The following is a 112,821-nucleotide window of genomic DNA, read 5'->3' on the forward strand; positions in this document are numbered from 1 at the left end:
GAGGGCCCTTCCCGGAATTTCGAAGGCCATGGATGGCCTGAGAGAAGCGCACATGGATGTGCTCGTAGCGGTTCCGGGAAGGGCCCTCACACCGCCAACCCTACTCCCAAACAAGCAGGCTACCCGATAAACCTCGGAGCCCCAGCCAAACACTCAGTCATACCCGGAAGCAGAACGCAGGATCTGGCGAACTGGCTCCCAGATCGCCGGAGCGGAGATCAGGATGTCGCGGCCATAGAGGTCGGCGGGATAGCCGGCGGGAACGTCGCCGAAATGGCCAGCCGTTGCACCGGCTTCCAGGGCGATGAGGCGGGCGGCGGCGAAGTCCCAGGGGCTGACGTTTTCGTAGTAGATGTCCAGGCGGCCGCAGGCGACCCAGCAGATGTCGAGGGCGGCGGAGCCGATGCGGCGCAGGTCGCGGCAGTTGTGGATCATCGCATCCAGGCGTTTTACCAGCGGTTCCAGGCTGTCTTTGGTGTAGGGGAACCCGGTGGCGAACAGGGAATCGCGGGGCACCGTGGCGCCGCTGTGTTCGATCGGTTCGCCATTGAGGGTTGCGCCTTCGCCCTTGGTGGCGCGGAAGGTTTCGTTGGGGAAGGGTGCATGAACCACGCCGGCCTGGACGCGGCCTTTCTCGGCGTAGGCAATGGATACCGCGACCTGGGGGTGGCCGTAGGCGTAGTTCACGGTGCCGTCGATGGGGTCGACGATCCACAGTGGTGTCTCCAGCTCCTCCGCCTGGCTCAGGTCCGGCATGGATTCTTCTGAGAGGATGCGGTGGTCCGGGAAGCGTTTTCGAATGGCGTCAGTGATGAACTCATCGGCCATGAGATCCGCGTGGGTTACCAGTTCGGTCTGCTGCTTGTAGTCGGTGCGCAGGGTCTTTTTTTCGCGCTCGCGACGAATCAGTTCGCCAGCTTCAAGTGCGATCCGTTCGGCAAAGTCCGTTAAGTCTCTCAAAAGCATGATCCTCTTTGGTGCGTCATATCCATGATTGTATGCGCCCGTGAATATTATCGATATGTGAAGTGCGTCACAGGATGAGTGTTGTTCGATTTAACTCTTCAACTTCATCGGCTTAGTCGCTATATGCGTGACGGACACGTCCTTCCTGGAAACCTTTCATTACAAGATGTAATGACTTTATATCTTTGAAACACATCTAAACAAGCCCCGCCTTGTGAATGCCCCTGTGGACTCCTAGCCTCGGTGTATGGCGCTCATGGATTTGAGTGGCCCTGTAGCTTTACCAACAATGAGAACAACTTTGGAGATTGTTAGCTATGACAGACATGTCCGGCTTGAAGGAAATTGATGGTTTCATCGGCGCTTGCCTGGTGGACAGTGACTCGGGAATGGTTCTTGGCAAGGAAGGAGGTAAGGACTTTGACCTCGATACCGCGGCGGCAGGTAATACGGAAGTCGTGCGTGCCAAGCGTAAGACCATGTCAGCTCTGGATATTTCTGGCAGGATCGAGGATATTCTGATTACGCTGGATGACCAGTATCACCTCATCCGGCTGCTGAACAGCAACGATGCGGTTTTCCTTTACGTTGTGCTCGACAAGGCGCGGGGAAATCTGGGGATGGCCCGGATGGTCACCAAGAAAGTTGAGCAGACTGTGGATATGTCTAGCCTCTAATCCACTGAGTTTAACGACAGATGGGGATCTGCGTTTTGAAGACACTTGCCAGCGTTGGTTTGTCTTCCAAAGACGAGACCGTGTTGAAATCTTTGCTCGATCTGTTTGGCACAAAGACCCGGGATCACTGGGTTTATGCCACCTGGGACCATGCTGACGCTATCGTTCTGGATATGGACAATTCGGAAGCGGTAGCTCAGTGGCGCGGCAGTGATGAGATGAAGCGCCGGATCCCGATTGCTTTATCCGGAGAGGCTTCAAGCCTCTCTGCATCCTACCACTTGCCTAAACCCTTGCGTGCGGCGCCATTGATTTCGGTACTCAACCTGATTGTGGAGCACGGGCAACAGTCTGCAATGGGACAGTCCCGGGGATTTGAGCAGGAGAGTGCCCCGGATGATGTCGACGCTGAGGGCACAGGCTCACTTGCCCAGAGAATCCAGTCGTGTGATGCCCGCTTTGTGAAGGTGGCTTTTCATCGCGGCAAGGTTTTTCTTGATCGTCAGAATCGTCTCTGTGCCACGTCTTTGTCGCTTGAACAGATCTCTGGACTCATTGCGGAGCTATCGGAGGATGTTGAGATAACCGAGAGTGAATCAGCATTTCCCGATGAAGAGACCGGCATGGAGTGGGTGTCTGACAAGCAGTTTTTATGGCTGATTGGTATCTCGGGGTCAGAAGGGCGGCTGCTGGCGGGGTTGGCCCCCGATAGCCGGTTCAAACTGCTGCGCTGGCCTTCCCCGGTATTGATTCGCCGGTCACAGGATTTCATGACCTTGTGCGCCCTGATGAGCCGAAAGTCCGGAGTCACCCTGGAGGAGATTGTTGCCTCGTCAGAGGTTTCCCGAGGTCGCGCCATTGCCTTCATCAATGCGGCGTCGCTCATCGGGACTATCGCTGCCGCACCGGTGAACATTGAATCGGCGCAAGGCAGGGCACCTTCTGCCTCTGGTGTGAGCAAGGGGCTGCTGGCAAAAATTCGTTCTCGTCTGAAGGTCTGACGTCAACAAGAGGCTGTCTTTTGTGTCGGAAATAAAACTGATTATTACCGGAGCGCCCGGCGCGGGGAAAACGACTGCCATTGCGGCCATCAGTGAAACGCCGCCGGTCAGAACGGATCAGGCAACAACGGATGATCTTGCCGACTTGAAGGAAGAAACGACCGTTGCGATGGACTTTGGGGACCTGACGCTGGAAGACGGGCAGAAAGTGTTTCTATATGGCACCCCCGGCCAGCGCCGCTTTGAGTTTATGTGGAAAATCCTGGTGCAGGGCGGCCTCGGCCTGATCTTACTGGTTGATTGCAGCCGGGATGACCCGCTGGCCGATATGGACATGTATCTGGAAAATTTTGCCGATTTTATTGAAGAAACCGGGGTGGTTATCGGCCTGACAAGACGGGACGAATTTGATTCTCCCAGCCTCGATGACTTTTACGAGAGGCTGGATCGATGGGGCACTGTTTTTCCGATTCTGGAAGTGGATGTTCGGAAAAAAGAGGATGTCAGCCTGATGATCAACGCACTTATTTCAACTATCGAGTTTGCATGAGCAAGACTCTGGACCGGAATGGAATCATGAACCAGCCTAGAATCAGTGAGAGTGGAGAGAATTTCTGCCAGGAAGTCTTTGGACACATGATGGAACAGAGCCATGCGGTGTATGGCGTTCTCATCTCAACGGTAGATGGACACGACGTCACTAAACGCTTCAAAAGGGAAATGCCTGCTGCCAAGCTGGCGGCCATGATGGGCTCTGTACTGGCTCTGGGGGAAACCATTGCCAAGGAAGCTCAGCAGGAGCGTTGTCGTTATGTCATTGTTGAAAACAGTGATGGCTTTATTCTGACGCTGAAGCTCAAGGAAAAGTTAGTACTTACTGTTATTGCCTCTGCAGACGCCAATCTGGGATTGCTCCATACGCTGAGCCGGAATGCCGTAGAGAAATTGGCAAAAAGCCTGAGATAAAGAGCCTGCATACCATCGCCCACGTCAGGCGATGGTATGCAAGGAGCCAGAGATCTAATCAGAAAGACTGCTCAGCCAATTCTCTGTCTTGTCCATGGCCGTGACGAGGCGGGGACAGGCCTGTTTAACGAATGCGTCGTCCAGATCCTGTTCTGCGTAGTCGCCACCCGCCAGGTTCAATGCCTCCGCGCCATTGAAATCGACGAACGCCAATCGCGCACCCAGATGATCCGGAACGAAACCGAAATCACTGGCGGGCAGAATCGCCACGCCGGTGTTTTCCAGCAGTGCCTGGCAGAAAGCCTGGCTGGTCTTGATGTCCTTGCTGGCCAGCACGTCGCGGAAACTGTTGAAGTCCGGGAACAGGTAGAAGGCCCCTTCCGGCTTCTGGACAACCGCGCCCATCTCACTCAGTCGGCGGTGCATGTATTCACCCACCACCTTCAGCACCCGCCGCGATTGCTTCAGGTATTCGTCCATATCGTCGCCACCGTTGAAGGCGGCAATGGCGGCATACTGAATCGGGGCGCTGGTGGCGGTGTAGGTTTCACTGGCGATGATGGCCATGGCGTCCTGCAGCGGGCGCAGCTCCGGCGGGAAGATAAACGTCCCCAGACGCCAGCCACCGGCGCCGGCCCATTTGCTCAGACCGGTGCTGATAATGGTGCCTTCCGGGTAATAGCGGGCAATGGATTTGTGCTTGCCTTCAAAATGCACTTCACCATAGATCTCATCCGACAGCAGGATCAGGTTGTACTTGCGCGCCACATTGGCGATGGCCAGCAACTGGTCGTCGGTGTAGGTGCAGCCAGTGGGGTTGGACGGGTAATTCAGGATCAGAATGCGCGGACGTGAAGGGTCGTCCCGGCAGATGATATCCAGTTCCTCGGCGGTCAGCTGCCAGTTGTTCTCCGCGTGGGTTGGCAGCCAGTGTACCGAACGGCCGATAATGCGCGCCTGGGGTGCGTAGGACACCCAGCTCGGGCGCGGAATCAGCAGGTCACCGTAGTAGGCCAGCTGCAGGATAAACAGCAGTTCCTTGGAGCCCGGCCCAATCAGCACATCTTCCCAGGTGCAGCGCATGCGCTCACTCCGGTTGATGTAGCCGGCAATGGACTCCCGCAGGGCTTTCAGGCCCTTGACCGGCAGATAGTCCTTTTCATGGGCGTGATACTGCAGTGCTTTCACTACACGGTCCGGCACCGGAAACGGTGATTGCCCGAGACCCAGCTTGATGATGTCCCGGCCTTCGGAACGGAGCTGGTTGCTCAGCTCATTAATGCGAAGGGTGGCGGAAGGCTGAATGCCCCGAACGTTGAGATTAATCGCGTAGCGGTGATCTGTCTTGATGTTCATGGTCCCGGTCTGCTGGTTGAGGATGACTCTGAGGGTGATCCTCGCAGTATAGGAAACCTGAGCATATCTGTGAGTGTTTGCTTGTAGGTGATTGCCGAAGACAGGCGGCGACTTCAGTCGATGCTTTCCTGCCTGAGTTCGGCCAGCGCCTGGTTGAAGCGGTCCCTGAGTTGCTCGCCCTCGGGGTTTTGCCGTGAAAACGCCGCACGGAACGCTCGCTCCTTGCCAATTGTTCCCGGAACCGCCTCAATGGTTTTCAGTTCTGTTTGGGTGTCCTGATGTTTCTTCAGCAGGAAGTTGCACACTGAATGTTCACAGATGAACAGGTCAATCCGGTCAAACGCGAGCATCCGCAGTCCTGTGAGGTCCGGCCTCTCCTGGCTGATCCTGATGGCCTCCACGTTTGCGGTGTCCAGCCAGGCCATGAATTCGGGTGCGTAACTGTAGGACGACGACAGTCCCACTCTCATGCCTTCCAGGTCATCGAAAGTCTGCCACTCAAACTCCATGTCTGAACGCTTGAAGAAGACGTCACGGGCGGTGTTGATGGGGGCGGTAAAGTAGTAGTGGCGTTCGCGCTGTTCCGAGCGGGTCAGGGTAAACAGAAGATCCGACTTGCCGCTTCTGACCCTCGCTTCCGCCCTGATCCAGGGGAGTACAACAAACGACGGTTCCATACCCATGCGCTCAACAACGTTCTGGATGGTTTCCACGTCTTCGCCGACCAGCTTCCCTTCTTCAAGGTATTCGAACGGGGGGTACTGGGAGGTGGCAATGTTGAGACTGGGCCTCTCTGCAAGCAACGGGCTTGAGAGCATCAGAAAGAGTATTCCGGACGTCAATTGCAACAGCATCGGGGGTGTGGGGTCTCAAGTCGTGTGAGTGTCTTACCGGCGGTTGCAGTATAGCCATCCTGCCCGTTTTCTGCACGGCATGGTACAGCAGGGGGCATAAATCAGTTAAGTCGGTGTGGTTCCAGCTCCATATGCAGGATGCGCGGGCCGAGCATGATGACGCGGCCCACGTACCTTTCCTCTCCGGTAGAGGTAAAATCGAACAGAAAACGCCGCCACACGCGAAGGCGCCCGGCCTCATCCCGCTTGAACCACAGTCCTCGCAGGTAGACGGCGTCGTCCAACAGCATTACATCCATTTTCTTGCAATAGTTCCTGGCTGCCTGCAGGACGAAGTCCTTGATCGCCTTGGCCCGCCACCAGTACCAGATGGCGAACCCCGCGACAAACAGCCAGAACAGCGTGCCCAGGGTCATTGGGCGGGGGCCGATGCCTTGTCACTGTCCCCGTTACCGTATTCTTCCGCAGCGGAACCGTGATGGTCACGGGCCAGCAGGATGTAGAATGCCGGCAACACGAAAATGGTGAACAGTGTGCCGATGCCGAGACCGGCGCTGATGGTCAGGCCGATGGCAAAGCGGCTTTCCGCACCCGGGCCGATGGCGATCAGCAGCGGCACCATGGCAAAGATCAGTGCCAGTGACGTCATGATGATGGGCCGCAACCGGATGGCCGCCGCTTCGATCACCGCTTCGCGCTTGTTCAGTCCCTTGTCGAGCTGCAGGGCGTTGGCGAACTCCACAATCAGGATGCCATTCTTGGACACCACGCCAATCAGGGTGATCAGGCCCACCTGGGTGTAGATATTCATGGTGGCAAATCCGAGCACAATGAACGCCATCGCGCCCGCCACGGACATGGGTACCGAGACCAGGATGATGATCGGATCGCGCCAGCTTTCGAACTGGGCGGCGAGCACCAGGTAAATCACCAACAGTGACAGGAAGAAGGTGACCATCAAGGCGCTGCCCTGATTGGCGAACTGTCGGGATTCACCGGTGTAATCGGAGGTGAAGCCCTGGGGGAATATCTCGTCCGCGGTGGATTCCATGAACGCCATGGCATCCCCCATGGTCACCCCTGGCATCACTACGCCCTGCAGTGTCAGCGAGTTCAGCTGGTTGAACTGGGTACGCTGGGACGGTTCCACTTTGTCCTCAAAACTGATGACACTGCTGAGAGGGATCAGCTCACCGTTATCAGCGCGGATGTAGTAGTCGTTGAGTGCGTCCGGACTCAGGCGGAAATCCCGCTCAACCTGCGGAATGACCTGGTAGGAGCGGCCTTCCATATTGAAGCGGTTGATGTAGCCACCACCGAGCATGCTGGACATGGCTTGCCCCACATCCTGCATCGACAGACCCAGATCGGCGACCCGGTCACGGTCGACCTTGATCTGGGTCACCGGACGATCGAAATCAATGGATTTCTGCAGGAACATGAAGTTGCCACTGGCCATGGCCTTGCCAAGCATTTCATCGGCAACGTCGTTCAGACGGTTGTAGTCTTCCCCGGTGGTGATCACGAACTGAAACGGCAGGCCGCCACCGGAACCTGGCAGCGATGCCGGTGGGAATACCGCCGTCTGCAACCCGGTGATTTGTTTGAGCGCACCGTCCAGCTGAGGCTGTACTTCGAACATGCTCAGATCACGGTTTTCCCAGGTTTCCATCTTGAAGCCGCCGAACACGGCATTGGGAGCCGTAATCCCCAGAATCATGAAGTCTTCGCTGTAGCCGGGAACCTGTTCCATGCGTTCCAGCGCTTCTTCCCCGTGCTCCTCTAGGTAGTCCAGGGTCGCCGTCTGGGGCGCCAGGCCCTGATAGAACAGGATGCCCTGGTCCTCGGTGGGGGCCAGTTCGCTCTGGCTCATCATCACCATGAAGTAAATCGAGGCCAGTATCACGAGGGCAAAGAAGATCACGACGGACTTGGTTGCCATCAGCGAGCTCAGTGCCGCTTTATAGCTGTTGGCGAGCCCGTTGAACGAGTGCTCCACCAGTTTTTCAAAACGTCCGGGATTGCCATGGGGTTTGAGAATCTTTCCGGACAACATCGGTGACAGTGTTAGCGCGACGACGCCGGAAATCACCACAGTGCCCGCCAGAGTGAAGGCAAACTCGGTAAACAGCGAGCCGACCAGCCCACCCATAAACCCAATGGGGGCATAGACTGCCACCAGGGTGGTGGTCATGGCGATGATGGGCACGGCCATTTCCCGGGCACCGTGGATGGCGGCGTCAAACCGGGATTCCCCCTGTTCGATGTGACGATGCACGTTCTCCACCATGATAATGGCGTCGTCCACCACCAGGCCGATGGCAAGTACCATCGACAGCAGTGTCAGCAGGTTCAGGGAAAAACCCATCATCAGCATGACGAAGGCGCCGCCGACCAGGGACAAGGGCACGGCAACCGAGGGCACAATCGCTGCACGGACGGAACCCAGACACAGGAATACCACAACCAGTACGATGAGTAGTGCTTCCACCAGAGTCTGGATGACTTCGTTGATGGAGCTGTCGATAAAGTCTGACGCGTCGTAGGCCAGCCGAACGTCCAGGCCAGATGGCAGCTGGCGTTCAATATCCGGCAACTGGTCTTTCACCAGCTTGGCAACCGTCAGCGGGTTGGCCCCGGGAGACAGTTCGATGGCGACATAGGTGGCGGGCTGGCCCTTGTACAACGCCAATTGGTCGTAAGATTCCGATCCCAGTTCAACCCTGGCGATATCCTTAAGCCGAATCAGGGAACCATCGGATTCCTTGATCACCAGCTCCTGGAACTGGTCCAGGCTTCCCACGTCGGTATCGCTGGTCATGCTGATCTTGGTGTACTTGCCCTCGGTGTTACCCACCGCAGCCTGGTAGTTATTCTGTAACAGTACCTGGACCACTTCCTGGGGTGTCATGTCGACTGCGGACAGCCGCTCCGGGTCAAGCCAGGCGCGCAAGGCGAACTTGCGCCCCAGCAAGTTCGCCTTACCGACGCCGGCCAGCGCCTGGAGCTTGGGCTGGACAACCCGCGTCAGGTAGTCGGTAATCTGTGGGACGCCCAGTTCATCGCCGTAGAACGCAATGTACATGAGGGCCGTTGAGTCCCCGGTGGTAGAGGAAATGACCGGGTCCTGGGCATCTGCCGGCAATACGTTGCGCTGGCTCGCCACCTTGGCCTGGATTTCCGACAGCGCCGCGTTGGCATCGTAGTTAAGCACCATCTTGGCTTCGATGGTGGAAACCCCCTGGGAACTGGTGGAGGTCAGGTAGTCGATCCCACTGGCTTCGGCGATGGCCTGTTGCAGTGGGGTGGTGATAAAGCCCTTGACCAGGTCCGAGCTGGCGCCCGGATAGGCGGTGGTCACGGTAACGGTCGTGCTTTCCAGCTGGGGATACTGGCGAACTTCCATTTCCATGGCTGCCCGGGTGCCGAGCAGCAGGATCAGCAGGCTGACCACCGTCGCCAGGACGGGGCGCTGAATGAATATGTCGGTAAAACGCATTAGTCAGATGCCTCCGCCAGCTGGTCATTGCTTTCCTGTACTTCCACCCGCTGTCCGGCGCGGAGTCTCAGCAGGCCCTTGGCGACGACTTCTTCGCCCTCTTTCAGGCCATCCTCTACGGCAACACGGCCGTTGCGGACTTCGCCGGTCTGGACGGTCCGGCGGTTCACGACCAGGTTGCCATCGTCGTTCTCTTCCACTACGAAGACAAAATCGCCATAGGTGTTATAGGAAATCGCAGTCCGGGGCACGGTGACCACGTCGCGATCCTTTGGCTGTTTGGTCAGGATGGTGGTAAACATGCCGGGCCGCAGGGCATTTTCAGGATTCGCCAGCGTGGCGCGAATGCGCACGGTTCGGGTTTCCGGGTTGACCGAGGTGTTGATGGCGCTGACCTGGCCATCGAAAGTTTGCCCCGGAATCGCGGCGACCGTAGCGGTAACGTCATAACCGGTTGCGATTCTCGGAAGGTCCTTCTCCGACAGTGTGTAATCCACATAGATGGGATCCAGCATGTTGATTTCGACAATCGGCGTGCCGGTGGGGATGTACTCGCCCTGGTCGACCATGCGAAGGCCGAGGGTGCCATCGAAGGGGGCGCGAATCACTTTCTTGTTCAACTGGGCTTCCGCTTCGTTGACCCGGGCACGGGCAGCATCGACGTTGGCTTTGGCTTCATCGAACTGGGATTGTGACACCGCGCGTTTCGGGAGCAGGTCGGATATCCGCTTGAACTCCTGTTCCGCCAGTTGCGCCTCTGCACGACGGGTCCGCAGTGCGGCCTCGTCGATGGCGGCGTCCAGGCGGATCAGGATATCGCCCTTGCTGACGGTGTCGCCGGACTCAAAACCGATGCTTTCAATGACCCCTGGCACTTCGTTGGCCACTTCAATGCCATTGATGGCCTCGACGCTGCCCACGGCCTTGACGGCGGGTGTCCATTGCCCGCCCTGTGCCTTGGTGGTGGAAATCTGGGCGGGCGGTTGTGGCTGCGACAATTGCTCTTTGAGCTGACCAAACTGGTAAAACTTGTAGCCGAAAATGCCACCAAGCACTACGCCAAGGAAGATAATGACGATCAGGAAACGGGAAGCCGTGCGCATAATTCAGGTCCTGGGTATCAGTGTCCATTTGGAAATCGCCAAATGTGGCCAGTCAGGCTTGTTGGCGATTGTCCCTGTTTATCTTTAATGGGGAGAGTATGTAACTGATTCTTAACAGCGATTAATAGAATAGCATCCTATACAAAAACGGGGTGTTTTGTCACCGGTTGAATGCCAGAATACGGCCAGTGAATCGTAAGGGATTACACTATGCATTGGATATTGGGTATTGCCCTGGCGGTGGCGGTCTTTGTCGTTCTGAAGCAATGGGGATCGCTGTCACCCGAGGGAAGAAAGGCTGCTATCTGGAAAGTGCTGCTGGTAGTTGGTGGTGCTGTACTTCTCATTCTGGTGTTAACCGGACGTGTCCATGTCCTGACAGCGGTCGTGGCGGCGCTGGTTCCCTTATTACGAAAATTGCCAGTGTTGTTGAAGTTCGCGCCCTTGGTGAACCGGATATACCGCCAACAGAAACCCTCGGGCAATGACGGGGCCAGCGCCGGTGGTGCCTGGTCCGGTGGTGTGGGGCAGGGGGGCGGAGTCGGGCCGATGTCCGTGCGTGAAGCCTGCGATATCCTCGGGGTGTCTCCGCAGTGTTCAGAGGATGAGGTGATCATGGCTCATCGGCGACTGATGCAGAAGCTCCATCCTGATCGCGGCGGTAATGATTACCTGGCGGCCAAGGTGAATGAAGCAAAAGCGACGTTGCTTACATCACGCAAAACGGCCGCCTGATGGGTCAGAGTATCTCTACCCGAACTTCAACGGTCTGGTTTTCCCTCTGGTCGCCGCCAACCCGATAGGTGATGCCGGAACGGTTGCCGGACTGACTGCGTCGGGTGCTGCCGAGCTCGACCCACTGCCCGGGATCCACCCGCCGAATGGTCATCAGGGCTTCGGTTTCATAGCCGGGGATATCATCCGCCGGGTCTTCCTCGAATGAGACAATATTGAGTTCAATGGTCTGGTCGGAAATAACCTGTGGGCTGACCAGGAAGCCACTGCGTGTCTCTACCTGTCCTAGGATGGCTGCGGGGTTGCGCCCACCCCGGATGGCGATGGGAACGGTTTGTACCTGTCCGGAATGGATGTGGGCTGACTGACCATCCTGTACCACCAGGGTACGTTCCTGGTTGCGGCGCGTTGTCGTGACTTTGCGCTCAACATGGGCATGGGCCTGGCCGTTGTTCACGGTGATGCCGCCACCTCCGCTTTTGGCATCCAGGTTGCTGCGGGTCCGCACGGTGATCCGCATCTGTACCGGGGCGACATCCATGGTTTGCACCAGGGATCCAATTTCGTCCAACACCTCCGGCTCTCCCCGCACGATCATCTGCCGCCCCCTGGCGGTGATGGCAACCTGGCCATCCGGGTACAACTCCCTGACTTGCGCGGCCACCTGCTCCGAGGAGCGGTTGTTGAGCTGGTAGGTACGAGCCTCTGTTGCCGCCAGTGCGGAGAGAGGGGTGGCGAACAGTAGTAGCCACAGGGCCATGATTGCCCCGGTCCGGTGGGAAGTCTGTTTGGTTTTTATCGCGGTCACGGTAAAAGATTCCATTAAAATCGGGTTTGCGGGTTGCAAAGCCGAAAAGCCGGGGTATATATTGAAAAGCATGAAGACTACACACGCGATCTGTCAATTGAATGTTCTGCAAGCTTTCGGTGCGAAACCGGCAGCTGCGGTCGCTGCTGTGTTTTTCTGGTGGTTTGGTTATGGCTTTTATTTTAGCCAGAGCCAGGGCCGCCCATAAGATCTTCATCGACTGAATTACGAGGAAGGCAGCCCGGCAAAACCCAGGCTGCCACCGGACTCGAAGAAGCCCCGACTGGTAGCCCACCCAGCCGGGGCTTTTTTGATTCTGACACAGGGAAACGGAAAACTGACATGAACATGCCACTGAATATCGACACCCTGAGTGAACAGGGCCGCGAGGATACGTCCACGGCGGCGAGCCGCAGGGAAGACATTCTCCCGACAGCCGCAGAGCTGAGAACGCACCTGCCAGTGACTCCCGCCATCGAACGCCAGATTCTCCGCCACCGCAGCGCTATTCGCCGGGTACTCCGTGGCGAAGACCCGCGCACTTTGATTGTGATCGGCCCCTGCTCGATTCATGACGAGGTGGCTGCTCTGGAGTACGCGGACAAGCTTAGCGGCCTGGCGGAGGCCGTCAGTGACCGTTTCCTGATTGTGATGCGGGCCTACCTGGAAAAACCCAGAACCACCGTGGGCTGGAAAGGGCTGTTGTACGACCCGGATCGTACCGGGGCCGGTAATCTCAGCGAGGGGTTGGTGCGGTCACGCCGGCTGTTGCTGAATCTGGCGGAATCCGGCCTGCCGCTGGCGACCGAGGCGCTTAGCCCCCTTGCGATGGATTACCTGGGTGACCTGATCAGTTGGAGCGCCATTGGCGCCCGCACCACGGAGTCCCAGGTTCACCGGGAGCTGGTCAGTGGTCTGCCTATGCCTGTCGGTTTCAAGAATGGCACCGATGGGGGCGTGACAGTGGCCATCAACGCGATGAAATCCGCTGCTCATTCCCATCATCTTCTGGGCGTTGCCAGCACCGGCGTCCCGGCAATGATCACCACCGAGGGCAATCCGGATACTCATCTGGTCCTGCGGGGCGGGCGGGGCATCACCAACTACGACGCCGATAGCATTGGTCTGGCGATTGAGTCGCTGTCCGGTGCCGGTGTATCCACCGCAGTGATGGTGGACTGCAGTCACGATAATGCCCGCAAGCAGGCGGATCGTCAGTTGGACATTGCCCGGGAAGTCATGGCCCAGAAGGCCGCCGGCAACGCCTGCATTCGCGGTCTGATGCTGGAAAGCTTCCTGGAGCCGGGGCGTCAGGATGACGGCGCCGATCTGAAATACGGCTGCTCCATTACCGATCCGTGTATTGGCTGGGCCCAGACGGAGGCTCTGATCCGCTCACTGTAGAAAACAGCAGTTGCCCGGCCAGGAGCAGCAATACGCCACCCATCATCCGGTCGAGCCAGTGGCCGAACCGGTTAAAGCCGCGCCTTACCCTGGGCAGGGTGAAGAATGTGGCGACGAGGGCAAACCACAGGCCGGTGGCCACGGCCATGTAGAGGCCATAGGCGGTTTGCAGTGCGATGGGCGTGTCGGGACTGATCACCACTGAAAACAGTGATACGAAGAACAGGGTAGCCTTGGGGTTCAGTGCGTTGGTCAGGAACCCCAGCCTGAACGCTGCAAATCCGGTTTGTGACGTTCGGTTGCCCGCTTCAACATGAATGCCGCCCGCCCGGGATCTCAGGCATTGCACCGCTATCCACGTCAGGTACAGCGCGCCAATCACCTTGAGAACATTAAACAACAGCAACGACTGTTGAATCAGAATGCCAATCCCCAACAGTGAATAGGTGACGTGCACCAGGATGCCGAGGCCAATGCCGGTAGCGCAGAGCAGGGCATTACGCCGACTCTGACACAACGCCTGGCGAAGCATGATCGCAAAATCGGGGCCCGGACTGGCCACCGCCAACAGGTGAACCAGCGCCACGGTTGCGAATTCGGCACCGTATGTCTGCATTCGATGTACTCCTCTGGTAAGCCGGATAGAGGTAAAAGCTTTTCTGAGTGCCGGTAAGGATATAAGCGATCGCGGAAAATATCCTGTGTGAAAGGCAACAAAATTTGCCGGCTATACTGACGAAGACCATAGTGAACGGATAGTCAGCAGGAGGCGCAGTGATGGACAGACTCACGGTAGACGTTGCGATTATCGGGGCCGGCACTGCCGGCATGGGGGCCTATCGCGCGGCACGTGGTCACACCGACAGCGTGGTGCTGATTGAGGGCGGTCAGTATGGCACTACCTGCGCCCGCGTTGGCTGCATGCCCAGCAAGCTGCTGATTGCCGCAGCGGACAGCGCCTACGGTATGACGCAGGGACCGGTTTTTGGTATTTATCCCGGCGAAGTGCGTATTGATGGCAAGGCCGTCATGGAGCGGGTGCGCCGCGAGCGTGACCGTTTTGTCGGGTTTGTCCAGGAAACCATCGACGAGATGCCGGAAGCCCACCGGCTTTGGGGGCATGCCCGGTTTGTGGATGCTCGTCGCCTGGTCGTTGATGAAACGGTTGAAGTTGTCGCGGACCGGATCGTTCTGGCGACGGGATCCCGCCCCAATATTCCGGGTTTCCTGAAAGAGGCAGAGGACCGCCTGATCGTCAACGATGACATCTTTGAGTGGGAGGAGTTGCCGGCGTCGGTTGCGGTGTTCGGGCCGGGGGTTATTGGTCTTGAGCTGGGGCAGGCGCTGAGCCGGCTGGGTGTTCGCGTGCGCATGTTCGGTGTTGGCGGCGCCGTGGGCCCGATTCACGAGAAGCGAATCCGCGATTATGCCCTGGCAACCTTCAACCGGGAATTTCCGCTGGACCCGGATGCAGACGTTAAAGCCGTGGTCCGAACCGACGATGGGGTCGCTATCACCTTCGCGGATCAGCACAAAGGCGAGGCGACTGAAACCTTTGATTACGTACTGGCAGCCACCGGGCGGAAACCGAATCTGGACCACCTGGATATCCAGAATGCCGGGTTGGAGCTGGATGAGCGCGGTGCGCCGCTGTTCAATCAGTACACCATGAGGTGTGGCGACAGTCATATCTTTATTGCCGGTGACGCCAATAACGACACCCCGCTGCTCCATGAAGCCGCGGATGAAGGCCGAATTGCCGGTGGCAATGCCGGGCGCTATCCGGATGTCCGCGCGGGATTACGGCGCACGCCGCTGGCGGTGGTGTTTACCGACCCGCAGATTGCAACGGTAGGTATGACCATTGATCAGGTGGATCAGCGTTGCCAGGGCTGTTTCGCGGTAGGCGAGGTGTCGTTCGAGGATCAGGGGCGTAGCCGGGTGATCGGCAAAAATGCCGGACTACTGAGAGTTTATGGCGAACAGGGCAGTGGCCAGTTTCTGGGAGCAGAAATGTTTGGTCCCGCCGCAGAACACATCGGCCATCTCCTGGCCTGGTGCGTGCAGAGACGGATGACGGTGAGCGAGATGCTGGACATGCCGTTCTACCACCCGGTTATTGAGGAGGGGGTGAGAACCGCACTGCGGGCTCTCAATCGCAACCTCAATATCGGCCCAGAGGTGATCACACGCTGCATGGACTGTGGCCCCGGTGGGTAGCCACTTGTTGTGCAAGCTGAGTACGGCGCGCCCAGATTTTCTCGTGAAAGAAGTAGGCAACGGTATTGATAGCCGGCTCCACCATGGCAATCAGGCTGCCGATGACGAGGTCACCGGTCAGCACAAATGCAACACTGAAGGCCACGGTAAAATGAGTGATTGCAAAGGTGATCGTTTTCATCAGCGAGTTGTCGCCCTTTGCTCCGTGGTCGTGGATAAACAGTTTGAGCGCGCTCATGTTCAACTCCGCGTAGGTGATGTTGATATGCCCATTTAAAGGGAAGTGATAATCATTTTTAAATAAATTATCTATGGGGTTTTGATAGTCGTCACCTATTTATAGTTTGTGGTTCTGATCGTATCGATAATGATAAAGTTTGGCTATCGAATGAATTGGGACTCTAAACTTCACTAATTTCAATCTTCTGGCTTATATTTGGAGTCAGATTTATTTCAGTAACTGTCAAGGAGGCATGTTATGGGTAAAAATTTCATTGGTCTGGACACGGCAAAGACCGAACAACTCGCCAACGCCCTGAACGATCTGCTGTCGAACTACCAAATCTTCTACATGAACGTTCGTGGTTATCACTGGAACATTAAAGGTGACAACTTCTTCGAGCTTCACGTGAAATTCGAAGAGCTGTACGACGATCTGCTACTGAAGATCGACGAGATCGCCGAGCGCGTGCTGACTCTCGGACATCGCCCGGCACACGCATACAGCACCTACATCGAGAAATCCGAAGTGCCTGAGCGCAAGGACGTCTCCGATGGCAAGGTGGCCATGGAGAACATTGTGGAAAGCTTCGCCAAACTGATCGGCAAGCAGCGTGAACTGCTGAGCCTCGCCGGCGATGCGGACGACGAAGGTACGGTTGCGCTGATGAGCGATTACATCTCGCAGCAGGAAAAAACGGTCTGGATGTACCGCAGCTATCTCGGTCAGTAATCAGCGTTAGGTACATTGAATTGGTGGCGGCCCCGGGCCGCCATTTTTTTTGCCGGTCCGTTGAGCCTCCGTTGGCAGCAATGGTCACTAAACCGCCATATTTGATTAACAAATAGTTAATAAACCCTCTCCATAGTGTGATCACGAAATTCAACACCGATCAAACGTGATCACTGATGGAGAACAAACGAATGAAAAAGCAATTGCTGGCTCTGGCTATCGGTTCCATGGTTGTTGCGCCCTCCGTTGCAATGGCTGACAAGGGACCGATCGTATACGGCAAGGCCAACGTGTCCTACGAAAACCAGGATAACGATGTAGAAGATGCCTGGAAGCTTCAGAGCAATGCATCGCGCCTGGGTGTCAAAGGTGACCTGGATCTTGATTTCAACCAGATCAAGGCGGTCTACAAGGCAGAATTCGAAATCTCGGTTGATGATGGTGACAAGGACGGTGAGACCTTCAGCCAGCGCAACATCTATGGCGGCTTTACCCATGACGCCATGGGCACTCTGATTGCCGGTAAATTTGATACACCGCTAAAAGTAGCTCAAGGCAAAGTCGACCAGTTCAATGACCTGCAGGGTGACATCAAGAACATCATGGCCGGTGAGAACCGCACCAGCAACATTGTGCAATACAGCACTCCCAGGTTTGCAGATGCGTTGTCCGTGAACGTGGCCCTGATTCCGGGTGAAGATCAGGACGAGGGTACAGACGAGAATGGTGTTGCCGACGCGGTCTCCAGTTCCATCGTATTTGATCAGGGCATGTTCTACGGCTCCCTTGCCTATGACTCCGAGATTGAGGATGAGCTGGTTGCTGATTCCACGATGGATGGTCGATTGAACATTCTGCGTGCCACTGGCCTGGTTCGGCTCGACATGTTCGAGCTTGGCGCCTTGTACCAGTTGGCTGAAGAGGAAGACGGTGAAGGTGAGGAAGACAGCTATCTGATTAGCGGTGCCGTGAAGTTCGACCGGGTGAAACTGAAAGCCCAGTATGGCCTGACCAAAGCGGACCTTTCAGACGAAGAGCTGACTCTTATTGGCGTTGGTGCTGATTACAGGCTTGCCAAGAAGAGCAAGGTCTACGCCTACTTCTCACAGGTAGAACAGGACATCGGAGATCAGGAAGACACCACCTTCGGTGTGGGCTTTGAACACAAGTTCTCTATGTAAGACCGAAGTGCTGAAGTAAAGAAACGCTGTATCGTGTTGGCGTCATTGTTTGCCGGGGCAATTGCCCCGGCTTTTTTGTCTCCGCTCTTAAACCGCGACATCCAGTGGCGGCACCTCCTGATGCAGGAACCACTTCTCAGTCACAACCTTGCGGGTAAACCAGTGTGAGCGCATCAGAGTGCTGGCCAGTGGTACTTTGACCCATTCCGGTAACTGCCAGCCCTGTTCCGTCTCTGATACGCGGTTGCCAAACCGTTGGGCGATGGTTTCACCATAGGCCTGCAGTGTCTGGGCTGAATAATCATCGGCATCGCGGATAACCTGGGCGGCGATCAGTGCGGATTCGATGGCCGGGCGGATACCTTCCCCGCTCTGGGTGTAAGCCAGGCCGGCGGAATCCCCGATCAATATCACGCCATCGTCCACCAGGGGGCGCTCCGCGTGGTCGTACAATAGATAGGCATGGCCTTTGAAGCGCCCGGGCAAATCTGCCGGGATACGTCCGCTGGCTTTCATTTCCTCCACAAATCGTTCCAGGTGCTCGGTGAGCTTGTGGTTGTCTTCGCGGCCCAGGCCAATATTCAGGAAATTGCCCTTGCGGAAGACCCAGGCATAACCTTTCAGGTCCCGGCAGAACCAGAGTTCCGGTGTGTCTCCCCGGGCCTCGCAAACCTCGGATTGTTCCGGCGTCATTTCAAACTCGACTTCTTTGGCGGCGACCACAGTTTCATGGCCTCCTGGGCCATCGCCCAGGAGCTTGGCAACCGGGCAGAAGTGGCCACCGGCGCCGACAATGAGTGGTGCCTCCCAGGTGTCATTGACCACCCAGTTGCCGTTTTTCCTGGTAATGGATTTGACCGGGGTGCCGAGTTCCTGTGAAGCGGTCACCCGGCTCAGCAGGTAATGGTCGAACTCGCAGCGGCGAATGCCGTAGCTGACCACGTCGCCATGATTATTCTCCACCGCTGGCTGGCCCATCATACCGATGCGGAAACGACGGATGGGTTGCAGGGTTCGCTCCTGTTCGTAGTCGGCTGTATCGATGCCAAGGCTAGCCATCACCGCCGGGGTGACCCAGCCCGCGCAGGTTTTGTCCCGTGGGAAGGTTTTTTTGTCGATGACAAGAATGCGCTTGCCGCTGTCCTGCAGTGAATGGGCCAGGGTCGACCCGGCCGGGCCGGCACCAACAATGATCAGGTCGTAGTAATCCATTAACGGGCCTCCGGAGCTGCCGGGAAAGTGTAGAGATCCTGCCGGTTCTGAGGTAACCGGTTATTGTCGCCATGGGTGAATACCACCTGAAACAGCTGTAGTGAGCCGGCACGGAAAGCAGCAATGGAACCGGCCAGGTACATACGCCAGGCGCGGGTGAAATGCTCGTCGTACATATCGGTTACCTGGTTTTCCCTTCCGGTGAAACGATCCATCCAGTGGGTCAGGGTCTGGGCGTAATGCAGGCGCAGGTTTTCCACATCCAGAACGGAAAAATCTCCGTGTTCGCAGAGGGTCATGAATTCGCCAATGCTGGGGGGGTAGGCCCCGGGAAAAATGCGTTTTTCGATCCAGGCATTCATCAGCATCGGACGGTTTCGGCCAATGCTGTGGAGCAGGGCAATGCCGTCCGGTTTCAGGGAGCGCTTGATCAGCTCCGACAGTGCCGGGTAGTTGTCCTTGCCGACGTGTTCCAGCATGCCAATGGACACAAAGGCGTCGTACTGACCCTGAATGTTTCGGTAATCGTCTTCCACATACTCAATCAGGTGATCCAGTTGCTGGCGCTCGGCCTCTTCGCGGGCATAGGCCAGCTGTTCCTTTGAAATGTTGTAGGCATGCACCTTCACACCGTAATTCCTGGCCATGTAGCGGGCGAGGCCACCCCAGCCGCAACCAGCTTCCACCACGGTCATGCCGGGCTTCAGGCGGAGCTTGCGACAGACATGTTCCAGCTTGGCCAGCTGTGCCTGCTCCAGGGTGAGATCAGGACGTTCGTAATAGGCGCAGGTATATTGCATCTCGGCCTCGTCCAGCCAAAGCCGGTAGAACTCGTTGCCGAGATCGTAGTGGTGGTGGATGTTCTCCTTGGCCTCGGAAATGCCGGTCGGCCGGGGATTATGATTGCGCCATAGCGCATCAAGCCACTTGGGCCAGCGCTGGCGGGCCTGGTGAACAGCGCGGTAAAGTGCTTCCATCAGGTCTGGCAGATCGCCCTCGACCTCAAGGCGACCGGCGCTATAGAGATCGCCAAATGCCAGATTGGGGTTGGTCACCAGGGAATACAGAGCTTTCGGATCGGTCAGACGAATGGTGAAGCGGGCTTCACCGGCCTCCGGTTCAATGACCTCGTCATTCCAAAGCCGGAGCCGGACCGGAGGTGAGCCGGCCATGCGCATCAACTTGGCGACCAGCCAGAGTTCATAGGAATGAGGTTCACGGTCAACCTGGAGCTCTTCCAGGGGGAGCTTCAGAACGTGGGCTTTCTCATCGTTCTGTTGACTGGAATCGTCCGTTTTCCGGGCAGTGCTCTGATTCATGAATTCCCGTCTCCCTTTGGTTGCCGGTTTATCACGAGGTTCGTCCGACCTCATAAAATGATGGTTCAGCGGACAGGGCGTGTCCCGAAATCATAGCGGAGAAGCGCCTTCTTATTGATTCAGTATAGAAAACGATCAGGTTTTGTCATGTGGAGGGGGTATTAAAGATATTGATCAACCGAATAGCTGTCGGTTGATCAAGCGCCTGGAATGGCAGAAGGAGAAGGGCCGGAGAGGCTCCGGCCCTGGTCTGGGTCAGTAGGAAGAACTCATCCCGAACATTTCCGGGAAGATGACGATGAGCGCAAGTACCAGCATCTGCAGCAGAATGAAGGGAAGAACCCCTTTGTAAATGTCTGTTGTCCGGACATTGGGTGGGGCGACTCCCTTGAGGTAGAACAACGAGAACCCGAATGGGGGGGTCAGGAAACTGGTTTGCAGGTTCATGGCGATGAGGATGGCAAACCACAGCATGTTGATGCCCAGGGCTTCAGCCACCGGCGCCAGGATCGGCACGATGATGAACGATATCTCCACGAAATCGATAAAGAAACCCAGTACCAGAATGACCAGCATGGCCAGGATGATAAAGCCCCATTTCTCGCCCGGCAGCTGCAGCAACCATTCTTCCAGCAGGTAGTCGCCGCCGGTGTAGCTGAATACCATGGAGAACGCGGTGGCACCGATCAGGATGGCGAACACCATGGCAGTGACCTTGACGGTATCCTTGGAGGCATCCCATACCATTTTGAAGGAAAACTGCCGATAGATAATCGCCAGAACGACAGCTCCCACGCCGCCCAGTGCAGAGGATTCAGTGGGTGTGGCAATACCGGTGAAAATTGAACCTAGCACCACGACGATCAGTGCCAGCGGCGGAATGATGGCCAGCAGCGCATTGAAAACTTCCTGTTTACGGGATACGCCGCTTTCATCAGGCATGGCCGGTGCCGTTTCCGGTTTGAAGCGCGTCATGATCAGGATGTAGCCAATGTACAGGCCGATCAGCACGACGCCGGGCCAAACTGCGGCCTTGAACAGGTCGCCCACCGGCAGGCCGAGTACGTCACCCAGAATGATCAGTATGATCGAGGGTGGCACGATCTGTCCCAGAGTACCGGAGGCGCAAATGGTTCCGGTCGCAAGACGCTTGTCGTATTTGTGAGCCAGCATTACCGGTAATGAGATCAGACCCATGGCCACAACGCTTGCACCAACGACGCCGGTCGAGGCGGCGAGCAGTGCGCCCACCAGGATGGTGGAGATTGCCAGACCGCCGGGCAGGCCGCCAAACAGGCGCCCCATGGACGTGAGCAGCTGTTCCGCCAGCCGGGTGCGCTGCAGCACAACACCCATGAAGATGAACAGGGGCACAGCCATCAGCACGGTATTCTGCATCACGCTCATGATGCGGTAGGGCATGAAGGCAAACAGGTCCATGCCCTCGGCAAATATGCCGAAGAAGAGCGCCACACCACCAAAGGTGAACGCTACGGGGAAGCCCAGCATCAGCATGATGAGGGCCACACCAAACATTATCATACCGATCATGCCAGTCCCCCTGCGCTGTGTTCGCCTTCGTATTCTTTTTCACCGGACATCACGCGCAGTGCGAAGGTCGCCATGTTAAGGCCGGCGATGGCGGTGAATATGGCCGTCAGGGGGATAACGGACTTGATGATCCAGCGATGGGGAAGACCGCCGGGATCGCCGCTGCCTTCACCCATGTTGTAGGAGTCCAGGGCGAATTCGTAGCCATAGGTGCCAATCAGGTAGGCGAACGGGATGACAAAAATGAACGCCCCCACCAGATTGACCCATGCTTTGGCTTTATTGCTCCAGCGGGTGTAGAACACATCCACCCGCACGTGTCCGTCTGTGCGCAGGGCGTAGGGAATGCCGAACAGAAAGACCACCGAATAAAGGTGCCATTCCATTTCCTGCATGCCGATTGAAACGTCATTGAAAGCGTAGCGGGCAACAACATCGTAAAAAACGTTGGCTGCCATCAGTATCATTGCGACACAGGCAATCCAGCCGCAGAGAATGGACAGACGGGCCAGGCCCTCGTCCAGTTTGATAATCCACCGCATTGATGATCCTCCGCCAGATGGCCTGGCGATTTTTCGTTGCTATAAACGACAAAGCCGGGATCACCGCTCGAGCGATCCCGGCTTTGTTAATGCCTATATCTTACTCAACTTCGGTCATGGTGTTGAGGTACGCACGCTCAGAAATATCTGTATAGGCGCGGCTCTGCTCGAGGTAGTTCTGCTGGGACTCGATGATTTTGGCCGCCATCTCGCTGCCTTCAGCGGATTCCTTCAGCAGTTTCTTGTTGGCATCGTACATCGCCTGGAAAATGTCATCCGGGAACTGTTTGATCTGCACGTTCGGATATTCTTCCTTGATGTTTGCCCAGGCTTTGGCGTTTTCATGCTGGGAGTGCACCAACATGTCGTAGGACGCGGTGCGCATGGCCACACGCATGATTTCCTGCAGATCCGCCGGCAGTTTTTCCCATACGCGCTTGTTCACCAGGAACTGCAGTTCGGTCGCGGGTTCGTGCCAGCCGGTGTAGTAATAGTCGGCAATCTGCTGGAAGCCTAAACGCAGATCCAGAGCTGGACCTACCCACTCAACCGCATCGATGGTGTTGCGCTCAAGGGCGGTATAGAGTTCGCCCGGGGCGATGTTGGTCGGGTTGACGCCCACCTCTGCAAAGACCTCGCCGGCGAACCCGGGAATGCGCATTTTAAGGCCTTCCAGGTCTTCCAGAGATTTGATTTCCTCACGGAACCAGCCGCCCATCTGCACGCCGGTGTTACCCCCTGGGAAAGACAGCATGTTGTGGGGCTCATACACTTCCTGCATCAGCTCCATGCCGCCGCCGTGGTAGAACCAGGCGTACTGCTCCATGGCATTCATGCCGAAGGGCATGCTGGTGAAGAACAGGGTTTCAGGAACCTTGCCTTTCCAGTAATAGGACGCGGAGTGGCCCATGTCGTACTGGCCAGCCTTGACCATGTCAAAGACACCGAACGGGGCTTTGTGCTTGTTGGCGGAGTCAATGCGGACTTTCAGTCGACCGTCGGACATTTTCTCAACGGTTTCGGCGAAGCGCTTGGTGGTGTCACCGAAAATAGGGAAGTTTGGTCCCCAGGTTTCGGCGAGACGGAGTGTGAAGGTGTCTTGGGCGAGCGCCTGTGCGGAGGCAAGGGTAGTTGCGACTGCCAGCACAGTAGCGGAAAGAACAGAACGGATCTTCATTGCTCTTCTATCCTCTGGTTTGGTTATTGTCTTTTTAGGGTGTTGCCGGAGCGTTATCCGTTTGGGATCAACAGCTCTTAACTCTAGTTCAAAGTAGCAGTAATCGTTAGGAAACGGAACGGAAATACCCTCCCCCTACGACATAGGTCGTAGGGGGTTAGGGTAACGAATGTAAATGTTTCGGGGACCGCCCGCGCATCTCCCGGAACCACGCCAGGGCAGGCTTTTCGATGGTGTAGTGGATGGCGGCGGCCAGTGTGAGCGCCAGTAATAGCGCCAGGCAGACACCGGCCCAGCCGGGCAGGCCCGCATTGTACCCCCAGGCGATGACGCCATAGCCAATGTTCTGATGAACCAGGTACAGGGCATAGGACAGGCTGCCTAGCCAAAGCATGGGGCGGTTGGCCAGCGCATTGAGGTAGCCCGCCACGGCGAGCGCGAAGACCCCGTAGCAGCCAAGCACGAAGATATTGAATGGTGCCTTGTACGCCAAAACGGCATGGCCGATTGACAGGCCTAACAGCAAAAGGTCCGGCGCGGCGGGCCTGCCGTGCTGATGCCAGCGGTAGATCAGCATGCCACTGACAAACAGCGGTGCGTACTTCACGAACAGCAGATCCTTGACCAGGAAATCCAGGGCATCGGGGATGGCTTTCCACCAGATGACGCCGGCATAGCTGATCGCCACCCAGAGCCAGAGTGCGATGCGCATGCGTTCCCATGCCTTCAGTCCATAGAACAGCAGTGCGATCCAGCAGTAGAAGGTGGCTTCAATCACCAGGCTCCAGTAGGCACCGTCAACATGCGGATATTCCAGGTACTCGTGCAGCAGGGTGACGTTCAACAAAGCACTGCCGAAGCTGACCGCACGGTCCGCCGGCCCCAGGGTGTGAACCAGTAGGAAGGTGATGGCGATGCCGGCCCATAACGCCGGCATTAGCCGGAAGGCCCGTGCCAGTCCGAACCAGCCAGCGGTGCGGGTTCGTTCCAGGGTCATGAAGATCACAAAACCGCTCAGGATGAAGAACAGGTGGACGCCGTAGCGGCCGACATCCAGCACGGACGGCGGGCTGAACGTATGGCCGTACAGCTGGTCGTAATAGGGCAGGTAATGAAACAGCACCACGCCGAGGGCAGCGATGCCCCGGAGTGCATCAAGCGCAGCCAGCCGTTGTGAGGATTCCGCCATAATCACGATTCCGTGGAGCTTCAGGCTATAGTAGCCTGCTTTGGGGCATTGCAGTACTAGTCAGATATACCATTGCCTTGCCACCGGCTTAAGATGCATTAACCTGCTTGTATCGGGAGGGAACCATGAGTACGGAACTTGGAATCATCGAAGGTTTTTACGGTCCCCTGTGGAGCTGGGAGGAGCGGAAGGAGCTGGTGATGGCGCTGGAACCTCACGGTTACCGGTTTTACCTGTATGCCCCCAAGGCCGACGCCTTCCTGCGTCGGCGCTGGGATGAGCCTCATCCTCAGGACACGGCGGTCGCGCTGGCGGATTTTGCCCATTTTTGCCGCAGGCATGGGGTACGGTTCGGGGTTGGCCTGAGCCCGTTTGAAGTGTTCAACGACTTCAATGATGCGGCGCGGCAGGCCCTGACAACAAAGCTGGCGTTCCTGGATGAAATCGGAGTTCAGGAACTGGCCATCCTGTTTGATGACATGCGCAGCGACACCCCGGACCTGGCATCCCGGCAGGTAGACATCGTGCACTGGATCCGTGACCGGACCCATGCGGAATTGCTGACTATCTGCCCCAGCTACTATTCCGATGACCCGGTACTGGACCGGGTGTTCGGAGAGCGCCCCAGCGATTATCTGACCACCCTGGGCGACAGGCTGGACCCCGCAATCCGGGTGTTCTGGACCGGGGAAGAGGTCTGTTCGCGGGAGGTGTCGCCGGGGCACCTTAAGCGGATCGGCAAGGCTCTCGGTCGTAAGCCCTTGTTGTGGGATAACTACCCGGTCAATGACGGCGACCGTATGTCGCGGCACCTGCACCTTCGGGGGTTTACTGGCCGGCCCGCGGCGAATGCTGCTTATCTGGCAGGTCATGCCATCAACCCCGCACTGCAGCCAACCCTCACCGGCATTCCCGCCATTACCCTGGCGGAAAGCTACCGCCAGGGGCCGGATTACCAGTATGGGCAGGCTTTACGCCATGCCGCGCGAGAAGTATTGGGCATGGATCTCGCCGACGAGGTGATGGCGGACCTGCTGCTTCTGCAGGATGCAGGCCTCCATCGGCTCAGCGAAGAAAAAACGCAGGCTCTTTTGCAAAAGTACCGGGGGTATTCCCACGCCGGTGCTGAGGAAATTGTCCATTGGTTGTCGGGTGGCTATCAGGTAACGGACGAAATGGTGCAGACCCAATAGTCCACCGGGAGCTGCCGACATGACAGGAGAGGAGAACAGCGATGACGGATTTCTCCATTGAATGTATTCAGGGCGATATTGCCCATCAGCCTGACATGAACGCGGTGGTTAATGCCGCCAATGCCCGTCTTATGCCTGGCGGTGGCGTTGCCGGCGCGATTCACGCTGCCGCCGGGCCGGGGCTGGCGGAAGAGTGTCGTGCCAAGGCGCCGATAAAGCCCGGTGAAGCGGTGATTACTGCCGCCCATGACATGCCGAATACCCACATTATTCATTGTCTGGGGCCGGTTTACGGTGTCGACGAACCTTCAGACCGATTGCTGGCGGATTGCTACCGTAACGCGCTGAAGCTGGCCGAGCAGGCCGGGCTCGAGTCCGTGGCGTTTCCCGCCATCTCCGCCGGGGCGTTCGGTTATCCGCTTGAAGACGCGCTTGTCGTTGCCGTGCGCGCGCTTCGTGAGTCTGCCCCGGAGTGCCCCCGGGTGCGCAAGGTGCGATTTGTGCTGTTCAGCGAGAGTGATCGGCGAGTGTGTCAGGCGATCCTGGATCGTACGTAAGTCCAGGTCCGGGCGTAGGCAACCGGCCAGTACTGCAGTGTTCCATCATATCAGTCACAGGAAATGTCGGCGGCCTGGCGGAACTGCGCCATAATGGCATTGCGATGGCGTTCGTTGTCAGCGTATTCCTGCGGCAGGGGTTGCAGGAAGTACAGGAAATCCCCTTTCTCCTGATGGGATTCGACCAGGCTCGGAAAGGTATCCCCAGAGTGCCAGAACACCGGGCTGATGACAGTCACGGACAGGTCGGGGCGTTTCTGCTCCAGCACCGCCACCATGCCCAGGCGGTTTTCAGCGTGGAAGGTGCCGGTGAGGTGAATAACGTGATGCCCGGGGTATTTTTGCCGCGCTTTGATAACCTGATCCGCCATGGTGTTATCCCTTAACAGTTGCGCCTTGTAGCTGTTCTCCACTCCTTCACTGGCACCGCCGTGGTTTGCTCCCATTGTTTTAAAGAACTTTTCCCGGTAGCCCGGAGTATCCAGGAATGGCGTTTCGGGTAGCTGATTGCGTGCGGCCGGCTCCAGGGACTCCAGGTAGTCCTCGCCCGTGCGACCGATACAGCGAACGATATCGGCAGGCGCATTGGCGGCAATAACCGGAATGTTCCTGGCCCTGGAAAACTCCACCAGGGGGCGGTAGGAGGCCTTGTAATTGGGCCAGGCGTCGGTATCGGCAATCAATTCGGACTCACCGGATTTCCCGGCCAGATAACGGTCCAGCTCCTGCTGGTCATCCAGGGCGAACTGCTCCATGGTCAGCACCTGTTGCGGGCGCTGCTGGTATAGCGCGGACTGGAGCAGCGATTGCAGCAGGTGGGCACCGTGATGGCCATGGTACTCGCCAATAACGATCACATCAGCGGAACGCAACCGGCTGGCCAGTTGGTTGATGGAAAGCTGCGTTCCTCTATTGTCAGTGATGATGGCATCGTATTGCGTATGCGGGGGCAGCACCTGCGTCCGATGGTCGGGCAGGGATGTGCAGCTCGAAAGGAGCAGGGATGTAAGCAATAGCACGGCAAGGGATAAGGAATTCATGACCTAATATACGACCACGGAACACAGTCGGTTGTCAGCTTTTGGGTGGATTTTCCCGCCAGTTTTCACCAAGCCTCGCTTCCACGTATTCGCGAATGAACTGCCGGACCTTCTGTGATGGCGTGACATCCTCCTCCTTGCACAGGGCTTCAAAGGCGGCTTTCTTTTGTGGATCTATCAGCAGGGTCAGACGGGCTGTACGGTTTTCCATGGTTGTTAGTCATTCTCCTGAAATCGTTGATTGGAAGCGTGCCTGTCGCATGTTAACCAGATTAACATTGAATGATGTTTTAGTGAGAATATAATGCGAACAACACTGTTTCAATAGCTGAGAACGTTCATGCCGCACCGCGCCCACCTGTTTTCCCTGCGACTGGCCCACGGCTTCCGCGAAGCCTGCCTCGATGAGAGATATACTGGCCGGCGCTTTTCACGGGACGTGATGGCCGGTCTGACGGTGGGTATTATTGCGATCCCGCTGGCCATGGCGCTGGCCATCGCCAGCGGTGTACCGCCCCAGTATGGACTCTACACTGCATTCATCGCCGGTTTTCTGATCGCCCTGTTGGGCGGCAGCCGGTTCAGCATCTCCGGCCCGACCGCCGCGTTCGTTGTCATCCTTTATCCGATTGCGCAATCCCACGGCCTCGGAGGTCTGCTGCTGGCAACGCTGATGTCCGGTATCCTGCTGGTCATCATGGCGTTTATGCGCCTGGGGCGTTTTATCGAGTATATCCCGGAGTCCGTCACGCTGGGGTTTACCGGCGGTATTGCCGTGGTCATCGCAACCCTGCAGGTAAAGGACTTTTTCGGGCTGAACCTTGAAGCCATGCCCGAGCATTACTGGGACAAAATCGCTGCGTTGGCCCAGGCGCTGCCGGGGGTGGATGCCATGAGTACACTGGTGGCCGTTACAACGCTGGCCACTATGCTGCTGTGGCCCCGTTTGAAAACGCCCATTCCGCCACATCTCCCCGCTGTTCTGCTTGGCAGTTTGCTGGCGCTCTTTCTGAATGCCAACGGTGCTGATATCGCAACCATCGGCTCCCGTTTCAGCTATCTGATGCCCGACGGTTCTGCCGGGACAGGCATTCCTCCCTTCCTGCCCGAGTTTGCCTGGCCATGGCAACGTCCGGATGTCGATGGCATACCGCTGGGAATCAGCTGGTCCATGGTGCATGAGCTGCTGCCAGCGGCGTTTGCTATTGCCATGCTTGGCGCCATCGAATCCCTGTTGTGCGCGGTGGTTCTCGATGGCATGACCGGAAAGCGCCACAGCGCCAACAGCGAGTTGCTCGGCCAGGGCATCGGCAACATCGTCACCCCGTTCTTTGGGGGGATCACGGCAACGGCGGCCATTGCCCGCTCCGCCGCCAACTACAAGGCCGGCGCGGAGTCCCCGGTGGCCGCGATGATTCACGCCGGTGTGGTGTTGCTGGCGCTGGTCTATCTTGCTCCGTTATTGGCGTACCTGCCTATGGCAGCCATGGCCGCGCTGCTGATCATGGTGGCCTGGAACATGAGTGAAGCGCCGAAATCGGTCCACTTGCTGAAAACCGCTCCCAAGAGCGATGTGCTGGTTTTCCTCACCTGTTTTTCCCTGACCGTTGCGCTGGATATGGTGATCGCGATTACCACCGGTATCCTGTTGGCGGCGGTCCTGTTCATGCGGGAAATGGCTCAGATGACCAGAGTCACGGATATCACCGGAAACAAGCGCATAGTCAGTGCCGGACTTCCCGATGGATGGCAGGTGTTCAAGATTAATGGTCCGCTGTTCTTCGCCGCAGCTGATCGTATCTTCGGCGAACTGGCCGGCCTGTCCCGCAACGCCCGGGGCTTTATTCTCTACATGGACGGCGTAACGGTCCTGGACGCTGGCGGGTTGTCCGCATTGAACAAGCTGGTTGAGACTTGCCAGGCAGAAGGCACCCGCATCGTCGTCGCCGACCTTCAGTTCCAGCCGTTGAAAACCCTGGCGCGGGCCGGGGTGGGACCTGTTGATGGTGTCAGCAGTTTCTATCCCTCTCTGGACTCCGCCCTGTCAGCGGTCAGGGCCTGGCCCAACCGATAGTTCCCGGGGGCTCTTACATCGGCCAGTGCAATTGCAGGTTACCGCCGCCGAACCCGAATTTGTGCAGGTAGAATGTCGGGTTCAACGTCAGTACGGCGTGGTCCTGCCTGGAAATCACCGTTTCAAAAGGCAATGTCAGCTTACCGGTAAAGCCGTGATGGCGGCGGTTCCGGTGATCGGAAAAGGTCTGGCTGATATCGGGAGCACTCAGGTAAAGTCCCGGCGACAGTGTGGTCCGCGACGACACCGGGAATGACAGACCGCCGTACACTGTGGGTTCCCGGCGCCGGATGGCTCCCTCATCATTGAGTTCCCGACCAAAGAACCCCTCTTCATCAAGGTCAAGATAAGACAGGCCGAGACGAGGTTGGTAACGCCGTTCAGTGTCGGTTACGCGGGCATCCAGCGTGAAGTGATCGCGGGAAAAATCCGGGAACGTTGCTCCATCCCCCTCGAACAACCGGTAGTTCCGGCGGGTTCGTTCGCCACTGACTTCCAGGCGCCATAGCCAGTTATCCCGGCGGAAGCGATGGGTCAGCGCGGCTTTGATCGATTCGCTTTCCACTTGCAGGTTTTCCGTTCGGCTCAATAACTCTGATGTTGGTGACACCGTGAGTGACGCGGTCGTGCCAAGGGGCGGGTGTGTTGCGTCCTGTGCCTGATGCCATTGCAGGAAAAAGCTCTGGGGCTTGCGGATGAACTCGTCGTTGGTATCGGTTTTGTTATTGAAATACGTGTCCGGCAGAATCCAGCTGCCGTGGATCCAGCTGTTTCCGGGCAGGTGTTGGCGGACACTGAAGTAAACGTCTGATTCTGATTTGTCGGAGAACACATCGCCCTGAAGCCAGAGTTCCGTCGTGTCGGTCAGGTTATGACGGAAGCCCACCAGTTGGCGCTGATAGGCGCCATCGAGATCTTCGCTGCGCTGGATATCAAGCAGGAAGCCTTGCCGGTTGTCATTGAAGCCAAAGTCGTTGCGGAAGCGGAAATCAAAGTACAGCCGTCGACTGCTGACACTGCCTCCCGTTCCCCGGATGCCGTTATCGGTGGGGCCGGGAACGGCCTGGAGATGATCGAAGGTCCGTTCGTGGAGAAACCGTTCCGTGTTGTAGGTTTCATCCCGCCCCTGGACGACGGCGTCCTGGCGCCAGGGCTGGGGAAGGTGGTTGTTGCTGGCTTGAGGACCGGGGCCCGGAACAACCGAAAGCGTCAGGGTGATGCCAAGAGCGATTGGATACCGTGTCATGGTTGTCAGGGCCTTCATCCGCGTTATTACGCTATGCTACGGGTATTTTGCATTCAGGGGCAAAAGGGAGCCGCATGCTGCCATTTCGTATTATCGACAGAATTAAATTCATTGTAGAACGTCAACTGGTAAAGGGCGCTGGCTTCCAGTTAGTCGTGGTGGGTGTCTTCATCGGCCTGATCTCTCTGGTGGGCGGCCTGCTGGTGGCCCCCCAGGACGGAGCATTCGATGATATCGGCGCGGCGATCTGGTGGGCGTTCCTGCGCCTGACCGATCCCGGGTATCTGGGCGACGATGTCGGTACCTGGCAGCGGTTCGTATCCACGCTGCTGACCATCAGCGGTTACGTGGTCTTCATGGGCACCCTGGTGGCGATCCTGACCCGGTGGTTGATCGCCAAGATGGCCGATCTGGAGCGCGGGCTAACGCCGGTTACCCTGAAAAATCACATCGTGGTGCTGGGTTGGAGCAGTCAGACCTTACCGTTGCTGTCAGAACTGCTGGGATCGTCGGGGCGTATGCGCCGGTTTCTGGAAAAGCACGATACCCAGACCCTTAATCTGGTTGTGCTCTCAGAACATGCCTCTGCGGGACAGGTCCATGAGCTGCGGAACGAGCCGGGCATCAGGCGCAAGGCTCGCCAGGTTATTCTGCGTTCCGGCCTGGCGATTCAACCAGACGCATTGCATCGGGTCGCCTGCCTGGACGCGTCAGCGGTTATCGTGCCCAGTGCCGCCCATGAGGCCGGTACGCTGGTGACCTCCGATGTCGAAACGGTGAAAGCCTTGCTGTCGATCGCCGCCCAGGCCCGACACCTGAACGCGCCCCTGCCATTCGTGGTGGCGGAGATCCAGGATATACGTAAGCTTCCGGTCATCGAGCGCGCCTATCCCGGCGCCGTGGAGGTCGTGGGTGGTGACGCCACCATCAGTCGGCTCATGGTTCAGAATATTCTTCACCCCGGGTTGTCCGAAGTCTATAACGAGTTGCTGACGGCTGGTGAAGGCAATGAAATTTATGTACGCGGTGGCGAAACCGTTGCAGGCATGTCCCTGGGGCAACTGGCCGCCCAGCGCCCCCACGCTATTGTGCTGGGGATTCTGAAACCCAGGGGCAGCGGCTGGGACGTGCGGTTGATGGCGCCCTCGGATACGCCTGTGGAGATGGCTGACCGAGTTATCATGCTGGCCCGGGATTACTCGGAAACTGAGGCCAACCTCAAGCTGGCCCCCCTGCCGGTTGTCACCCGCGGAGAAGCCGGTCGCTATCTTCGCAATGCTGCGGACCGTCCACGCACGATCCTGGTGTTGGGCTGGAATCGCCGGGTGCCCAGCCTGATTGCCGAGTTTGGCAGTTACGCCGGGCAGGCGTTCAATGTCGATATCGTATCCGTGGTGCCGGCTGCCGAAAGGGAGCGGGACATCGCCAGGTACGTTCAGGATAGCCACGACGTAACCTGTCGCCATATCGAGGCGGACTACATGGTCGAGGATGAATTGCGCAAAGTGCGCCCCACCGATTACGACGCCGTGATCCTGCTGAGCAGTGACCGGCTGGCATCAGGTGAGGAGGCCGATGCCCGGACCATGGTGGGGTATCTGCAGCTGGAAGACATTCTTGCCGAGGCTAACCACAGACCTCAGCTGATTATGGAGCTGAGCGACCCCGACAATCGCCACTTACTGTATGGTCACCAGAGCGAAATGCTGATCAGCCCGATGATTCTCAGCCATGTGCTGGCACAGGTGGCCCTGCGTCGGGAGCTGCGGGTCGTGCTTGATGAGCTGTTTACCTGCGGTGGCGCCGAAATTCAGTTCCGTGATCCGCAGAACTACCCGTTACCGGCGAGCGTTGATTTCCAGTTGCTGGAAAAGATCCTGTCAGTCCGGGGTGAGCTGGCGTTAGGAGTGTTCCGGCACAAGGCGGATGACCGGGGGCGCCACCTGATGCTGAATCCGCCCCGCAAAACCTATCTGGAGTTACAGCCGGGGGATCGACTGGTCGTTCTTGCCAATACCTGACCGCAGACGTTTGGCGATGACGCCAAATCAGATTTGGTATTCATGGTAAAAATGATGAGAATAGATAATATAAATTTCAATTATAAATTCAAAGATACTAAAGTAGCTTCCATCGTCAGCGACCTGAACGATTTTTGATCGGGTTGCTGGCTCACCGGAGTAGTTTTCTGCTTCTGATGAAGAGCACCTCAAACCCTAAACGACAGGACTGAGATCATGCCATACGCAAAAGACGTTGACGCCATTGCTTCTATCCTGAAGCAAAACCCGACCTGGAACGCCATTAATCCGAAGCACGCAGCCCGCATGCGCGCTCAGAACAAGTTCAAGACCGGTCTGGATATCGCCAAGTACACCGCCAAGATCATGCGCGAAGACATGGCGAACTACGACAACGACACTTCCCAGTACACCCAGTCCCTGGGCTGCTGGCACGGCTTCATTGGTCAGCAGAAGATGCTGTCCATCAAGAAGCACTTCGGTACCACCAAGCGTCGTTACCTGTACCTGTCTGGCTGGATGGTTGCGGCCCTGCGCTCTGAGTTTGGCCCGCTGCCTGACCAGTCCATGCATGAGAAGACTGCCGTTTCCGGTCTGATCGAAGAGCTTTACACCTTCCTGCGTCAGGCGGATGCCTGGGAACTGAACCACCTGTTCCGTGCCCTGGAAGAAGCCGAGAATGCCGGTGACAACGCCAAGGCGGAAGAGCTGATCAAGCAGATCGACAACCACGAAACTCACGTTGTGCCGATCATTGCCGACATCGACGCTGGTTTCGGTAACGCCGAAGCGACCTACCTGCTGGCCAAGCAGATGATCGAAGCCGGTGCTTGCTGTATCCAGATCGAGAACCAGGTTTCCGATGAGAAGCAGTGTGGTCACCAGGACGGCAAGGTCACCGTTCCTCACGCCGACTTCCTGTCCAAGATCAACGCCGTACGTCTGGCGTTCCTGGAACTGGGTGTGGACGACGGTGTTATCGTTGCCCGTACTGATTCCCTGGGCGCAGGCCTGACCCAGAAAATCGCCGTGACCAACGAGCCGGGCGATCTGGGCGACCAGTACAACAGCTTCATCGATGGCGAAGTTATCGAGAAGGCTGAAGACATCAACAACGGCGACGTTGTGATCAAGCAGAAGGGCCAGCTGGTTCGTCCGAAGCGTCTGGCTTCTGGCCTGTTCCAGTTCAAGCCGGGCACTGGCGAAGACCGTGTTGTTCTGGACTGCATCACCAGCCTGCAGAACGGCGCCGACCTGCTGTGGATCGAAACCGAGAAGCCGCACGTTGGCCAGATCGCTTCCATGGTTAACCGCATCAAGGAAGTGGTGCCCGACGCCAAGCTGGTTTACAACAACAGCCCGTCCTTCAACTGGACCCTGAACTTCCGTCAGCAGGTATTCGACGCATGGCAGGAAGAAGGCAAGGACGTGTCTGCCTACGAGCGTGCCAAGCTGATGAGCGAAGAGTACGACAACACCGAGCTGGGTCAGCTGGCTGACGAGTGGTGCCGTAACTTCCAGCGTGACGGTTCACGCGAAGCCGGTATCTTCCACCACCTGATCACGCTGCCGACTTACCACACTGCGGCCCTGTCCACCGACAACCTGGCCAAGGGCTACTTCGGTGACGAAGGCATGCTGGCCTACGTTGCAGGCGTACAGCGTAAGGAAATCCGTCAGGGTATTGCCACCGTTAAGCACCAGGACATGGCTGGTTCCAACATCGGTGACGACCACAAAGAGTTCTTCGCAGGTGATGCGGCTCTGAAAGCTGGTGGTAAAGACAACACCATGAACCAGTTCGGTTAATCGAACGTTCAGGTTGTCTGTCGGCCGGGGGCAAAAGCCCCTGGTTGCATCCCAAAACCCCGCCCTGGTGCGGGGTTTTGTTTTTTGACACTAAGATTTCCCTACAGGTATCTGAATTTTCAAGTAAAGCTCCGGGAAGTCAGAGTTCCTCCCTCAATCGCTGTTTCAGATACGAAACGATCTCGATTGCCTGTTCATTGCTGTTCCCTCTCCTTTTTCTGAATAAAACCTTGTCTTACAACAGTCTGCCGTACCCCGGGCAAAACTGGCATGTTAATCGCTGTAGTCATCAGGCGGGTCTGAACCATGGCTTGTCAGCAGTCAGAAAGCTGGGGCGGATCCCTTCGTAGCTGAAACCATGGATAAGGAAGGTACGTCATGAAAACCAGAAAAAGCTTGCTAGCGATCGCTGTTGCTATGGGACTCGGACTGTATGGAACCGCCGTGGCCGACCAGGGCGGGGATGGCAGCCCGAACGCCAACGCCGATGATGGAAGCACAGCCGCCAACGTGTCCGATAGCGCTAACGACAATTCGGACAACTCCACCCAGCTGGACGTTGCGGACAGCGGAAACGACAACTCCACGGATAATTCAGACAACAGTATCAACGTTGCTGACAGTGCCAATGATAACTCGGATAACAGCATTGATGTTGCTGACAGCGGCAATGACAGCTCCGATAACAGCACCAATGTTGCTGACAGCGGCAACGACAATTCGGACAACAGCACCAATGTCGCGGATAGCGGCAACGACAGCTCCGATAACAGCACCAATGTTGCGGACAGCGGCAACGACAGTTCCGACAACAGCACCAATGTTGCTGACAGCGGTAACGACAACTCCGACAACAGCATCAACGATTCGTTCAATATTGCAGACAGCGGTAATGACAATTCGGACAATTCCGATAACAGCACCACCGACCTGGATCTGCATGTGTTCCTGAACGAAGCAGACCTGGATGGTTCAGTCTCCGGAGTTTCGGCCACTTACAATCTCGATGGTGATCACGGTGGCATGGCCTCTGCGACCAGTCATAACGAGATTTCCGGTGGTTCCGCAAACTTCACCGGCGTTGGGGCGTTTTCCCAGAACGCTGGTGCCAATAGTGTGACCCAGGCCAACGTCAGTGTGATGTCCAACCTGAGTACCGCCGGCAACTGATGGTAACTGGCCGCGCCCGTATCGGGTGCGGCCCCGTTACCCGGGAGAACGGACATGGGTAATGTCATCAGGTGGAAACTGGGCGCGGCCCTGCTGACGCTGACACTGGGGTGGGGAGTTCAGGTTCAGGCCGAGGACTGGTTGACGGCCGAGCCGCTTTCTGCGGATCAGTTGTCGGATGCCAGCGGGCGCCAGGGTATCCCGCTGCAGTGGCAGATCAACGACAACCAGCAGAACGCCAGCGTCTCCGACAACATGCTGTCGGGCAACGTGGTCACGGGGGATAACACAATCTCTGACCACGCGTTCGATAACATGAGCGGCATCGCCACGGTGATCCAGAACACCGGTAATCAGGTGGTGATTCAGGACAGCACCCAGATCAACATATTGATCAACCACTAGGGCAAAGGAGGTGGATCATGGCTGCGCGCGCCTTTACTGCATTGTGTGCGGGTGTCGGACTGCTGTGGTCCACTGCCTTCGCCGGCTCGGTGACGGTGCCGGGCATTGGAGGGGATGTGCGGGTCGGTGTGACCAGTTTCCAGGCGCAACGCTTTGACAGTGTGATGCGCCAGCAATACGACTTCAGCTGCGGTTCTGCAGCGCTGGCTTCGCTGTTGTCCTATCACTATGACCACGAGGTGTCCGAGCAGGACGTGTTCCTGTCCATGCTAAGTCTCGCGGACGCGGAAAAGGTCCGCCGTGAAGGTTTCTCCATGCTGGACATGAAGCGGTTCCTGGAGGCCGAAGGCTATCAGGCCGATGGTTTCCGGCTGCCGCTGTCAGGGCTCAGAGAAAAGGTGCGTCTGCCCATGATCGTGCTGCTGAACCTGGATGGTTTCCGGCACTTTGTGGTGATCAAGGGGATCAGTGAAAGCGAGGTGCTGGTGGGTGACCCTGCCCGTGGCCTCAAAGTGTACTCATACCGAGAGTTCGAGCGTTACTGGGACGGCACGGCGTTTATTATCCGCAGCCATCTTCAGCGGGGTCGAAGCGCATTCCTGGGAGACGGCAACTGGCCCCAGGTAGCCCGGGCGCCTCTGGAGAAAGGGCAGGGTGGCCCGTCACTGGGGCATACACTGCCTTACTGGCCTTCATCGAGGGAGTGGTGACATGAGATTACAAACACTGTTGTTGGTGGCTTCCCTGGCGGGATCGGCGTTGTTCCGACCGGCTGTTGCGGAGCTCGCGTTGCCGGTGACGCCCCTGGCCAATCCGGAACTGGCCGAGCTCAGGGGAGGGTTTGTGCTGGATAACCTGGAAATCGCCATCGGCCTGGAGCAAATCGTATCTGTGAACGGTGACACGATGGTGGTGAACCGCCTGAATATCCCCAATCTGAACCAGTCAGTCCACGGTGGTGCCGTGGAACACCAGTTGGAAACCGTGTTGCAGGTGGTTGGGCCCAACCAGCAGACCGGGCCAAGGGTGTCGGGCAATCTCAGTGATTCCTCGGGCTGGATGACGATGATCCAGAACAATCTCGACAGCACCGTGATCCAGAATGTTCAGCAACTGAATATCGAGCTGAACAATATCGGCAGCGGCGTTCAGCTCCCTGCCCACCTTAATGACCACCTGTTACAGTTCCTGGGGCGCTGACTGACCGTCAGAGACTGATTGGCAGCTTCAGCGTGATCTCACTGTTCGGCGCGTTTTCGGTCACCCCAACGCTGACGGTCAGATTCAGGCTGGTGCTGCTGGACAGGCGCTGTGACAGCCCGAAGGAGAGGGAGCCCACCTGGATCCGGTCAAAGCGTGCATCAAACAGGTTATTATCGTGCTCGATGGTCGTTTTGCGGATGACTGAGTGGTCATAGCCCAGGCTGAACGATGTCTTCTCATTGAACGCGAACCCCATGCCAAAACCGAAGCGCACCACATCGCCGGGGTCCACCGTGCCGCCATTCTCAAACCCCTGGTCGTCCTCGAGCGTCCAGACGTAACTGAGATTGCCGAACAGCACCGCGGGATCGGTTGGATAAATAAAGGAGAAGCCGGGTTCAAAAGCCCAGAAACCGGACCCGGTGGGGCGCTCACTGAGCTCGACGCCGATGGGGTTGCCCTGGCTGTCCTCGACCACGCGCTGATCCACATCGTAGGGACCGTCTCCTGTGGGTGATTTTATCCGCAAGACACTGATAATGTAGGGCATGCCATCCAGGCCGTCGTTCAGCTGATAGCGGAGCGAGAGCTCTACGTCCCCCAAACCTTCCCCGGATGATTCCTTCACGGTATCCACGGGCGTTCCCTGGAATGCCTGCCGTTCCCGCAGGTCTTCATTGATGCTCAGGTACGGTACACGTAGCGCGGCTTCAAACTTGCTGGTGAATCCATACTTCAGGGAAAGGGCGCCGACAAAAATATCCCGTTGTATTTCCGAGATATTAATCAATCCGACCAGCAGGGCTGGTATGACGGTGTACCCTTCCACCGCCACAACCGTTGAGTTGCTGTGGGCGTGGGAGAAAGCCGGCTCAATGGTCAGGCGGCCAGGACGAGTGACAATTCCCCGATCCGAGGTGATGGAGGCAATGTCTGTCGCGATATCGCCGGATGATTCGGTCTCCGTGGCTTGTGGCCCGCCATAGTCATCGTAATCTGGTGCGGCCATGGCACCTGTGGGTAAAAGCAACGTTGCCACCATCAGGGAGTGTAGGTGCCTGTAACCCATTCTTGCTGTTCCTTTTTATTGGTGGTTCCCTAATGGCTTGTGGCCGCGTGCGTGGCTGTGGGGGCCGTGTTTATCCATTAACCGGTAGAAAGACACCCGGGAAATATTGAGAATGCGCGCCGCGGCGGACACATTCTGGTGTGACAGGGCCAGGCTGCAGGACAGTGCCTGTCGATCGGCCCTGGCACGGAATGCCTCAAGGCTGAGGCCAGACTGGCCGGGAATGGCCAGTGCAAGCTCTGGCAGGCCCAGGTCCGCCGGTTCGATCATGGCCGACTCGCTCAGCAGCATGGCCTGACGCAGCCGGTTTTGCAGTTCGCGCAGGTTACCCGGCCAGTCATGCTGGGCGAGGCTTTGCATGGCCTGATTGCTGAGTTTGCGCACGCCGAAAGCCGTGTGGGTACTGGCCAGTATCCTGTTGGCAACGATCGGTATGTCCTCGGGACGGTCCCGTAACGGCGGCAGCCGGACCTCCAGGCTGCCCAGGCGGTAGTACACGTCGCTGCGGAACTCCTCTGTCTCCACCAGTTTTCTCAGCGGCCGCGCACTGGTGGCAATGACCCTGACGTCCACTTTTTTGGGCTGGCTGGCTCCGATACGCTCAATCTGGCCTTCCTGCAGGAAACGCAGGATGGCGGATTGCTGTTCTGGAACCAGTTCATCAATGCCGGACAGCAACAGCGTGCCTCCGTCTGCGGATTCGAGACGGCCCCGGCGACTGTTCAGGGCATGGGTGAATGCACCTTTCTCATAACCGAACAACTCGCTCTGGGTCAGGGATACCGGTAATGCAGCACAATTGACCGTCACCAGCGGCTGGGTACTCCGGGACGAGTGCGCATGGATGAAGCGTGCGGCGGCATCCTTGCCGGTGCCGTTTTCTCCGACAATCAGCACGGGCTCATGGGTTTTGGCAAACCGACGCAACATGGCCCGTGCCTGACGGATGGCCTGGGATGCACCTTCCAGTGCCACGTCCTGGTAACTGTCGTGGTGCTCGGAGTCACCCTGATCTTGCAGCTGGGCCATGCCCCACAGGTGGCCCAGCACCGTATTCAGGCGTTCCGGGTCCAGTGGTAGTGTGTGGTAATCCGTGCAGTGCCGGGAAATGAGCGTTCCCAGCGGTGTGTTCTGATGGGGGGCGGACGGCAATATGCCAACCCAGTAGGGAAGCTGGAAGGCTTCCGTCCACTGATCCAGATAAGGCGTTCCCTGTTCGGGGTAGATGCTCAGGTCCAGCACGCCGACCTTGGCCTTGCCGGCGCTGGCCAGGCCGAAGGGGGGCGGTTCTGTCATGTCAAAACGGTGTATGCTCCATTGTGGTAAGAGTGCCGAGTCGGGTTGTTTGTCGATGTTAGCCGCCGACAACCAGACGAGCGGTCGTTTGTCTTGCATGGTGAGTCTCCTCGGGATGGGGGCCCTTCCCGGGATGATATACATGTAATGTGCCAGTTAAGGCAGCGAGCCTGTTTTCAGTGGGTTGTATCGAGTTAATCCGCGTATACACAGGAATCTGTAAATTTTGCCGACATGGGAGAGCCGGGTGAGTACGGAGCAGGGCATTGTTTTTGGGGTTCTGGTGGCCACGCTGGGGCTGTTCATCTGGAACAGGCTGCGCTTTGATGTGGTATCAATGCTGGCCTTGCTGGCAGTTGCAGTGGCGGGATTGATACCCGGCGATGAACTGTTCTCCGGGTTCGGCCACCCGGCGGTGATCACCGTTGCTGCTGTCCTGGTGATCAGTCAGGGCCTGGTGAATGGTGGCGTGGTCGATGCCATTGCCCGTTTACTGGGGCGGGTCGGGCATCGTCCAACCTTGCAGGTGCTGATGTTGACCGCAGTGGTTGCACTCTGTTCCGGCTTTATCAACAACGTCGGCGCACTGGCTTTGCTGATGCCGGTGGCGGTATGGATGTCTCGGGAAGCGGGCCGGTCGCCCTCTTTGCTGCTGATGCCCCTGGCCTTTGGTTCCCTGCTGGGAGGCACCATGACGCTGATCGGGACGCCGCCCAATATCATCATAGCCAGCTACCGCGAAACCGGCTCCTTTGGTTTGTTTGACTTCGCTCCCGTCGGCGGTGCAATCACGCTTGTCGGCATCGCTTTCATTACCCTGGCAGGCTGGCGCCTGACGCCTCAGCGGCAAGACAGCGATGATGGCGGCAAGCTGTTCAGTGTTGGTGATTATGTCACCGAATTGCGGGTGCCAGAGGAATCGTCCTACGCCGGGGCCACGCTCCACAACCTGTTAACCGACGCTGACAGTGAGGACGATGTGGTCGTGCTGGCGCTGATCCGTGAGGATAGCCGGTCGCTGGCGCCATCCACCTACAAGGTTTTGAGAGAAGGGGATGTCCTGTTGGTGGAAGCTGACACGGAGAGCCTTCAGGATTTTCTCGATCACACGGGTCTGGCGCTTGCCAGTGCCAGTGAGGACGAGGGTGATGAATCCCGGGACGACGGGGATGAAACACCCTCCCGGAAGGAACTGGCCTCTGGTGAAGTCCGGCTTTCGGAAGTGGTGGTTACCCCTGAATCCAGCCTGGTGGGACAGACCGCCAATCGTCTGAACCTGAGGGAATACCACGGCCTGAATATCGTTGCCATGGCGCGTCAGGGGCACCGGTTGAAGCGCCGTCTTGGGGATGTACGCATTCAGGCGGGGGATATCCTGTTGGTACAGGGACACGAGGATTCCCTGGGTGGTACTTTGCAACAACTCGGTTGTCTACCCCTTGCTGAGCGTGGCCTCAGACTGGGGCGGGAGCGCAATGCAATGCTGGCCGGTGGTCTGTTCATGGCCGCCATTGTCACCATTGTGGCCGGCTGGCTGGCGCCACCGGTGGCACTGGTGGCTTGCGCCGTATCGATGGTGCTGACCGGCCTGCTCAGTGCCCCGGATGCCTACAAGGCGATTGACTGGTCCGTCATTGTGCTGCTTGCCGCTATGATTCCCGTCGGTCAGGCCCTGGAAACTACCGGCGGCGCCGAACTGATTGCAGCACAGATGCTGGCACTGAGCGACGGGCTGGCACCGGCCATTGTGCTTGCGGTGGTGCTGGTGGGCACCATGCTGTTGTCGAATGTGGTCAATAACGCCGCTGCCGCAATACTGGTGGCTCCTATTGCTCTCAGTCTGTCCGCGGAGCTGGGCATGCCATCCGACGCCGTGCTGATGGCCGTTGCCGTGGGAGCGTCATGCGCTTTCCTGACACCCATCGGGCACCAGTCCAACGCCCTGGTGATGGAGCCGGGTGGATACCGGTTCGGGGACTACTGGCGTCTGGGGTTGCCCTTGTCAATCCTGGTGACGGTGGTGGCGGTGCCGATGATCATGCTGGTCTGGGGGTAGCTCAGCCATGGGGATTGTAAAGTCCCAGGCGGATAGCCTCCTGCACCGCCTCGGCGCGGCTGCTGATGCCAAGCTTGGCATAGATGTTCTTGATGTGCCGCGCGGCGGTGTGATAACTGACGTCCAGAATGTCAGCCACTTCGGCAGTCTTGAATCCCCGGGCGATCATCTCCAGAACCTGCCGCTCCCGGGAACTGAGCATTCCGGCGGTGTCCTGTCGCCCCTCCTGTCCCAGGGGCGTTGATCGCACCTGCTGGAAGTAATTCATCATGCGCTGGGTGATCTGGGGCGACAGCGGCGGCGTTCCGGTGGCCAGATTCTTCAACGCATCGGCAATCACCTGGCGCGGCTCGTCCTTGAGCAGGTATCCGTTGGCGCCCGCCTGTATGGCGGGAAACAGATGAATGTCATCGTCGTAAATGGTGGTGACCACCTGATGGGCGGACGGGGCGACGGACTTGCAGTGGCGAATGAAGTCGACACCGGAGCCGTCCGGCAGGCGCAGGTCGACCAGGCACAGCTCGGGTTGCTTGCCGTCCAGCCAGGCCAGGGCCGAACCCAGGGTATCGCAACAATGCACCTGTGCCTCCGGGAAAGAGGTCAGAACGGCGCCGGTGAGCCACCGCTGGGCATCTTTCAGGTCCTCAAGAATCAACACCTGTTTCATGATTGTGGACCTCCGGGCACCGGCAATGTGCAGATCATGCCGGCGCCGCTGTTCAGCGGACAGTAGTAGCGCATGTCGCCATCCAGCTCTTCGCATCGCTCGCGAATGCTGTGAAGGCCGATGCCGCTGGCGTTTGCGGTCAGTTCACTGCCCCAGCCAACGCCGTTGTCGCTGGCATCGAGGATCAGACAGCTTTCCTGATAGCTGATGTGCAACCGGACATCCGTCGCCCGTGCATGACGAATGGTGTTGCTCAGGAACTCCCGGATAATGCTCATCAGGTTACGTTCCACCCTGGGTGTCAGGGTCACGACGGCGGCGTCGGGGGCGAGGGTCATCTGCAGATCAATTCCGAACAACTGGCAGCGTTCACCAGCTTCGGTGTGCCAGCGGGAGAAACTCTGGTCCAGAGGCACGATCTGTTTCTGGAGCCCCTGAATAACGCCGCGCAGCTCCCGCAGGCATTCCCTTGCCAGGCCGCTGAGCTCGGTGTCGTTGGCCCGGTATATGATGGACAGCAATCTCGCCCCGACGTCGTCGTGCAGATCCCGGGCCACCCGTTCACGCTCGGTCCTGATGCCGTCCTCGAAGGAGTCCCGGTACTGGCGGGCAAAGCGAAAGAGCTCCATTGCCCGGGCGGCAAACTGCGTATCCTGATGGTCAAACAGCCGGTGCCCCTGGTTGGCGTAACTCATCTCCAGGCAGGCGGATTCGCCCAGCAGAGGCGTCCGCAACTTCAGGCCATTGTCCAGGACAGCCGGTATTGCACAGCCGTGTTCCAGGCGACGGGTCTGCAGTGGGCTGAACGACCTGTGCAAGGCCTTCTGCCATTGCCGGTCGATGCTGCCGCCAACCTCAAAGGCATCGCTGATCATGGTGGGCAGTTGCTCCCACTGGTCTTCTCTGGCGGAAGAAGGAAGGAAGCGGCGAAGCAGCATCTGCCGCAACGGGAAATACACCCAGCCCACCAGAGCCAGGCTCACCACCAGACTCATGGAGTATTGCAGGTCGAGCCAGAGCACCAGAAGGCCATCGATCACAATAACGAGGATGCCGCACAGGAACCAGAACCAGGCCACCAGGATCCAGCGGTCGAGGTCAAACAGACGGTAACGGACGATACCGAGGGCAATGCCGAGGTAGGAGAGGACGAACAGGATCCAGGCGTATTTCTGATGGATCAGCGAGGGGTAGCCGATCACCTGGGGCACAACCACCAGCGACAGGTAGCTGATGATGCCGCCGAACCAGGAGTAGACAAACCACTTCAGGCGCGCCCGCGCCACTGGCTCCCGCCGGGTTCGCCGCCACTGGACAACCGCGAGGATGACATCCGTCAGCGCCCAGGCCAGCAGGGTATAGCGGGCGGTAATGTCGAGGCTGTCGATCCATTGCCCCCAGTTTGCTGCCAGGATCAGCGCCACCAGGGGAAGCATCAGCCATTCGAAGCGGAAATTGGACAGGGATGTCGGGTAGTGCCACAACAGAGTGGTGCCAGCGCCAGCGAACAGCATGGCACCGAACTGGTTGCTACGGGACAGGGCCAGCAGAAGGTCGGCTGGCAGACTCAGTTCGCGGGTGGTGTACACCGCGCTGGAGATAATCGCCACGGCAATGCCGAAACCGGCAAGGGCGTAAAAGAAAGGCCCGCGCTCGTTCTGGACGAACGCCCAGGCAGCGACCCCCATCCAGAAAATCAGCAGACCACAAATCACCTGGTACCAGAACTCGGGTGACAGGTCTGTCGGGCTAACGTCAGCTGTCAGGTTAACGGTCACCCAGTCAGTTTGCTGAATCAGCGCCTGCGTGCCCGAGCCCGGAATGGGTTCCGCGGTTTTGAAGCCAAAAGTGACGCGGTCCGATTGCAGCGTTTCCCAGAGGCGATCCTGGCGTTCAAAGAATCGGTTGTAGGGACCGTAGGTGGAGGCATCGTCCGGTTCGGCAATGGCATCAAACGGTTCCAGGTCCATTTCCCGTGTTTCACTACGAACGGCGACGAGCTCATCGCCGGGTTTCAGGATTCTGGCGAGGGGGCCTTCCGGGTCAACTTCGACAATGCGCGCACCTTCCTGGCCAGGCACGGTGGTGATGCCCAGGCGGGGCACGCCAGTGGCAAAGTAAAGGGCAAGAAGAAACAGGGCCAGACCGACGGCGATACCAGTCGACAAGACCTTCGATGGAGCCCATTGCTTAGACATGTCGCTCCTAGCGTCAAGTTGTCCGGGTGTACGGGTTATAGTTGAGCCGCATAAGGGGGGCAAGGCGGAAGAATCCGGTTGGCCCGACAAGCCACAAGGGCTGCCAGCAGCCTTGGGGCATGCTCCCATTGTCACTTTGTTCCCCTGGAACTATGACAAGTGTGGGAAAGATGGTAATCCCCCAAACTGGGTATGCGATGTCCAGGAAAACGGCAAAAAATCCGCCGCCAGGGCACTCATCCGGCAGGCAGTTTGTTATCGTATTTAACGAACCCGAGCGTTTGGAGAGCATGAGCGTGAATAAAGCAACACTGTTGGCAGAACTGGAGCAAACCCGGCGGCGTACCCGGGCATTGATTACCTCCCTGCCGGATGACATGCTCGACGTGCCCTATCATCCTGGCGTAAATCCTCCCTTGTGGGAGATGGGGCATGCCGCTTTTTTCTACGAAGTGTTTGTGTTTAACCTGCTGGATGGCACCCCCAGCTACAATCCCGCTATGGATGATCTGTGGGATTCCTTTCACGTTGACCACCGGGATCGCTGGTGTCGGGAGCTGTTCCCCGGCCGTGAAGACACCCTGAGCTATTTCGATACCATCTACGACCGTGTGGCGGAGCGGATTCAGAGTAAGGCACTGACAGATGCAGATCTGTACCTTTACCGTTACGCCATTTTCCACCAGAACATGCATATTGAGTCATTGATCTGGTGCCGGCAGACGGTAGGGTATCCAGCGCCTCCCGACCATAACCCTGAACGTGTTGCGCCCGGTGACCGGATTGCCGGCGACGTCACCATCCCGGCGGGGCGCTGGGTGATCGGGATGCCCGGCGAGTCCTCGGGATACGCCACCTACGATTTTGCGTTTGATAATGAGAAGCCCAGGTTTGAGGTGGAGCTGGAATCCTTCGCGATCTCCCGTCTACCTGTGTCCAATCGGGAATTCCTCGATTTTGTCGAGGATGGTGGATACCGGCGCCCGGAACTCTGGTCCTTCGGGGGGCGCAAGTGGCTGCAGACCGAGGTCGATGTTTCACTGGTCCATAACTGTGCCGGTCCGCTGATGCACCTGCCGAAACAACCGTTATACTGGCGCTGGCACGATAACCAATGGCAGGAGCGCCTTTTCGATGACTGGCAACCGCTGAATCTGGACGCTCCGGTTACCCATGTAAGCTATTGGGAAGCGGAAGCCTGGTGTCGTTGGGCTGGCCGGAGACTGCCGACTGAATACGAGTGGGAAGTCGCGGCGTTGGGTAACCAGCCTGGTGAACCTTTCCGCCGATTCCCCTGGGGGAACGACCCGGTGAGCCCGGCACATGCCGATATGAGCGGCCGCGCCATGGCACAAAATCCGGTCTGGGATTACCCTGAAGGTGAGAGCCCGTTTGGTTGCCGTCAGATGATCGGTACCGTCTGGGAATGGACCAGTAGCCAGTTCTTTCCCTACGATGGCTTCCGGGTCGATATGTACCCGTTCATGTCGACCCTGCAGTTCGGTGACCACAAAGTCACTCGTGGCGGAAGTTGCGCCACGTCGGCCGCGCTGATCAGGGGCACCTATCGGCAGGCATACCTGCCCATGAGATGCGACGTATACACCGGGTTCCGCAGTTGTGCGTGACCAGAACACTGCTGAGGACCAGCCATGAACGTGTATGAAACCGATGAATTGCTCAGCCAGTATTTGGGATTCCACTTCGGGGATCACTATTTTGGGGTGAGTAATTACCCCGCACGGTGTGCCGGCATCTGCCTGGAAATGATGGCCGGGCGGGACAAGCGCAAGGCACTGGATCTGGGTTGTGCCGTTGGCCGCACGGCCTTTGAACTGGGCCGGGTGTTTGATGAAGTCGTGGGTATCGATCTCTCGCAGCGATTTGTGGATGCGGCCCATCACCTCAAACAGCACGGTGAAATCGATTACTTTCGGCGGGATGAAGGTGAGCTGGGTGAGCGCGTGACCATAAGTCTCGACGATCTGGGTTTGCGCAGGGCTGCCGAACGAGTGTCGTTTGCCATGGATGACGCCTGTCAGCTGGGGGCTGAGCATCAGAACTATGACCTGATTTTTGCCGGCAACCTGATCGACCGGCTGCAGGCTCCCGGGTCGTTTCTTGCCGGTATCCACGAACGCCTGGCGGTGGGAGGCACTCTGGTCATCAGTTCCCCCTACACCCTGATGGAGGAGTTTACGCCCCGCAACAACTGGATTGGCGGTTTCGAACTGAATGGGCAGCCAAGGAGTGTCCTGGATGGCATGCGGGAGATACTGTCCGATCATTTCGAACTGGTTCAGACCCCGATGGATGTGACGTTTGTGATTCGCGAAACCCGGCGGAAATTCCAGCACACCATTGCTGAACTGACAGCTTGGCGAAGAATTCGCTGAACCTGGAAAGGGCTGAGTATCAGGACAAGGTTAAGTCTGGGGATACCGGGGGCGCACGTTGCGCCCCCGGTTGTTAAGGGATGATCAGGGCAGCTCGACCAGAACGACCAGTCCCAGGTCTTCGAAAGCGGCTGTCCCCGCCCCGTCCGGATCGAACGACGTGCGCAGCAGACCCAGAGAGCCATCGTGGCTGATGAAGCCGTCCATGGTGGTTACGCCATCGCCGCCGCTGGCCTGGGGCGCGGTCATGGTCAGCGAACCGCTACCGTCGACGCTGACATCCAGCGTGTTTTCCAGCGCGAAGCTTTCTTTGCCCACTTCCGCCGCCAGACTTCCGCTTTTCACGACTGAGATATAATCACCCGCAATGTCTGCCGCCGTCTCGCTTGTAAAGGTCAGGGTGGAGTCAAAGCCCATGTTGTTGAGGAAGATGCTGCCATTGTCCCTGAAGGTCACCGATAGCATAAATACCCGATAGGTGCGGTCAGTCAGGCTCGGTGCCGAACCGTCTGGCAGTTTGACCATCAGGGAGTGTTGGATCTCGGCGAAATCAGTGCCGTCATTCGGGTTGGCGCCGTCGAAGTCCGGTACTGCCAGGAAATCGAACGTGTCGTTGACGAAGCCGTTGGCGGGACCCCCGATATCACTGATGGTGCCATCGGCCTCCAGAGTGACTGAGCCTGATCCAGCATCACTGGGGCCGGACTGTGTCGTCGTGCCGCCGGTGCCGTTACGGGCAATTTCGACCAGGCTGCCGGCCATCGCGTCAAAGGTTCCATCGCCATTAAACGTCACCGTGGTTCGCTCGCTCTCGATACGAATGCCTGCGCCCTCTCTCAGTTCGGTGAGCAGGCTGACCAGACCAAAGTCACCGCTCAGGTCGCTGTCCGTGGCGCTCTCCGGCAAACGGGCAAAGTACTCCAGGGAACGCATGACTTCGTCACCGTCCTTCTGGTTCGGGTCAACAGCGTCTTTTTCGCCGTCCTCATTGGTATCGATAGTGCGGTAGCGGACCGCTGCTTCCTGAGCCAGCAGGAAGAACAGATTGTTGCCTGTGGTCTTCTGCAGTCGATAGGTCACCGGCGGGAAGCGGAAACCGAAGTCGCCGTCGATGTCCTCCTCGAATTCTCCATCAATGGTCAGTACGCCGTTGCTGCCGTATGTGCCGGTAAAGGATTCCGTCTCGGTGTCCGCCAGTTCCGGGAAGTATTCCACCATGGCGCTGCCATCATCGGCGCCTCCCAGGAAGGCGTAAGCAGAGGCATTGGCGCTCAGGGTTACGCCGACCTCGCCGTTACCGTTGTCAGTAAAGGTGAAGTCGTCGCTGTAGGTATCGGTGGCGAAAGTGCCAAAGCCCTGGCCGTCGGAATCATGCAGTCCCAGGTTCAGGGCTGAGCTGCGAAAGTCGCCGGCGATCTCGGTGACGTCCCCTTCGGGTGTGGAAATGGAGTCCACCTGGCCTTCCACGAAGTCGCCGATTTCCTCATCCAGTTTGGCGAACATGGACGAAAGATCCGCCTCCGCGGTCAGGTCAAACTCATCGGCCTGGCCTCGCAATTTGACAACCTTGTCGGTTTCCAGGCTGTCGAGATCGGCTCCCCTGTCGATAAATTTCTGCAGGACAAACTCCGATATCGGGTCAATGTCCACCTCCTGGTCCACCACCTGGGCACGTATCTGTTGGTTATTGCTGCCGGTGATGCGCACGATCAGGTTGCCTGCGAGGCTTGTGCCATCGGGCACCGTCAGGGTGTAGTCACCAGTGACGGACGTGCTGGTCCGGGCGAGAACATCGCCGATCTGGTTGCCATCGTTGTCAACACGGATGAGCTCGACGTCTGCTCCTTCCACGGGCTCCAGTCCGGTGATGGCTGCCGCTGCGCCTGGAACAAAAAACGCAACAGCCACCTCAAGCGGAGACTTGGGTTCAAGCTGGGCCACCATGCCGCCCGGCGCAGTTGCCTTGCCACCTACCTCCGTGCCCTGTGTGTCCGCCGTATCATCGCTGCCGCTGCTGGAGGAGTTGCTGCAGCCGGCAACCGCCAGACTGGCCGTGACCGCCGAGAATAATGCTAACCGCTTGAATGAATGCATATCGCTCACCCTTGTATGGTTTTTGGTGTTTGCCGGGTGACTATGGCAAAAGCCGGGTGAGGTAAAATCCCCTAAATTGGGTATTCGCTGAATTCAGCGTGTTCGGGTAAAAAACGCGGTCTGGGTGGGATGGCCCACTTCGGGATCGTATTCACCGATACCGCCAAACTCCACCTGATACCCGTTGCGCTCCGCCACGCCGCGAGCCCAGCGGCGGAACTTGGTGCGGTCCCACTCGAACTTGTGATCCTCCTCGCGGAATTCATTGGGGGCAAGATCGAACAACGGATTGTATTCGCGATTGGGAGTGGTCATGAACAGGCAGCCTGGCCTGTATTCGCCAAACACGGCGAGTTCCACCTTGGAGAGCTCTCCGGGATAAACGTGTTCAATGGTCTCCACCATCGCGGCGGCATCGTAGCCCGATAACGCGGGGTTGCTCTCGGCGTAGGAGCCACGAATCAACTGAATCCGGGGAGCGCCTTCAGACAGGTAGGCAGCCAGATTGACGCGGGCCTGCTGAAGGGACAGACCGGAATGCTCCAGCCCGGTGATCGAGCGGAACTGACCATCCGCGAGCAGGCGGTACAACAGCGAACCCGAACCGCATCCCAGATCCAGTACGCGGGTGGCCCCGGTTGCCTTCAGCACGCGGTACACCTGGTCCAGGCGTTCCTCGTGCAGGGACGTCATCTGGGTCATCCGGCTTTCTCCGGACACGGCCGGCTCGAACATCAGGTTTCTGCTCCCGCAGTGTGTCCGGGCGCCGCACTTTGCCGGCTCTTTAACTGGCTGGCCAGCGCGACACCGGTTTCGCTCATGGTGAGGTAGGCCTCATTCGCCCCGGCTTCCCGAATCTGTCGTGCTTCATCCTCGTACATGGTGTGAGCCACGATGTAACCCGAAAAGCCTTTCTTCCGGAGATTCCGGGCGGCGATAAGTTTACCCTCAATGTCACCCATGCTCAGGATGACTGCTTCAACCGATGGCATATGAAGGCCTTGCCAGAAGGACATATCCTCCGCATCCGCGAAGACCACGTTGCGTTCCGCCTTCTGGTGTTTGGCGACCTTGGCAGGATCCGAGTCCAGTCCCATAACGCGGGCTTCGGACTCAGCCAGATGATCATAGGCGGCTGTGCCGGTCCGGCCCATCCCCATGATCAGCATCCTGGTGCTTCCCAGCGAAATCGGTTGTTCATCGGGGTGGTGGCGTTGGCCTTCGTAGGGCGTGAGCCGTGCACTGAAACGCTCGTAAAGGGTATGGGCAAAACGGTTGACTGGAGCGGAAATAATGAAGGATATCGCTACGGTCAGTGCCAGTGGCACCAACCAGTCCGGCAGGGCAACGCTCGCGACGATCAGGCCGAACTCACTGTAGTTGGTGAGTGACAGAGCACTGAGAAAGCTGCTGCGGGCCCGGAGTCGGAAGGCGAGCAGCAAAAAGAAGAACAGGATGCCTTTCAGTGGCAACACCACCGAAGCAACCAGAGCGAAGATCAGGGCATCGCCGTCAGGCAGTCCGCTAATGCCGATCTGCAGGAAAAAACCAACCAGGAAGACTTCCTTGACGCTCCAGAGGGATTTGGCCAGTTCCTGGGAGCGCGGATGGTTGGCCAGCATGGCGCCAAACACCAGCGCTCCCAGTTCCGAACTCAGCCCGACCGCCTCGAAGCCAAGCCCGCCGAGCACCAGGGCCAGCAGTAACCCGAGTAGAACCAGCAGTTCGTCATGGCCACTGGCATCGAGGAGCCGGAACAACAGTGGGCGCAGCATTGGCAAGCCAAAGACAACGAGCGCCCACTGGGATGGCGCTTGTCCCGAAGCCAGGCTCATTACCACCAGGGCGATCAGATCCTGCATGATCAGGATGCCGATGGCCACGCGACCATGAAAAGCCCGTAATTCCCGCTTGCTTTCCAGTACCTTGGCAGCGAGCACGGTGCTGGAGAACGACAGGGCGATGGCCAGTAATAGCGCTGTCTGCCAGGTCAGATCCATCAGCAGGTACAGCCCCGGGGTAAATACCGCGCAGGTGATGGCGAAATGGAACAGGCTGCCGCCGATGACTTCCGCGCTGATAATCGAGCGTAGTTTGAGTTTCAGGCCTACGGTAAACAGCAACAGCAGAACGCCAAGGTGAGCGATGTGCTCAAGGGCGTTGGTGGCCTCCACGGTGATGTCGATGGTTTCGGCCAGGCCGCTCAGGACAAATCCGGCCGCCAGGTAGCCGACCAGGGGTGGCAGGCCGGCGGTTTTTACCAACAGCCCGAGTCCAAAGGCGAATGAAATCCAGATTGCTTCTGGCATGGTGGTCGTCTACTGGATCAGTGGCTGGATTGAATAAACTCCCGAAACAGTCTGGCAGATTCTTCCGGTACCTCTATCATGGGCGCGTGCCCCACGCCTTCCAATAGTACCTTTCGGGCATTTGGAATGCGCTCCACAAACACATCGGCATTGCGATAATTTATCACACGGTCCTCCTTGCCCCACACCACCAGTACCGGAGCGCGGATTTGTGTAATGGCGTTACGGAAATCCGGTTCGTAGCCGGTGTCGCGAATGGCGGCGAAAATAACCTCGTTGACTTCCCGGTTGGCAATGGCCTTTTGTTCCATCACATCCAGGATCGGCCAGGGCGCGAAGGGTTTTTTCTCCAGGGCGAAGTCCATGAGGCGATCAAAATCTCCGGGCTTTCGCGGGATCAGCGGGTTGTCGCCCTCCGTCACCAGGTCCACCAGTTCACTGTCATATTCAAAGATGCCTGCGGGATCAAACAGGACAGCAGAACGGACCTGCTCGGGAAACCTCGCGGCATAGAGAGCGGTGATGGCGCCCCCCATGGAGTTGCCCATCATATGGGCCTGGTCGATATCGAGCGCGTCGAGAATACGGGACACGTGTTGAACCTGGTCTTCGAAGCGGTAGCCGAGATCCAGATCCTTGCTGCTGTCACCGTGACCGGGAAGGTCGATGGCGTAGACGTTGAAGTCATCGGTCAGCTCCGCGGCCAGGCGCGTCCAGTTGTCCTTGTTGGCGCCGAATCCGTGAATAAGTACGACGCTATCGCCATTGGCTGACTCTTTGTTCCGGAGATAGGCAATGTCCATTTCCCCAACCGCTACCCGGTCTGATTCAAGCCCCGCGGATGAGCGCTCCCAGTCGATGGCCGTGTCGTAGATGTCCTGGCGTGAGCAACCCCAAAGCAGCGTGGCAAGGGTAAGCAGAAGCATCACTGGCAGTCGGGTTGTCGATGTCATTGAAAATCTGGCTCCGTTTTCATTGTGGGAGGGCTGTCCGTATCAGGCAAAGGTTACAGTAACTTAAAAAAAAGCCCGGTCAAGGACCGGGCTCAAAGGTTTCCTGAGTCGGGCTGTTCCTTCAGCCCTTATGGTGATCAGTGATCAGAAGTCGACACTGATGCCAACGTATGCTGTGCGTGGCAGGTTGGGGCGTGCACCGTGCGGGCTGCGGGACACGATTTCCTGATCATCAAGCACATTGTCCATCTTGGCATAAACCCGGGTAGACGTGTTCAGGGCATAACTGCCTGACAGGTCCACCACAGTGTAGGCGTCGGTCTTACGGAAGGTGTTATCGGTACCGGAACGATCACAGGTGTTATCGACACAGGTTTCGTCAACATAGGCGATGTTGATATAGGCATCCCACAAGTCGCCGTCGCGCAGGCCGGCACGCAGGGCCGCGACGTTTTCCGGAAGGTCGCTCAGGTTGTCGCCCTTCAGCACGCTGCCGTCATCGCTGTCTTTGGTGACCTCGGCATCGGTGTAGGTCCAGGTCGCCTGTACCGGTGCGGTCAGTCCGTTGGGCAGGGCGAACTCGTAGGAAGCCAGCAGCTCAAGGCCCTGGATTTCGGATTCGCCTTCACTGACGGTGCCGGAGTCGATGGTCTGGTTGCCTACATCGCACGGATTGGCGATGGAACAGTTCCTGACGGTGTTTTCGTAATCGCTGTAGAACGCGATGGCTTCGGCGCGCAGTGCTCCGTTATTGTATCGGGCACCGGCTTCGAAGTTGGTGCTCAGTTCCGGCTCGACATTGGTACCGCCGGAGCCTGCTGGCGCCATACCGCGGTGGACACCGCCGATCAGGGTTACCGTGGGTGTCAGGCGGTAGGTCGCGCCCAGGCCTGGCAGCAGCTCGCTGGTATCGTTGCTGGCGGTTTCAGTTTCGCTGGCGGACGTGCGCTCCGGCGTGCTCCATCGGGTCTGTGAGGTTTCGATATCCTCATAACGCAGCAATGCTGTCACTGTCAGGTCCGGGTTGATGGCGATGCGGTCAGCCACAAACAGGTTGAGGGCTTCGGCTTCATCGATCCGGTTGTCGCCACCGGTGGGGGCAATCTGTTCAACGAACTCGAAAGCGGGCCGTCCGTTGTTGACTACCTGTTCGAAGCGATCCTTGGGCTGGAAACGGTCTGCCTCGTCTTCGTGCAGGCGGGCGCCCACAGTGATGTCGTGGCGCATGTCCGCGAGGTCGATGCTGTAGTCCGCTTTCACTTCAATGCCCTGGGACAGATATTCCCGCGCGCCATTGGTCAGGGTGAACGGGCCAAAGGCCTCGGTACCCTGTAGCTGGTTGTAGGCGGTCTGGTCGCCGTTGTTGGCCGCTTCGATCAGGTCGTTGAAGTTGCCTTTGTACCAGTTACGCTTGAACTCGTTGCGGTAGAGTGTGGTGGTCAGCGACAGGTCATCGGACAGTTCCACAAGGTGGGTAGCTGAGTATCCCTTGTGACGGTTGTCCATGTTATCGAGCTGGGACAGGAAATAGCGCTTGTTGGGGTTGCGCTTGAAATCCTCATCGGTCAGGCCGAGATAGGTTTCGTTACTCAATTCTTCGCTGTACTGGAATTTCAGGTCAAGCTGGTGGTAGATGTCCGCGGAGGCGTCTGAGTTGAAGCGGGCCTTGGCCACGTAATCCTGCTTCTCAAAACCGGTGTCACGGCTGGACTGCTGCAATTCCTTGAAGCCGTTGGTTTCTTCCTGGAAGGTTTCAATGATGAACGCTGCGTTTTCAGTGCTGTTGCCATACCAGCTGTGGATGCGTTTGCCGGCGTTTTCGGACACCTCAGCAGTGACGTGGCCGGCTTCGGATGTCGGGACCGGGGTGGAGCGCAGGTTGATCGCGCCACCTACGGTGAACGGGCCGTAACGCAGCAGGTCCGGACCTTTGAGGACCTCGATACCGCTCATTCTGCCAAACGTGGGGGAATAGTAGGCCGCAGGGGCTGAGTAAGGCGCCGGTGCGATCAGCACACTGTCTTCCATCAGTGTGATCTTGGACGAACGCCCGGAACCGGAACCACGAATGCCGATATTGGGTCGAAGGCCGTAGCCGTCCTCTTCCTTCAGGTAAACGCCGGGGACTTCGCGGACCGCCTTGTGGATGTCCGTGTACTTCATGGTTTCCAGGTCTTCGTTGGTCACAACGTGGGCAGAGCCCGGTAAAGCGGACGCGGAGCTGTCGTCACCAATTATGACGAGTTCATTCAGAGTCTGTTCCTGGGCGCCGGCTGAAGTGGCGGCGGCAACGATGGCGGTTGCCAACAGGCTTCGGGAGAATCGGGGCATCATCTTCAAATCCTTACAGCTGATTTAGGTGAGGATGCGAACTATACAAATGATACGTATTTGCAACAAGTAAAAATTATCATGTAGATTTAGGTTATTGAGTATCCATTGCTGTATTTCTGGGGCCTAAACACAAAAAAAGCCCGGCGGGGCCGGGCTTTACGAGAGGCTTGTTATTATCTCAGGGTCAGGACTGTTCTCGCGCTATGGCCCGATAAGCAATGTCCTTGCGATAAAACACACCGTCCCACTGGATCCTTGCAGCAACCTTATAGGCGCGCTGCTGGGCTTCCGTGACGGTCTGCCCGAGGGCCGTGGCGCACAGCACACGGCCACCGCTAGTCACAACCTGCTCACCATTGAGTCGAGTACCCGCGTGGAACACTTTTTCACCCGCCGTTTCAGACTCGGGTAGCCCGGAGATGACGTCTCCTTTGTCGTAGCTGCCCGGGTAGCCGCCGGCGGCCAGTACTATGCCTACTGAGGCACGGTCATCCCATTTGGAATCACACTGGTCCAGTTTGCCATCAATGGCGGCACCACACAGTTCCACCAGATCGGACTTCATGCGCAGCATGATCGGTTGGGTTTCCGGGTCGCCGAAGCGGCAGTTGAACTCAATCACCTTGGGAGCGCCGTTGCCATCGATCATCAGGCCGGCGTACAGGAAGCCCTTGTAGGGGTGACCTTCGGCCGCCATGCCACGCACGGTCGGGTAGATCACCTCATCCATGATGCGCTGGTGGATATCGGCTGTCACCACCGGGGCCGGTGAGTAGGCTCCCATGCCGCCTGTATTGGGACCTGTGTCGCCGTCGCCGACCCGCTTGTGATCCTGGGAGGTGGCCATGGGCAGAACGTGTTCGCCGTCCACCATGACGATAAAGCTGGCTTCCTCGCCATCGAGGAATTCCTCGATGACCACCCGGCTGCCGGCGGCGCCGAAGGCATTGCCGGCCAGCATATCGCGGATGGCGTCTTCGGCTTCTTCCAGTGTCATCGCCACGATCACGCCTTTGCCTGCGGCCAGGCCGTCGGCCTTGACCACGATGGGCGCGCCCTGTTCGCGCACGTAGGCGAGGGCATCATCCACCTCGGTAAAATTGGCGTATGCGGCGGTGGGGATGTTATGGCGGGCCAGGAAGTCCTTGGAAAAGGCCTTGGAGCCTTCCAGTTGCGCGGCGCCTGCACTGGGGCCAAAAACCCGCAGGCCGCGCTCGTCAAACCTGTCGACGATACCGGCAACCAGTGGCGCCTCGGGACCGACGATGGTCAGGCCGACGTTATTGGCGGCAGCAAAATCCGCCAGCCCGTCCAGGTCCATGACGTCGATGTTGATGTTCTCCAGCCCCGCTTCACGGGCGGTGCCGGCGTTGCCCGGTGCAACGAAGACCCGGTCAGCATCCGGAGACTGGGCGGCTTTCCACGCCAGGGCGTGTTCCCGGCCGCCGGCGCCTATAACGAGAATATTCATAGTCGTCTTCCTGCTCGTCGGATTAATGCCGGAAATGGCGCATGCCGGTGAACACCATGGCAATGCCGTGTTCGTTGGCGGCGTCGATCACTTCCTGGTCGCGCATGGAGCCACCGGGCTGGATTACGGCGGTAATGCCGGCTTGTGCGGCTGCGTCGATACCATCCCGGAACGGGAAGAAGGCATCGGAAGCCATAACCGAACCCTTCACTTCCAGGTCTTCATCGGCAGCCTTGATGCCGGCAATTTTCGCGCTGTAAACCCGGCTCATCTGGCCGGCGCCGACGCCGATGGTGCGTCCGGCCTTGGCGTAAACAATGGCGTTGGATTTGACGTACTTGGCCACCTCCCAGGCGAACAGCAGGTCGTTCAGCTCCTGCTCGGACGGCTGGCGCTGGGTGACCACCTTGACGTCTTCCATGGCCACCATGCCCAGGTCACGGTCCTGCACCAGCAGGCCTCCGGTAACGCGCTTGTAGTCCAGCGATCTGGCACGCTCACCGGTAATTTCACCACAGGCCAGAAGGCGCACGTTTTTCTTTGCAGCGACCAGTTCCACCGCCTCTGCGGCAATGGTCGGGGCAATGATGACTTCCACGAACTGGCGGTCAATGATGGCCCTGGCGGTCTCCGCATCCAGTTCACGGTTGAACGCGATAATGCCGCCAAATGCGGATGTCGGATCGGTGGCAAACGCCAGGTCATAGGCCTGGCGGATGTCGGCGCCAATGGCCACGCCACAGGGGTTGGCGTGTTTGACGATAACGCAGGCCGGGTCCGCGAAGGGTTTCACGCACTCAAGCGCGGCATCGGTATCCGCCACGTTGTTGTAAGACAGTTCCTTGCCCTGCAGCTGTTTGGCGGTGGCGACACAGGCTTCCCTCGGGTTGCGCTCGGCGTAGAAGGCGGCGCGCTGGTGAGGGTTTTCCCCGTACCGCATATCCTGAACCTTGACGAACTGCGCGTTGAAGGTGCGGGGGAAATCGGCACTGTCGTTGTCCGGGGTGCGGCCGCCCAGGTAGTTGGCGATGGCGCCGTCGTAGCCGGCGGTGTGCTCGAAGGCTTTGACCGCCAGATCAAAACGCGTGTTGTAGGTCAACTGGCCGTCGTTTTCTTCCAGCTCTTCCAGCACCCGGCTGTAATCGGAGGCATTCACCACGATGGCGACATCGTTGTGGTTCTTGGCGGCGGCGCGCACCATGGTCGGACCACCGATGTCGATGTTCTCGATGGCGGTAGGCAGGTCACAGTCGGGGTTGGCGACAGTGTCTTCGAAGGGGTAGAGGTTAACCACCACCATGTCGATGGGGTTGATGTTGTGCTCTCCCATCACGCTGTCATCGGTGCCGCGTCGGCCCAGGATGCCACCATGGATTTTCGGATGCAGGGTTTTCACCCGGCCGTCCATCATTTCCGGGAAGCCGGTGTAATCGGACACCTCGGTGACCGGGATGTTGTTTTCCTTCAGAAGGCGAAAGGTACCTCCGGTGGAGAGCAATTCGATACCGCGCTCGGTCAGGGCACGGCCGAAATCGACGATGCCAGATTTGTCACTGACGCTGATCAGCGCACGACGGACGGGGGTGTTAGCCTGGTTTGCCATGGGTTGGTCACATTCTTTGCTGGAGATGAACGAATAAGGGCCTCGCGAATGGTGTCCGGGAGGCCCTCGTTTCAATCGGGTGTCTGGATTATAGCAGACCGTATTGCTTCAGCTTCTTGCGCAGGGTGCCGCGGTTCAGGCCAAGCATGGTAGACGCCTTGGTCTGGTTGTTGCGGGTGTATTTCATCACCTGCTCCAACAGGGGCGCCTCCACTTCGGACAGCACCAGTTGGTACACTTCCGTGACCGGTGCTCCGTCCAGCTGGGCGAAGTAGTTCTTCAGGGCAACTTCGACGCTGTCACGCAGGGTGACGCTGTTGCCGCTGCTGTTCACCGTCTGCAACTGATGAATGTCATCGTTGGCCGATGTGCTCAGGTTGTCGTTTGCCAAAGTCTCAGCGGTCATGCTGCGAATACCTCTCCATTTCGTAAGCCTGCAAAATACTGTTGAATACTGTCTCTCTGCTCCCCCGCCTCGTCCAGGGCGTTGAAGCGTTTGCGGAACTGTTTGCTCTCGTCGTGGGACTGCAGATACCAGCCCACGTGTTTTCTGGCAATGCGCACGCCCATGAACTCACCGTAAAACTGGTGCAGGGCATCCAGGTGCTGCGTCAGGATGTGTTCCACCTCAGCCAGCGGAGGGGCCTGCAGGTGTTTTCCGGTCTCCAGGAAATGCAGGATTTCCCGGAAGATCCAGGGCCGGCCCTGAGCTGCCCGGCCAATCAACAGACCGTCGGCGCCGGTGTGCTGGAGTACCTGTTTCGCTTTCTCCGGGGAGGTGATATCACCGTTGGCAAACACCGGTATGCTGACGCGGGATTTTACGTCCGCGATGGTGTCGTACTCGGCGTCGCCCTTGTAGGCGTCCTTCCGGGTGCGGCCGTGAACCGCCAGCGCCTGAATGCCTGCATCTTCTGCCATGCGTGCGATCAGGGGCGCGTTGCGATGGTCCCGGTCCCAGCCAGTCCTCATCTTCAGGGTAACCGGGATATCCACGGCGTCGACGACGGCCTCCAGTATCTCCCTGACCAGGCTTTCGTCCTTCATCAGCGCGGAACCGGCGGCCTTGTTACAGACTTTCTTGGCCGGGCAGCCCATGTTGATATCGATGATCTGGGCGCCGTACTCGGCATTCAGTTTCGCGGCGTGGGCCAGCATTTCGGGATCGCCGCCGGCAATCTGGACCGATCTGGGTTCCGGTTCGCCCGCATGATCCATGCGGGTCCTGGATTTGCGCGTGTGCCAGAGCTTGCTGTCTGCTATGACCATTTCCGATACAGCCAGCCCGGCGCCCATGTTCCTGCACAGCAGGCGGAACGGGCGGTCCGTCACACCTGCCATGGGTGCGACAATCAGCGGGTTGGGCAACGTGTACGGCCCGATTTTTGCCGTTGGCAGCATGATCTGAGTCCGTGTCACAGCGGATTGAGCAAGGGTCGGAATGGAACGATTGCTCAATAAGTAACCGATCCTGATCCGAAGGGCGGTAATGATACCGCCGGGACGCCAGCGATTGAAGGGGCAAAGCAGTGAAAAAATTGATTATTTTTCGTGCTTTCTGGTTGACTTTTAGTCTGTTCGGTGGCGTTCGGCTGTCTTTGGCAAGTAAAGGCTCGCTTACGGGCTATATGCCTGAAAGGCGATGTTGTAGTTCACCGCGTCGCGGCCCGGGTCACGGATGCTGATGGCAATGCGCACCGGTGTGTCCGTTGGCATGGTTGATAACTCACGGCCTTCGCCGGCTATGTATTCCTCGGGGGTGAAGACGCTCTGGGCAACCACATCGCCGTTCAGATTGGAGAAGGTCAGGGCGATCGCGGGGAAAGGCTGGGCAAACGTTGCCCGGTTGATAATCACCGCCTCCACCAGCAACTGGCTGCGGTTGTCCGGATCGGTCCGCACCACCAGTTTGCGGCTCTGGATGGAGTCCACATCAATCAGTGGCTTGAGTTTGCAACCGGCCAGTTCGCAGCCTTGCTCGTAAAACGGCCGTAATTCCGGAATGGATGACAGCCGGTCAAACTGGAACCAGGTCACCTGGGCAACGAGTACGCCGATCAGTGCCAGTACAACCAGGCTCCAGATTACGGTTCGCACTCGCCCTCCCGAGCCACCGCGCACCGATACCGGTTCCCGCCGAAGGTCGCTGTAGGGCTGGTAAGCGGTTATGGGCTCGTCACGATCCGTCTCGTCTTCTTTTGGCAGATTGCCAGACGCCGATTGAGCATGATCATCGGTAGGCTCAAGCGCCAACGGGCTGTCCGTGGCGGCCGAAACCTTGTCGGACGTTAGCTCGTCGTCCTGGGGCGGGATCACCGCTTCCGGCTTGACCGAAGGTTCGATGGCCGGTCGTGGCTCGGGCTCGGATTCAATCGCAGGCGAGGATTCACGGGTGGCGGACGGGCCGCTGTGCTTGTGGTCATCGTCAGCCAGCATCGCCTCGGCCCAGCTTTCATCAATGTCCTGGCTGTCGTCTTCATCCCGGTTGTCGAATTCTGATCCGGACTCTTCATTGATGGAGCGGAAGCTGTCACTCAGCTCCTCCTCGGAAAAGGTCATCCGGGAGCCCGCATACCGACCTTCTACGGCATCCTCCTCCGGGTTGTCGGCGAATACGAAATCATCGTCAGCCGAGAAACCGCTGGCGGGTTCATCCGGCTCCCGGGAGGGAGGCTGGGCAGGGGAGGGTTGCGTCGATCCGGCGGAAGCTGACGGTCCGACCTGGTGATCCACGGCATTGAAGACTTCCATGCAGTTCCCGCAGCGCACTTTGCCTTTGGCAATACTGAGTTGCTCATCCGTTACCCGGAACCGGGTATCGCAATTGGGGCATCGTGTCTGCAGGCTGCTTTGGGTCATGCTTCGTTCCTGTAAGCGACTTCGCTACGAGTCACGGAGTTTAGTGGTTCACAAAGGATTCGTCACCTGTCGATGCGTCGTCCTGTGAGCCGTATCCACTCTTCCTGTTGTTCCGGCTCATCCATCACAAACCAGGGTTCATACGCCGCCATGACCTCGCGGGCCTGGTTGGACAGAATGCCGGACAGCACCAGGTCGCCGCCGGGCTTGACCAGGGCGGCCAGGTGCGGGGCAAGCCCGATCAGGGGCTGGGCCAGGATGTTGGCCAGCATGATGTCCGCTTTGGTATCGGGCTCATGCTCGGGAAGATACAGGTCGAGGCGGCTGTTTTCGACGCCGTTGCGCTGGGCGTTGTCGCGGCTGGCTTCCAGCGCCTGGGGGTCGGTGTCCACGCCGATAACGTGATCGGCGCCCAGCAACAGCGCTGCCAGGCCGAGAATGCCTGAGCCGCAACCGTAATCGATCACTTGTTTGCCCTGTACGTCCTGGCCGTCCAGCCACTGCAGGCACAGGGCGGTGGTGGGGTGGGTGCCGGTGCCAAAGGCCAGACCGGGGTCAAGCATCAGGTTGGCGGCGTCGGGATCTGGGGCGTCATGCCAGCTGGGGACAATCCACAGCCGTTCGCCGAACTGCAAAGGCTGGAAGTCATCCATCCACGCCCGTTCCCAGTCCTTGTCTTCCACCAGCGTCACCGCAATCTCCGGCAGGGATTGCTGAGTCTGCTGATGCCAGGCATCGATAACGGCGGCGCGCAGTTGCTCAATGTCCCGTTCGGAATCGAACAGGCCGGTGACATTGGTCTGGTGCCACAGTGGGGTGGTGCCGGGGTCGGGCTCGTATAACGGTTGGTCGGCTGCATCTTCCATGGAGACGGCTTCGGCGCCCATCTCCATGAGCAGATCTTCCAGCTGATCCGCGTTGTCCGGATCAGCCGGGATCTGTAGTTGTATCCAGGGCATATTTGCTTCAATCCCGCATCAGTTTTTCCAGGTAATGGATGGTGAAGTCTACCTGTTTAAAGCCACCATCGCGTACCAGTTTTCGATGCAGGGGTTGATTGGTCTTGATGCCTTCGACAACCAGTTCGTCCAGAGCGTTCTTCATGCGCCGGCGAGCGATCTCGCGGTCATCGCCCCAGGTGATCAGCTTGGCCACCAGGGAATCGTAGTACGGGGGTACCGTATAGCCGCTGTACAGATGCGAATCGACCCGGATACCGTTGCCGCCAGGGGCATGGAAGTGTTTGACCTTGCCCGGGCTGGGTACGAACGTCTTGGGATCCTCGGCGTTGATCCGGCATTCCAGGGCGTGGCCGGAAATGCGGATATCGTCCTGGGTGTATTGCAGGGGCAAGCCACTGGCAACGCGGAGCTGTTCGCGCACGATGTCCACGCCGGTGACCATCTCGGAGACCGGATGCTCCACCTGTACCCGCGTGTTCATCTCGATGAAGTAGAACTCGCCGTCCTGATACAGGAACTCGAACGTACCGGCACCCACGTAGCCGATTTCCTTGCAGGCGTCGACGCATGCCTTGAGAGTGCGCTCTCGGGCTTCCGGATTGATGTTCGGAGCCGGCGCCTCTTCAATCACCTTCTGGTTACGGCGCTGCATCGAGCAGTCGCGGTCTCCCAGGTGGATGCAGTTGCCGTGCATGTCGGCCAGCACCTGAACTTCCACATGCCGTGGATGCTCCAGGAATTTCTCCAGGTAGACTGTCGGATCGCCAAAGGCATTGCGGGCTTCGCTCTGGGTAATCTGGACGCCCTTGAGCAATGCCGCTTCCGAATGAACCACCTGCATGCCACGGCCACCGCCACCGGATGCCGCCTTGATCATCACCGGATAGCCGATCTCACGGGCAATGCGCAGGGTTCGCTCATCGTCGTCAGTCAACGGACCATCGGAGCCGGGAACGGTGGGAACACCCGCCCGGATCATGGCATTGATGGCTGAAACCTTGTTACCCATGAGGCGAATGGTTTCCGCTCTCGGGCCGATGAAGCGGAAGCCGCTTTTCTCGACCTGCTCGGCGAAATCAGCATTCTCGGCAAGAAAACCATAGCCGGGATGAATGCCCACGGAATCCGTCACTTCCGCCGCACTGATGATAGTGGGGATGTTCAGATAGCTGTCCGCTGCGCTGTTCGGGCCGATACAGACGGATTCATCCGCAAGGCGCACGTGCATCAGGTCACGGTCGACCTGTGAGTGGATGGCGACAGTCTTGATGCCCAGCTCTTTACAGGCGCGCAGGATGCGGAGCGCGATCTCTCCCCGGTTTGCGATCAGAACTTTTTCTAACATAGCCATGATATGCAATCACCGAGTTCAGGAAATGACGACCAGAGGCTGGTCGAACTCTACCGGCTGACCATTCTCCACCAGGATTTCAGTGACGGTGCCGCTCTTGTCTGATTCGATCTGGTTCATCATCTTCATGGCCTCTACGATGCAGACCACTTCACCTGCCTTGACCTGCTGGCCCACTTCCACAAAGGCCTTGGCCGTCGGGGAGGGTGAGCGATAGAAGGTGCCGACCATGGGTGACTTGACAGCATGACCGGACGGCGCAGCCGGAGCTGAGCTCTCACTGGCAGCAGGAGCGGCGGCTTCGGCGGCCGGAGCCGGCTGCGGTGCAGGTGCTGGCGCCGGGTAGTGGGCCATGTACTGTGTGGCGGCCGTCTGTTCACCGCGACGGGAGATGCGAACGGAGTCATCACCTTCGTGAATCTCCAGCTCCTCGACGTCGGATTCCTCCAGGAGCTCAATCAGCTTCTTGATCTTACGAATGTCCATAGTCAGTTAGGTCCCGTATTGTCTGTGGTCTATCAGTGAATTCGCTGCAGGGCCGCCTGAAGTGCGAGGTCGTACCCCTGGCTGCCCAGCCCGCAGATAACGCCTTCGGCGATATCGGAAAAATAGGAGTGATGGCGGAACGCTTCCCGCGCATGCACATTGGAAAGATGCACCTCGATGAAGGGAATACCCGATGCCAGCAAGGCGTCCCTCAGAGCCACACTGGTGTGGGTAAACGCCGCCGGGTTAATAATGATGAAATCGACACCTTCATTGCGTGCATCATGGATGCGTTCAATCAGTTCGTACTCCGCGTTGGACTGCAGGTGGAGCAGGTGATGACCCTGTTCTGCTGCCTGTTCGTGAAGCCGGTCGTCAATATCCGACAGGGTTTCACGGCCATACAGTTCCGGTTCCCGGGTACCCAGCATATTCAGGTTAGGGCCATGGAGTACGAGTATAGTCGACATGATGATACGTGCCTTGTTTCCATTATTTTCTACAGGATCGCCGAAAATGGCGTCATTTTCCATTCATGGTGCGTTCTCATGGCTTTCGGATCAATACATTTCGACGTTCCGGATGTGACAGCGGGAAGTCTCACATTGCGAATCATTGTCGGAGGGTGCCGGCCAGACGTCCATAAGACGTTTGTTTCATTTCCGACGGTTTGGCAGTCCTTTTAGACCATCGTCTAACAAGTTCGGTTTACGACTGAAGTGGTGCCGATCTCCGGCGTAAGTGTTCTTTCTACCGCCTCCCTCCGGTGCCAGACTCGGGTTTTTCCACACTGCCGGAGCAGGGAGGACCCATGCGAGACACCGAACTGTGCAAAAAACTGCTGGTGTTACAGGAGCCCTGGAGCATTTCCCGGGTGCGGGTGGATGTTCAGAGTCAGGAGTTGCATGCCTATCTGACCACCGGCAAACCCTGGTTCGGCCGCTCGCCATTTGAGCAGCACAAGTGGCGTTGGCGGCACGTTAATGTGGGCGCGTACAAGACATACATCCATGCCACGCTGCCAGACGAAGGGGGCATCGCCAATGAGCCCCTGCCGTTCCTGGGACGGGTGGGAAAGGATTACACCCATGGCCTGGCGCGACGCGTGATTGATTGCCTCCAGGCCGGCCTTGGGTATCGTCAGGTTTGCGAGTTGTTGGGTATCGATGTCTATCTTGCCTGGCAGATTCGCCATGGGATCAGTGAGGGGCAGTTTCCCGGTGCTGACGACAAGCTTGCAGCCCGGATGTCTGCGGAGGAGGGTACGGAGCTGGCACAGCAGTCCATTCCCGCCACCGGCGACCCGGTCTGGTTTAATCTGCTGGAATCGGAGCAGCCATTCCACGCAAACATGCTGGGCCTGAAACTCTTGCTGGCCCGGACGCGCCAGGAGTTTTCAGGGTTGACCAGCGAGGATGCGAAAATCATACGGGTTAATGCGATCAGGCGTTTCTTTATCCGGCACGAAAAGCAGCTGAGTGATGAGATTGCTCAACTGGACAAGTTCCGTGACCAGCCGGAGGCCGCCAGTTATGAGTGACGGTTTCCGTGAAGGATTGATGTCGCCGGACCAGGCGGCAGAGTTGATCAATACCGGCAGGGCGCTCAGTATCGCCGGTGACCGGGATCTGTTGCTACAGCTGCCCAGCGGCAACTGGATCGGCGGTACGACGCCTTACTTTGTCGCCAGTGAGGGTGGCTTGTGTAGCCGCAAGCAAGTGTACGTCCAGTGTTTGTATGGCATCGATGCATCGATCAGCAATTATGATGGCGACCACCTTCCCCATGTCCTGGAGGATGCCCCGGAGCATGGCTACTCCATTATTATCCTGCCTGCTGGCAGCCGGGTGCTGGAAGACTATGCGCGGTATGCGCCCACATACTTCGATATGTTTATCAAGCCCATAGCCGGTTGGGTATCCGGCGTGCATGTGGACGAACTTGGGCAGGCCAGTGCGGCCGTGGTGGATGGCCGCACTGGCGAGCTGTTCACTGACCGCGCCGTTGTGCAGCATGTCCGTGTGCCCGAGCACGAATCGGTTGCGGTGCACACGGTCAATCTGTTTGAGGCGGGCGACGGACCGGAGCTGGAATTTGCCGCTACTGGGTTCTCCGCGGAGGATTGCCTGATTGACGGGCGACCGGGCAACCTGGCGGATACAGTCCAGTCGTCCGGCATCGACAGCCGTTGGCCGCTGGTGGCCGATTACTGCGGTGCACTGGTCAATGTCAGTGTTCAGTCGGTGGATCCACAGACGCGGGCTGTCAGATTCTATGCCCCGGTTTTCGAGGGTGTTCGTTATCGGTTCGCCAGACCGGTGGGCAATTATCCGGAAGCTTTTCTGGCCGCCATGCCGGAGGAACCCGGTGAGATTCTGTTCAGCTGTAACTGCATATTGAACTATCTGCACTCGAACCTGGAAGGCCGGCGAACGGCACAACTGACGGGGCCGATCACCTTCGGTGAAGTCGCCTATCAGCTGCTGAATCAGACGGCGGTGTACCTGACGCTGGAGCGGGACTGACCGGGCGTCAGTCCGTTGCCGCCGTCACGCAGTTCCTGCCAAGCTCCTTGGATCGGTACAGCGCCCGGTCAGCGCGTTCACACAGTGCCTGGGAGGTTTCGCCCTTCCAGGCAGCGATACCGCAGCTGAAGGTGACATTGAACTCCTGGCCGCCTGCGGGCTGGACCAGTTCAGAGAAGCGTTCGCGGATCTCGTTCAGGACATTGCGGGCGTCGCTTTCACGGGTATCGGGCAGGATGATCGCGAACTCCTCACCCCCATAGCGACCGATGTGATCGGTTTTTCGCAGCCGCTGTTTCAGGAACATGGACAGGCTCCGTAGAACACGATCACCGATGGGGTGGCCAAAGGTATCGTTCACTTTCTTGAAGTAGTCAATGTCGAGCATGGCAAAGCAAAGAGGCTGATCCTTCTGCTTTGCCCGCACGATCTCCTGATCCAGCAGGTGCAGGGTGTGGGTGTGGTTGTAAAGACCGGTCAGGCTGTCGCGAATCATCAGGGCCAGCAATGACCGGGCGCGCCGGCCCCGGTTGTGGATGGTGGCGATCAGGTGCTTGGGATCAATGGGCTTGGTGAGAAAGTCGTCGCCCCCCAGGCTCATGGCATGCAGTTGCTTGGAGACATCTTCCTCGGCCGAAAGATAGATAATGGGTACGCTGTGGAAGCGATCCTGCTGGCGGATCACCCGGGCGATTTCCATACCGGTGCATCCGGGCATGTACATGTCGAGAATGATGATTTCCGGAGAGAATTCTTCCAGGGCGTGAATGATCTGCATCGGATCGGTAATGATGTGGGCGATCATTCCCGCCTTTTTCAGGACGGTTTCCATGAACTTGGCCTGTGCCCGGGAATCATCCAGCACCAGTACCCGGTAGGGCTCCACCGTGTTGCCATGGGTGTAGCTTTCGATCTTCTCGATCAGCTGCCCCGGATCAACGGCCGGATAGAAGAATTCCTCACCCCCGCAACGGGACGCCCGCAGGCGGGTTTCAATCGTGCCATCCTCATGACTCATGAAAATGATGGGAATGGGGGTGTCGTGCCGGTCCTGCAGGCGCTCAATGGTGGCTATCCCGGCGTTGGTTTCATGGCCGAAGTTGACGTCCATGAGGATGGTTTCGGGTTTGTGCAGGGCACAGGCCTCAATCAGCTGGTCGGCGTTGCTGAAGGCCGAAGCGCGAAAGCCGAAAAATTCCAGCTGGCGGATCAGGCGACTGGCTATTTCGTCATTGGCGAGGGCAATGTATACCGGGGTCCGGCGGAATTGCTGGGGAGCGTCCGGAGTGTTCTGGTCCGTCCGGCGGAGCGTGTTGCGGGACAGCAATTCGATGGCATCCTGCAGTTGTCGCTCCAGAGCTTCCGGGAGGTTCTCGCCGGCGGGCCAGTCCGCGAGGAGTGCCAGTACCTTGCTGCCGGCATCGGCATGGCCGGTCATTTCAAAACGCTGGGCGTAGCGAACCAGCTTGTCTGTGGCGGTGGCGAAATCGTCGCGAAACGGCGCGGATTGCTGGTTTGTGCCGTGAATTTTCTGCCAGGTGTCGAGCACAACTCTGGCCTGTGTCGTCACACGGCGGGCAAAGTGCTGTCTGAGTTTCTCTTTCTGGCTTTCGTCGTTCATTGTACTCCGGCCTGTCTTTTTCTCGTTATCGGGGGTCCGTCTCCGGGACACTGGTCCTGTTCAGAGTCTATAGTGTTTAATGTTGTCGGCGTAGGTCATGCTTTGTAAATGTTTGTCAACTCTGCGGGGCAGGTCACATCAGTACCCCCGGCAGGGCCACATTTTTCAGGGCCGGAAAGGCTCCGGAGGCAGCCAGTGATGGCACGGATGCAGTCTCTAACTTTGCCGAGTCACCAGAGGGGGCTGATTTCCCTTCGCTCCCTGGTATTGCTCTATACCGGCAGCCTGCTGTTGCTGATCCTGTTTGCCAGTCTGGCCTTCAGTGTTGATCGTTTCAGGGATTATGTATCGGACCAGCTTGAAGGCCATGCCCGCGACGGCGCAACCGCAGTGGGGTTATCACTCTCGAATGCCATTGATGGCCGTGACCCGGTGGCCGCGGCATCATTGATTGATTCGGTGTTCGACAGCGGCCGCTACCTGTCGGTGGTGTATATGGACCACGAGGGCGACTGGGTGGCGGGGCGGCAGGCAACGCTGTCAGGCGCTGGCGTGCCGTCCTGGTTTGTGGCCCTGGCGGATTTGCCGTTGCCTGTGGGAAGGGCGGAAGTGGTTCGGGGGTGGTCCCGCCTGGGACATGTGGAAGTCGTCAGTCATCCCGGACGTGCCTACCGCGATCTGTGGCATGTGACCATCGGGATGATTGGCGGCACGATGGTGGTCGGTGGCGTTGGCCTGTTTCTGTTGTTCTGGATAGTTCGAAGAATACTCAAACCACTCAAGGCCCTGGAGAAACAGGCGGAAGCACTGGGGCAGCGGGATTTTCGCAAGCGTGTCGACATCAATTCCACCCGCGACCTGAACCAGGTGACCCGGGCAATGAACCAGATGGCGGACGATCTGGGGTCGCTGTTCGAGGGGCAGGCGAAGCTGATCCAGCACCTGCGACGGGTCAGTAATGAGGATACCGTGACCGGGCTGGCCAGTCGCAGCGCGTTCGATCAGCGTCTGAAGGTGGAAGTGGAGTCGGAAGAGCGGGCGGCTCCGGGTGTACTGTTTCTTGTTCAACTGGCTAGTTTTGCGCTGTACAACCAGACTTACGGTCGTGGCGAGGCCGACCGGTTGCTTTTGAGGATTGCCGATGTCATCAACCGGTTTGTCAGGTCCCATACCGGCGCGTTTGCCGGACGCCGTAGCGGCGCCGAGTTTGCGATATTTCTGCCGGGCATTACCCAGGCCGACGGCATTGTCTGGTGTCATCAACTGATTGAAGAGATGGATGGCGTATACGCCGACCTGGCGGCTCCGGTGGAGGTGATGGTTCACGCCGGCGTCGCCCAGGCCCAGGAAGATCGTAACGCAAAAGCGCTGATGGCAGCCGCGGATGAGGCGCTGAGGCAGGCTCAGACCAGTCCCCAGAGTGATTGTCAGGCGGCGGACCCCGAACGTGATGGCCACCATACCCTGGAAACCTGGCGCGCCATTATTCGTAAGGCGATTGATCAGAAGCAACTGTCGCTCTGGTTGCAGCCGATGGTTTTCAACGGCGATGGCCAACTGGTTTACCATCAGGTGTTTTCGCGAATCCGCAGTGGCGGGGAAGAGCTCAAGGCAGGCGTATTTGTCCCCATAGCGGAACGTTTCGGCATGATTGAGGACATCGACCGGCTGGTGGTCCGCGAGGCGCTGGCCATGCTTGGGCGGAAGCCTCAGGACTGTCTGGCGCTGACATTGGGCACGTCCTCGGTGGCCAGTGAGTCTTTCCGGCAGGATCTGCTGGAACAACTGGAGGCTGCCGGGGATCGGCGGCACCGGCTCTGGGTTGGTATTTCAGAACAAACCGTGCACCATCACCGGACGGCGGTTGGCTTGCTGGTGCGGGCGCTGAACCGGCTCAATGTGGCGGTGCTGGTCGATCGTTTCGGCGTCGGCGGTGTGCCTTTCAGTTACCTCAGAAATCTGAGATTTCAGGGGCTTCGTATTGATAATAGCTTTATCCATGGTATCGACAGCCATGAAGACAACCGGTTCTACCTGGAGTCCGTGGTGGCCATCGCCCATAGTCGGGGAGTAAAGGTATTCGCGACCGGGGTGGAAACCGCCTCAGAATATGAGGTGTTACACAAGTTGGGGGTGGACGGTGCGATGGGATACCATCTGGGTCGACCGTTTGAGGCAGATAACGATAAATGACAGGGGGTTAATTAACCAATGCCAGGCAGGATCAGACAATATTTCAGGGATCGTAAGGACGATGTGCAGGATTACGCCGATGGCAGTGGCGTGATTGGTAAATTCATCCTCATTGTACTGGGTGTGTATCTGCTGGTAGCGGTGATACTGGGCATGTTCTGGAGCAGTGAGCCGGACATCTACTCGGTGCGGGAGCATACCCGAACTGTCGCATCTGAAATGGACCGGGAGCCAGTTGCGGGGTTTGCCACCACCGTGACCATGATCCGTATCGCCGAAACACTGCTGGACAAGCCCGGCGGCTACATTTCCAATGACATTTTCCCGCCCGGGCTGTGGCTGGACAATATGCCCAGTTGGGAATACGGCGTGCTGGTGCAGTTACGCGACCTGTCCCGGGCAATGCGCAAGGATATCAGCCGTTCCCAGAGTCAGTCGGCGGAAGATCCCGACCTGATCGTGGCGGAACCCCAGTTTCATTTTGACAGCGGCAGTTGGGCGATACCGTCCACGGAAGCGGAATATCGCCGCGGGGTCGAGGCGTTGTATCGCTACCTGGACAGGTTGTCGCGTCCGGATCAGCCGTCCGCTCAGTTCTTTGCCCGCGCGGACAACCTGAATAACTGGCTGGCGGATCTCGAAACCCGCCTCGGCAGTCTTTCCCGTACGCTGGGTGAGAGTGTGGGCAAGGCATCCGTGTCCGACGCGGTTGCCACCATCAATCCCGATGATCCGCTGGCGGAGGAGGCCGAGGGGGAAGAGGTCAAGACCCCCTGGACCAAGATAGACGATGTGTTCTATGAAGCTCGCGGCAGCTCCTGGGCCCTGTTGCATATCTTCAAGGCTGTCGAGGTAGACTTCCGCAAGGTGTTGAACGACAAGAATGCCATGGCCAGCGTGAAGCAGATCATCATCGAGCTGGAAGGCGCCCAGGGCGCCATGTGGAGTCCGGTGATCCTGAATGGTAGTGGCTTTGGTGTATTGGCGAACCATTCGCTGACCATGGCGGCCTACCTGTCCCGGGCAAGTGCTGCGATCAGTGATATGCGCGATCTGCTGTCCCGCGGCTGACGCCAGAATCACCGGCAGTCGTCGGTGATCCGGACATAAAAAAACCGGGCTGTCATGGCCCGGTTTTTTTATGGGAATGTGGTGTTCAGCCCTTGTAGGCGTTCACCGACTCGACGATGGCTTTTTTGGCTTCCTCGGCATTGCCCCAGCCCTGCACCTTGACCCACTTGCCGGGCTCAAGGGTTTTGTAGTTTTCAAAGAAGTGCTGGATCTGGTCCCGGAGCAACTGGGGCAGGTCTTCGACGTCCTGCACGTTCTTGTAGGAGGTGGTCAGCTTGTCGTGGGGAACCGCAACCAGTTTGGCATCGCCACCGGCCTCGTCTTCCATGTTCAGAACGCCAACCGGACGGCAGCGGATAACAGAACCTGCCTGCACCGGGTACGGGGTGACAACCAATACATCAATGGGGTCGCCGTCGTCAGCCAGGGTGTGGGGGATAAAACCATAGTTGGCCGGGTAGAACATGGGGGTGGCCATGAACCGGTCAACCAGCAGGGCGCCCATGTCCTTGTCCAGCTCGTACTTGACTGGCGAGCTGTTGGACGGGATTTCAATGGCGACGTAGATGTCTTCTGGCGGGTTCTTGCCTGCCGGGATGTTGTCAAAGTTCATGAGCAATCCTTCCTGAGGTACGTTTAACTGCGCTTGAAAAGTGGGCGCAATTATACGGGACTCTGTTGTGGATCGAAACTAAACGTTGGTCTCTCTCCTACAGTTGCATCTGCTTGGCAATCAGTTCCTTCATGATCTCGTCGGTGCCGCCGCCAATGGACAGGATCTTGGCATCCCGGTATAGGCGCTCAACCACCGACTCCCGCATGTAGCCCATGCCGCCATGAATCTGGACGGCTTCCCGGGTGACTTTTTCACACACCTCCACCGCAAAGTTTTTCGCCATGGCGACCTGTTTGACGGGATTTTTGCCAGCCTGCATCAGGGCAGCACAACGGTAGGTGTACTCCTTGGCGATATCCACCTGGGTGGCCATGTCCACCAGCTTGTGACGGGTTACCTGGAAGCCTCCAATGGCGCGCCCAAAGGCCTGACGCTGTCTGGCGTAGGTCATCGATGCTTCCAGGGCAATCTCGGCTGTGGTGTAAGCCATGATGGACAACATCAGGCGTTCGGCCAGGAAGTTGCTCATGATTGCGATAAAACCGGCATTCTCGGCGCCGATCAGGCGGTTGGCGGGTACCCGGCAATCCTCAAAGAACAGTTCTGCTGTGTCGCTGGCCCACCAGCCCATTTTCCGGAGCTTCTTGCCGGTAGAGAAGCCCGGCATATCGCGGTCGATCAGTAGCAGGCTGATGCCACCATGCCCTTCGCCCCCGGTGCGAACGGCAACGGTGTAGTGATCCGCGCGCATACCGCTGGTGATGAAGGTCTTGCTGCCATTGACGATGTAATGGTCTCCATCACGGACGGCGCGGGTCTTGAGGTTGGCCACGTCGGAGCCTCCGCCGGGCTCAGTGACGGCCAGGGCGGCAATCTTTTCACCGCGCAGGACTGGCGGAACAATCTTCTCGCGAACTTCCGGCTTTGCCCACTTGGCGACAGGGGGCAGGCCAATGTCCAGGGAGCCGAGGCTGGCTACCAGGCCGCCAGAGGTGGAGCGCATCAGCTCCTCGGAGACGGCCACTTTCAGGAATACATCGCCCTCTCCGGTGCCCCCGAGAGCTTCGGGAAAGCCAATGCCGAGCAACCCTGCGTCGCCGGCCTTCCGGTAGAGATCGCGGGGAAATTCACCAGCTTCTTCCCAGTCGTCAATGTGGGGAAGGACATGGGTGGCAACAAACTTGCGGGCGCTCAGGCGGGCCTGTTCGTGGATATCGTTGAAGTAATCGGACACGGCAAATCTCCCAGTGATCGGAAACCATGGGAGGCAGTGTCGCTCAATTGCAGATACCAAGCAAGCGCTTGGTCAGGGTCGGGGCTGGCTGGCCTGAAATGCCAGAAAGCCCCGGTGCGGCGGTTTCAGGCGCCCTGGCGGGGGATGCTTTTCACGCCTTCGCTGGTACCCAACAACAGCAGATCCGCCGGGCGGCGGGCAAAAAGCCCATTGGTGACGACACCGACAATCTGGTTGAGTTTTTCTTCTACCTGGATGGGGCGGGAAATGTCCATGTGATGGATGTCCAGGATGATGTTGCCGTTATCGGTGGTGAAGCCGTCCCGGTAGACGGGATCACCGCCGAGCCGGACAATTTCGCGGCCGACATGGCTGCGGGCCATTGGGATGACTTCCACCGGCAACGGGAAATCCCCGAGAATGCCGACCTGTTTGGACTCATCGGCAATGCAGATAAAGGTTTTGGCGACCGCTGCAACGATCTTTTCCCGGGTCAGAGCGCCACCGCCACCCTTGATCAGTTCAAGGCGCTCGTTGGTCTCGTCGGCGCCGTCCACATAGAACTCCAGTTCACCGACGCTGTTCAGGTCATACACGGGAATGCCGTGGCTTTTCAGCCGTTCAGCGGTGGCGTCGGAGCTGGCCACGGCGCCGTCGAACTCAGTGCGGATGTCCGCCAGCAGGTCGATAAAGAAGTTGGCGGTGCTGCCTGTGCCCACGCCAATAATGCTGTTGCGCTCCAGGCGGGGCGCAATGTAGTCCAATGCAGCCTTGGCAACGGCTTTTTTCAGTTCGTCCTGGTTCATGGGGGAACTCCGGTTGGGGAAGTAAACAGGTTTGGCGCTATTATAGCCTTTCTGGCGTCACCGCTTATAGACGGAGGGCGGCCAAAGTTTCTACACTGTGCGTTTTTCCCACGAATCTCCTTAACTTCCGGACGGACCCATGCCGCAACGCTATATCAAGAAAATCCTCGATGCCCGGGTGTACGATGTGGCCATCGAGACACCGCTGACTGAGGCGCGCAGCCTCTCCAAGCGTTTGAATAATCAGATTTATCTCAAGCGTGAAGATCTCCAGCCGGTGTTTTCCTTCAAGATTCGCGGCGCGTATAACCGGATTGCCCAGCTCTCTGAGGAACAGAAAGCAAAAGGGGTGATCTGTGCTTCCGCCGGCAACCACGCCCAGGGTGTGGCGCTGGCGGCGAAGAATCTGGGCATCAAGGCGGTCATTGTCATGCCCCAGACCACCCCGGACATCAAGGTACGCTCGGTGCGGGACCATGGCGCAAAGGTCGTGCTCAAGGGTGATGCCTTTGACGAAGCCGCGGCCCATGCCCAGGAACTGATCAAAAAGCATGGATACACCTATATCCCTCCCTTTGACGATCCGGACGTGATTGCCGGCCAGGGTACGGTGGCCATGGAGCTGATGTGGCAGTTCACCAAACCCCTGCATGCGGTCTTTATCTGCGTGGGCGGCGGTGGCCTGATTGCCGGTATGGCGGCCTACATCAAGTACCTGCGTCCGGAGATCAAGGTAATCGGGGTGGAGCCGGAGGATTCCAACTGCCTGCAGGCGGCCTTGAAGGCCGGCGAGCGGGTGGTGCTGGATGAAGTGGGCATTTTTGCCGACGGGGTTGCGGTCAAGCAGATCGGCGAGCATCCGTGGGAAATCTGCAAGGATTACGTCGACGAGGTGATCACCGTCTCCACTGACGAGATCTGTGCGGCCATCAAGGATATCTTCGAGGATACCCGGTCGATTGCCGAACCGGCTGGCGCCCTCGGCGTGGCTGGCGTTAAGAAGTACATCGAGCGCGAGAAGATCGAAGGGGAAAATCTGGCGGCCACCCTCAGTGGCGCCAATATGAACTTCGACCGCTTGCGCTATGTCTCCGAGCGCACGGAAATTGGCGAAAAGCGTGAAGCGATCCTGGCGGTGACCATTCCCGAGAAGCCGGGTGCCTTCAAGACCTTCATAAAAGCCCTGCACAAGCGCAGCATCACGGAGTTCAACTACCGCTACGCTGACAGCAAGAAGGCCACCATTTTCGTAGGTATCCAGATCCAGGCCGGCGGCCTCGGCCGCGATGAACTGGTGCAGGACCTGAGGGAGTCGGGCTATTCTGTGGTGGACCTGACCGACAGCGAATTCGCCAAGCAGCACATTCGCCACATGGTCGGCGGGCACGCTCCCTCGGTGACCAACGAGAAGGTCTACCAGTTCGAGTTCCCGGAGCGCCCGGGCGCGCTGCTGAAGTTCCTGATGTCACTGGGAACGCGCTGGAACATCTCGCTGTTCCACTACCGCAACCACGGCGCGGCCTACAGTCGGGTTTTGTTGGGTGCCCAGGTGGACAAGGAGGATCTGGCCGACTTCGAGGAAATGCTGGACAAGGTTGGCTTTCGTTACGAGGACATGACCGATAACGAGGCTTATCAGCTGTTTCTGGGTGCCGGGAATGGCCAGGCGTAACTACCAAAGTTAGGGGTGTGCGCACAGTTTCGGAAGCCCCACCCACGGCCCGGTTCCGTCAGAGCTTGGTATTTACTGGCCTTACAAAATTTTAATCTGTCAAAAATTGTAAATATCGAGATGCGTGTTAGTCTTTCGTCTAATTCTTAAAAAACAATAATAGCTCACTGATTTAACGAGTTTTTACCCTTTCGGGAGTTGGAGAAACGCATCATGGAACGCAAGCCTGACATCCTGAGGGCGCTTGTGCTGATATTCGCTGTTGGCCTTGTGATCACCGGCTTTACTTCGCTGCAGGCCTCTGAAGAAAAGCAGGAAGCCAAAGCTCGCGCCGTCGCCAGTGAAGTCGTACTGGTTCCCGCTACCCGTGGCGATAACCGCTAAGCAACCCGGTAGCAGCGCCGGTCCGTGACGATACTGTGCAAGGGCACGTCCCACGGTTCAATGGGCAACTCCGATACCTTCTGAAAGTCATGGGCAATACCGATCAGCTTGGGCGCCAGCCTGGGCCGGATTCTGGTGAACGCGAATGTCCGGTCATAGAAACCTCCCCCCATACCCAATCGCCCGCCTGATTCATCGAATCCGACCAGTGGAAACAGAACCGCATCCAGCGCCCACGCCGGGCGTTTGAGGCCCTTGTGGAAAGGGGGTTCCGGGATACCGAAACGGTTGCTGACCAGTCGCACGCCATTGTCATAGGGGCTGAATACCAGTTTGCCGTGGTGAATCGGGTGCAGCACCGGCAGGTAGAAACGAATGCCCTTGCGCCGGGCTACCGACAGGTAGGTGTGAGGATCAATTTCGCCGTCGTTGGGCAGATATACCGCGATGTGTCTTGCCCGGTGCAGATCCGGGTTGCCGAGAAGGTTCAGGGCGAGGTTCTCAGCGGCCCGTTGCTGTTGTTCCGGGGTGAGTGACCGCCGCTTTTGCCGGAGTTCCTTGCGCAGGGCCCTGCGGGACCGCTTGTCAGGGTGTGCTTCGAACGGTTGGGGGGCAATAAACTGGCTCAAAATACGTTTCCCGGGCTGCCGTGTGGGTGGTTCCTGAATCCAGGCGCTGATCAGATGTCGTGTTAGATTCTAGCAGTTACTCTCAGGTGCAGACACGGGGTCACCGATCCGGGGGCAGCCCATCCGTTCCCGTTTGCGACGCCGGTCTGGTCAGCGCCGTAGCGTCATGCTGCGTGTCGGTCACACCAGCCCTGAGGTATCGAGTTGCGAACATGGGACAGGAATGCCCGGACCCGTCGAGGCAGGCTGCCATGGGGATACAGCAGCCACACCGGCAGTGAGGGGCCACGCCATTCCGGCAGGCACAATTCCAGGGTGCCGGGGTGGGCCTGTAGTCTGCGCTCCACCATCCAATGGGGCATCAATCCCAGCCCCTGTTTTCTGACAATCGCATCTCCTTGCAGGCAGTACTGGTCGAACTGGAGGCAGGATACCGGAGGCTGGAGCGGATAGATGCCGTGTCGGCTGTGGTGCAGGGTCAGTGCTGGCGAACCGGGCTGATTGCCGAGTAAGTCCACCCAGGTGTGCTGCCCCAGGTCGCCCGGATTTTGCGGTCGCCCCCGGGCGTTCAGGTAGTCAGGGTGACCGTAGACGCCCTGAGTCAGGGAGCCGAGTAGTTCCTGGCGCAGAGGGCTTTCGCCGGGGTCGCCAAGCCAGAGGCAAACGCCGTCGACCTGGTCGGAAGGGGCCTGGGTCTGGGTGTGAACCCTGATATTGACGCCCTGATGATGCGTCATAAAGGTTTCCGTCACCTGGGCAAACCAGCCCCGGATAAATGCCTCGTGTGACCTCAGCACCAGTTCCCCGGTGATGTTCTCCCGCAGTTCGTTCAACGCTTCTGATCCCTGCTGGGCCAGGACAAGCATTTCGTTGCAGTACTTGTAAAAGACCCGGCCCGCTTCATTGGGAATCAGCTGGTTGGATTCACGTCTCAGCAGCGGTTGGCCGACGCTGCTTTCCAACTGCCGAATGCGCCGGCTCAGGGTGGATTTTGGCAGGTCAAGCTCGCGCGCGCTCAGGCTCAGGCTGCCAGAGCGTATCACTACGGCAAAGGCTTCGAGCTCCTTCAGGTCATACATAAAGCACGAGTTCCATTATTTGCAACGACGCGTGCCACCTTATCACCTTCTTGCCTCCAATGAGAAGTATTATCATTCGCGAATAATGATTAATGATCAAAGGATAGCGCATGATGGACTCAAGGACTTTCCACTGTTTCAGGTGGGTACCGCACGCTATGTTGGTGGCCATGGGCGTAACGCCGGCAGCGGTCATTGCCCAGGAACCCGCGGCCCTGGATGAGCTGGTGGTTACCGCGACCGGGCATGAGCAGCAGGCGACGGATGCACCGGCCTCTATCAGTGTCATCAGCCGTGACAAGATAGAACAGGGCGCCTACCGGGACATTACCGATGCCCTGCGGGACGTGCCCGGTGTGATTATCACCGGCGGCGGTGCCGGCGATAACGGAGCGGACATCACCCTGCGTGGTATGCCGGCCAGTTACACCTTGTTGCTGGTGGACGGCAAGCGGGTGTCCAGTCGGGAGAGTCGCCCCAATGGCAGCGCCGGTTTTGAGCAGGACTGGCTACCGCCGCTGAGCGCGATTGAGCGGATTGAAGTCATCCGCGGGCCCATGTCCACCCTGTATGGCTCCGATGCCATCGGCGGAGTGATCAATGTCATCACCCGCAAGGTTCCCCGGCAATGGGGCGGTGAGCTGCAACTGGATACCACCATCCAGGAAGATCAGGACTCCGGCAACATCTACCAGACCAACTTCGCGGTAGGCGGTCCCCTGGCCACCGACCTGGTGGGGCTGCAGATCTACGGCCGTCAGTACAGTCGTGAGGAAGACCGCATCATCAACGGTTTTGAGGAGAAGGAACTGCAGAGCGTGACTGGCCGGCTGTCCTTCACTCCCGGCGAGAATCACGACTTTACGGTGGAGAGCGGAATTGTCGATCAGCGCCGGCGGTCATTCATGGGGGTGTCCGCGCCCGAGGAGGGCTGTCGGGGCGGTTGTTCCGACGTGGATAACAGTCACTTCAGGAGATACCTGGCACTGTCCCACAATGGCCGCTGGAGCCTTGGGGCCACTGACACCTATGTCCAGCGGGAAACGGTGGAGAGTGAGACCCGTGAGATCGAGATCACCAACACCGTGGCCAAATCCAGCCTGGTGGTGCCGATCGCAGATCATATGCTCACCGTCGGGGTGAATTACGAAGAAGAGGAGCTGGACGACAGAACCACCAATCAGATCTCCGATCGCACCCGGGTAGAAGGTTCCCAGTGGGCGCTGTTCGCCGAAGACGAATGGATGATGACAGACCGTTTTGCGCTGACCGGCGGTGTACGTCTGGATGATGATGAAAACTACGGCAGCCATGTCAGCCCAAGGCTATACGGCGTATGGGGGCTGGCATCACGCTGGACCCTGAAAGGGGGTGTGTCGACTGGCTTCCGTTCACCCAACCTGCGGGAAATAACACCCGATTGGGGCCAGATCAGTCGCGGTGGTGATGTTTACGGTAACCCGGACCTGGAGCCGGAAACCTCCCTGAACAAGGAGTTGTCACTGCACTACCGGGTGCCCGGAGGATTCAGCAGCAACATCACCGTCTTCCATAACGATTTTGACGACAAAATTACCCGTGTTGCCTGCCCCCAGAGTATCTGTGACGCCGGACCGAACCAGTTCGGCTCTGATCCCACGTATCGCATCAATGTGGATGAAGCCGTGACCCGCGGCGTGGAGATCGGCCTGAACAGCCCGATCGGCAACACCCTGGAGGTCGGCGCCAGCTACACCTACACAGATTCGGAGCAAAAAAGTGGTGAGTACGAGGGCGAGCCGTTGACCCAGCTGCCGGAGCACCTCGCCTCTCTTTCCCTGAACTGGTACCCCAACGACCGGCTTTCACCGTGGCTCCGGGCAACCTACCGCGGTAAGGAAAGTCAGCCCAACACCGGCCCGTCCCAGGACGCCACCATTGCACCCTCCTACACCGTGGTGGATACCGGGCTGGGCTATCGCCTGACCGATAACACCGAGGTGAGGGCAGGTGTCTACAACCTGTTTGATAAGGACGTCACCTTTGATGAATACGGTTATGTCGAAGATGGCCGCCGCTACTGGCTGGCACTGAACGTTGGTTTCTGATGGAGTTTCACCCGTAATGATTCATGCAAACAGCACACCTTTGCGGCAGTTTTGCCGCCAGCTTTTCACCCTGACTCTGCTGGTGCTGACCTGTTCTGTGGCTCAGGCCGGCACCCGCACCCTGGGCACCGCTTTCGGAGAGGTTACGGTGGACGGCATGCCGGAACGCATCGTGACCCTGTACGAGGGCGCCCTCGATGCCGCCATTGCCTCCGGCGCCGAGCCCGTCGGTGCGATCATTACCCGGGGCGGCGTTTCGGTGGCGGAATACATTCAGCCGCAGGCTGGTGACATCGAGATCGTCGGCGCGCCGGCGGAAACCAACCTGGAAGCGGTCATCGCCCTGCAGCCGGACATCATCCTGGCATCCTCCCGCACCAATGAGCAGCAGTACCGATTGCTGTCCGCCATTGCGCCGACCATTGTTCCGGATGTCCCCGCCTACCTGAGTGATAGCTGGATCCGCGAAACCCGCCTGTTTGCCCGGGCGCTGGATCGCGAGCAGCAGGCTGAGGAAGCCATTGGCAGGGTGCAGGCGCGTATCGCCGAGGTGTCTGCCCTGGTCCGCGCCGCTATCCCTGAAGAGCAGCGCGATACCGCCGTGGTGCGCTGGATGCCCCAGGGCGCGCTGGTTATGGCGCCGGGCATCTTTTCCGCCACCCTGCTGGAGGCCGTCGGTTTTGACGTCCGTGACGGTGGCATCGTCAAGGAAGGCCGACCCCACAGTTCGCCGCTGAGCCAGGAAAACCTGGCCATGATTGACCGCAGCTGGCTGTTCCTGGCGACTCTGAACGAAGATGGGGAGGAGGCCCTGGAGTCGGCGCGTCGGTTACCTGCATTCCGCCGGTTGCAGGCGGTTGATAGCGATCGGGTCGTCCCGGTAGACGGTCAGATCTGGTCCAGTGCTACCGGGCCAATTGCGGCCGGCAGGATACTTGATGACATAGCGGCAGCGGTGACCGGACAATAGCTTTGACGACAAAGACCGCAGTGCTGATGGACTGGGTTCCCGGGGGCCGGCCCATCAACTTTATTGGGGCCATGTTGGTGCTGGCGCTGATTTGCCTGGCCAGTCTGTTACTGGGTGCCGGGCCGGTTACCGTGGGCGATGCGCTGTCGGTTCTCGCTGGTGGCGGTAGCGAAGAAGCTCGCTTCGTACTGGCTGAATTGCGATTGCCCAGGCTGGCGGTGGGTGTTACCACCGGACTGGCGCTCGGGGTGGCGGGCGCTTTGCTGCAGACCATGACACGCAACCCGCTGGCGGAGCCAGGGTTGCTGGGTGTGAGTGCCGGCAGTGCGTTTGCGGTTGCCCTGGCCATTCTGTTGGGCGCCAGCACGGCCACCGTTACCACGCTGGTGGCGCAGGGCGGCGCCCTCGCTGGCTGTTCCCTGGTGATTGCCGCCTCGCGCATGCAGGGTTTGGGAAATGATCCGGTACGGCTGGTGCTGGCGGGGGCCACCCTGTCCGGCTTGCTGCTGGCCATGACCTCCCTGTTGATGCTGGCGGACCAGCGGGCTGCGGATGAAATCCGCTTCTGGGTAACTGGCAGTATTGCCGGCCGGCCATGGCCCCAGCTGTTCGCAACCTTGCCCTCACTGCTGTTTGCGGGCGCCATCGTGGTGGCGGTGGCGCAACCGCTGGCCTCCCTGGCGCTGGGGGAGCGGGTAGCGGCCGGTCTTGGCCACCATCCGGGGAGGATTCGTCTGTTGGTGGTCTTTGCGGTGGCTCTGCTGGTGGGCGGTGCCACCGCGCTGGCTGGCCCGCTGGTGTTTGTGGGCATGGTGGTGCCTTTCCTGGCCCGTGCCCTGGCGGGAGCGGATATCCGCAAGACACTGTGGTTATGCTTGCCGCTGGGGCCCGCTGTGGTTCTGCTGGCGGATACCATATCGCGCTTGTTGGCCGCACCTACGGAACTGCCTTTGGGCGTGGTTACCTCCCTGATCGGTGCGCCGGTATTGCTGGCGATCGTTCGCGCACGACGGATGCCAACGCTGTGATGAATCAATTGTATCGGCGGGCAACCGTAACCAATCTGCTGCTCTTGGGCATACTGCTGCTGTGCGGTATTGCGAGCCTCTCCCTTGGCACCGTGGCGATGACGCCGGGTCAGGCCGCACGGGCCCTGGCGGGGGAGGGCTCGCCGATGCACGTGTTTGTGGTCAACGAACTGCGTTTACCGCGCACATTGGCGGCCGTGCTGACTGGCGCAGCCTTTGCCCTGGCCGGGTGCCTGATGCAGACCCTTGCCCGCAACCGGCTGGCGACTCCCGGCATCATTGGCATCGACAATGCTGCGACGGCGTTCGCCGTGGCCTCAGTGGTCGGGACCGGGATCACCCTGGCGCCACCGGCGATGGCCCTGGCGGGGGCCGCCACCGCTACGGCACTGGCATTCGGGCTCTCCGGAAGCAGCGGCACCCGGGGTTACCGTTTTATCATCACCGGGCTGGGCATTGGCGCCATCGCCGGTGCTGCGACCCAACTGATGTTGAGCCGCGTCGCGATTGATGACGCCAATGCCGCCTACCCCTGGACTGTGGGCAGCCTGAATGCCCGAGACACGACCACCATCTGGGTTCTTGCCGCCGGATGCCTGCTGGTATGGCCCCTTTGTCTGATGTTGTCCCGCGGGCTGGCAACGCTCCAGTTCCCGGATGCGGTCGCTGTGGGTCTGGGCCGTCGCCCGGGGCGCATTCGCGCCGGGGGGCTGGCGCTGTCGGTGGTACTGACGGGGTTGGCGGTGGCGGTGGCCGGTCCGGTGGGTATGGTGGCGCTGATCGCCCCGGAGTTGGCGCGGGCTCTGAACCGTCCTGGCTATGTGCCTTTGCTGGCTTCGGCCCTGGCGGGGGCCAGCATTATGGTGCTGGCGGACCTGTCGGGGCGGCTTATGCTGACGCCGCTGGAAATTCCTGTGGGCATCGTCACCGCTTTGGCCGGTAGCCCTTATCTTCTGTGGATCCTGTTAAAACGACCATCCGGACACCTGCAATGACACCTGGCACCGCAAATCGCCTGACGGCACGGAAACTGACCATGGCCCATGGAAACTACCGGGTGATGGAAAACCTCGACCTGAGACTACCCGACGGCAAGGTAACCGCCATCGTGGGTCCCAACGGGTGTGGCAAGTCCACCCTGCTGAATGGCCTGGCACGCATTCACCGGCCCCGCTCCGGAGAGGTGGTCCTGGATGGTCGGGATATCCAGACCCGGCCCTCCCGGGAGGTGGCGCGTAAGCTGGCCCTGCTGCCGCAGGAGACGTCCGCCCCGGAGGGGATGACCGTGCTTGACCTGATCCGCTTTGGTCGCCAACCCCATCAGGGTTGGTTAAGGCATTGGTCTCCGGAGGATCAGCAGGCGGTGCAGGGCGCGCTTGCGGCGGCGGATGTGGCTGATCTGGCCGAGCGCGCCCTGGACACCCTGTCGGGCGGGCAGCGCCAGCGTGCGTGGATTGCCATGGCGGTGGCCCAGCAGACACCGCTGCTATTGTTGGATGAGCCTACGTCAGCACTGGATCTTGGTCATCAGGTCGAAGTGTTTGAGCTGATACGCCACCTGGCCCATAGCGGCAAAACCGTTGCCATGGTGGTTCACGACCTGGCGATCGCCTGTCGCTATGCTGATCACCTGGTGGCGATGAAGGATGGGTGCATCGTTGCTGAGGGGCGTCCGGTGGACGTAGTGACGCCGTCGCTGTTGCAGTCGCTGTACCACATCACCTGTGACCTGATGGAAGACCCGGCAACCGGTGCACCGGTGCTGATCAACGTTCGGCGCGTTGCCACAGGTTAATAGGTTCCCAGGAGACGAGATGGCGGGGCAAGGCGTTGGAGAATCGACTGAAGAGGCTAGAAAATAAAGCTTCCCGGGCTGCCGTCATCAGATGTGGCCCTTGAACCCAAAGTTCAAGGTCGGTGGCCGCTGTGACATATTAGGCTTTCCCCCTAAGGGGACGTGCTCACAATGCCCTGAAGTAGCCACCTGGGTAGTGCGCATCGGCTCGAGGACGTATCCGACCAGCGAACAGCCCAGGAAGTTAATGACATTATACGGGTATCAGCGGGGCCGATTGCAACACCTGAATCGTGAACTAACGTTATCGGCCTATTGCCCCGACGTTTCTCCCAGGGCGGTATCCAGTTTGTCGTCCATGGCTTCCAGGATAGCGCTGGCGGTGTCGGACATGGTGTCACGCTCGAGCAAATCGTGGGTGATGTTCAGGGCTGCCATGACGGCGATACGCTCGGTACCGAATACTTTGCCGCTGGCGCGGATCTCCCGCATTTTGCTGTCCAGGTGGTGGGCTGACTGAACCAGCGCTTCGCGAGCGTCCTCCGGGCAGGCAACCAGATATTCCTTGTCGAGGATTTTGACTTCAACGGTGGTGGGCTGCTGTTTTGCCATTTAGTGGTGCTCCAGGGCCCGTAGGCGGCCAATCATTGCTTCGATCTTGTTTTTGGCAAGATCGTTCTTGTGCATTAACTGCGCGCGTTCCCGGTTCCAGTCATCCTGCAACTCCCTGAGGGCAGCATTATCCCGTTCCAGTTTGCGGCAGCGCTCAATGAGCTTGTCCAGTTTGTCCGCCAATGCCTGTAGTTCGGACTGTTCCATGATTGCGTCAACGCCTGTGGTTATAGATGCAAGTAACTATAAGTGTGGACTGCAACCCGGTCAATTTACAGGGTTGTCATGGCCCCGGATGCGTGATGACTGTCACTCACCGGAGCCGTGACTGAGCCCCTGGCGTCGGCCCTGTCGCCATGCTTGCAGCGCCGGGAAGAGGCCGACCAGGGCCGATGTGGCCGGCACGGCGGCGAGAATGATCCATTCCGGCGTCGCCAGGGGGCGCAGGCTGACCTGTATCCCGTAGTGCTCCAGCAGCCAGGGGCCGAGCAACGTCAGTCCACCGGCACCGAGCAGCACGGCCAGCAGGCAGGCAATAACGGCGAGGAAAAGACATTCGATCACGTGCAGTGCGGCGACCAGTCCCGGCGAGGCGCCGGTGGCACGGAGAATGGCAATCTCACGGCTGCGCTGGGCCTGGAGCGTCAGCAGCACGGCGATCAGCCCAATCAGGCTGATCACCACCACAAAGCCGGTAATGCCCAACAGGGCGCGTTCGAACTGCCCCATGATGCGCCAGAGCTCACTCAACGCTACACCCGGCAGCACGGCTGACAGTGGTTCCACCTGCGACTCGTTGATCTGGCGCTGCACCTGGAACGTCATCACTTTGCGCTCGATACCCACCAGGGCTGCCGTGATGGTATCTGGGGTCAGGTCGCGCTCCCTGGCCTGAGCGGGGGATACGGTCCTTCCCGGGATCGCCACCCCGGATTCCCAGCCGATGTGCATGGCCTCCATGCCTTCCAGGCTGATGTAGACCGCCTGGTCCACGGGTGTCCCTGTGGGCGCCAGAATGCCGGTTACGGTGAAGGGAGTGTCCTTGTGGTTGGAGAAGCTGGTGCGGCCGCCACCGTGGGACAGGATCAGTTGATCGCCCAGCGAATGGCCGTGTTTGCGGGCCACTTCCGCCCCGAGAACCACATCGAAGACATCGTCAAACCATTGGCCATCACCAAGCTTGAGTGCCTGGTCCCGGCCATACTGGAAGTGCTGGATGAAGCCCGCGTCCGTGCCGACAACGCGATGGCCGCGATAGCTGTCACCCAGGGACAGCGGAACCGTCCAGTCGATGCGGTCATCCCCGGTCAGCCCCTGATAGGTGGACCAGCGGATGTTGTTGGTGGCATTGCCGATGTGGAACACGGTGTACAGAAGCAGGTTCAGTTGCCCGCTGCGGGCGCCGACAATCAGGTCGGTGCCCGAAATGGTGTTGGTGAACGACTGGCGGACCTCGGTGCGCAGGTACTGAACCCCCAGCAACAGCGTCACGCTGAGAGTCAGGGTCAACGTCACCAGGGCGAGCACGCGGCGCCGGTGCCACAGGCTGGCCCAGGCCAGGGAAAATGCAAGGCCGGCCTTCATGGGTGCACCTCCAGGAAAAGTTCGTGGTCAAAGTGCGTGGCCAGGCCCTGGTCGTGGCTGACAAAGATCACCGAGGAGCCTGCTCTGTGCGCCAGGGTCAGAAGTAGTTCGATAAACCGGTCCCGGTTGTCGGTATCCAGCGCCGAGGTGGGTTCGTCGGCAAGGATCAGTTCGGGGTGGCCGATGAGGGCGCGGGCGGCGGCCACCCGTTGTTGCTGTCCCACGCTGAGGCGGGTGACCGGCTGGTACCAGTGGCTGTGGGGAATCGCCAGTTCGGTCAGCAGCCCCTCGGCTTCTTGTGAGGGTTCCGGTCTGGCCAGCCGCTGGCGTTTGCTGGAAAGCCGGCATGGCAGGGTGACATTGCCCAGCGTGGTGAGGTAGGGCACAAGGTTGAACTGCTGAAAAATGACGCCCATGTGGTCGGCACGAAAACGGTCCCGCTGCCCATTGGAAAAGGGCGTAATATCCTCGCCCAGCAGTGAAACCGAGCCGGAGGTCGGCCGTACCATGCCGGCCAGCAGGCTCAGGAGTGTGCTTTTGCCGCTGCCGCTGGGCCCCTTGATGAACAGGTGCTCACCGCGTTCAAGGGTGATGTCCGGAAATTGCAGCGCGACGTTGCTGTGGGGCCACTGATAGCGCAGGCTGCGGGTGGTGACGGCCTGCTCGGCGGTTGCGGAACTCTTGCTCTGTCTGGATGTCTGGTTGGTCATGTGCGCTTGCGCTGATTCGGTGTATGATTTGCCCACAAACTCTTAGGTAGGCGTTTTATGTTTTCGGCTTCACGCATGTCTTCAATCTTCTCTGTGTATTCCCGTCGTTTGCTTCGGGGCGCTGTCACCATTTGTCTGGCGGCATTCCTGGGTGTCGCCACGGCGGCCGACCGGGAAATTGACTGGCTGGAACTGATGCCGGAAGAAGATCTGAATTTGCTGGAGAGTATGCCAGAAATCGTCCATGAGGGAGATGGCCCGCCTACGCTGCCGGACGAGATCATGACCGGTCGTGTGGTGCCCGGCATGGATGGGGTGTCCGGAAAAATTCCCGGCTTTGTGGTGCCCCTGAAAACCACCGAAGACATGCGTATTCTCGAGTTCTTCCTGGTGCCGTATTACGGTGCCTGTATCCACGTTCCGCCGCCGCCCCCGAACCAGATCATCCACGTAAAGTACAAAGAGGGCTTTACCCTCGAGGCGCTTTACGATCCGGTCTGGGTCGAGGGTACGCTGGTTGTCGAGAGTACCGAGAACGATATTGCCAAATCGTCCTACTCCGTGGTCGCCGAGAAGGTAGAGCGGTACCAGCAGTAAGGCCGGTATACCGGCCTTAGTCACCCAACTGGAATGTGGATTCGCCCTCGCCAAGCCGTGTGCTGCCTTGTCCGGCTGGGCCCACCCATTCCACCGTCAGAACCTCAAGGTTCGGGAACCTGACTTTCAGCGGGCTTGAGAACGCCTGGCCGGCTGTCAGGGTCTGGCATTCCAGTTGCTGAGAGACCTCGTATTCGCGATGGCCTTCGTCCTCCGACTCATGGTGATGCTCGTCTTCGTGATGATGGTCCTTGTCAGGTTGCCCGGCAGGCCCGCTATGGTGAACCGAACCGGCCATGACGACGCAGGAGCCTGGGGCCGTATCGATCAGTGGGTTGTTGCTCAGCCAGTCCGCAATCTCTGCCAGCCTGGCTTTTTCTTCCGGGGTTTGGGCCTGTCGCTCAAAACCGGCGAGGTTGTAGGCCGGAGAGGTAAAAAGCAGATCAATACTTCCTCCCTGAACCGCCATTTGCAGTTGCCCATAGGCATGACGGTGAGCGCCGGGATTGTCGCCGGCGACGGCTGTGCCTGTCACCAGTAGCGCAGCCATACCAACGCTCAGGGCTGTTCTGGATAGGGTTTGTCTGGGGATGGTCTTCATGGCGTCTGATTCCGCTGATTTTGATATGTTATAACATAATTGATCATCTGGCGGTCTGAATCAAGAGGGCGAGTGTCTTCCACGCGCCCGGATGCTAGGATAGACCCCTAAATCCAGTGATACAGGACCGTTCCGTTTCATGTCAGAAACCGACACCTCAGGTGCCGCCCGCGCCGCCGCGTTCGAGCGTTGGGCCAACATCTTTACCGCGCACAAAGCTTTCAGTCACCCTTCCGAACTTCATGGCGTCCTGTGTGGACGGCTGGCCGCCGGCGCCCGGATAGATGAATCAGAGTGGTTGGCCATGGTCTGCGAACACATGGGGCTGCCGGATACCGCTGCCGAAGAGTCTGCGGACCTGAAGGATTTCATGCAGGCCGCCTACGACCAGACCCTGGCCTTGCTGAAAGCGACGGACATGAGTTTTCATCCGCTAATGCCGGACGATGACTATGCCATTGATCAGCGTCTGGAGGCACTCACTTCCTGGGTGCGCGGTTTCCTGGAGGGCATGGCGTTGTCCGCAGGTGAATCCCTGGGCCAAGCCCCGGACGAGATCCGTGAGCTGATTGAGGATATGGTCGCCATCAGCCAGGTGTCCGAGGAGGAAGACGCGGACGATGAGAGCGAACAGCAACTGATGGAAATTGTGGAATATGTGCGCCTGGGGGCGCTGGCGGTGTTCACCGAATTCAACCCGCCAGAAAAGCCGGCCACGGATACTCCGACACTGCACTGAGCAGGTACGTGCCTGCGGGAGAGGTTATGCCGTCAATGATACCCGTTAAAGAATTTGCCGATCGTCGTCGCAAACTGATGGAGCTGATGGCTCCGGACAGCATTGCAATTGTGCCGGCGGCTCCGGAATCTGTTCGCAACCGCGACGTGCTCCACCCGTTTCGTCAGGACAGTGACTTTCAGTACCTGTCCGGATTTGGCGAGCCGGAAGCGGTGCTGGTACTGATCCCCGGGCGCGAGCACGGGGAGTCGGTGTTGTTCTGCAAGGAGCGCAACCCCGAGAAAGAGCTGTGGGACGGTTTCCTGGCGGGCCCGGAAGGGGCGATTGAGAAGTTCGGGCTGGACGATGCCTTCCCGATTTCCGACATTGACGACATCCTGCCGGGCATGATCGAAGGTCGCAGCCGGGTCTACTACCCGCTGGGCAAGGATCACAATTTTGACGCGCGGGTCATGGACTGGGTCAAGGTGATTCGCAGCAAGGTGCGCGCCGGTGCCCATCCCCCGGGAGAATTTGTCGCCCTGGAGCACTTGCTCCACGACTTGCGTCTGTACAAGAGCGCCAATGAAATCAAGGTGATGGCGAAAGCGGGCGAGATCAGCGCAAAGGCCCATTGCCGTGCCATGAAACGGGCTCGCAAGGGCGGTTACGAATACAACCTGGAGGCGGAACTGATTCATACCTTCATGGATCACGGTGCCCGTTCCACGGCGTATCCGTCCATCGTCGGCTCCGGTGCCAATGGTTGTATCCTGCACTACATCGAAAACGGCGCGCCTTTGAACGACGGCGACCTGGTGCTGATCGACGCAGGCTGTGAAGTGGATTGCTATGCCTCGGATATCACCCGCACCTTCCCGGTCAGCGGTCGCTTCAGCGCCGAGCAGAAGGCGGTGTATGAGGTGGTGCTGTCTGCGCAGTACGCGGCGATTGAAGCTGTGCGCCCCGGTAATCACTGGAACCACCCCCACGAAGCCGCCCTGCGGGTGTTGACCCAGGGGTTGATTGATCTTGGTATGTTGTCCGGCTCTGTTGACGACGCCATTGAACAGGAAGCCTACAAGCCCTTCTTCATGCACCGTACCGGCCACTGGCTGGGTCTGGATGTGCACGATGTCGGTGACTACAAGGTAGGCGACGCCTGGCGTCAGTTGGAGCCGGGCATGACGCTGACGGTGGAGCCCGGTTTGTATATCGCGCCGGACAACACCGATGTTGATGAAAAGTGGCGGGGCATTGGCATCCGTATTGAAGACGATGTGGTGGTCACCAAAGAAGGCTGTCGCGTACTGACAGAGGCCGTGCCCAAGACCATCGCCGATATTGAAGCACTGATGGCGGATTGACCCGGTGACCAGGCCTGATACCGATCTGATCATTGCCGGCGGCGGCCTTGCCGGTGCAACCCTGGCGCTCGCGCTGGCGAAGGCCGTGCCTTCGTTGCGGGTGACTGTCGTGGAGGCCTTTCCGCTCTCTCCGGAGGCATTGCCGGACAGCTACCAGCCCAGTTACGACGCCCGCTCCACCGCGCTGGCCTGGGGTTCCCGGCTGATCTTTGAGGAGCTGGGGTTGTGGTCGCGGTTGTCGGAATATGCCACGCCCATTGAACACATTCATGTGTCTGATCGTGGGCGTTTTGGCGCCACCCGCCTGCATGCCGCCGAGCATGATCAGGCCGCCCTTGGCTATGTGGCCGACAATCGCTGGATGGGCCTGTGCCTGATGCGGGAGCTGCTGGAAACCCATGTGCAATGGGAAGCGCCCGCCGAGGTGGTGGATATGATGCCGCTGCCGGAGGGCGTCAGGGTATCGGTAAAATCCGGAGAAGATACCCGTGAGCTGACCGCCCAGTGCCTGGTGGTGGCCGATGGCGGTCGCTCCGGCTTGCGGGAAACCCTCGGGTTCCAGGTCCGCACGCACGATTACGGCCAGAATGCCCTGATCGCCAACGTCTCCACTGCGGAAAGTCACCGTTATACCGCCTTCGAGCGTTTCACTGACGCCGGCCCCATGGCGCTGTTGCCCCACGGTTCACCGTCCCGTGCCGGCCACCAGTCTGCCCTGGTGTGGACCCTGACGGACGAGGCGCTTGAAGAGCTCCTGGCCCTGCCTGATGACGACAGGTGCCGGCAGCTACAGCAACGTTTTGGCTGGCGTTTGGGGCGGTTTACCCGAATGGGCGCCTGCAACCACTACCCCCTGAAACTGACCACCGTGGATGAGCCGGTACGCCCCGGCGTCGCTTTGGTGGGCAATGCCGCCCATGCCCTGCACCCGGTGGCCGGGCAGGGCTTCAACCTGGCCCTGCGCGGGCTGATGACGCTGGTGGAACAGTTCCGTCTGGCGGTGGCGAAGGGGACACCCATTGGTGATCTGGGTGTTCTCAAGCGCTATCAGACGCTTCACCATCAAGACTGGCAGCAAACGGTTCAGTTCTCGGATTCATTGATCCGACTTTTTGGCCAGTCCCCGCCGCCATTGGCGGCCGCCCGTGATGCCGGGCTGGTGGGGCTCGACCTGCTGCCGGGCGCCAAACGCTGGTTTGCCCGCAAGGCCATGGGCATCGGCGGCCGCCGAGCAGTGATTGATCATCCGGCCCGGACGAGCAGGGAGTCCGTAAAGCATGAGTGAACCACGGAAGTTTGACATATTGGTAGTCGGTGGCGGCATGGTGGGCTCCGCTCTGGCGCTGGGCCTGTCGCGCCAGGGCTGGCGGGTGGCGCTGGTGGAAAGCAGTGAGCGACAGGTCTTGCTGGAAGCCCCGGCCCCGGCGAAGGGTGTGGATGATTTTGAACCCCGGGTCAGCGCGATTTCCGTAGCCAGTCAACGCCTGCTTGCAGAACTGGGTGTCTGGGAAGCCATCGTGGCGGGTCGTCATTGCCCGTACCAGACCATGACCGTATGGGACGGTGATGGGACCGGTCGCATCCAGTTTGAAGCGGCAGAGCTGCAGGCCCGGTCTCTCGGTACCATCATTGAAAACCGCCACATAGTGCGGGGGCTGTTGGCGGCGTTGGCTGAGAGTGATGTCGAGCTGATTGATGGCGTGAAAGTCACTGGCTGGTGGCAGGATGAGGGCCGGCCAGAAGGTCGGCGTGGCATCGAACTTGAAGATGGCAGCGTCCTGGCGGCGGATCTGGTGGTAGCGGCTGACGGTGCCCAATCCCGGCTGCGCCAGTGGGTGGGATTACCCACCCGCGAGTGGGATTATGACCAGTTGGCCATCGTGTGCACCGTCAAAACCAGCCAGAGCCACCGGTTCACCGCCTGGCAGCGATTCTCGCCCACCGGGCCACTGGCCTTCCTGCCGTTGCTGACGGACGGCGGGGATGAGCATTTCTGCTCGATTGTCTGGTCCCAGGATACCGAAGAAGCCCGCCGCCTGATGGCGCTGGACGATGACACCTTTGCCGGCGAGCTGGAACGGGCCATAGAGCGGGAGCTGGGCGTAGTCGAGGCCGTTTCCCGCCGCTTCGCGTTTCCATTGCGCCAGCGCCATGCCAAGGACTATATTGCCCCCGGGTTTGCCCTGGTGGGTGATGCGGCGCACACAATCCACCCTCTGGCCGGGCAGGGTGCCAACCTGGGCTACGGCGATGTGCGGGCGTTGCTGGACGAGCTGGCTCGGGCAAGAAAGGCTGGCCTCAGCGCGTCTGATGACCTGGTGCTCGGCCGTTATCAGCGCCGCCGCAAGGGTGAAAACCTCACCATGATGGCCGCCATGGAAGGCTTCAAACAGCTCTTTGCCCGCGATGAACTGCCTGTGCGCTGGTTGCGCAATACCGGCATGCGCTGGCTGAACCAGCTCGGGCCGGTGAAGAACCGGATTGCGGCTGAAGCCATGGGGCTGGACGCCTGAAGGATCGTTAAACCTTACCCTTTTACAACTCGACATAGGAACGTGTCATGGCTGGAAGCAGTTTGCTTGTACTGATCGACGACATCGCCACCGTGCTGGATGACGTTGCCCTGATGACCAAAGCCGCCACCAAGAAAACCGCCGGCGTGCTGGGGGACGATCTTGCCCTCAATGCCCAGCAGGTCACCGGCGTAAAACCGGCCCGTGAACTGCCGGTGGTGTGGGCGGTCGCCAAGGGCTCAATGATCAACAAGGCCATCCTGGTGCCGGCAGCCCTGGCCATCAGCTTTTTCGTGCCCTGGCTGGTGACGCCCCTGCTTATGCTCGGCGGTGCCTTCCTCTGTTTCGAAGGCTTCGAGAAGCTGACTCACAAGTTCCTGCACAAGCAGGAAGACGACGAACACAAAGCCGAACTCCACGAAGCCCTGAAGAATCCTGATGTCGATATGAAATCGGTGGAGAAGGACAAGATCAAGGGCGCGATACGGACAGACTTTATCCTGTCAGCGGAGATTATTGCGATCACGCTGGGCACTGTGACCACCCAGACATTTGGCATGCAGTTTATGGTACTGACCGTTGTGGCGGTGATGATCACGGTGGGTGTGTATGGCCTGGTGGCGGGTATCGTGAAGCTGGATGATGGCGGCCTGTATCTCAGCCAGAGAGACAGTGCCATCGCGCAGTGGATGGGCAATGGCATTCTCTGGCTTGCGCCCTATATGATGAAAACCCTGTCCATTCTCGGCACCATCGCCATGTTTCTGGTGGGCGGCGGTATCCTCACCCATGGTCTGCCCCCGGTCTATGACGCGATTCATCACGTTGCCGAGGGCTTCAGCGGCGTTGCCGGCGCCTTGATCCCAACCCTGGCGAACGGCCTGTTCGGTGTCCTGGCGGGTGGATTGCTGGTGGCAATCATCACGCCGTTGCTGAAATGGTGGGAAGCGCGCTCCGCCTGACTTACCGGCAGGCGTCGAACAGGCGGCTGACCAGCACCGGTACTGCGGTTTCCACCCTCAGAATCCGCGGGCCAAGGTGGACGCTCTCGCACCCGGCCTCTTCCAGCTTGCCGACCTCGTAGGGGGTGAATCCCCCTTCCGGGCCTACGCAGAGCGCGACGGGCTGGTCCAGATGCACAGGGCAGGGAGTCGCGGTACCGGGGTGAGCCACCAGTGCCCGTTTGCCCCGTAGCAGTGCCGGTAACTCATCCTCAACAAATGGCTTGAACAGCTTGCGGATATGCACCGTTGGAAGCAGGGTGTCTCGTGCCTGTTCGAGGCCCAGGGCCATGTTCTCCCGCAGGTTGTCTTCGGACAGCCAGGGCGTTTGCCAGAAACTCTTTTCCACCTTGTAGCTGTTGATCAGCCAGATGTCTTTCACACCCAGGGTGGCGCAGGTTTGCAGCACACGGCGGAACATTTTCGGCCGGGGCATGGCGAGGACCAGCGTCAACGGCAGTGGCGATGGCGGCGGCTCTGACAGCTTCACCAGAATGTCTGCCTGCGCGTCGGTGAGGCTCAGCACCCGACCGGTACCGATGTCACCATTCACTCTGCCCACGGGAATCAGATCGCCCTCGGCAACCCTCAACACCTCATGGAGGTGTGACAGCCGACGACCACACAGCACGGCGCGGTCTGCGGCAACAAAATCTTCTTCAAACAGCAGTGCCAGGTTCATTCGCCCGTCGCTTCACCGGTTTCTGTGTCGTCTGTTTTACGCACCGCAAGCTTACTGAAGATGATGCCCATCTCGAACAGAAACCACATGGGCACCGCCAACAGAGTCTGGGAAATGATATCCGGAGGCGTCAGCAGCATGCCGATTACAAAGCAGGCGACCACAATGTAGGGCCGTTTGGCGGCCAGGTCCGCGGGGGTGGTGGCACCGGTCAGCACCAGCAGGATGGTCGCAATGGGAATTTCGAACGCCACGCCAAAGGCGAAGAACATTTTCAGCACAAAATTGAGGTAGCTGGTGATGTCCGGTAGCTCGACGATGCCTTCCGGGCCGATGGCGGTGAAGAAACCGAACACCAGGGGAAACACCACGAAGTAGGCGAAGGCTGCGCCCAGATAGAACAGGATCACGGAAGTGAACAGCAGGGGAAACGCCAGCCGCTTTTCATGGGCATACAAGCCGGGGGCAACAAAGCTCCAGATCTGGTAGAGGATCACCGGGATCGCGGCGAAGACTGCCAATACCAGCGCCAGTTTCAGCGGCGCGAAAAAGGGCGAGGTAATGTCGGTGGCGATCATGGTCTGGCCAACCGGCAGCAGTTCCCGCAGGGGCTGTGACATCAGCAGGTAAAGTTCATTGGCGAACGGATAGATCGCGGCGAAGCAGATCACCACCGCCAGCACCATTTTCAACAGGCGATTGCGCAGCTCCAGCAGATGCTCGATCAGGGGCATGTCGGGCTGGGCCGTTGATGAATCCGGGGTGTGGTTGCCGTCAGGCTTGTTGGTCATGAACGATTATCCGACGCGTTTTCCTGATCCGGATGGGGTTCTGGATGACGCTCGCTGGTGGTTTGCTCAGTAGCGGGTGTCGGTTCCGGGCTTTGCTGTGGGGCAGGCTCCGCAGGTGCCTTGGTTTCGGCCGTCCGGCGGGTTGCGGGTGCTGGCCTGGGCTTGGTTGCTCGATCCTCCGGCAGAATCATGTGTTCGTATTTTTTGGCCTCATCAAGGGCGCCACGAACACTCTTCTCGACGTCGTCGAGGCCAACATCCCCCGCTTTGCGTAGCTCCTCACGCAGTTCTTCGGCTTTCAATTGGCGATCCAGTTCCGAGGTGAACTGGTTAACCATGCGGCGGGCACCGCCAATCCAGCGGCCAGCTGCCCGCGCTGCCGTGGGCAGGCGTTCAGGGCCAAGGACCAGCAGTGCGATCACGCCACAGATCAATAGCTCGACAAAGCCGATATCAAACATTCAGCCCGGTCTCAGCCAGTGGTTTTGTCCCGGGGTTTTTCTTCCGGGCTGGTCTGGTGGGCTACCGGCTCTTCCTTGTTGTCCTTGTCTTCCAGGGAGTTCTGATCGGAGGGTTTGTTGTCCTCGTCGTTCATGGACTTTTTGAAGCCGCGGATAGCGCCGCCCAGATCGCTGCCAATGTTGCGGAGCTTTTTGGTTCCGAACAACAGGATAACGATGCCGAGTACAATAAGAAGTTGCCAGATACTGATACCCATCACGGGATCCTCACTCTAATGTTGCTGTTGCATGCCATTGTACGTTACCGGGACAGCATTGCGGAAACCCCCGGAAGGGGTACCCATGGCATCACTTGTCCCGGGATGCCTTTTCCTCGAGCCCGGACAAGTCGAAGCGGCGGGCCAGCTCATCCAGTACCTCTTTCGGGCCCAGGCCCAGGTTCGATAGCATGACCATGCTGTGAAACCACAGATCCGCCGTTTCGTAAACCACGTCCCGGGTGTCACCGGACTGCTGCGCATCCTTGGCTGCCAACAGGGTCTCGGTGCATTCTTCGCCCACTTTCTCCAGAATCTTGTTCAGGCCCTTGGCGTGCAGACTGGCAACGTAGGACTTGTCAGGATCTGCTTCTTTTCGTGCTTCCAGCACCTGGGCAAGTCGTTCCAGTACGTCACTCACTCTGTTCGCTCCCTTTGATCGGTCCATAGATGGTATGCGGGTCTTTCACCACGGGGGCGGTGGTAACCCATGCGCCATCGTCAAATTTCCGGTAGAAGCAGCTGCGCCTTCCGGTATGGCAGGCGATACCGCCCTTTTGTTCCACTTTCAGCAGAATCACGTCCTCATCACAGTCCAGACGTATTTCATGCACCACTTGCTGGTGGCCCGAGGTTTCGCCCTTGCGCCAGAGCTTGCTCCGCGAGCGCGACCAGTAGACTGCCTGGCCCTCCTCGGTGGTTAGCCGCAGGGATTCCGGGTTCATCCAGGCCATCATCAGGATCTCGCCAGTGGTGGCGTCCTGTGCGATGGCGGGAACCAGTCCGTCTGCATTCCAGCGGATGGCGTCCAGCCAGTCAGGGTTGTCGACTTTAGGTGATGAATCTTGCATTTCTGTGAATCCTGAAAAAAATGTTACCGACCGCCCCGGGCGACCAGTCCGGCCGCCACTGCGAGCATGGCCCAGCCCCACGGGGGCAGTGATTGGGCGAGGGTGGGCAGCTCGTAGTGGGCGCTGACCCAGGCGCCGCCCACCAGGGCTGCGGCAATAAGGGTTCGTCGCCAGCGTTTCTCTGCCCGCTTCTGGTTTTCCCGGAGCAGCTCCAGTGTAGCGCGATTCTGCTCTTCCGTGGGGCCGGAGCTGCGCAGCTGTACGAGGGTATCGTGGATCAGCTGCGGCATTTCCGGAGACTGTTCAAGCCAGGCCGGAAGATGCGATTGCAGGGACTTGATCAGCCCGGACGGGCCAATCCGCTTGCGCATCCAGGTTTCGAGGAAGGGCTGGGCAGTGCTCCACAGGTCCAGGTCCGGGTACAGCTGGCGGCCAAGACCTTCGACGTTCAGCAGGGTTTTCTGCAGCAGGACCAGTTGCGGTTGCACTTCCATGTTGAAACGACGGGCGGTCTGGAACAGTCGCAGTAGGAAGTGGCCAAAGGAGATGTCCTTCAGCGGCTTCTCGAAAATCGGCTCGCAGACCGTGCGAATGGCCGCTTCGAATTCGTTGACCCGGGTATCTGGCGGTACCCAGCCGGACTGGATATGCAGTTGCGCCACCTGGCGGTAATCACGGCGGAAGAAGGCGAGCAGGTTGCGGGCCAGGTAGCTCTGATCGTCCGGTGCCAGGGTGCCGACAATGCCAAAATCGATGGCGATGTATTTCGGGTCCGCCGGGTTGCTGACATCCACAAAGATATTGCCCGGATGCATGTCGGCGTGGAAAAAGCTGTCACGGAAGACCTGGGTGAAGAAGATTTCCACGCCTTTTTCCGCCAGCACTTTCATGTCCACGCCGGCTTCCCGCAGCGCCGCCACATCGGCAATGGGTATGCCGTGGATGCGCTCCATCACCAGCACGGTTTTGCGGGTGTAATCCCAGTCAATAAAGGGGATATAGATCAGCGATGAATTGTCGAAGTTGCGGCGCAACTGACTGGCGTTGGCGGCTTCCCGTTGCAGGTCCAGTTCATCGTGGATGGTGGAGTCATAGTCCGCCACCACCTCAACCGGATGCAGGCGTTTGCCCTCGGACCAGTATTTTTCCAGCAGGCCGGCCATCAGGTACATCAGGGCCAGATCCTGCTGAATTACCCGCTCAATGCCCGGCCGCAGTACCTTGACCACGACTTTCTGGCCATTGAGCAGGGTGGCGGCGTGCACCTGGGCGACGGACGCTGAGGCCATCGGGTCGGCGGAGAACTCGCTGAACAGCTCCGCAACCGGTGCGCCCAGGGACTTTTCGATGATCTCCCGCGCGGCGGTGCTGGGAAAGGGGGGGACGCGGTCCTGAAGATGCTTCAGTGACTCGGCCATGTCATCCGGCAGCAGGTCCCGGCGCGTGGACAGAATCTGGCCGAATTTCACGAACACCGGGCCCAGTTCTTCCATCGCCAGGCGCAGGCGGTCGCCACGGCTCAGTTTTGGTTGCGGAAACAGGTGCCAGGGGGCGAGCAGGAAAAACACCTTGAGCGGGCCGGGCAGCTCGGCCAGGGGCAGGAACGTGTCCAGCCGGTAACGGCAAAATACCCAGGCTATTCGGAACAGGCGTTGCAAGCGGGTCACGGTGTCTCCGGGGGCTCTTCGTGGGTGTGGCGTTCCAGCAGGCTGACACGGGCCTCCAGCCTGTCAGTCTGCAGGCTCAGCTGGTCGATGTCTTCAAACGTGGCTTCGAGCTCGCGGCGCCCGGGCAGTGTCCGGCTCTCTTCGTGCACGTACTCTTCGATATTGGCGTTGAGGGCGCCAAAGGCCTGACGGCTCCACTTCACGGCACCGCGAATGCGCTGGCCGATAAAGTGGGCTGGCACATCGCCAATATGGCGGGCCAGGGCGGCTTCCCAGTCCGGTTCCAGCTGGTTCAGTGCGCGCTGAAACTGGTGGGCCAGGGCGGTGTCGCCGCTGACCTGAATGCGGCCGTGGCGGAACACCTGGTCGTCCCCGGTGGCCAGCGCCGCGAATGCCATGGGCTTGCCGGCCAGCTGTAAAGCCGGATCTTCCGCTGGCTGGCTGCTGACCTGCACACGATCACCGGTCTGATACAGGGTAAACGTCAGCGGCACGGGGGCCGTCAGGGTGAATTCCACCGGCCCTGTCAACGCGCTCATCAACGCCTTGCGACCGGCCGGGTCGAGTTCCAGGGCGCGGTTCAACGCGCCCTCGACGACGGCGGTCACCGCGGAAAGCAGGGTAGGGCCGGGAAACATCAGGGCTTGATTCCCACGTGCAGGGCAACAATGCCGCCGGTCATGTTGTAGTACTTGCAGTTCACCAGTCCGGCCTGCTCCATCATGCCCTTGAGGGTGTCCTGGTCCGGATGCATGCGGATGGACTCCGCCAGGTACTTATAGCTTTCGCTGTCGCCGGCAATCAGCTGGCCCATGAGTGGCAGGGCGTTGAAGGAATACATGTCGTACGCCTTGTTCAGCAGCGGGTTGGTGGGCTTGGAGAATTCCAGCACCATCAGTTTGCCGCCGGGCTTGAGTACCCGTGCCATGTCCCGCAGGGCCTGATCCTTGTCGGTCACGTTACGCAGGCCAAAGGCGATAGACACTGCATTGAAAGTGTTATCCGGGAACGGCAGGTGTTCGGCATCGGCCTGGGCAAATTCAATGTTGCCGGCGTAACCCCGATCCATCAGACGACCGCGCCCCACCTGCAGCATGGAGGCATTGATGTCGGCGAGTACGACTTTGCCAGTGGGGCCCACCAGGTCGGAAAACTTCATGGTCAGATCACCGGTGCCACCGGCGATGTCGAGCACCTGGTGCCCCGGGCGAACGCCGCTGAGCTCGATGGTGAAGCGTTTCCACAGTCGATGGATGCCCATGGACATGAGGTCGTTCATCAGGTCGTACTTGCCGGCGACGTTATGGAAAACTTCGGCGACCTGACCGGCCTTCTGGCTTTTCGGCACATTGCGGAAGCCAAAGTGGGTGACATCATCCTGCGGGGTGCCGACCGGCTTCTCGTTGGCTGGCGTTTGTTGCTCGCTCATGGGGGGTGTCCTGTCAGAATCTGAACCCCGTATTCTAACGGTTAGGGGGGTGGCTACAAGTTTATTACCCCCTTAAACTATAAAACCTCCCATTTTTAAAGAGAATCCCGATTCATGTCTGTTATCGATGTTCATCGCGCTCATTCCCTGGACAAGGCGCACGCTCGTGAGGCGGCGGAAACCCTGGCCCAGGATCTGTCCCGGCAGTTTGATGTGAACTACCAGTGGGAAGGGGATGTGATGCGGTTTAAACGCAGTGGTGTGAAAGGCCAATTGAGCATCGACCACAATGACCTGCACATTCACCTGGAACTGGGCATGCTGCTGAGGCCCTTCAAGTCACGGATCGAGCAGGAAATTCACTCTCAACTGGATCAGATTCTCAAGGCCTGATCCAGCGGCCGTCTCCCTGGTCACAGATCGTCGGGGAGATTGAACGGCTCTGGGACCCGGTTGAGGATGTTGTCCAGCACCCGCTCCTCCCGGGTGACCAGCCGTTCGATCAGGGCGTCAACGTCTTCCATCTTGCGAAACGCGGTATAGCCCCGGTGCAGGAAGCTGTGCAGGTCGCTCAGGTCTGCCATTTCCGCCGGACCGCGGGTCATGCTGAGCAGCCAGCCCAGGGTGCGGTTGCGGACGTAGTGATCCAGTTGCTGGCCGACCTCGGCGACCAGGGCAATCTGGCGGTGACGTTGTTCCAGGCCGGGGCTGGCGCGAAAAGCCGCACAGTATTGAGCGTTGGTTAATCCCTGGCTGGGCACGCCATGGCGCTGGAGTGTTTCCGTCAGGTCCAGGTCCAGTTGCTGGGTGATCAGGTTCAGTTCCACCAGCCCCGCAAAGGTATCCAGCAGATTGTCGGGGAGCCACTTCACCATCTTCGGAAATACCCGGTCGATATTGTCGTCACGACGGGTCATGGTTGACGGGGCGTAGAGATCGGTCAGCAGGAACTCCAGGCCGGTGTGGTAGCCCGGGTGTTGGTACAGATCCTGGTGGGTAAGTTTCAGGCGCTCGGCCTGCCAGTCGGCAACCCGGAAAGTGTCTTCCAGCAGCGGGTGAGACGCCTTGCGCTGGCGGAAGTCGTGATAGTTGATCAGCAGGTACTGCAGTCGACGGGCGCTGTCAGAGTGGACTTCAGTGGCGACGAGGCGCTCGCGGTACATGGGTGGTGCTCCGGTAAACCTGTGGCAGGAAAGCTGCGAGTTTACCGGAGCCGGCAATCAGATGGCAGTATCAGCCCTGAGCGGCGGTGGGCAGGGTCTCGAAATCGGGAACCCACTCCTTGCTGTCGAGGGTTATGAAATGGCTGGGAGCCTGGGTTTCGACAATGCGCATGGTGGTAGGGCTCTGGCGCGCGCTGGCGAGCATGGCGTTACGGTCCAGAATGCGGTCCACGCCCGGGATCAGGAAGGTACCGTGACGTACGTTGTTGTAAACGCTGGTATCGGTCCGCTCCATCCAGTCCATGATGTTTTCGATATTGCGCACGATGGTGAGGTGATCCTTCGTGGCTGAGAACAGCTTGCTCAGCAACTGCTTTTTGCGCGGATTCATCTTGCCAAAAAAGGTCTGGCCATAGGCAGAAGACGGCGCGGTGTTGATCAGGCGGATCAGCCAGGGCCACATGCCGTGGCTGACCGGCTCCAATATGGTGGTGACCAGGCCGTGGAGCTTGCCCTGGGGTAGCACCGGCGCTTCCAGGACGACTTCCGCGTTGTCATAGAGTTCCGGCCACTGGCGAATGGCCTCCAGAATGACGGCGCCGCCCCGGGAATGACCGTGAACACGAATATTGTCAGTGCCGGGAAGGTTGGCGACGGCCTGGTTCAGTATGCAGGCGTCGTACTCGATGGTGCCTTCGAGGTGCTTGATGGGCACTTCCCACTCCGGGGTTTCCGGCGTCACGCCGTTGACCGGGATGTGGTAGTTGCTGCAGGTCAGCAGGATGAGCTCGGTGGTGGGCGCCTCATAGGCCTGCGTGAAGTAACAGTGGTTCTCCAGGAAACCGTGCACACCAATAACCGTCTGTTCCGCCTTGCCGCTGTGGTTGCGGACGGAAACTGCACCCTTGCCTACACGGTAGACTCTCCCCGAGAACATCTCGGAGTAGGCGCTTTCAATCGGTTGTATCAGTTTGCGAACATGGCTCGCTTTCATAACCGCTCTCCTGTCAGCACCGTCGAAGACAACTTTTGGAATTGGTGTGTGCTGATAGTCACTGTTTTAACGCGTTCCCGGGCCAGAGTTATTGGCACTGGTTACTCAATATACGAAGGCCCACGGCCAATAGACTGTCTGGTGGCACGTCGAAACCCGCCTCGGGCTCAGTAATAACCATTCCATTAAGTGTTATAACCAGTATAGAGGCGAAAGGTTACCTGCGCGTAATTTTTTGTAATTCCGGGGCGGGCGCGCCTTATATGGAGACGTTTGTACTTGTCTGGCACAATGCGGGATTGGCCATTCATTCAACGTTCGTCAATCCATCCGGGGACAGCCAGATTTGAATCAAGAGGACTCACATCTCCTGTTACCTGTGGATTCAGCATGGCTGGCCCTGGAGAGACCTGAAAACCCGATGACCATCACGGTCATGCTACGGGTGGAAGGCCTGACGGAAACGCGGCTGCGAGAGTTTCTGGAGATCTACTGGCTGGCCTGGCAGCGGTTCCGTTACATGCCTGTGCGCCGGGCGCCGGGCTGGTGGTGGGAAGCCGACCCGGTATTCGATCTGAAGCACCACCTGCGCGTCACCCCGGACGCGTTTTCCCCGCATCAGCTCCAGGAATGGGTATCCGCCCGGCTGAACCAGCCCCTGCCGGACTACCGACCGCTCTGGAAATTCTGGCTCGCGCCCAACGCCGAGGGCGGTGCCGCCCTGCTATTGCGGATGCATCATTGTTATGCCGACGGATTGTCGCTGTTGGGGATCTTTGAACGGATTTGCCCGCCGTCCCCGCAGCAGCTGCCTGCGCTTTACGGAGCGCCGGAAACACCGGACCTGCAACGCTGGAGCCTGGCGGCAGGCGCCTGGTTCCGGGAGCTGATCGGCAGTGAACTGGCGGAGGCATCCGGAAACCGCTCCGGTGACATGGAAGGACACGCCGAAGGTTCCTCCGGCAGCCTGCAGGATGCTGGCAAAGTACTGGAACGGGTTGCCCAGACGGGCCTGAAACTGGTGAACGAGGTCAGCCAGTTCCTGGTGGAACCGGAAGACTCGCCGTCCTCCCTGAAACATGACTTGTTGGGGCGGCGTCAATGCTGCTGGTCGACCCCCGTGGCGTTGTCACGCTTCCAGGAGATTGCCCGGCTGACCGGGGTGACCATCAATGACGTGTTGCTCAGCTGTGTGGCGGCCGCCGTGCGCAAGCAGCTGGCCGCCGGTCAGGTGGACCTGGACGAGGCCGTGCTCCACGCGGCTGTCCCGGTAGACATTCGCGGTCAGCTGCCCGCCGGCATCAAGCCTGAGTCCGGTACCCTGGGCAATTGTTTCGGCACGGTTTTCGTTCCTCTGCCGGTGGACGGCGAAAGCTCGCTGGAGCGGCTCTACCGGATCAAGCATGAAACCCGCCGGCTGAAGAAAAGCTGGCAGCCCGGCATTGCCTGGGGACTGACCGCCAGCGCCTCGCTGGTGCCTGAGTCTTGGCGTCAGCCGGTGGCCGATGTGTTCTGTCGCAAGGCCAGCGCGGTGGTGTCCAACGTGCCCGGATCCCGTGAGGAGCGTTACCTGGCCGGTTGCCGCATCACTGAGCAGATGTTCTGGGTACCCCAGGCCGGGGACATCGGCCTGGGGGTGAGTATTGTCAGTTACGCTGGCTCGGTTCAGTTTGGGGTCGTGGCCGATGAGGCCGTCATGGCATCCCCTTCGCGCTTCCTGGCAGATTGCCTCGAAGAACTGGATGCTCTCACCGGCTGACCCGCCTTCCCATTTTATTCCGCTGTCATTGCCCGTATCTGGCGGGTATTAATCCCAAAGTCCTGATTTACAGGCCTCCTAAAAGATCAGAAAACCTGCCCCCTTGGCGCATTTTCCCCACTCCAGCCTTAACCGACCATGGAATTCAGGCGACAGACCTACGCCTGGGGCGGCCGGATTACTCGGCACCCCGATCCCAGATTTCCAAAAACAACCGGGGGAACTATGAACAACAACAATTTTCGAAAGTCAGGGTTAGCGATTGCGATGGCTGCTGCCATGGGGGTAAGCGCCGGCGCCAATGCAGCCGTTGAAATTTACAACGAAGACGGCACCAGCTTTTCCGTCGACGGTTACTTCAACGCTTTCTATGTAAACCGTGACGACAAGGTGGCCGATACCCGCAGCTCAGACGTCAAGATGGGCTTTCTGCCGAACACCATTGGTTTCAACTTCAGCAAGGAAGTGGGCGATCTGACGATGGGTGGCCGTTCTTCATTCTGGAGCACGATCAATGACAGCCTTCAGTCGCCAACCGATACGGCAATCGATGTTCGTCAGTTGTATGCCACAGTGGATGGTTCTTTCGGTCAGGTTCTGATCGGTAAGGACTTCGGTTTATACGCCCGCTCCAACATTTTCCTCGACGAAATTCTCATGGGCTTTGGCTCCCCGGGTGCGGCGACCGGCGTTTCTTTCGGCAACATCCGCACCGGCTACCCGTATCCGAATCCGTCGGCTCAGATCACCTACCGGTCTCCCGATATGGGTGGTCTGAAAGTGGCTGCCGGTATCTTTGAGCCAGCGGATACCACGCCCGGTGCCCAATCCGAGCAGTCAGCACCCCGCTTTGAGGCGGAAGTCACCTACAGCGCAGACCTTAGTGGCCTGGCATTGACCGGTTGGGTCAATGGTCGTCATCAGAGCTCAGAAAATGCGACCACCGAGATCGACAGCCAGGGTATCGGCTACGGTCTGAAAGCGGCGGTGGCAGGCTTTTCACTGACGGCTTCCGGTTTCACATCGGAAGGGGACGCGCCGGTTCTGCTCACCGATGGCGCACTGCCTTCGGAAGAAGATGCCGATGGCTATCTGGTCCAGGCGTCTTACACGCTGGGTAGCAATCGCTTCGTGGCCTCCTACGGCGAAACGGATTCCGATCAGGCGGATTTCGAGACGGAGAACACCTCCCTGGCCGTGTTCCATGATGTGAACAGTAACTTCAAGTTGGTTGCCGAATACAACATGTTCGAGCAGGAAGCCAAATCCACGGGCGCTACTGCAGTGGATGCCGATACTCTTGCCCTCGGCGCTGTCGTAACGTTCTAAGCAGTAGACCTTGCTGTGGAAGACGGGAGGTCGTCCGTAGCACCGGGTCATCTAAGACTAAAGTGCCGGTTTGTCTTCGTGCAAACCGGCCGCGCCGCCAGGCATTGATTCAGGAGGGTTTTTAATCAATGGCTTACGATCATTTTGGCGCGCCCATTAAAAGCACTGAAGTCGCATTGGCTGCGTTTGCGGATGCCGTAGAATCGGTGGAAAGTCATCCATTTCCGGGATCCGCATTTATGAAGCCAGCGACGACCCTGCCCGCCGTCCGGGTAGCGAGCTCCAGTGTTCGCGACCCGATGCTGGCAGCCACCAATCTCGCCAGTCAGTTGAACCATGAGCACCTGGGTTGTGTACTGTTCTTTTGTTCCGCGGAATACGATCTCGGCCGTCTCGGCATTGCCCTTGAGCATGCTTTTCAGGGCGTGCGTGTGTGCGGGTGTACGTCAGCCGGGGAGATTACACCGGAGGGCTATGGCCGCGGATGCATTACCGCCATTGGCTTCGATAATCGATACATTGCCATTGATTGCGCGCTGATTCGCGAGCTCGACCGGTTTACCCTGCAGGATGCCCAGGGCGTCATTGACGGCCTGCTGTCCACATGCCGCGATGCCAGGCTCGCGCCGGTGAAGGGCAATACCTTTGCGATTACCTTGCTGGACGGTCTTTCCAGCCGGGAGGAGCTGGTGCTGGCGACGCTCAATGCGGCCCTGGGCACCATCCCGCAATTCGGCGGATCAGCCGGTGACGACGAGCGCCTTGCCAATACCCACGTGTACTATGACGGCCAGTTCCATACCGGAGCGGCGACGGTTCTACTGGTCAATACGCCACTGGATTTCCGAGTCTTTTCCACCCACCACATGGTTGAACGCACTGAAAAACTGGTGGTTACCGATGCCTGCGCGGAAAGTCGCACCGTGTATGAACTCAACGCTGAGCCTGCGGCCGATGCCTATGCCCGTGCGGTTGGGGTGGATGTGGATGCCCTGGACCGCAAGGTGTTTGCGCTGCGGCCCATGGGGGTAAAAATTGGCGGGCATTACTTTGTGCGTTCGGTTCAGCGGGTTAACCCGGACAAGAGCCTCACATTCTACTGTGCCGTGGAAACCGGCATTGTGATGACGGCAATGGAGCCCGAAGGCCTGCTGGACAGTGTGCGGGCCCAGATTGAAGCGTCCGAGCGGGTGGTGGGGCCACCGCTGGTGACCATTGGGTGTGACTGCTTTCTGCGTCGGCTGGAAGCTGAGCTGACCGGGGAAGTGGAGGCCGTGTCTGAGTTCCTTCGCCATCACAAGGTGATCGGTTTCAACACATACGGCGAGCAGTTCGACGGTATGCACATCAACCAGACCTTTACGGGGGTGGTCATTGGCCAGCCTGAAGCCCGTGCCGTGCAAGAATGACACTGCCGCCGATGACAGGGATCGGCGCATCGCTGAGCTGGAAGCGGAGAATGAACGCCTGCGCCGCATCCGTGATGCCCTGATTGTTCGGGTGGAGTCCGGCTCCTCCCACAAGCCTGAGCCTTACGCAGCCTTTGAACATTCCGTGGTGCTGGCGGAGCAGGTGCGCGAGCGCACCGAGGCCCTCAACCAGACCATGGAGGAGCTTAAAGCCAGTAACAAGGCCCTGAGCCGCGCCCGCGTCGAAGCCGAAACCACCCGCCAGCGCCTCAGCGATGCGATTGAAAGCATTGCCGACGGCTTTGTTCTGTTCGATCACCAGCACCGCCTGATCCAGAGCAACAGTCGTTTTCGCAGCTACTGGCACCACGCCGGTGTGGAGGTGCCAGAGCCGGGCACCTCCATAGTGGATGTGAAGGCGCAGGCGGTCAGTTCCGGTCTGGTTGTTGAGGAGCACAGCCACCCGGATTCGGAGGGCGTTGTCTTCCTGCTCGCCAACGACCGCTGGGTCCAGATGACCGAGCGGCCCACCCGTGAGGGTGGCCTGGTGGTGCTCTATTCCGACATCACCGACGTCAAGAACAGTGAGATGGCCCGTCGTATCAAGGCGCTGGAGGAAAGTGAACGCTGGATCCGTGTGGTGACAGACCATGTGCCAGCGCTGATAGCTTATGTGGGTGCGGATCTCACGGTGCAGTTCTGCAACAAGGTGTACGAGTCCTGGTATGGCCGCTCCGGCGAATCGCCTCTTGGCCGGCCATTGGATGAGGTGCACTCCCCCGATCTGTACCAGCGCCTGTTGCCGCAGATGCGACAGGCGCTGGCGGGAAACAGCGTCACCTTCGAGTTTGAGGAAACCGGCGAGCAGGGTGATGTGCGTTACATGCTGCGATCCTATGTACCCAACATCGACGAGGACGGAGATGTCACCGGGTTCTTCGTGTTGATCCGGGACATTACCGATCGTCGCAAGACCGCCCTGGCGCTGGAACAGGCGTATGACAACCTGGAGCGGCGGGTCAAGGAGCGTACCTCGGCGTTGACCGGCTTGAACAATCAGTTGCGCCAGGAAATTACCGAGCGGGCCGCGGTAGAGGCCAGGCTGCGGGACGCCAAGCTGGAGGCGGAGCGGGCGAACCTGTCCAAGACCAAGTTCCTGGCCGCCGTCAGTCATGATCTGCTGCAACCCCTGAACGCCGCCCGCCTGTTCACCAGTGCGCTTCTGGAGCAGTCGTTCGGGCCCAAGGCTGAGGGGCTGGTGCGATCGGTGAGCACCTCCCTGGATGACGTGGAGAACCTGTTGGGCACCCTGGTGGACATCTCCAAGCTGGATGCCGGGGTGATCAAGCCCGACGTGACCGCGTTCGATCTGCGGGACCTGCTCAATAACATCGCCCGGGAATTCCGGCAAATGGCCACGGCTGAAGATCTGCGGCTGGACTTCGTTGCCAGCTCCGCGATTGTGGAATCCGATTCGCAGCTTCTGGCGCGAATTCTCAGGAACTTTCTCACCAACGCCATCCGCTATACCGGCAATGGCCGCATCCTGCTGGGTTGCCGACGGCGGCAGGATCACGTTCTGCTGCAGGTCTGGGACACTGGCCCGGGGATCCCGGAAGACAAGCTGACCGAGATCTTCCAGGAATTCAAACGCATCCGGCCATCCGGTTCACAGCCCGACAAGGGACTGGGTTTGGGGCTGGCCATCGTGGACAAGATCTCGCGCATGCTCGGCCATGAGGTGAGTGTGTCTTCCATTGAAGGCAAGGGTTCCGTGTTCAGCGTCAAGGTTCCCCTTGGCCGGCTGCAGCCCAAGCGACCGGCTGAGGACCAGAACCGGTCGGTGTCCTTCGACAGCGGTCTGGGCGGCGCCCGGATCTGGGTGATCGACAATGATCCGTCCATCTGCCAGGGCATGAAAACCTTGCTGGAAGGCTGGGACTGCCGTGTGGTGACGGCGGTGTCCCTGGAGGATCTGGAGCGCCAAATGGACCCGGCTGACAGCCCGGTGGACCTGATCCTGGCGGACTACCATCTGGACAACGATGAAAATGGCGTGGATGTGGTGGCGGAGATCAACGGCCGCCGCCGTTGTCCGGCGCCGGTGGTGATGATTACCGCCAACTACACCAACGAGCTCAAACAGCATATCCGCGAGCTGGGGTACCTGTTGATGAACAAGCCGGTGAAACCGCTGAAGTTGCGCAGTGCGCTGAGCCACCTGTTAAGAAGCTGAGATCGGCGGTGGATGTCGGATTAGGCAAGCCGTAATCCGACAAATAAGCCTGATAAACCGGTTTACCGTTTCAGGTACTGACTGAAATCCACATCACTGGCGGACAGAATGGCCTGTACCCGATTGTGCACACCAAGCTTGCGCAAAATGGCCGATACATGGGCCTTCACCGTGGTTTCGGCGATGTTCAGATTGTAGGCGATCTGTTTGTTGGATTCGCCCTTGGACATGCGCTCGAGTACCAGCAGTTGGCGACGTGTCAGGGAGTTCAGCAGCTCCGGTGAAATCGGGTTGTCTTCATGGCGGCTGCGGCGGCTGTTGCTTTCCTTGCCGGTACGGATGATGTCCGAGGGCAGGTAGACATTGCCATTGAGAATCTGCTGGATGGCTTCGGTCATCTGGGCTCTTGGCGATGACTTGGTAATAAAACCGACCGCGCCGTAGGTGATGGCCTGCAACACGACCTGTTTGTCTTCTTCCGCCGAGACTATCACCACGGGAATGGTGGGCGCTTCGTTGCGCAGGGTAATCAGGCCGTTCAGCCCGTGCATGCCGGGCATGTTCAGGTCCAGCAGGATCAGGTCCAGGTCGTCATTCTCCCGGGTAATGTCCAGGGCGCTGTCCAGATCATCGGTTTCAATGATCTCACTGCCCTCGAACCCGGAAGCGATCACACTGCTGATCGCTTCACGGAACAGCGGGTGGTCGTCGGCGATCAGTATCTTGTAAGCCGGCTCCATGGATGGTTCTACCTGTTTGTTTTCATTATCGGGGAGTGCTTCCGAATCATGATAGCGCTTTTCGGACGTGAGTGCGGCATCGAGCTCATTCAGCATGGCGGCCTCCTGTGCAGAGAATCTCCGGAAACGGAGTCGACCCTCTGTTTATTATTGTGATGATTTCATTACACGCTATCCGCGCCTCTGGTTGAATGCGACCATCGCACCAAAAAACAGGCACCAAAGTACTATTCTTGCGCGGCGAAGGGCTTCGTATCGTGGAAGGATGAGCCAACAGCCCGTAACAAGCCGATATTTCAAACCGTCTGGAGCCAGCAGTCATGCCGCCTGGCTGGCTGGGCTGATGCTGGTGTTTCTGACGGTACTGCCAGCCGCACACGCTGGGGAACCCGGCGAACCTCCGGTGCTGTCGGTCAGCGTGCTGCAGTTCGGCACAGCGCACTGGGAGCTTGACCATATCCTTCACCGGGGCCTGGACCGGAAGCATGGCTACCGCCTGGAGCTGACGTCGGTGGCCAACCTGCCGGCCTCCCGTCTTGGGGTTACCAGCGGGTCGGTGAATGGCGCTGTGGCGGATCTGCTCTGGGCGCAATCCCGCTACCAGGCCGGCACTCCCTACCTGTATCTTCCGTTTTCCAGCCAGATTGGCGACATTGTGGTGGCGGACGGCTCTGCCATCCAATCCGTGGCGGACCTCGCCGGCAAGCAAATCGGCGTAGCCGGTGGTCCGGACAGCAAGGGCTGGATACTGCTGCAGAAAGTCGCGGCCCAACAGGGGCTCAATCTGTCGGATTCCGCGGATGTTCAGTTCGCGGCACCGCCACTGCTCAACCAGGCTCTCAAGCGGGGGCAGGTGGATGTGATCGTCACCTACTGGCATTTTGCCGCTCGTCTCAAAGGCGAGGGCGGCTGGCGCTCTGCGTTCCGGATGGCCGACCTGCTGGCCGCCCTGAATCTGGATACCAACCTTCCCGTACTGGGCTATGTCTTTCCGGAGCGTTGGGCGCGGGAGCATCCATCTCTGGTCCGGCGCTTTGCCGATTCCCTGCGCGAAGCAAAAGCCGAGCTGGTTGAGAATCCCGCTCACTGGGAGCGCCTCCGGCCACTGATGGGTAACCCGGACACAGGCATTTTTCAGGCACTCCGTGACGGATTCGTCGCTGGTACGCCGGCGCCACAAACCGACCAGCGAACCGCCGACCTGCGCCGGCTTCTGGTGCTCACCGGCGCTGCGGAAGGCAACCTGATGCCAACCTCGCTCTTCTACCGGAGTGAGCCATGACTAACCTCAAGGGCCATGCTGTGAAAGCGCGCCCACCCTTATGGAGTTACTGGGTGGTACTGCCGGGCTTCGTAGTCATCTGGGCATTCATCGCTTGGTTGATCCAGTCGCCGCTGTTGCCAACGCCGCTCCAGGTGCTTGATACACTGATACGAGAAGCTACATCCGGCGACCTCTGGCATCATCTGGGGGCCACCCTCGGCCGCGTGGTGGTGGCCTTTGCGCTTGCCATGTTCCTGGGTACGTTCATCGGTGTCAGCATGGGACGTTCCGCGACCACCAACGCCCTGTTCGACCCACTGCTGGTGTTACTGCTCAACCTGCCGGCGCTGGTCACCATCATCCTGATGTACGTCTGGTTTGGCCTGGTGGAAGTGGCGGCCATCATGGCCGTTGTCATCAACAAAGTGCCGAATGTCGCCGTCACCGTCCGCGAAGGCGCTCGCAGCCTGGATTACCGGCTGGAGCAAATGGCCACCGTCTACGACTTCACCCGCTGGCAGCGGTTTCGCGACGTCTGGGTACCGCAACTGTTTCCCTACCTGATGGCCGCCACCCGCGGCGGTCTGGCGCTGATCTGGAAAATCGTCCTGGTCGTGGAATTGCTGGGCCGCTCCAGCGGCGTCGGCTTTCAGCTCCACCTCGCCTTCCAGGTCTTCGACGTCGCCACCATCCTGGCCTACAGCCTGGCGTTCATTGCTGTGGTCCAGCTGATTGAACTGACCATCCTGCAGCCCCTGGAACGCCGCTCCAGCCGCTGGCGCCAGCCGGAGGCCGCCCATGCTTGAACTGCGGATCGCCGGTCGCGATTTTGGTCAGCCTGTGTTGGGAGAAGTCTTTGCCACGATTGAGCGGGGGGATCGCATCTGCCTGCTGGGGCCCTCCGGTATTGGCAAAACGACCCTGCTGAACACCATCGCCGGGCTCGACAACACCATCCCTTCGGAAGCAATCGTCGGCCGCGACCAACTTCGGGTCGGCTACCTGTTCCAGGAGCATCGTTTGTTACCCTGGCGAACCCTCAGAGCCAACCTTCAACTGGTGGGCGCAACAGTGGAAGAGGCAGAAGGTCTTCTTGCCAGTGTGGGGCTGAAAGGATATGACCACTACCTGCCGGACCAACTCTCCCTGGGCATGGCCCGGCGAGCTGCGCTTGCCCGTTGCCTGGCGGTTAAGCCGGACCTGCTGTTGTTGGATGAGCCGTTTGCGTCACTCGATCCGGTGATGGCCGGTGAGTTAAAAGCACTGATTGCCGGTATTCTGGATGCCAATCCGGGCATGGCCATGATTTGTGTGACGCACGATGGTGGTGATGCTGAGATTCTGGCGAATCGGTTGTGGTATCTGGATGGGAAGCCGGCGCGGTTGCAGTGGGATGATGTGGTCGGTGAGGCCGGTTTGATTGATGGGTTGTTGGGGAGACTGCGAAGGCTTGACCTGGCGGACTCCTAGTCCCCACAGACCACTACCACCCAATCAGGCAGGCTTGGTCCCAAGTATCTTGGTCCGCTGCGGCCTAAACCCGGCAGTCGCCATTAACGCCAGAACGACAGTAACTCCCGCAGTAATGCCAAAGGCCATCGGATTCCACTCCAGATACAGAGAGAAGCGGATCGCCTCCACCGCATGGGTAAAGGGATTGAACTGGCAAATCCAATACAGCCACGGGCTGGCCTCGTTCATCCGCCACAGCGGGTAAAGCGCCGACGACATGAAGAACATCGGGAAGATGACAAAGTTCATCACCCCGGCAAAGTTCTCCAACTGCTTGATCCAGGTCGCAATCAGCAGTCCCAGTGCGCCGAGCATCAGACTGCTCAGCACCAAAGCCGGCAACACCGCCAGGTACCCCCACAACGGCGGCTCCACATCCACCAGCAACGCCAACAGCAGAAACACATATACCTGACCAACTGACACCACCCCCATGGCCAGCAACTTCGTCACCAGCAAAAACGGCCGTGGTAAAGGACTCATCAACAACACCCGCATGCTGCCCAGTTCCCGGTCATACACCATGGACAGGGCACCCTGCATGCTGTTGAACAGAATGATCATGCCGCACAGCCCGGGGGCGATGTAAGTCTCATAGGTAATGTAGGTCTGGTAGGGTGGAATAATGGAAATCCCCAGTACCGCCCGGAAACCGGCGGCAAACACCACCAGCCACAACAGCGGCCGTACCAGGGCGCTGGCAAAGCGGGTGCGCTGCTGCCAGAACCGCAGCCATTCCCGGGTCTGTATGCCAACGAAACAATGCCAGTAATGCGCAGCTTTCATGGTTATCCGGCTCCGGTCAGGGTGTGGAAGGTTTCCGCCAGGTCGCGGGTGCCCTCGGCCTCACAAATGGCCTGGCCGGAACCGTCGGCCAGTAGCTGCCCCTGATGCAGGATCAGCACCCGGTCGTCCTGACGCACCTCCTCAATCAGGTGGGTGGCCCACAGAACCGTCAGCCCCGCCTCATCACACAGTGTGCGGACGTGATCATTCAGCGCTTTGCGGCTGGCGACATCCAGGCCTACGGTGGGTTCGTCAAGCAGCAGCAGTGAGGGCTCATGGAGCAGGGCGCGGGCAATTTCCACCCGTCGGCGATGGCCGCCATTGAGTTTCCGTACCGGATCGTTCGCCCGTTCCAGCAAGTCGAAACGCGCCAGCTCCCGATCGCCCCGTTTGCGGGCTTCCTTGCGGGAAAGACCATGGAGTGCGGCGTGGTAGAGCAGGTTCTGGCGCACGGTCAGGTCCAGGTCCAGGGCGTTCTGCTGGAATACCACGCCGATCTGTCGCATCGCCTCGGACGGCTGCTTCTTCAATGACTGCCCGGCTA

Annotated in this window: 107 protein-coding genes and 1 other RNA gene (1 of these 108 only partly in view); 46 read left to right on the forward strand and 62 right to left on the reverse strand. The window is 58.9% G+C overall.

The features are described 5' to 3' along the window. Positions 1-153 precede the first annotated feature (153 nt). Complete coding sequence (locus ACQUWM_RS14420; protein ID WP_428922631.1) at positions 154-960, reverse strand: inositol monophosphatase family protein; 807 nt, start codon at positions 958-960, stop codon at positions 154-156. Positions 961-1,283: 323 nt separating this feature from the next. Between ACQUWM_RS14420 and ACQUWM_RS14425 the strand changes: the two genes are divergently transcribed. Genes ACQUWM_RS14425 through ACQUWM_RS14440 form a run of 4 tightly spaced genes read left to right on the forward strand, consistent with a single transcriptional unit; the run spans position 1,284 to position 3,610 of the window. Beyond that, positions 1,284-1,643: a roadblock/LC7 domain-containing protein gene (locus ACQUWM_RS14425; RefSeq protein ID WP_407002806.1), complete on the forward strand. Its 360-nt coding sequence runs from the start codon at positions 1,284-1,286 to the stop codon at positions 1,641-1,643. A 35-nt stretch (positions 1,644-1,678) separates the two neighbouring features. Then, positions 1,679-2,644: a hypothetical protein gene (locus tag ACQUWM_RS14430; RefSeq protein WP_428922632.1), complete on the forward strand. Its 966-nt coding sequence runs from the start codon at positions 1,679-1,681 to the stop codon at positions 2,642-2,644. Positions 2,645-2,666: 22 nt separating this feature from the next. Continuing rightward, entirely contained in the window at positions 2,667-3,194 is a 528-nt protein-coding gene (locus tag ACQUWM_RS14435; protein WP_407002804.1) for a GTP-binding protein, read from the forward strand. Then, positions 3,191-3,610, forward strand: coding sequence for a roadblock/LC7 domain-containing protein (locus ACQUWM_RS14440; RefSeq protein WP_428922633.1), 420 nt, complete (start codon positions 3,191-3,193; stop codon positions 3,608-3,610). Before ACQUWM_RS14435 ends, ACQUWM_RS14440 begins: the two co-directional genes overlap by 4 nt. A 54-nt stretch (positions 3,611-3,664) precedes the next feature. Here ACQUWM_RS14440 and ACQUWM_RS14445 read toward each other — a convergent pair whose 3' ends face one another. From ACQUWM_RS14445 to ACQUWM_RS14465, 5 genes are all read right to left on the reverse strand, one after another. Then, positions 3,665-4,966 carry a pyridoxal phosphate-dependent aminotransferase gene (locus ACQUWM_RS14445; RefSeq protein ID WP_428922634.1) on the reverse strand — a complete coding sequence of 434 codons (1,302 nt, stop codon included), beginning with the start codon at positions 4,964-4,966 and terminating at the stop codon, positions 3,665-3,667. A 113-nt stretch (positions 4,967-5,079) separates the two neighbouring features. After that, on the reverse strand, positions 5,080-5,784 hold the full coding sequence (locus ACQUWM_RS14450; RefSeq protein WP_407002801.1) for a substrate-binding periplasmic protein: 705 nt from the start codon (positions 5,782-5,784) through the stop codon (positions 5,080-5,082). Between the two features lie 137 nt (positions 5,785-5,921). After that, on the reverse strand, positions 5,922-6,236 hold the full coding sequence (locus ACQUWM_RS14455; protein WP_407002800.1) for a DUF3301 domain-containing protein: 315 nt from the start codon (positions 6,234-6,236) through the stop codon (positions 5,922-5,924). Then, the gene (locus tag ACQUWM_RS14460; RefSeq protein WP_428922635.1) at positions 6,233-9,319 is read right to left on the reverse strand and encodes an efflux RND transporter permease subunit; all 3,087 of its coding nucleotides are present in this window, start codon (positions 9,317-9,319) and stop codon (positions 6,233-6,235) included. Before ACQUWM_RS14460 ends, ACQUWM_RS14455 begins: the two co-directional genes overlap by 4 nt. Then, positions 9,319-10,422 carry an efflux RND transporter periplasmic adaptor subunit gene (locus ACQUWM_RS14465; RefSeq protein WP_428922636.1) on the reverse strand — a complete coding sequence of 368 codons (1,104 nt, stop codon included), beginning with the start codon at positions 10,420-10,422 and terminating at the stop codon, positions 9,319-9,321. The genes ACQUWM_RS14460 and ACQUWM_RS14465 overlap by 1 nt, the downstream gene beginning before the upstream one ends. 210 nt (positions 10,423-10,632) lie before the next feature. On the opposite strand from ACQUWM_RS14465, the gene ACQUWM_RS14470 reads away from it, so the two are divergent. Next, a complete protein-coding gene (locus tag ACQUWM_RS14470) occupies positions 10,633-11,157 on the forward strand; it encodes a DnaJ domain-containing protein (RefSeq protein ID WP_428922637.1) in 525 nt (174 codons plus the stop codon). 4 nt (positions 11,158-11,161) lie between these two features. On the opposite strand, the gene ACQUWM_RS14475 is transcribed toward ACQUWM_RS14470, so the two are convergent. Next, the gene (locus tag ACQUWM_RS14475) at positions 11,162-11,965 is read right to left on the reverse strand and encodes a secretin N-terminal domain-containing protein (protein ID WP_428922638.1); all 804 of its coding nucleotides are present in this window, start codon (positions 11,963-11,965) and stop codon (positions 11,162-11,164) included. Positions 11,966-12,307: 342 nt separating this feature from the next. On the opposite strand from ACQUWM_RS14475, the gene ACQUWM_RS14480 reads away from it, so the two are divergent. Then, positions 12,308-13,369 carry a 3-deoxy-7-phosphoheptulonate synthase gene (locus ACQUWM_RS14480; protein ID WP_407002795.1) on the forward strand — a complete coding sequence of 354 codons (1,062 nt, stop codon included), beginning with the start codon at positions 12,308-12,310 and terminating at the stop codon, positions 13,367-13,369. Here ACQUWM_RS14480 and ACQUWM_RS14485 read toward each other — a convergent pair. Then, positions 13,314-13,985, reverse strand: a complete 672-nt coding sequence (locus ACQUWM_RS14485; protein ID WP_407002794.1) for a LysE family translocator — start codon at positions 13,983-13,985, stop codon at positions 13,314-13,316. The genes ACQUWM_RS14480 and ACQUWM_RS14485 overlap by 56 nt on opposite strands. Positions 13,986-14,146: 161 nt before the next feature. On the opposite strand from ACQUWM_RS14485, the gene ACQUWM_RS14490 reads away from it, so the two are divergent. Further along, a complete protein-coding gene (locus ACQUWM_RS14490; protein WP_407002793.1) occupies positions 14,147-15,589 on the forward strand; it encodes a dihydrolipoyl dehydrogenase in 1,443 nt (480 codons plus the stop codon). Here the strand turns inward: ACQUWM_RS14490 and ACQUWM_RS14495 are convergent. Beyond that, positions 15,555-15,827, reverse strand: coding sequence for a DUF2061 domain-containing protein (locus ACQUWM_RS14495; RefSeq protein ID WP_407002792.1), 273 nt, complete (start codon positions 15,825-15,827; stop codon positions 15,555-15,557). The two genes, ACQUWM_RS14490 and ACQUWM_RS14495, sit on opposite strands and share 35 nt — an antisense overlap. 240 nt (positions 15,828-16,067) lie before the next feature. Here ACQUWM_RS14495 and ACQUWM_RS14500 point away from each other — a divergent pair, with 240 nt between their 5' ends. Both ACQUWM_RS14500 and ACQUWM_RS14505 read left to right on the forward strand, forming a co-directional pair. Beyond that, positions 16,068-16,541, forward strand: coding sequence for a Dps family protein (locus tag ACQUWM_RS14500; protein WP_407002791.1), 474 nt, complete (start codon positions 16,068-16,070; stop codon positions 16,539-16,541). 191 nt (positions 16,542-16,732) lie between these two features. After that, positions 16,733-17,722: a porin gene (locus ACQUWM_RS14505; protein WP_407002790.1), complete on the forward strand. Its 990-nt coding sequence runs from the start codon at positions 16,733-16,735 to the stop codon at positions 17,720-17,722. Between the two features lie 87 nt (positions 17,723-17,809). Here ACQUWM_RS14505 and ACQUWM_RS14510 read toward each other — a convergent pair whose 3' ends face one another. The 6 genes from ACQUWM_RS14510 to ACQUWM_RS14535 form a co-directional block, all read right to left on the reverse strand. Further along, positions 17,810-18,934 (reverse strand): NAD(P)/FAD-dependent oxidoreductase, encoded by a 1,125-nt coding sequence (locus tag ACQUWM_RS14510; protein ID WP_407002789.1) that lies wholly within the window; start codon positions 18,932-18,934, stop codon positions 17,810-17,812. Next, entirely contained in the window at positions 18,934-20,253 is a 1,320-nt protein-coding gene (locus ACQUWM_RS14515; protein ID WP_407002788.1) for a class I SAM-dependent methyltransferase, read from the reverse strand. Before ACQUWM_RS14515 ends, ACQUWM_RS14510 begins: the two co-directional genes overlap by 1 nt. Positions 20,254-20,508: 255 nt before the next feature. Further along, entirely contained in the window at positions 20,509-21,804 is a 1,296-nt protein-coding gene (locus tag ACQUWM_RS14520) for a TRAP transporter large permease (protein ID WP_407002787.1), read from the reverse strand. Further along, positions 21,801-22,346 (reverse strand): TRAP transporter small permease subunit, encoded by a 546-nt coding sequence (locus ACQUWM_RS14525; protein ID WP_407002786.1) that lies wholly within the window; start codon positions 22,344-22,346, stop codon positions 21,801-21,803. Before ACQUWM_RS14525 ends, ACQUWM_RS14520 begins: the two co-directional genes overlap by 4 nt. Positions 22,347-22,446: 100 nt before the next feature. Next, a complete protein-coding gene (locus ACQUWM_RS14530; protein ID WP_407002785.1) occupies positions 22,447-23,523 on the reverse strand; it encodes a TRAP transporter substrate-binding protein in 1,077 nt (358 codons plus the stop codon). Between the two features lie 157 nt (positions 23,524-23,680). Beyond that, entirely contained in the window at positions 23,681-24,712 is a 1,032-nt protein-coding gene (locus tag ACQUWM_RS14535; protein WP_407002784.1) for an acyltransferase family protein, read from the reverse strand. A 125-nt stretch (positions 24,713-24,837) separates the two neighbouring features. Here ACQUWM_RS14535 and ACQUWM_RS14540 point away from each other — a divergent pair, with 125 nt between their 5' ends. Beyond that, entirely contained in the window at positions 24,838-25,905 is a 1,068-nt protein-coding gene (locus ACQUWM_RS14540; RefSeq protein WP_407002783.1) for a beta-N-acetylglucosaminidase domain-containing protein, read from the forward strand. Positions 25,906-25,946: 41 nt separating this feature from the next. Further along, positions 25,947-26,462, forward strand: a complete 516-nt coding sequence (locus ACQUWM_RS14545; RefSeq protein ID WP_407002782.1) for a macro domain-containing protein — start codon at positions 25,947-25,949, stop codon at positions 26,460-26,462. 50 nt (positions 26,463-26,512) lie between these two features. Here the strand turns inward: ACQUWM_RS14545 and ACQUWM_RS14550 are convergent, their stop codons facing one another. Both ACQUWM_RS14550 and ACQUWM_RS14555 read right to left on the reverse strand, forming a co-directional pair. Then, positions 26,513-27,418: a ChaN family lipoprotein gene (locus ACQUWM_RS14550; protein WP_407002781.1), complete on the reverse strand. Its 906-nt coding sequence runs from the start codon at positions 27,416-27,418 to the stop codon at positions 26,513-26,515. 118 nt (positions 27,419-27,536) lie between these two features. After that, positions 27,537-27,713 carry a CopG family transcriptional regulator gene (locus ACQUWM_RS14555; protein WP_127333859.1) on the reverse strand — a complete coding sequence of 59 codons (177 nt, stop codon included), beginning with the start codon at positions 27,711-27,713 and terminating at the stop codon, positions 27,537-27,539. A gap of 129 nt (positions 27,714-27,842) precedes the next feature. On the opposite strand from ACQUWM_RS14555, the gene dauA reads away from it, so the two are divergent. Continuing rightward, entirely contained in the window at positions 27,843-29,576 is a 1,734-nt protein-coding gene (gene dauA, locus ACQUWM_RS14560) for a C4-dicarboxylic acid transporter DauA (protein ID WP_407002780.1), read from the forward strand. Positions 29,577-29,589: 13 nt separating this feature from the next. Here the strand turns inward: dauA and ACQUWM_RS14565 are convergent, their stop codons facing one another. Then, a complete protein-coding gene (locus tag ACQUWM_RS14565) occupies positions 29,590-30,822 on the reverse strand; it encodes a hypothetical protein (protein WP_428922639.1) in 1,233 nt (410 codons plus the stop codon). Between the two features lie 74 nt (positions 30,823-30,896). Between ACQUWM_RS14565 and ACQUWM_RS14570 the strand changes: the two genes are divergently transcribed. From ACQUWM_RS14570 to ACQUWM_RS14595, 6 genes are all read left to right on the forward strand, one after another. After that, positions 30,897-32,843: a CASTOR/POLLUX-related putative ion channel gene (locus ACQUWM_RS14570; RefSeq protein WP_407002778.1), complete on the forward strand. Its 1,947-nt coding sequence runs from the start codon at positions 30,897-30,899 to the stop codon at positions 32,841-32,843. Positions 32,844-33,059: 216 nt separating this feature from the next. Continuing rightward, the gene (locus tag ACQUWM_RS14575) at positions 33,060-34,652 is read left to right on the forward strand and encodes an isocitrate lyase (protein ID WP_407002777.1); all 1,593 of its coding nucleotides are present in this window, start codon (positions 33,060-33,062) and stop codon (positions 34,650-34,652) included. A gap of 378 nt (positions 34,653-35,030) precedes the next feature. Next, positions 35,031-35,822, forward strand: coding sequence for a dentin sialophosphoprotein (locus ACQUWM_RS14580; RefSeq protein WP_407002776.1), 792 nt, complete (start codon positions 35,031-35,033; stop codon positions 35,820-35,822). A gap of 54 nt (positions 35,823-35,876) precedes the next feature. After that, positions 35,877-36,227 (forward strand): hypothetical protein, encoded by a 351-nt coding sequence (locus ACQUWM_RS14585; protein ID WP_407002775.1) that lies wholly within the window; start codon positions 35,877-35,879, stop codon positions 36,225-36,227. A 17-nt stretch (positions 36,228-36,244) separates the two neighbouring features. Continuing rightward, a complete protein-coding gene (locus ACQUWM_RS14590) occupies positions 36,245-36,937 on the forward strand; it encodes a C39 family peptidase (RefSeq protein ID WP_428922640.1) in 693 nt (230 codons plus the stop codon). 1 nt (position 36,938) lies between these two features. Next, on the forward strand, positions 36,939-37,427 hold the full coding sequence (locus tag ACQUWM_RS14595; protein ID WP_428922641.1) for a hypothetical protein: 489 nt from the start codon (positions 36,939-36,941) through the stop codon (positions 37,425-37,427). A gap of 7 nt (positions 37,428-37,434) precedes the next feature. On the opposite strand, the gene ACQUWM_RS14600 is transcribed toward ACQUWM_RS14595, so the two are convergent. Next, the gene (locus tag ACQUWM_RS14600) at positions 37,435-38,499 is read right to left on the reverse strand and encodes a transporter (protein WP_428922642.1); all 1,065 of its coding nucleotides are present in this window, start codon (positions 38,497-38,499) and stop codon (positions 37,435-37,437) included. A 15-nt stretch (positions 38,500-38,514) separates the two neighbouring features. Further along, positions 38,515-39,894 carry a sigma-54 dependent transcriptional regulator gene (locus tag ACQUWM_RS14605; RefSeq protein ID WP_407002771.1) on the reverse strand — a complete coding sequence of 460 codons (1,380 nt, stop codon included), beginning with the start codon at positions 39,892-39,894 and terminating at the stop codon, positions 38,515-38,517. 148 nt (positions 39,895-40,042) lie between these two features. Between ACQUWM_RS14605 and ACQUWM_RS14610 the strand changes: the two genes are divergently transcribed. Continuing rightward, positions 40,043-41,851, forward strand: coding sequence for an SLC13 family permease (locus ACQUWM_RS14610; protein ID WP_407002770.1), 1,809 nt, complete (start codon positions 40,043-40,045; stop codon positions 41,849-41,851). Position 41,852: 1 nt separating this feature from the next. Here the strand turns inward: ACQUWM_RS14610 and ACQUWM_RS14615 are convergent, their stop codons facing one another. Both ACQUWM_RS14615 and ACQUWM_RS14620 read right to left on the reverse strand, forming a co-directional pair. Then, complete coding sequence (locus ACQUWM_RS14615; protein ID WP_407002769.1) at positions 41,853-42,518, reverse strand: LuxR C-terminal-related transcriptional regulator; 666 nt, start codon at positions 42,516-42,518, stop codon at positions 41,853-41,855. Then, positions 42,515-44,716, reverse strand: coding sequence for an ATP-binding protein (locus tag ACQUWM_RS14620; protein ID WP_407002768.1), 2,202 nt, complete (start codon positions 44,714-44,716; stop codon positions 42,515-42,517). The genes ACQUWM_RS14615 and ACQUWM_RS14620 overlap by 4 nt, the downstream gene beginning before the upstream one ends. A gap of 296 nt (positions 44,717-45,012) precedes the next feature. Between ACQUWM_RS14620 and senA the strand changes: the two genes are divergently transcribed. Together senA and ACQUWM_RS14630 are read left to right on the forward strand one after the other, a co-directional pair. Beyond that, positions 45,013-46,344: a selenoneine synthase SenA gene (gene senA, locus ACQUWM_RS14625; RefSeq protein ID WP_428922643.1), complete on the forward strand. Its 1,332-nt coding sequence runs from the start codon at positions 45,013-45,015 to the stop codon at positions 46,342-46,344. Between the two features lie 24 nt (positions 46,345-46,368). Continuing rightward, on the forward strand, positions 46,369-47,112 hold the full coding sequence (locus tag ACQUWM_RS14630) for a putative 4-mercaptohistidine N1-methyltransferase (RefSeq protein ID WP_407002766.1): 744 nt from the start codon (positions 46,369-46,371) through the stop codon (positions 47,110-47,112). An 84-nt stretch (positions 47,113-47,196) separates the two neighbouring features. Here the strand turns inward: ACQUWM_RS14630 and ACQUWM_RS14635 are convergent, their stop codons facing one another. The 14 genes from ACQUWM_RS14635 to aroQ form a co-directional block, all read right to left on the reverse strand. Beyond that, the gene (locus tag ACQUWM_RS14635; protein ID WP_428922644.1) at positions 47,197-49,206 is read right to left on the reverse strand and encodes a hypothetical protein; all 2,010 of its coding nucleotides are present in this window, start codon (positions 49,204-49,206) and stop codon (positions 47,197-47,199) included. A 93-nt stretch (positions 49,207-49,299) separates the two neighbouring features. Continuing rightward, positions 49,300-49,941, reverse strand: coding sequence for a methyltransferase domain-containing protein (locus ACQUWM_RS14640; protein ID WP_407002764.1), 642 nt, complete (start codon positions 49,939-49,941; stop codon positions 49,300-49,302). Further along, positions 49,941-51,515: a cation:proton antiporter gene (locus ACQUWM_RS14645; RefSeq protein WP_428922645.1), complete on the reverse strand. Its 1,575-nt coding sequence runs from the start codon at positions 51,513-51,515 to the stop codon at positions 49,941-49,943. Before ACQUWM_RS14645 ends, ACQUWM_RS14640 begins: the two co-directional genes overlap by 1 nt. A gap of 17 nt (positions 51,516-51,532) precedes the next feature. Beyond that, complete coding sequence (locus ACQUWM_RS14650) at positions 51,533-52,468, reverse strand: alpha/beta fold hydrolase (RefSeq protein WP_407002762.1); 936 nt, start codon at positions 52,466-52,468, stop codon at positions 51,533-51,535. A 144-nt stretch (positions 52,469-52,612) separates the two neighbouring features. Further along, positions 52,613-54,802, reverse strand: coding sequence for a TonB-dependent receptor family protein (locus tag ACQUWM_RS14655; RefSeq protein ID WP_428922646.1), 2,190 nt, complete (start codon positions 54,800-54,802; stop codon positions 52,613-52,615). 184 nt (positions 54,803-54,986) lie between these two features. Then, positions 54,987-56,273, reverse strand: coding sequence for a phosphoribosylamine--glycine ligase (purD, locus tag ACQUWM_RS14660; RefSeq protein ID WP_428922647.1), 1,287 nt, complete (start codon positions 56,271-56,273; stop codon positions 54,987-54,989). A gap of 22 nt (positions 56,274-56,295) precedes the next feature. After that, entirely contained in the window at positions 56,296-57,876 is a 1,581-nt protein-coding gene (purH, locus tag ACQUWM_RS14665; RefSeq protein ID WP_428922648.1) for a bifunctional phosphoribosylaminoimidazolecarboxamide formyltransferase/IMP cyclohydrolase, read from the reverse strand. A gap of 88 nt (positions 57,877-57,964) precedes the next feature. Then, on the reverse strand, positions 57,965-58,282 hold the full coding sequence (gene fis / locus ACQUWM_RS14670) for a DNA-binding transcriptional regulator Fis (RefSeq protein WP_297790569.1): 318 nt from the start codon (positions 58,280-58,282) through the stop codon (positions 57,965-57,967). Further along, complete coding sequence (gene dusB, locus ACQUWM_RS14675; protein ID WP_428922715.1) at positions 58,279-59,274, reverse strand: tRNA dihydrouridine synthase DusB; 996 nt, start codon at positions 59,272-59,274, stop codon at positions 58,279-58,281. Before dusB ends, fis begins: the two co-directional genes overlap by 4 nt. Before the next feature lie 219 nt (positions 59,275-59,493). Further along, positions 59,494-60,735, reverse strand: coding sequence for a DUF3426 domain-containing protein (locus ACQUWM_RS14680; RefSeq protein WP_428922649.1), 1,242 nt, complete (start codon positions 60,733-60,735; stop codon positions 59,494-59,496). Positions 60,736-60,797: 62 nt separating this feature from the next. Then, a complete protein-coding gene (gene prmA, locus ACQUWM_RS14685) occupies positions 60,798-61,694 on the reverse strand; it encodes a 50S ribosomal protein L11 methyltransferase (protein ID WP_428922650.1) in 897 nt (298 codons plus the stop codon). A 7-nt stretch (positions 61,695-61,701) separates the two neighbouring features. Beyond that, positions 61,702-63,048, reverse strand: a complete 1,347-nt coding sequence (accC, locus tag ACQUWM_RS14690) for an acetyl-CoA carboxylase biotin carboxylase subunit (RefSeq protein WP_406989235.1) — start codon at positions 63,046-63,048, stop codon at positions 61,702-61,704. An 18-nt stretch (positions 63,049-63,066) separates the two neighbouring features. Next, entirely contained in the window at positions 63,067-63,534 is a 468-nt protein-coding gene (accB, locus tag ACQUWM_RS14695) for an acetyl-CoA carboxylase biotin carboxyl carrier protein (protein ID WP_428922651.1), read from the reverse strand. A 32-nt stretch (positions 63,535-63,566) separates the two neighbouring features. After that, the gene (gene aroQ / locus ACQUWM_RS14700; protein WP_406989231.1) at positions 63,567-64,004 is read right to left on the reverse strand and encodes a type II 3-dehydroquinate dehydratase; all 438 of its coding nucleotides are present in this window, start codon (positions 64,002-64,004) and stop codon (positions 63,567-63,569) included. Positions 64,005-64,345: 341 nt separating this feature from the next. On the opposite strand from aroQ, the gene ACQUWM_RS14705 reads away from it, so the two are divergent. Together ACQUWM_RS14705 and ACQUWM_RS14710 are read left to right on the forward strand one after the other, a co-directional pair. Next, positions 64,346-65,074 (forward strand): hypothetical protein, encoded by a 729-nt coding sequence (locus ACQUWM_RS14705; protein WP_428922652.1) that lies wholly within the window; start codon positions 64,346-64,348, stop codon positions 65,072-65,074. Next, on the forward strand, positions 65,067-66,059 hold the full coding sequence (locus ACQUWM_RS14710; RefSeq protein ID WP_428922653.1) for a DUF6976 family protein: 993 nt from the start codon (positions 65,067-65,069) through the stop codon (positions 66,057-66,059). The genes ACQUWM_RS14705 and ACQUWM_RS14710 overlap by 8 nt, the downstream gene beginning before the upstream one ends. Positions 66,060-66,066: 7 nt before the next feature. On the opposite strand, the gene ACQUWM_RS14715 is transcribed toward ACQUWM_RS14710, so the two are convergent. Continuing rightward, positions 66,067-67,680: a diguanylate cyclase gene (locus ACQUWM_RS14715; protein ID WP_428922654.1), complete on the reverse strand. Its 1,614-nt coding sequence runs from the start codon at positions 67,678-67,680 to the stop codon at positions 66,067-66,069. 198 nt (positions 67,681-67,878) lie between these two features. On the opposite strand from ACQUWM_RS14715, the gene ACQUWM_RS14720 reads away from it, so the two are divergent. Beyond that, positions 67,879-69,873, forward strand: a complete 1,995-nt coding sequence (locus ACQUWM_RS14720; protein ID WP_407002752.1) for a bifunctional diguanylate cyclase/phosphodiesterase — start codon at positions 67,879-67,881, stop codon at positions 69,871-69,873. Between the two features lie 18 nt (positions 69,874-69,891). After that, positions 69,892-70,944, forward strand: a complete 1,053-nt coding sequence (locus ACQUWM_RS14725; RefSeq protein ID WP_428922655.1) for a DUF2333 family protein — start codon at positions 69,892-69,894, stop codon at positions 70,942-70,944. A gap of 85 nt (positions 70,945-71,029) precedes the next feature. Here the strand turns inward: ACQUWM_RS14725 and ppa are convergent, their stop codons facing one another. The 3 genes from ppa to rpiA form a co-directional block, all read right to left on the reverse strand. After that, positions 71,030-71,557, reverse strand: a complete 528-nt coding sequence (ppa, locus tag ACQUWM_RS14730) for an inorganic diphosphatase (RefSeq protein WP_407002750.1) — start codon at positions 71,555-71,557, stop codon at positions 71,030-71,032. 97 nt (positions 71,558-71,654) lie between these two features. Then, positions 71,655-72,794 carry an acyl-CoA dehydrogenase family protein gene (locus tag ACQUWM_RS14735; protein ID WP_428922656.1) on the reverse strand — a complete coding sequence of 380 codons (1,140 nt, stop codon included), beginning with the start codon at positions 72,792-72,794 and terminating at the stop codon, positions 71,655-71,657. A 125-nt stretch (positions 72,795-72,919) separates the two neighbouring features. Next, on the reverse strand, positions 72,920-73,600 hold the full coding sequence (gene rpiA, locus ACQUWM_RS14740; protein WP_407002748.1) for a ribose-5-phosphate isomerase RpiA: 681 nt from the start codon (positions 73,598-73,600) through the stop codon (positions 72,920-72,922). A gap of 139 nt (positions 73,601-73,739) precedes the next feature. Between rpiA and ilvA the strand changes: the two genes are divergently transcribed. Next, positions 73,740-75,272, forward strand: coding sequence for a threonine ammonia-lyase, biosynthetic (ilvA, locus tag ACQUWM_RS14745; RefSeq protein ID WP_428922657.1), 1,533 nt, complete (start codon positions 73,740-73,742; stop codon positions 75,270-75,272). 213 nt (positions 75,273-75,485) lie between these two features. Beyond that, a complete protein-coding gene (locus ACQUWM_RS14750) occupies positions 75,486-75,656 on the forward strand; it encodes a hypothetical protein (RefSeq protein ID WP_407002746.1) in 171 nt (56 codons plus the stop codon). Here the strand turns inward: ACQUWM_RS14750 and ACQUWM_RS14755 are convergent. Together ACQUWM_RS14755 and ACQUWM_RS14760 are read right to left on the reverse strand one after the other, a co-directional pair. Continuing rightward, positions 75,653-76,285 carry a 5-formyltetrahydrofolate cyclo-ligase gene (locus ACQUWM_RS14755; protein ID WP_407002745.1) on the reverse strand — a complete coding sequence of 211 codons (633 nt, stop codon included), beginning with the start codon at positions 76,283-76,285 and terminating at the stop codon, positions 75,653-75,655. The genes ACQUWM_RS14750 and ACQUWM_RS14755 overlap by 4 nt on opposite strands. A gap of 164 nt (positions 76,286-76,449) precedes the next feature. Then, positions 76,450-77,364: a LysR family transcriptional regulator gene (locus ACQUWM_RS14760; protein ID WP_428922658.1), complete on the reverse strand. Its 915-nt coding sequence runs from the start codon at positions 77,362-77,364 to the stop codon at positions 76,450-76,452. A 158-nt stretch (positions 77,365-77,522) separates the two neighbouring features. Between ACQUWM_RS14760 and ACQUWM_RS14765 the strand changes: the two genes are divergently transcribed. Genes ACQUWM_RS14765 through ACQUWM_RS14785 form a run of 5 tightly spaced genes read left to right on the forward strand, consistent with a single transcriptional unit; the run spans position 77,523 to position 83,244 of the window. Beyond that, positions 77,523-79,451, forward strand: a complete 1,929-nt coding sequence (locus ACQUWM_RS14765) for a ligand-gated channel protein (protein ID WP_428922659.1) — start codon at positions 77,523-77,525, stop codon at positions 79,449-79,451. Between the two features lie 16 nt (positions 79,452-79,467). Next, positions 79,468-80,421 (forward strand): ABC transporter substrate-binding protein, encoded by a 954-nt coding sequence (locus tag ACQUWM_RS14770; RefSeq protein WP_428922660.1) that lies wholly within the window; start codon positions 79,468-79,470, stop codon positions 80,419-80,421. Between the two features lie 2 nt (positions 80,422-80,423). After that, positions 80,424-81,449, forward strand: a complete 1,026-nt coding sequence (locus ACQUWM_RS14775; RefSeq protein WP_428922661.1) for a FecCD family ABC transporter permease — start codon at positions 80,424-80,426, stop codon at positions 81,447-81,449. Continuing rightward, complete coding sequence (locus tag ACQUWM_RS14780) at positions 81,449-82,444, forward strand: FecCD family ABC transporter permease (RefSeq protein WP_428922716.1); 996 nt, start codon at positions 81,449-81,451, stop codon at positions 82,442-82,444. The genes ACQUWM_RS14775 and ACQUWM_RS14780 overlap by 1 nt, the downstream gene beginning before the upstream one ends. Next, positions 82,441-83,244, forward strand: coding sequence for an ABC transporter ATP-binding protein (locus tag ACQUWM_RS14785; RefSeq protein WP_428922662.1), 804 nt, complete (start codon positions 82,441-82,443; stop codon positions 83,242-83,244). Before ACQUWM_RS14780 ends, ACQUWM_RS14785 begins: the two co-directional genes overlap by 4 nt. Positions 83,245-83,310: 66 nt before the next feature. On the opposite strand, the gene ssrS is transcribed toward ACQUWM_RS14785, so the two are convergent. The 5 genes from ssrS to ACQUWM_RS14810 all read right to left on the reverse strand — a co-directional run bounded on the left by ssrS (position 83,311) and on the right by ACQUWM_RS14810 (position 86,150). Further along, positions 83,311-83,490: non-coding RNA, 6S RNA (gene ssrS, locus ACQUWM_RS14790), on the reverse strand. Positions 83,491-83,556: 66 nt separating this feature from the next. Then, a complete protein-coding gene (locus tag ACQUWM_RS14795) occupies positions 83,557-83,856 on the reverse strand; it encodes a cell division protein ZapA (RefSeq protein WP_407002738.1) in 300 nt (99 codons plus the stop codon). Continuing rightward, positions 83,857-84,063, reverse strand: coding sequence for a TIGR02449 family protein (locus ACQUWM_RS14800; RefSeq protein WP_012136985.1), 207 nt, complete (start codon positions 84,061-84,063; stop codon positions 83,857-83,859). Between the two features lie 102 nt (positions 84,064-84,165). Beyond that, positions 84,166-85,440: an ABC transporter permease gene (locus ACQUWM_RS14805; RefSeq protein ID WP_428922663.1), complete on the reverse strand. Its 1,275-nt coding sequence runs from the start codon at positions 85,438-85,440 to the stop codon at positions 84,166-84,168. Continuing rightward, the gene (locus ACQUWM_RS14810) at positions 85,437-86,150 is read right to left on the reverse strand and encodes an ABC transporter ATP-binding protein (protein ID WP_428922664.1); all 714 of its coding nucleotides are present in this window, start codon (positions 86,148-86,150) and stop codon (positions 85,437-85,439) included. Before ACQUWM_RS14810 ends, ACQUWM_RS14805 begins: the two co-directional genes overlap by 4 nt. 75 nt (positions 86,151-86,225) lie before the next feature. On the opposite strand from ACQUWM_RS14810, the gene ACQUWM_RS14815 reads away from it, so the two are divergent. After that, positions 86,226-86,747, forward strand: a complete 522-nt coding sequence (locus ACQUWM_RS14815; RefSeq protein ID WP_406987696.1) for a DUF3299 domain-containing protein — start codon at positions 86,226-86,228, stop codon at positions 86,745-86,747. Between the two features lie 16 nt (positions 86,748-86,763). On the opposite strand, the gene ACQUWM_RS14820 is transcribed toward ACQUWM_RS14815, so the two are convergent. Further along, on the reverse strand, positions 86,764-87,348 hold the full coding sequence (locus ACQUWM_RS14820; protein WP_428922665.1) for a ZrgA family zinc uptake protein: 585 nt from the start codon (positions 87,346-87,348) through the stop codon (positions 86,764-86,766). Positions 87,349-87,487: 139 nt separating this feature from the next. On the opposite strand from ACQUWM_RS14820, the gene ACQUWM_RS14825 reads away from it, so the two are divergent. The 5 genes from ACQUWM_RS14825 to ACQUWM_RS14845 are packed head-to-tail and all read left to right on the forward strand — an operon-like array spanning position 87,488 to position 92,908. Next, positions 87,488-88,087, forward strand: coding sequence for a UPF0149 family protein (locus ACQUWM_RS14825; RefSeq protein ID WP_407002734.1), 600 nt, complete (start codon positions 87,488-87,490; stop codon positions 88,085-88,087). Between the two features lie 26 nt (positions 88,088-88,113). Further along, positions 88,114-89,433, forward strand: a complete 1,320-nt coding sequence (gene pepP / locus ACQUWM_RS14830; protein WP_428922666.1) for a Xaa-Pro aminopeptidase — start codon at positions 88,114-88,116, stop codon at positions 89,431-89,433. A gap of 4 nt (positions 89,434-89,437) precedes the next feature. After that, complete coding sequence (ubiH, locus tag ACQUWM_RS14835) at positions 89,438-90,718, forward strand: 2-octaprenyl-6-methoxyphenyl hydroxylase (protein WP_428922667.1); 1,281 nt, start codon at positions 89,438-89,440, stop codon at positions 90,716-90,718. Continuing rightward, positions 90,711-91,946, forward strand: coding sequence for a UbiH/UbiF/VisC/COQ6 family ubiquinone biosynthesis hydroxylase (locus ACQUWM_RS14840; protein WP_428922668.1), 1,236 nt, complete (start codon positions 90,711-90,713; stop codon positions 91,944-91,946). The genes ubiH and ACQUWM_RS14840 overlap by 8 nt, the downstream gene beginning before the upstream one ends. 47 nt (positions 91,947-91,993) lie before the next feature. Further along, a complete protein-coding gene (locus ACQUWM_RS14845; RefSeq protein WP_428922669.1) occupies positions 91,994-92,908 on the forward strand; it encodes a DUF808 domain-containing protein in 915 nt (304 codons plus the stop codon). A 1-nt stretch (position 92,909) separates the two neighbouring features. On the opposite strand, the gene ACQUWM_RS14850 is transcribed toward ACQUWM_RS14845, so the two are convergent. From ACQUWM_RS14850 to ubiE, 9 genes are all read right to left on the reverse strand, one after another. Next, entirely contained in the window at positions 92,910-93,629 is a 720-nt protein-coding gene (locus tag ACQUWM_RS14850) for a 16S rRNA (uracil(1498)-N(3))-methyltransferase (RefSeq protein ID WP_428922670.1), read from the reverse strand. Beyond that, a complete protein-coding gene (tatC, locus tag ACQUWM_RS14855) occupies positions 93,626-94,420 on the reverse strand; it encodes a twin-arginine translocase subunit TatC (protein WP_407002728.1) in 795 nt (264 codons plus the stop codon). The genes ACQUWM_RS14850 and tatC overlap by 4 nt, the downstream gene beginning before the upstream one ends. Continuing rightward, a complete protein-coding gene (tatB, locus tag ACQUWM_RS14860) occupies positions 94,417-94,881 on the reverse strand; it encodes a Sec-independent protein translocase protein TatB (protein ID WP_407002727.1) in 465 nt (154 codons plus the stop codon). Before tatB ends, tatC begins: the two co-directional genes overlap by 4 nt. Before the next feature lie 11 nt (positions 94,882-94,892). After that, positions 94,893-95,138 (reverse strand): Sec-independent protein translocase subunit TatA, encoded by a 246-nt coding sequence (tatA, locus tag ACQUWM_RS14865; protein WP_407002726.1) that lies wholly within the window; start codon positions 95,136-95,138, stop codon positions 94,893-94,895. Between the two features lie 91 nt (positions 95,139-95,229). Continuing rightward, positions 95,230-95,559, reverse strand: coding sequence for a phosphoribosyl-ATP diphosphatase (locus tag ACQUWM_RS14870; RefSeq protein ID WP_407002725.1), 330 nt, complete (start codon positions 95,557-95,559; stop codon positions 95,230-95,232). Further along, entirely contained in the window at positions 95,552-95,989 is a 438-nt protein-coding gene (gene hisI / locus ACQUWM_RS14875; RefSeq protein ID WP_428922671.1) for a phosphoribosyl-AMP cyclohydrolase, read from the reverse strand. Before hisI ends, ACQUWM_RS14870 begins: the two co-directional genes overlap by 8 nt. A 23-nt stretch (positions 95,990-96,012) precedes the next feature. Further along, complete coding sequence (ubiB, locus tag ACQUWM_RS14880; RefSeq protein ID WP_407002723.1) at positions 96,013-97,656, reverse strand: ubiquinone biosynthesis regulatory protein kinase UbiB; 1,644 nt, start codon at positions 97,654-97,656, stop codon at positions 96,013-96,015. Further along, the gene (locus ACQUWM_RS14885; protein WP_407002722.1) at positions 97,653-98,294 is read right to left on the reverse strand and encodes a ubiquinone biosynthesis accessory factor UbiJ; all 642 of its coding nucleotides are present in this window, start codon (positions 98,292-98,294) and stop codon (positions 97,653-97,655) included. Before ACQUWM_RS14885 ends, ubiB begins: the two co-directional genes overlap by 4 nt. Next, positions 98,294-99,085: a bifunctional demethylmenaquinone methyltransferase/2-methoxy-6-polyprenyl-1,4-benzoquinol methylase UbiE gene (ubiE, locus tag ACQUWM_RS14890; RefSeq protein WP_406987672.1), complete on the reverse strand. Its 792-nt coding sequence runs from the start codon at positions 99,083-99,085 to the stop codon at positions 98,294-98,296. Before ubiE ends, ACQUWM_RS14885 begins: the two co-directional genes overlap by 1 nt. A gap of 114 nt (positions 99,086-99,199) precedes the next feature. On the opposite strand from ubiE, the gene ACQUWM_RS14895 reads away from it, so the two are divergent. Further along, positions 99,200-99,478 (forward strand): polyhydroxyalkanoic acid system family protein, encoded by a 279-nt coding sequence (locus ACQUWM_RS14895; RefSeq protein ID WP_407002721.1) that lies wholly within the window; start codon positions 99,200-99,202, stop codon positions 99,476-99,478. Between the two features lie 20 nt (positions 99,479-99,498). Here ACQUWM_RS14895 and ACQUWM_RS14900 read toward each other — a convergent pair whose 3' ends face one another. Further along, positions 99,499-100,248, reverse strand: a complete 750-nt coding sequence (locus ACQUWM_RS14900) for an FFLEELY motif protein (RefSeq protein WP_428922672.1) — start codon at positions 100,246-100,248, stop codon at positions 99,499-99,501. A gap of 70 nt (positions 100,249-100,318) precedes the next feature. Beyond that, on the reverse strand, positions 100,319-101,242 hold the full coding sequence (locus tag ACQUWM_RS14905; RefSeq protein WP_407002719.1) for an alpha/beta hydrolase: 924 nt from the start codon (positions 101,240-101,242) through the stop codon (positions 100,319-100,321). Positions 101,243-101,588: 346 nt separating this feature from the next. Between ACQUWM_RS14905 and ACQUWM_RS14910 the strand changes: the two genes are divergently transcribed. From ACQUWM_RS14910 to ACQUWM_RS14925, 4 genes are all read left to right on the forward strand, one after another. After that, complete coding sequence (locus ACQUWM_RS14910; RefSeq protein WP_428922673.1) at positions 101,589-103,001, forward strand: WS/DGAT domain-containing protein; 1,413 nt, start codon at positions 101,589-101,591, stop codon at positions 102,999-103,001. A 225-nt stretch (positions 103,002-103,226) separates the two neighbouring features. After that, positions 103,227-104,330 carry a porin gene (locus ACQUWM_RS14915; protein WP_407002717.1) on the forward strand — a complete coding sequence of 368 codons (1,104 nt, stop codon included), beginning with the start codon at positions 103,227-103,229 and terminating at the stop codon, positions 104,328-104,330. A 239-nt stretch (positions 104,331-104,569) separates the two neighbouring features. Further along, positions 104,570-105,739: a nitric oxide-sensing protein NosP gene (gene nosP / locus ACQUWM_RS14920; protein WP_428922717.1), complete on the forward strand. Its 1,170-nt coding sequence runs from the start codon at positions 104,570-104,572 to the stop codon at positions 105,737-105,739. Then, entirely contained in the window at positions 105,705-107,975 is a 2,271-nt protein-coding gene (locus tag ACQUWM_RS14925; protein ID WP_428922674.1) for a NahK/ErcS family hybrid sensor histidine kinase/response regulator, read from the forward strand. The genes nosP and ACQUWM_RS14925 overlap by 35 nt, the downstream gene beginning before the upstream one ends. 62 nt (positions 107,976-108,037) lie before the next feature. Here the strand turns inward: ACQUWM_RS14925 and ACQUWM_RS14930 are convergent, their stop codons facing one another. Beyond that, positions 108,038-108,715 (reverse strand): response regulator, encoded by a 678-nt coding sequence (locus ACQUWM_RS14930; protein WP_406987710.1) that lies wholly within the window; start codon positions 108,713-108,715, stop codon positions 108,038-108,040. A 343-nt stretch (positions 108,716-109,058) separates the two neighbouring features. On the opposite strand from ACQUWM_RS14930, the gene ACQUWM_RS14935 reads away from it, so the two are divergent. The 3 genes from ACQUWM_RS14935 to ACQUWM_RS14945 are packed head-to-tail and all read left to right on the forward strand — an operon-like array spanning position 109,059 to position 111,449. Beyond that, positions 109,059-109,997, forward strand: a complete 939-nt coding sequence (locus tag ACQUWM_RS14935) for an ABC transporter substrate-binding protein (RefSeq protein ID WP_428922675.1) — start codon at positions 109,059-109,061, stop codon at positions 109,995-109,997. Further along, complete coding sequence (locus ACQUWM_RS14940; protein WP_428922676.1) at positions 109,994-110,785, forward strand: ABC transporter permease; 792 nt, start codon at positions 109,994-109,996, stop codon at positions 110,783-110,785. The genes ACQUWM_RS14935 and ACQUWM_RS14940 overlap by 4 nt, the downstream gene beginning before the upstream one ends. Further along, on the forward strand, positions 110,778-111,449 hold the full coding sequence (locus ACQUWM_RS14945) for an ATP-binding cassette domain-containing protein (protein WP_428922677.1): 672 nt from the start codon (positions 110,778-110,780) through the stop codon (positions 111,447-111,449). The genes ACQUWM_RS14940 and ACQUWM_RS14945 overlap by 8 nt, the downstream gene beginning before the upstream one ends. Before the next feature lie 24 nt (positions 111,450-111,473). Here the strand turns inward: ACQUWM_RS14945 and ACQUWM_RS14950 are convergent, their stop codons facing one another. Next, complete coding sequence (locus ACQUWM_RS14950; RefSeq protein ID WP_407002712.1) at positions 111,474-112,277, reverse strand: ABC transporter permease; 804 nt, start codon at positions 112,275-112,277, stop codon at positions 111,474-111,476. A 2-nt stretch (positions 112,278-112,279) separates the two neighbouring features. Then, on the reverse strand, positions 112,280-112,821 hold the 3' portion of the coding sequence (locus tag ACQUWM_RS14955; RefSeq protein ID WP_428922718.1) for an ABC transporter ATP-binding protein. It continues 181 nt past the right edge of the window; 542 of the gene's 723 nt are visible here — the last part of the coding sequence; the start codon falls outside the window, past its right edge; its stop codon occupies positions 112,280-112,282.

The sequence above is a fragment of the Marinobacter sp. DUT-3 genome (assembly GCF_050379435.1).
Lineage (GTDB): Bacteria > Pseudomonadota > Gammaproteobacteria > Pseudomonadales > Oleiphilaceae > Marinobacter.

Excerpts from the sequence above, each read along its gene's own strand:
- ACQUWM_RS14425 (WP_407002806.1), top strand. The coding sequence starts at position 1,284 with ATGACAGACATGTCCGGCTTGAAGGAAATTGATGGTTTCATCGGCGCT.
- ACQUWM_RS14440 (WP_428922633.1), top strand. The coding sequence starts at position 3,191 with ATGAGCAAGACTCTGGACCGGAATGGAATCATGAACCAGCCTAGAATC.
- ACQUWM_RS14445 (WP_428922634.1), bottom strand. The coding sequence starts at position 4,966 with ATGAACATCAAGACAGATCACCGCTACGCGATTAATCTCAACGTTCGG.
- ACQUWM_RS14450 (WP_407002801.1), bottom strand. The coding sequence starts at position 5,784 with ATGCTCTCAAGCCCGTTGCTTGCAGAGAGGCCCAGTCTCAACATTGCC.
- ACQUWM_RS14455 (WP_407002800.1), bottom strand. The coding sequence starts at position 6,236 with ATGACCCTGGGCACGCTGTTCTGGCTGTTTGTCGCGGGGTTCGCCATC.
- ACQUWM_RS14460 (WP_428922635.1), bottom strand. The coding sequence starts at position 9,319 with ATGCGTTTTACCGACATATTCATTCAGCGCCCCGTCCTGGCGACGGTG.
- ACQUWM_RS14465 (WP_428922636.1), bottom strand. The coding sequence starts at position 10,422 with ATGCGCACGGCTTCCCGTTTCCTGATCGTCATTATCTTCCTTGGCGTA.
- ACQUWM_RS14470 (WP_428922637.1), top strand. The coding sequence starts at position 10,633 with ATGCATTGGATATTGGGTATTGCCCTGGCGGTGGCGGTCTTTGTCGTT.
- ACQUWM_RS14480 (WP_407002795.1), top strand. The coding sequence starts at position 12,308 with ATGAACATGCCACTGAATATCGACACCCTGAGTGAACAGGGCCGCGAG.
- ACQUWM_RS14485 (WP_407002794.1), bottom strand. The coding sequence starts at position 13,985 with ATGCAGACATACGGTGCCGAATTCGCAACCGTGGCGCTGGTTCACCTG.
- ACQUWM_RS14490 (WP_407002793.1), top strand. The coding sequence starts at position 14,147 with ATGGACAGACTCACGGTAGACGTTGCGATTATCGGGGCCGGCACTGCC.
- ACQUWM_RS14495 (WP_407002792.1), bottom strand. The coding sequence starts at position 15,827 with ATGAGCGCGCTCAAACTGTTTATCCACGACCACGGAGCAAAGGGCGAC.
- ACQUWM_RS14500 (WP_407002791.1), top strand. The coding sequence starts at position 16,068 with ATGGGTAAAAATTTCATTGGTCTGGACACGGCAAAGACCGAACAACTC.
- ACQUWM_RS14505 (WP_407002790.1), top strand. The coding sequence starts at position 16,733 with ATGAAAAAGCAATTGCTGGCTCTGGCTATCGGTTCCATGGTTGTTGCG.
- ACQUWM_RS14510 (WP_407002789.1), bottom strand. The coding sequence starts at position 18,934 with ATGGATTACTACGACCTGATCATTGTTGGTGCCGGCCCGGCCGGGTCG.
- ACQUWM_RS14515 (WP_407002788.1), bottom strand. The coding sequence starts at position 20,253 with ATGAATCAGAGCACTGCCCGGAAAACGGACGATTCCAGTCAACAGAAC.
- ACQUWM_RS14520 (WP_407002787.1), bottom strand. The coding sequence starts at position 21,804 with ATGATCGGTATGATAATGTTTGGTGTGGCCCTCATCATGCTGATGCTG.
- ACQUWM_RS14525 (WP_407002786.1), bottom strand. The coding sequence starts at position 22,346 with ATGCGGTGGATTATCAAACTGGACGAGGGCCTGGCCCGTCTGTCCATT.
- ACQUWM_RS14530 (WP_407002785.1), bottom strand. The coding sequence starts at position 23,523 with ATGAAGATCCGTTCTGTTCTTTCCGCTACTGTGCTGGCAGTCGCAACT.
- ACQUWM_RS14535 (WP_407002784.1), bottom strand. The coding sequence starts at position 24,712 with ATGGCGGAATCCTCACAACGGCTGGCTGCGCTTGATGCACTCCGGGGC.
- ACQUWM_RS14540 (WP_407002783.1), top strand. The coding sequence starts at position 24,838 with ATGAGTACGGAACTTGGAATCATCGAAGGTTTTTACGGTCCCCTGTGG.
- ACQUWM_RS14545 (WP_407002782.1), top strand. The coding sequence starts at position 25,947 with ATGACGGATTTCTCCATTGAATGTATTCAGGGCGATATTGCCCATCAG.
- ACQUWM_RS14555 (WP_127333859.1), bottom strand. The coding sequence starts at position 27,713 with ATGGAAAACCGTACAGCCCGTCTGACCCTGCTGATAGATCCACAAAAG.
- dauA (WP_407002780.1), top strand. The coding sequence starts at position 27,843 with ATGCCGCACCGCGCCCACCTGTTTTCCCTGCGACTGGCCCACGGCTTC.
- ACQUWM_RS14565 (WP_428922639.1), bottom strand. The coding sequence starts at position 30,822 with ATGACACGGTATCCAATCGCTCTTGGCATCACCCTGACGCTTTCGGTT.
- ACQUWM_RS14570 (WP_407002778.1), top strand. The coding sequence starts at position 30,897 with ATGCTGCCATTTCGTATTATCGACAGAATTAAATTCATTGTAGAACGT.
- ACQUWM_RS14575 (WP_407002777.1), top strand. The coding sequence starts at position 33,060 with ATGCCATACGCAAAAGACGTTGACGCCATTGCTTCTATCCTGAAGCAA.
- ACQUWM_RS14580 (WP_407002776.1), top strand. The coding sequence starts at position 35,031 with ATGAAAACCAGAAAAAGCTTGCTAGCGATCGCTGTTGCTATGGGACTC.
- ACQUWM_RS14585 (WP_407002775.1), top strand. The coding sequence starts at position 35,877 with ATGGGTAATGTCATCAGGTGGAAACTGGGCGCGGCCCTGCTGACGCTG.
- ACQUWM_RS14590 (WP_428922640.1), top strand. The coding sequence starts at position 36,245 with ATGGCTGCGCGCGCCTTTACTGCATTGTGTGCGGGTGTCGGACTGCTG.
- ACQUWM_RS14595 (WP_428922641.1), top strand. The coding sequence starts at position 36,939 with ATGAGATTACAAACACTGTTGTTGGTGGCTTCCCTGGCGGGATCGGCG.
- ACQUWM_RS14600 (WP_428922642.1), bottom strand. The coding sequence starts at position 38,499 with ATGGGTTACAGGCACCTACACTCCCTGATGGTGGCAACGTTGCTTTTA.
- ACQUWM_RS14605 (WP_407002771.1), bottom strand. The coding sequence starts at position 39,894 with ATGCAAGACAAACGACCGCTCGTCTGGTTGTCGGCGGCTAACATCGAC.
- ACQUWM_RS14615 (WP_407002769.1), bottom strand. The coding sequence starts at position 42,518 with ATGAAACAGGTGTTGATTCTTGAGGACCTGAAAGATGCCCAGCGGTGG.
- ACQUWM_RS14620 (WP_407002768.1), bottom strand. The coding sequence starts at position 44,716 with ATGTCTAAGCAATGGGCTCCATCGAAGGTCTTGTCGACTGGTATCGCC.
- ACQUWM_RS14630 (WP_407002766.1), top strand. The coding sequence starts at position 46,369 with ATGAACGTGTATGAAACCGATGAATTGCTCAGCCAGTATTTGGGATTC.
- ACQUWM_RS14635 (WP_428922644.1), bottom strand. The coding sequence starts at position 49,206 with ATGCATTCATTCAAGCGGTTAGCATTATTCTCGGCGGTCACGGCCAGT.
- ACQUWM_RS14640 (WP_407002764.1), bottom strand. The coding sequence starts at position 49,941 with ATGTTCGAGCCGGCCGTGTCCGGAGAAAGCCGGATGACCCAGATGACG.
- ACQUWM_RS14645 (WP_428922645.1), bottom strand. The coding sequence starts at position 51,515 with ATGCCAGAAGCAATCTGGATTTCATTCGCCTTTGGACTCGGGCTGTTG.
- ACQUWM_RS14650 (WP_407002762.1), bottom strand. The coding sequence starts at position 52,468 with ATGACATCGACAACCCGACTGCCAGTGATGCTTCTGCTTACCCTTGCC.
- ACQUWM_RS14655 (WP_428922646.1), bottom strand. The coding sequence starts at position 54,802 with ATGATGCCCCGATTCTCCCGAAGCCTGTTGGCAACCGCCATCGTTGCC.
- purD (WP_428922647.1), bottom strand. The coding sequence starts at position 56,273 with ATGAATATTCTCGTTATAGGCGCCGGCGGCCGGGAACACGCCCTGGCG.
- purH (WP_428922648.1), bottom strand. The coding sequence starts at position 57,876 with ATGGCAAACCAGGCTAACACCCCCGTCCGTCGTGCGCTGATCAGCGTC.
- fis (WP_297790569.1), bottom strand. The coding sequence starts at position 58,282 with ATGACCGCTGAGACTTTGGCAAACGACAACCTGAGCACATCGGCCAAC.
- ACQUWM_RS14680 (WP_428922649.1), bottom strand. The coding sequence starts at position 60,735 with ATGACCCAAAGCAGCCTGCAGACACGATGCCCCAATTGCGATACCCGG.
- prmA (WP_428922650.1), bottom strand. The coding sequence starts at position 61,694 with ATGCCCTGGATACAACTACAGATCCCGGCTGATCCGGACAACGCGGAT.
- accC (WP_406989235.1), bottom strand. The coding sequence starts at position 63,048 with ATGGCTATGTTAGAAAAAGTTCTGATCGCAAACCGGGGAGAGATCGCG.
- accB (WP_428922651.1), bottom strand. The coding sequence starts at position 63,534 with ATGGACATTCGTAAGATCAAGAAGCTGATTGAGCTCCTGGAGGAATCC.
- aroQ (WP_406989231.1), bottom strand. The coding sequence starts at position 64,004 with ATGTCGACTATACTCGTACTCCATGGCCCTAACCTGAATATGCTGGGT.
- ACQUWM_RS14705 (WP_428922652.1), top strand. The coding sequence starts at position 64,346 with ATGCGAGACACCGAACTGTGCAAAAAACTGCTGGTGTTACAGGAGCCC.
- ACQUWM_RS14710 (WP_428922653.1), top strand. The coding sequence starts at position 65,067 with ATGAGTGACGGTTTCCGTGAAGGATTGATGTCGCCGGACCAGGCGGCA.
- ACQUWM_RS14715 (WP_428922654.1), bottom strand. The coding sequence starts at position 67,680 with ATGAACGACGAAAGCCAGAAAGAGAAACTCAGACAGCACTTTGCCCGC.
- ACQUWM_RS14720 (WP_407002752.1), top strand. The coding sequence starts at position 67,879 with ATGGCACGGATGCAGTCTCTAACTTTGCCGAGTCACCAGAGGGGGCTG.
- ACQUWM_RS14725 (WP_428922655.1), top strand. The coding sequence starts at position 69,892 with ATGCCAGGCAGGATCAGACAATATTTCAGGGATCGTAAGGACGATGTG.
- ppa (WP_407002750.1), bottom strand. The coding sequence starts at position 71,557 with ATGAACTTTGACAACATCCCGGCAGGCAAGAACCCGCCAGAAGACATC.
- rpiA (WP_407002748.1), bottom strand. The coding sequence starts at position 73,600 with ATGAACCAGGACGAACTGAAAAAAGCCGTTGCCAAGGCTGCATTGGAC.
- ilvA (WP_428922657.1), top strand. The coding sequence starts at position 73,740 with ATGCCGCAACGCTATATCAAGAAAATCCTCGATGCCCGGGTGTACGAT.
- ACQUWM_RS14750 (WP_407002746.1), top strand. The coding sequence starts at position 75,486 with ATGGAACGCAAGCCTGACATCCTGAGGGCGCTTGTGCTGATATTCGCT.
- ACQUWM_RS14760 (WP_428922658.1), bottom strand. The coding sequence starts at position 77,364 with ATGTATGACCTGAAGGAGCTCGAAGCCTTTGCCGTAGTGATACGCTCT.
- ACQUWM_RS14765 (WP_428922659.1), top strand. The coding sequence starts at position 77,523 with ATGTTGGTGGCCATGGGCGTAACGCCGGCAGCGGTCATTGCCCAGGAA.
- ACQUWM_RS14770 (WP_428922660.1), top strand. The coding sequence starts at position 79,468 with ATGATTCATGCAAACAGCACACCTTTGCGGCAGTTTTGCCGCCAGCTT.
- ACQUWM_RS14780 (WP_428922716.1), top strand. The coding sequence starts at position 81,449 with ATGAATCAATTGTATCGGCGGGCAACCGTAACCAATCTGCTGCTCTTG.
- ACQUWM_RS14785 (WP_428922662.1), top strand. The coding sequence starts at position 82,441 with ATGACACCTGGCACCGCAAATCGCCTGACGGCACGGAAACTGACCATG.
- ACQUWM_RS14795 (WP_407002738.1), bottom strand. The coding sequence starts at position 83,856 with ATGGCAAAACAGCAGCCCACCACCGTTGAAGTCAAAATCCTCGACAAG.
- ACQUWM_RS14800 (WP_012136985.1), bottom strand. The coding sequence starts at position 84,063 with ATGGAACAGTCCGAACTACAGGCATTGGCGGACAAACTGGACAAGCTC.
- ACQUWM_RS14805 (WP_428922663.1), bottom strand. The coding sequence starts at position 85,440 with ATGAAGGCCGGCCTTGCATTTTCCCTGGCCTGGGCCAGCCTGTGGCAC.
- ACQUWM_RS14810 (WP_428922664.1), bottom strand. The coding sequence starts at position 86,150 with ATGACCAACCAGACATCCAGACAGAGCAAGAGTTCCGCAACCGCCGAG.
- ACQUWM_RS14815 (WP_406987696.1), top strand. The coding sequence starts at position 86,226 with ATGTCTTCAATCTTCTCTGTGTATTCCCGTCGTTTGCTTCGGGGCGCT.
- ACQUWM_RS14820 (WP_428922665.1), bottom strand. The coding sequence starts at position 87,348 with ATGAAGACCATCCCCAGACAAACCCTATCCAGAACAGCCCTGAGCGTT.
- ACQUWM_RS14825 (WP_407002734.1), top strand. The coding sequence starts at position 87,488 with ATGTCAGAAACCGACACCTCAGGTGCCGCCCGCGCCGCCGCGTTCGAG.
- pepP (WP_428922666.1), top strand. The coding sequence starts at position 88,114 with ATGCCGTCAATGATACCCGTTAAAGAATTTGCCGATCGTCGTCGCAAA.
- ACQUWM_RS14840 (WP_428922668.1), top strand. The coding sequence starts at position 90,711 with ATGAGTGAACCACGGAAGTTTGACATATTGGTAGTCGGTGGCGGCATG.
- ACQUWM_RS14845 (WP_428922669.1), top strand. The coding sequence starts at position 91,994 with ATGGCTGGAAGCAGTTTGCTTGTACTGATCGACGACATCGCCACCGTG.
- ACQUWM_RS14850 (WP_428922670.1), bottom strand. The coding sequence starts at position 93,629 with ATGAACCTGGCACTGCTGTTTGAAGAAGATTTTGTTGCCGCAGACCGC.
- tatC (WP_407002728.1), bottom strand. The coding sequence starts at position 94,420 with ATGACCAACAAGCCTGACGGCAACCACACCCCGGATTCATCAACGGCC.
- tatB (WP_407002727.1), bottom strand. The coding sequence starts at position 94,881 with ATGTTTGATATCGGCTTTGTCGAGCTATTGATCTGTGGCGTGATCGCA.
- tatA (WP_407002726.1), bottom strand. The coding sequence starts at position 95,138 with ATGGGTATCAGTATCTGGCAACTTCTTATTGTACTCGGCATCGTTATC.
- hisI (WP_428922671.1), bottom strand. The coding sequence starts at position 95,989 with ATGCAAGATTCATCACCTAAAGTCGACAACCCTGACTGGCTGGACGCC.
- ACQUWM_RS14885 (WP_407002722.1), bottom strand. The coding sequence starts at position 98,294 with ATGTTTCCCGGCCCTACCCTGCTTTCCGCGGTGACCGCCGTCGTCGAG.
- ubiE (WP_406987672.1), bottom strand. The coding sequence starts at position 99,085 with ATGAGCGAGCAACAAACGCCAGCCAACGAGAAGCCGGTCGGCACCCCG.
- ACQUWM_RS14895 (WP_407002721.1), top strand. The coding sequence starts at position 99,200 with ATGTCTGTTATCGATGTTCATCGCGCTCATTCCCTGGACAAGGCGCAC.
- ACQUWM_RS14900 (WP_428922672.1), bottom strand. The coding sequence starts at position 100,248 with ATGTACCGCGAGCGCCTCGTCGCCACTGAAGTCCACTCTGACAGCGCC.
- ACQUWM_RS14905 (WP_407002719.1), bottom strand. The coding sequence starts at position 101,242 with ATGAAAGCGAGCCATGTTCGCAAACTGATACAACCGATTGAAAGCGCC.
- ACQUWM_RS14915 (WP_407002717.1), top strand. The coding sequence starts at position 103,227 with ATGAACAACAACAATTTTCGAAAGTCAGGGTTAGCGATTGCGATGGCT.
- nosP (WP_428922717.1), top strand. The coding sequence starts at position 104,570 with ATGAAGCCAGCGACGACCCTGCCCGCCGTCCGGGTAGCGAGCTCCAGT.
- ACQUWM_RS14930 (WP_406987710.1), bottom strand. The coding sequence starts at position 108,715 with ATGGAGCCGGCTTACAAGATACTGATCGCCGACGACCACCCGCTGTTC.
- ACQUWM_RS14935 (WP_428922675.1), top strand. The coding sequence starts at position 109,059 with ATGCTGGTGTTTCTGACGGTACTGCCAGCCGCACACGCTGGGGAACCC.
- ACQUWM_RS14940 (WP_428922676.1), top strand. The coding sequence starts at position 109,994 with ATGACTAACCTCAAGGGCCATGCTGTGAAAGCGCGCCCACCCTTATGG.
- ACQUWM_RS14945 (WP_428922677.1), top strand. The coding sequence starts at position 110,778 with ATGCTTGAACTGCGGATCGCCGGTCGCGATTTTGGTCAGCCTGTGTTG.
- ACQUWM_RS14950 (WP_407002712.1), bottom strand. The coding sequence starts at position 112,277 with ATGAAAGCTGCGCATTACTGGCATTGTTTCGTTGGCATACAGACCCGG.